A 115,343-nucleotide genomic window follows, 5' to 3' on the forward strand; every position below is an offset into this window, starting at 1 on the left:
TGGGTGCACAACCCGAAACCTTTATGGGTATGGCAGGGCTGGGCGATCTAGTACTAACCTGTACTGATAACCAATCACGTAACCGTCGTTTTGGATTGGCTTTAGGTTCAGGTAAAGACGTCGATACTGCACAAGAAGAGATCGGCCAAGTGGTCGAAGGGTATCGCAACACCAAAGAAGTTTGGTTACTATCAGAACGCATGGGCGTTGAGATGCCAATTGTTGAACAAATTTATCAAGTGTTGTATCAAGGGAAAGATGCCCACTTAGCTGCGCAAGATCTGCTTGCTCGAGACAAGAAGTCAGAGCGATAACATCGCTTATTAAGTCGTGGAATGAAATAGATAAAATGGATGGAAAAATGAAACACTGTGAACAGCAAAAGGTTTGGCAATGCATTGTGAAGGAAGCTCGACAGCAGTCAGAGCAAGAACCTATGCTTGCGAGTTTTTACCATGCCACCATTATCAACCACGAAAGCTTAGGCGCTGCATTAAGTTATATCCTAGCCAATAAGCTAAAGACGGCTTCAATGCCCGCAATGGCGGTGCGTGAGGTGGTTGAACAAGCATTCAAGCAAGATCAATCGATTATTGATGCGGCTGCTTGTGATATCTGTGCGACGGTAAATCGAGATCCTGCGGTCGAGATGTACTCGATGCCTCTGCTTTATCTGAAAGGCTACCACGCTTTGCAAGGTTACCGAGTGGCTAACTGGCTATGGAAGCAAGGGCGTATTGCACTTGCTACTTACCTACAGAACCAAATTTCGGTTGCTTGCCAAGTGGATATTCACCCAGCCGCTCGTATCGGTAAAGCGATCATGCTCGACCACGCCACCGGTATCGTGATTGGTGAAACAGCCGTAGTTGAAAATGATGTATCTATCCTTCAAGACGTGACTTTAGGTGGTACGGGTAAAGAAGGTGGCGATCGTCACCCTAAAATCCGAGAAGGTGTAATGATCGGTGCCGGCGCTAAAATACTTGGCAATATTGAAGTGGGTGAAGGCGCGAAAATTGGTTCTTGCTCAGTGGTTCTTCAAGCCGTTCCGCCTCATACGACTGTCGCTGGTGTTCCTGCAAAAATTGTTGGAAAGCCGAAAACTGATAAGCCATCTTTAGATATGGACCAAGGATTCAATGGTCGCTCTCAGAACTTCATCCATGGTGATGGGATTTAACCAGCAGTAGCGGAAAACGAGCATCAATGATGATTCGCATAAAACATAAACAACCTACAAGTAGATGAATAACAACTAAATGACGATAATGATGAAACAAATTCGAGCCATTAGTTCAACTCTCCTGATATCAGCGAGCCTCTGTGTTGCTCTTTTATCTACATCGTCATTTGCTGCATCTCAAGGTGAACTGAAAGGCGTATCAAGCGAAATCTCTCGTCAACAGAAAGCGCTCTCTTCCCAGCAAAAGAAACTCGATAGCCTACAGGCAAACCTCAAGAAGCAGGAGCTGTCCATCGCTTCACTTGAAAAAGCGATTCTAGACAGTAAAAAGCAGCTCAATACTGCTAATGCTAATATTGCTAATTTAGACACAAAGATTAAAGCGCTCACTGCACAGAAAAAAGTCCAGACAGACAAGTTAGAGCAGCTCATTCAGACTTACTACATGACGAGTCGAGCTAAGGCTTCTTCTCACATTCTCAACACCGGTGTAGAAGAAGATCGCATCAGTCATTATTACCAGCACCTTGCCAAAGCTCGCTCCGCAACCATTAAAACGATTGAACAGACGCAACTTGAATTAGAAGAAAGCCACAAACAGCGTCAACTCGAGCAAGAACAAATCGCAACATTGTTAAAACAGCAAACCACCAAGCGTGACAAGTTGTCTCAGACTCAAACACAACGTAAGAAAACCGTTGGCAGTATTAAGAAGAATATTTCTGGCGACAAAAATTACTTGGCTGAACTTCAGCGAAATGAAACTCGCCTGAAAGCTGAAATAGCAAAAGCAGAAAAAGCGGCTCGAGAACGACGTAATGCCGTCCCGATGGATGGCCTAGCAAAACGTAAAGGTAAGCTACCTTGGCCGATCAAAGATAAAGTTCTACATAACTACGGTTCACGTCAAACGGGGCAAATTAACTGGAAAGGCATGGTTATCAACGCCAAGTACGGTCAGCAGGTAAAATCGGTTTACTCTGGCACGGTGGTATTTGCAGAGTATCTGCGAGGTTATGGTTTAGTGGTTCTTCTCGATCATGGTAAAGGCGATATGACGCTTTATGGCTTTAACCAAGCACTTTTAAAGAAAGAAGGTGATAAGGTTAAAGCGGGTGAAGCCATCGCACTTGCTGGTGACACTGGCGGCCAAACGCGCCCTTCACTGTACTTTGAGATTCGCAGAAACAGCCAAGCCCAAAACCCGAAGAGTTGGTTAGTTCGATAAAGAGCAGATACGGGATGCGAGTATCTTTCTTCGAATCCCGTATACCGCTTACTCGTCTCTTTCTATTTAGAGTTCAACGCCCTTACACCATCTTCCAATAATGTCAGCTGCTCAAAACCTTGAGCTGTCGCAATCGGTTTAACCGTCGCGATCATCTGCAGCATTCCTTGATGAACCACTTGCTCGGTAATTTGAGCTTTTGGAGACATCGCAGATTGATACGCCAACCAACCTGATGCAATCAAGTGAAGAGACGTCACCATCGATTTCATTTCCGTATCCGTTGCTTTGAGCAGGTTCAACTCAACGAAGGCTCGCATGATATCGACAAGATTCGTTTGCAGCTTTTCTTGTACGGCCATGTAATCAAGGTGGAGTTTTTCATCACGTGACAATATTTCAGGCAGATTCGCATAGAAGAATCGGTACTTCCACATCAGTGTGAAGATAGAATCTAAGTAAGTCTTTAGTAACGTCAGGCTTTCTTGTTGGCCTTGAATCGGTGTGAACCTTTCAAGCAACTCTGTTGAATAGAGCGTAAAGATGTCACGTACAATTTCTTGTTTGTTACGGAAGTGGTAGTAGAGGTTACCAGGGCTAATCTCGATATGCTCAGCAATATGATTGGTCGTAATACTACGCTCGCCGTGCTCATTAAAAAGCTCTAGAGCAGCGTAAACAATCTTGTCACGTGTTTTCATTAGTTATTAGTATCCCTATCCGTTTAGTGGTTCAGTATATCGCCACTAAGCGGATAGATCGAGCTGATAACATCTGGTCGAATTAGCAAGCGCTAAAATTCACCTTCAATCCATAATACCTTTGATCAATCACTGCCAAAGAGGTCTCGCGTGTAAACCTTATCTGCAACGTCTGATATTTCATCGACCATTCTGTTGGATACAATCACATCCGATACGGCTTTAAATTCTTCCAGATCAGAATAAACCTTCGAGTTAAAGAAATGCTCTTCTTCCAACACAGGTTCGAACACAACCACTTCTATACCTTTAGCTTTCAAACGCTTCATGATGCCTTGAATCGACGACGCACGGAAGTTGTCCGAGCCGGCCTTCATGATCAAGCGATAGATACCTACAATTTTAGGCGAGCGCTTAATAATGGACTCCGCAATAAAATCTTTACGGGTGCGGTTAGCGTCAACAATAGCGCCCACAATGTTGTTTGGTACATCTTGATAGTTAGCTAATAACTGCTTGGTGTCTTTCGGTAAGCAGTAAGCACCGTAACCAAATGAAGGATTGTTGTAATGATTGCCAATTCGAGGGTCTAAACCCACACCTTCGATGATCTGACGAGAATCCAAGCCATGCGCTTCGGCGTAAGAGTCGAGCTCATTGAAATAAGAAACACGCATCGCCAAGTAGGTATTCGAGAAGAGCTTTACTGCTTCCGCTTCTGTGGAGTGAGTAAACAGTACGTCGATATTCTCTTTTTCTGCGCCTTCCACCAGAAGATTAGCAAATACTTTAGCGCGTTCCGAACACTCACCAACAATAATGCGTGATGGGTGTAGGTTGTCTTACAGGGCTTTGCCTTCACGTAAAAATTCTGGCGAGAACATAATGTTTTCACAGTTTAAATCTTGCTTAACACGCTCAGTATAACCAACAGGTACCGTTGATTTGATCACCATGACGGCATTCGGGTTAACCATCATTACGTCACGAATCACCGACTCTACAGAACTGGTATTAAAGTAGTTCGTTTTCGGGTCATAGTCGGTTGGCGTAGCGATAATAACGAAATCTGCATCTTGATACGCTTGCTTATCGGTTGTGGCTTGAAAACTCAAAGCACGATTAGCCAAAAACTCTTCAATCTCTACATCCATGATTGGCGATTGCTTGTTGTTCAACATCGATACCTTTTCTTCGACGATATCAACTGCAACAACATCATGATTCTGCGCCAACAACATCGCATTGGATAAACCTACATAACCGGTACCCGCAACTGCAATTTTCATGATAATACCTATAATTTCGAGTGCTTACTGCGCACTTACCTAAGACTAATCTGCTCATATCATACTCTGCTTAAGGAATTATTCCACTAGCCCGTCTTTGTCATTCCTTGCTATACTCGCGGTAGTTTTATATTCAAAAGAGTAGGAAAAATATGATTATCGTAACTGGTGGTGCTGGCATGATCGGCAGCAATATTGTGAAAGCACTCAATGACGCAGGCCACAACGATATTCTAGTTGTCGACAACCTCAAGAACGGTAAAAAGTTCAAGAACCTTGTAGACCTAGACATCACTGACTACATGGATCGCGACGACTTCCTAACTCAAGTTATGGCTGGCGATGATTTCGGCCCTATTGAAGCTATTTTCCATGAAGGTGCTTGTTCGGCAACGACCGAGTGGGATGGTAAATACATGATGCTCAACAACTATGAGTACTCAAAAGAGTTACTGCATTACTGTGTTGAGCGTGAAATCCCCTTCCTATATGCCTCTTCAGCTGCAACTTACGGTGAGACAGAGACTTTCATCGAAGAGAAAGAATATGAAGGCGCATTGAATGTCTACGGTTACTCTAAACAACAATTTGATAACTACGTTCGTCGCTTAACCGCGGATGCTGTAGCGCATAACGAGACGTTACCTCAAATTACAGGTTTCCGTTACTTCAATGTTTACGGTCCACGTGAAGATCACAAAGGCAGCATGGCCTCTGTTGCTTTCCACCTAAACAACCAAATGAACGCTGGTGAGAACCCTAAACTGTTCGCAGGTAGCGAAACATTCCAGCGTGATTTTGTGTATGTCGGTGATGTTGCAGCAGTAAACCTGTGGTTCTTAGAAAATGGTGTTTCTGGCATCTTTAACCTAGGCACCGGCAATGCTGAGTCTTTTGACGAAGTTGCCAAAGCGGTAATTAAGCACCACGGTAAAGGTGAAATCGAAACGATTCCTTTCCCTGAGCATTTGAAAGGCGCTTACCAAGAGTTTACTCAAGCTGACCTTACGAAGCTTCGAGCAACAGGCTGTGATGTGGTATTTAAAACCGTAGCGCAAGGCGTTGCAGAATATATGGATGTAATTAATAGGTAACAGGGCGTAGAACTAATAGATAGTTCGCCCTGAAGGTCTATGGGTAAGAAAAAATGATACGATAAGCTCATGGATATGGGCTTTATATTACCGAGTGATAACCAGCCAGCAGCGATTTAAAGTCAGATTCTTGCCAATGGATATGTCGCTTATCCAGCTCTTTCCTGAATGATCGGAGTAGCCTATCTAAATTTGATTCCTTCCAACTGTCGCCTAATTGCTTATAGCATTTGTCAAAATCGATGATCCAAGCATTGCCTTGGTCATCAAGCAAAATATTATGAATATTCAGGTCTGTGTGATTCACACCCACCCTATGCATCTTCTGAATTTCTTGGCCAATTTGATGATACTGCTCTTGAGCCAGCGCTCGATCTAAAAGCAAATCGACTAAATCTTTTGCATTGTGTATTTTATCAGTCAGTAAATCCGCTTGATAAGTTAAACCGTTCTTCTGGGCACGTGCCGCAATTGGCTTAGGTACGTTAACACCAGCAGAGCTTAACTCACTCAATAGTTGATATTCAGCATAACTGCGAGTATTTTCTAAGGTTGTAAACCAGTAACTGTCTTTAATTAGTTTTCCGAACAAGCCACCACGACGATAATGGCGAAATGCTGCCGGAATACCTTTTAAATCGACGAACCATGTTGTACCTCGCCCTTCTGCACTGCCGATAATTGCATTATTCTTTTGCCAATAAGTGATATCAAATAGCAATGACGGGGTAATATTAACTCGGGACTCATCGAACCAAATATGCACATCATTACTTTCAAAGTATTTCATAGTATACCTGACCTAGAAGAAAAGAATGTAACACCACGTGAACATGGCAAACATCAATGCGACCATAACAGCCGCCGAACCTATGTCTTTTGCTCTACCACTCAACTCATGTAATTCAATACCTATACGATCTACGACAGCCTCTATTGCAGAATTAATCAGCTCCACAATCAACACGAGAACCACGGTTCCGATCAGAGCAACTCGCTCTATCATTGAGACATCAAGGAACGTCACAAGCACTATAGCAATAACGAGTAAAGCTATCTCTTGTCGAATCGCAGCTTCATGTTTGAAGGCAGCTTTCAAGCCTTGTATGGAATAACCTGTCGCTTTAATGATACGTATCAATCCTGTGTTACCCGGTTTACCGTGGTTATTATGTGTCATATCTATGCCAGTCGTTAAGTGAGTTCTCAGCGTTAAGTTGCTATTTTACATCCATCCGATCTCTCTGCATCATTTCAGCATATTTTTTGAGTCTTTATTTTGTAACTCACCCACAATGCATTATATTTGAGGCCTATTTCAAGCATAGTGAAAAAAGAAACCATGAAGAAAGCTATTTACCCCGGTACTTTTGATCCTGTGACTAATGGTCATATCGATATCATAGAGCGTGCTTCTCAATTGTTTGATCATGTAGTAATAGGCGTAGCAGCTAGTCCTAGCAAGAACACACTATTTAGCTTGGATGAACGTGTCTCACTTCTTAAAGAAGTCTGCCAACCCTACTCTAATGTATCCGTTGAGGGGTTTAGTGGGTTGCTGGTTGATTTTGCTCAGCAACAAAAGGCAAATGTACTCGTTCGCGGCCTTAGAACTACCATGGATTTTGAGTATGAGTTTGGGTTGACCACCATGTATCGCAGGTTAAAACCCGATTTGGAAAGTATCTTCTTAACACCAGCTGAAGAATATGCGTTCTTATCTTCAACTTTGGTTCGAGAGGTGGCTATTCATGGTGGTGATATAACCCAATTTGTACCTAAGGCCATCAATGCCAAAATCAATCAAAAACTAAGTAATAAATAGCGACCACGGTAAATGTAGACCTATTTATGAGTAGTGAAACGGTACTGACTCCGTTGTTGTTTACCTGATATAATCCACCTAACATTTTGCATCAAGGAAGTTTTATGATCACCGTAATTTGCGATGCTGGCATGGTTGGCGTTGAAAAACACTTAGCACATACAAGTATGTAGGCCTAAGACAACAGTTGGAATTCTCCAATTTTTCGCGATGACAACATTGGTTCGCTCAGTACTTTTTACTAAGATTAATATGAATCAACGCTGCTCAAACAAAGGTGAGGTATCTAAACCTCCTATTGTATTTAGCCTCTTTCAAAGCAGGGCAAATAATGCCAAACAGCTCAATTTTCTAAAATAAAGACCTTATGATTAGCAGAAACGATTATGACCCAAAAGCTTATGACCCTACTTTTCAGTGGGCTTTTTTGGCACCTAAATACTGGGGAACATGGTTTATTGTATTGTTGATGTTTCCTGTTTCATTGCTTCCTATTTCATTTCACCATGCATTGGCGAACTTTTTTGCAAGACGATTATCTAAGTCGCAAAAGGGGCCAGCACACAGAGCTCGAGTAAACTTTCATCTGGCTTTTCCAGAGAAAAGCTTTGCTGAGCGTGAGCAATTGGTTTATCAAACTCTCTATACTGCAGGTGTATTCATACTGAGATTCGGACTTTTAACTGTGCGATCGAAAGAATGGCTTCAAACTCAATGTCGCTTTGAAGGTGAAGAGCACCTAACTAAACATCTGGATAACGGTGACAATGTCATTTTGCTGGTGCCACATAGCTGGGCAATTGACATACCGGCAGTGTTTCTAGCGTCAAAAGGCTTGCCTGTCTCAGCCATGGCTAAAAGACAGAAGAATGAAGTCAGCGATTGGTTAATGCACAGACAGCGCGTGCAATATGGGGGGCGAGTTTACGAGCGTAGCGGAGGCATCAAACCATTCATAAAATCAATCAAAAGTGGTTATCTCGGATACTATTTGCCAGATCAAGATCATGGCCCTGAATTAAGTGAATTTGTAGATTTTTTTGCCACAAAAAAGGCAACTCTACCCGGAATAACCAAATTATCTAAGCTATCTAAAGCTAAGGTTATTCCTTTGTTTGCCTCAATCGATCAAAAAACAGGCCAATATGTTCTCGAACTGCAATCGGTACTAGAATGGCAAGATACCGAGAGCGAGGACGCAAGGCAAATGAACCGAGTTATTGAGACCTTCGTTAAATCAAAGCCAGAACAGTATATGTGGATTTTACGGTTATTTAATTCGCAACAAGATGGCCGCCGAGTTTATCGAGATGCTATCAAAAAATATGATAATGATTGGAAAGTATAACCAAGTGATTACTAAATTGGATAAAAAAACATTGATAGCTGCAGCAACAACCTCTTTGTGTATGGCTTTTTTCATAATTATGAACATTCAAGGCGAGTCTTACAGACTAGCACCGTTTGGCCTGCTAACTCTATCTTTAGCATTAATTCTATTGAATAGACTCAGTTTCAGCAGCCTAAAACCTTTCACATGGTTAGTAACCGGACTCTTCGTTTACTTTTTAGCTTATGTCATTTCGTTTATATATCACGATGAAACAGCAAGCATACTCGATATGCCGAGCCGAGCTGTATTTGCAGTATTGGTGTTGATGGCATTAATTAAATACCCACCCAATTTGCAAGCTGTCTTATGGGCTATTCCTATTGGGGGAATAGTAACTGGACTGGTAGCTCTGTACTTTCAGGTGGCTTTTGAGACTAGAGCATTCTATGGCCATGGTTTTATGGTCATCCAGTCATCAGGGATGGCTGCATGGGTTTCTTGCTTATCTTGCGTTGTGGCAGGCTTTGCTTTAGAGCAACTAAAGTATCAAGACTCTGTTCTCACCAGTTCAACCAAAACGCTAAAATATTTGTTAGCAGTAGCGTGCTTGGGTGGTGTTATGGCGCTAACAGCAAGCCTACTCTCTGGAGGCCGAGGAGCTTGGCTAGCGACCCCATTTATACTTTTAGGTATCGCATTTCTTTATCGCTCGATTTTTACCAAAAAAGTTACTTTAGGAGTGATTATTGCGTTCTCGATCATCGGTACTTTAGGTTACCCACAAATTCAACCTCGTATACAAACGATGGCGAAGGAGCTGCAACTCTACAATACAGGCCATATCGAAATCGATAACTCAAGTGGAGCGAGGCTAACACTTTGGCAAGGCGCTTACTTCTCTTTTTTAGAACACCCTATATTAGGGGTTGGTCGTTCGGGTCGCCAAGCTGACAAAGAAAGACAAGTAGAAGCTAAGCTGAGCAATCCAGCTATCTTGAGACATATTGGTGCTCATAACCAATACCTCGAAATGCTTCAGACAAAAGGACTAGTTGGCCTCACGGCTATCATATTCATGTTTTCGACTAGCAGTTGGTTTTTCATAACCAAATTGAGAGAAACTGTTTCAACTAAGAAGCCACAGGTTAAACTCGTCGCCATACTTGGCTTAGTGCATGTCGCTTCAGTAATGGGTTATTGCTTGACTCAAAATTATCTTAATCATCATTCCGGCATGCTACTGTATGTGGTTGGGTTAGTTATTATATCTTCACTATTCACCGTAATAAATAATGAAAACCGCATACAAGAGGTAGATTAAACTCATGAAAATACTCGTAATTGGGCCGTCATGGATTGGTGATATGGTAATGAGTCAATCCTTGTATATCACCCTAAAAAAACGTTTTCCTGAATGCGTCATTGATGTAATGGCTCCAAAATGGTGTATGCCTATCTTAGATAGAATGCCTGAAGTAAACTCAGCAATTGACATGCCGCTAGGACACGGACAATTTGAATTTTGGAAGCGACGTGCGCTGGGAAAACAGTTAAAAAATGCGGGCTATACGCATGCTTACGTTTTGCCTAAATCGGCGAAGTCTGCACTCATACCTTGGTTTGCTGCTATCCCTAATCGTATTGGGTGGAGAGGTGAGTTCCGCTACGGGTTACTCACTGATTTAAGATCGAACATGAAATCGTTCCAATATATGACAGAACGATATTACGCACTGGCTTACCCAAAAAAGGATATGACGGGTTCAGAGGTTTTTGGCGGAATAGAAAAATCACCTTACCCCAAATTACACATTGATAAACAAATACAGTTAGACACACTCAAAAAATATGACTTAGATACAAGTTCAAAAATAATCGGGCTGTGCCCAGGGGCTGCATTTGGCTCTGCAAAAAAGTGGCCAGAACATTATTATGCTCAAGTCGCCGAGAAAATGTGTAGAAAGGGTTATCAAGTTTGGATATTTGGTTCTCAAGGTGATCTTGATGCATGTCAAACCTTATATGATCTTGTTCCAAATGAGCTACATCCACAGTTGTCTATCTTGGCTGGTAAAACCTCTCTAATAGAAGCCGTCGATCTTCTTGCTGCATGTGAAAGTATAGTCGGCAATGACTCTGGTTTACTGCATGTCGCTTCGGCATTAGGCTGCCATGTTGTAGGAATATACGGCCCAACAACACCGAAATATGCACCACCGTTAACTGATAACAAAGATATTGTGTACACAGAGATTGAATGCTCACCTTGCGCAAAACGAGAGTGTCCATTAGGCCACAATAAATGTATGAATGAATTACACCCTGATAGAGTTCTAGCACGCCTTGAAACTTACCAGGCAAAGTTGAGAAATTAACCAGTGATCATCCGCTTTATATACACGGCCCTACTGACACTAGCTGCACCTTTTCTGCTTTACAGCCTGTATCGAAGTCACTCGAGCAAGCCAGCATACGGTAAGCGATGGGCGGAACATTTCGGTATCACACCGAAATTGACAACCAATCTTCGCCCTATCTGGATTCATGCTGTCTCTGTTGGCGAGAGTATTGCTGCAATACCACTTATCAAAGAATTAAAAAAAAGACACCCTAAGCAAACTATTCTGGTGACTACAACGACGAGCACTGGTGCTGAACAAATCGGAAAACTAGGTGATCTCGTTGAACATCGTTACATGCCGATCGATTTTGGCTTTGCTGTTAAGGGCTTTCTAAAAGCGGTGAGCCCAACACAAATGTTGATTATCGAAACCGAGCTTTGGCCGAATACACTTCATCAAGTATCTAAGTTTGGTGTGCCAATAACGGTCGTGAACGCAAGGCTATCTGAGAAATCTCGAAATAATTACTCAAAGTTTCAACCCGTCTTCAACATCATCGAACCTTGTCTGACCAACATACTTTGCCAAACTAAATCTGACGCTGCACGTTTCGAACGTTTAGGTGTAGATAAAAACAAGCTGGCTATTACTGGTTCAATTAAGTTTGATATACAGATATCAGATGAAGTCAGAGAAAAAGGCAAAACACTAAGGAAGGAACTCGGCGAAAGTCGCCCAGTTTGGATAGCTGCTAGCACTCATAAGGGTGAGGATGAGCAAGTGCTAAAGGCTCATGAAAAAGTTTTAGAATCACACCCTAACGCGTTACTCATTCTTGTCCCTCGTCACCCAGAGCGATTTGATAGCGTCTTTGAACTTAGTAACAATGCTAATTTTAACAGTGTAAGACGAACTTCTAACCAAACCATCACCGCAGAAACTCAAGTCTACCTTGGTGATACTATGGGTGAGATGCTAACACTGATGCGCGCAGCCGATGTGTGCTTTATGGGGGGAAGTTTACTAGGAGATAAAGTTGGAGGGCATAATGTATTGGAACCTATAGCACTTGAAGTCCCTGTCATTATAGGACCAAGCTACTTCAATTTTAAATCTATTGTCGATGAGTTAATTCAGGTTCAAGGGATTACAATCATTCGATATAAAGATGAGATAGCTAAATCAGTCAGTGACTACTTTAGAAAACATGAAGATATTCAAGAGTGCATTAACAACTCTCTATCCGTTGTTTCTCATAATATCGGAGCATTACAAAAAACCATTTCTATTTTGGACAATAAATAAATGAATTTATTCCTAGTCACATCACCTTTTCAATATATATGCGCACTTGAGGCGAAGGAGTATTTTCATTGTAAAAAAAATATTCTTCTTTTAGTCAACCAAGATACCGAAATTGGTAAACTACATCAAAGGCAATTATTTTCAGAAACAGATTGGACTCATGTTGTAGAAGTTAGCAGAAAGAACCGTAGCATCAATATCCCAAATGCGATAAAAAAAATAAAAAAAATAACCTATGGGGGGAGGGTTAATTACTTCTTTTACTCGGAATACACTAGCTGGAGAAAGAATCTAATTATAAAAAACCTAGAAATAGAAAAAGAAATATACTTTGACGATGGTACTCTTACATTAGCTGAATATCCTAAATACATTCAAAAAAAGTCCGCTTTTTACCGCCCTAGATTAATTCAAGATTTAGTCATAAGGTTAAATGGTTGTAAGCCAATTGGACACTTGCAACAATCAGAGAATCTTGAGCTATTTACAATATTTAGCTTTAATTTCCAAGGTCACACTGTTCATAAAAATACGCTTGGGAGATTGAAGTCTGAATATGGAAACCCTAGTCTTTTTAATCCAGATGCTCCAATTGGGTATATAGGACAAGGAGCTATAGGAGATAAGCATCAAAAGTCTGTCGCTGACTACATAGAAAGTCTAGATAGCCTTGCGATGTCTAGTAGCAGGAAAATAATATACTTCCCTCATAGAACAGAGCGAGATGAAGTAAGGAGAACTTTAGAAAACAAAGAATATATAATATATCACCAAAGTGAATATCCTCTGGAAATAGAATTAATCGACAAAAACATTGAACTATCAGGATTCGTAGGTACTTATTCAACAGTAATGTTTACTTGTAGACTACTTTATCCAGACATGCCTATTTATACGATATCCGATGACTACCCTGACAAAGTATTGCGAGAAGAATTAAAGAGGCAATTTAAATCTATTAATATAAAAAAAATAAATAACTTTAAAGACCTATAATTAGAATCAGAGCCTTTTATTGATAAAAAACTCTGCCAAATCAAAATCTAATTGCTGGTCGATATCGAATGAGTCTTTATTTTCCATAACATAAGCAAAAGATTCATTCGTATAACATATATCTCGACATTTAAGAAATTTACGAACATCAAATATATAAATCGCCCCATTAAATCGGTAAAATCCCTCCAAATCCTGAGAGCGTTTCAAGGCTTCAGGGCGAACAAACTCTCCCAACGAACCATCATCAGGTAAAGTGTTCGACCAAGTAGGTGGATGCTCGCATGGAGTAACAGAAACAACAGAAGAAGCTTGCTTTTTCACAAATAATTCCAAAGCTTGGTCAATATGTACCGCGGTACGTAACGGAGATGTTGGTTGAAGTAAAACTACGATATCAACATTATTCCCAAATTTTTCCAGTGTGTACGTCAAAACGTCAGCTGTAGAAGCGGTATCCGACGCCAAGTGACTTGGCCTCAATTCTGGCACATCTATTCCAAAGCTCTGTGCCACCTCTGCAATCTCTTGATCATCTGTACTAATAAATATTTGGTTTATATATTTGCTATCTTTGGCTGCTTCAATTGACCATCCTATTAATGGTTTTCCCGCTAAAGGAAGTATATTTTTTCTTGGCAGCCTCTTACTACCGCCGCGAGCAGGGATAAATGCCAATATTTTTTTAGTGTTAATCATCAAAACATCTCTAGGTTATGAATATCGGCTTGTGCACGATTAAAATCATCCATACGACCAATATCCAGCCAGTATTCATGAATTGGAAACATTAAAATATTGTCACGTAGATTCATATGCTCTTCGAGCAATGTTGGCATATCAATTCGATAGTTTTCAGGTACAGAAGCGATCACTTCAGGTGACACTACATAAATACCAGCATTCACAAAAAAACGTTGAATTGGCTTTTCAACCATACTGGTGATTTTATTGCCTTCACCATTGATTACCCCATAAGGAATCTGATAATCATACTCACGAACACACATTGTCGCGTCAGCTTGGTTCTCAGTGTGAAATTCTAATAATCGTTGAAAATCCACTTTCGTCAAGACATCACCATTCATCATAATCAACGGAAGGTCTTTAGGAAGACTATCTGGTAACAAACCAAGTGCACCGCCTGTACCTAGAGGAGATTCCTCATGCACATAAGTAATATTAATCCCTAACTCTGAGCCATCACCAAAATGTTGTTGGATTAGCTCTGGCATGTAGTGAGTCGAAATGTAGAAGTTAACAAAACCTGCCTTGATAAAACTGCGGATCACGGTTTCCAAAATTGGCTTATTGCCAATATGCAGCATAGGTTTTGGACACACATCAGTAAGCGGTTTAAGTCGCGTACCAAACCCACCAGCCATAATAAACACTGGGTTCTGATGTTTAGGCTGGTGAAGTGCACCATGAAGAGTTTCAAGACCAACAACTTTATCACTTGCATCGAGTAACGGAACCGACAATATTCCGCGATTGTCCATTAGACCAATCAACTCTTCTCGAGAAGAGCCTTCTAGTGCTGTCGTTGGATTAGTGTTCATCACCTTTGATACGGATTCAGTCAACGGCAAGTTATTTAGTAAACCACGTCGAATATCGCCGTCTGTCACAACACCAAGTAACGCTTGTTCTTGATCAACAACCAACACCACTCTTAACGCTTCATTATTAATGATTTCTAACGCGTCTCGAATTGTGCTATCAGGTTTTATTAGCACATTATTCCAACAATGACTCATGGCACACCTAATTTTAATTTCTTGAATGCTTGGTAGCTTACAGTAAGCTAATATGGCTCGATTATACATCTAAAAGGATAACATATGCTTTGCGCTGGTAGGGGTTTCGTTAAAATAGCACCCGCTCCAACAATTGAGAGCGCACCTAAAGTGATACCTTGTATCACAGTCGCATTCGCTCCTATATAACAACCATACTGGGTTTCTACTTGACCACACAAAGTCGCTTTCGGAGCAAGATGGTTGTAGGTGCCAATCTGGCAGTCGTGCTCTACAAGTACACTCGTATTGATAATGCTATGTTGCCCTATGGACGCACCTGTTTGTATAACAGCTCCTTCCATAATTTGAACACCATTTTCTATAGTTGCATATTCAGAGACAAATGCAGTTTCAGCAATGACATTTTCAAATCGATAGCCTAATCCAATGAAGTAACTCGCTATCTTTTCCCGCAAGTTAGATTTAGGCATCGCACCAATACCCAACACCAGTCTAACGTCATTGGGAGAAAACTGTTCTACGTCACTATCTTTTAGAAACTGCTTAATCCCCGAGAAAATCCGACGCTGGGAGACATCATCAGGGCAAATCACCGCGACTATCTCACGCCCTTGGCGAAGCAATATGTCTGCAAGCACGCTCGCATGACCTCCCCCTCCGATTAGCACAATAGGCAACATAGAAGCAGCATTATTCAAAGATCAGCTCTCCAGCTTGATAAGCTTTAGAAGAAGAGCGTTCAAGCATATCCCAATAGCGATAAGGTGACATGCCATGACCCGGTCTCTTAATGGTGATATTTTCTGACGAAAACGCCTCACCTTCGGTAATATCACACGCAGCAACCAGACTTTTCCTTGCGACCGCTTTATTTTTCACTTCTGATACCGTCGGTGTTTTTACGCTACTCCCTAATGCCAACTCGACCTGTCGAATTGCGCTGACCATGGCCGTTAAGTCTTGAGGTTCAAGAGAAGCTTTGTGATCCGGTCCTTCCATGTTGTTATCTAGCGTAAAGTGCTTTTCAATCAACACCGCACCGCGAGCAACAGCTGCAATAGGAATCGTAATACCTTGACTGTGGTCTGAATAACCTGCAGGCAGGTCAAACGCACGACCTAAAGTGTTCATTGCTTTAAGGTTAATCTCTTCCATTGGTGCTGGGTATTCAGTCGTGCAGTGCAAGATTGTGACCTTACTCTTAAGCGCTTGTTGACCTTTATCAGAGGCATAAGCTTCCTGGAAGGCCTGCACAGAAGGTATGGCGTTGTCATCAGCAGTGTAACCAAATGCAATCACACCTAGCGCGATTTCAATTTCCGATAGTGTCGCCATACCAGTGGAGACAATCAAATCACACCCAGTTCGAGCATGTTCTAGTACGAGAGGGGCATTAGTAAGTTCACCAGAAGGCAACTTCAAGCGAGTTAACCCTAGATCGTTTACTAAAAAATCTAGGCTTTCTGAATCAAAAGCGGTTGATAAAAACTCAATACCGAGTTGCTCACAATGCTTAACCAATTGATGGTGAGCATCATAAGAGAGCTCTAAGCGACTAAGCATAGCTAATTGCGACTCTTGTTTCTGCATGTTGGCAACCTGATATTCCGCCTGTTTCGCGTCTTCAGTTACAAGGTTTTTTGCCTTAAACGTCTGAAACTTTACAATATCAGCACCCGCTTGATAGGCTGCATCAACAAGCTCAAATGCCAGTTTTTCATCACCATTATGGTTTACGCCTGCTTCGGCAATAATCAGAGTCATACCGCTCTCTCTTTCGTTATTTGTTACTAAAAGCTAAATGTATAGCTCTCAGTTCGGTAAATCGTGGAAGGTTTTGCATGGATTGAAATCCAGAGTTTTGATCATCTCGATCACTTTTTCACTGGTGTTTCCTTGTCCGTACGGATTCTCTATCTCTTCCGCAGTATCCTTATACTCACGTTCATTCGCAGATCTGATAGCTCGCTCAATATCAGCTCTGTTCGACTCACAATGCAGCACGCTTTTTGCTGCCAAGCGACCTTTCTGGCGAGATCCAATATTAACAGTGGGGACATCAAATGCCGGTACTTCAATAATACCGCTAGAAGAGTTGCCAATCACAGCCGCTGCATATTTAACTGCACTGAGGTAACGCACTTGCCCAAGCGAAGGAATTGCTAATACGCGATCAGGTTGGCTCGCGGCGTAAGCTTCTAGCATTGGGATAATGCGGCGACCACCATCATCAGCATTTGGGTAAGTGAGGATAACTTGATGCTCTGGGAAACAGTTTAAAGCATCCAATAAAGCTTGGAATGCCTCTTCAGGTGCTTCATTGCCGAGTGTCACCGGATGATAAGTCACCAAGAAAAACGGTTTAGTCAAAGAAAAGTTGAGAGATTCCCCCAACTCGCCCAATGACATGAAGTCAGCACGTTTAAGGTGGTCAAGGCCTATTGCACCGACATTTCTTACTCGCTCAGGTGCCTCACCCAATTGAATCACGCGCTGACGATATTCGTCTGTCGACGTACCATGCAGGTAGCTCAGTTTGGTAATTGCATGACGAATCGCATCATCGTATGCGCCTTCTGTAATTTCACCACCATGCAAGTGAACAATAGGAATACGCAAAATCATCGCCGTTTGAGCAGCGGCTAATGCCTCAAAGCGATCGCCAAGTATAACCAATACATCAGGCTGTAGACGTGCTAAAGAGTCCGAAAATCCAAGGACACCAAGGCCCATACTTTTAGCTGTACCTACGGCAGAATCAGACGAAAGCAGGATTTCAATTTTTTCATCAATCTTAAATCCATCTTTTTCTATCTGCTGATAGGTCTCCCCAAACTCCGGCGAAAGGTGCATCCCCGAAACGAGAAGCTGCAGTGTTAAATCGGGATCACTTTGAATATCTTTCAAAAGCCAAAAGAGCAGACCATACTCTGCTCTTGTTCCAGTAAAAACCGCTACTTTCTGAATCTTGTTTTCCATTAAGCGCCTTTAGACAGTTGAATGGGTGTGCTCGGAATGTTGATCAAATGCGCTTCAATAAACTCAGACTGCGTCAAGTCACCACGCAATGCGTTCTCGAACATAGGAAGACGATGCATCAACTGCCAAATAGGACGCGTCATGACACCCGCAGAATTGGTTTCTTCCAAAATTTTTGCTCGTGATGCTGTGTCTGGGCAAATAATCGCATTCAGCCAATAATTCGACGTCGCGTATTCTGGTTCTGTCACGAATGTAAATTCTGAACCGGCGAAAAAATGTTGGTATTGTTCAGCCAATTGGCGCTTCTGAACTAGGTATGATTCGAGCACTTCCATTTGTGCACAACCCAATGCGGCATTCAAATTCGGCATTCGATAATTGAAGCCAGGCTCATCGTGATAAAACTCAAAAGGGTGCGGGACCTTAGCTGTCGTGGTCACGTGCTTAGTACGAGCACCCTGCTCTTGAGTTTTACACAGAACCATACCACCGCCACCGGTTGTAATAACCTTGTTGCCATTAAAGCTGATCGCAGCATAATCACCGAATGTACCTGTATGTTGGCCTTTATAGAAAGAGCCCAAACTTTCTGCTGCATCTTCCACTATGACCAGTTGCCACTTTAAACATACGGCGACTAACTCATCGAGTTCGACAGGGTGGCCGAAAGTATGCATCGGAACCACAGCGCGGATGCGTTGTCTTGTTTGTCTATGGATACAACCTTTTTCAGTCAACTCAGCGTGTTGTGTTAGATAGTAGTCAACCGCTTTAGGGCACAAGCCTAAGCTTACCGGAGATATATCAACAAAAATTGGCTCTGCACCCATGTGATACAGGGCATTGCAAGTCGCAACGAAGGTCAAAGCTTGTGTAACAACCAAGTCACCGCGTTGTACGCCCGCCATATAGAGTGCTGCATGTAGAGCTGCGGTGCCATTGACAGCAGCTACCGCCTTAGCACTTCCGGTGTAAGCTTCAATCTTCGATTCAAACTGATCCACAAATTTACCAACACTTGAGACAAACGTACTCTCAATGGTTTCTGTGACGTAAGCTTTCTCGTTGCCATTGAATGTTGGCGCATGCAAAGGAACAAACTCATTGGTTTGGTAAGTATCACGAACAAATTCAACTAATGATGCAGGTTTCATGTTCTCTCCTACATTTTACTGTCTAGATATTTGCCTGTTTCTTTGTGTCCAAAGTCAGGAATCATAGTAAAGAATAGCTCGACGATTTGCTCTTTGCTCCACTCTCGATCTGATTTCATTTGACCAATTGTACTTTCAAATAAATTCAGTAACTCTTGCTGATACAAAGGGTCGTTTTTAATAATGCCTAGGTTTGCAAAACGCTCCATATCGAGTGTTTCTTTATCGGTAAAAAACTCTTCAAAGTCTTTCTCACCAGTAGTGTCACTAGACGTAAACAAACAAGGCCACTTGCCTTGTGATGGAAGTGTTTTCGCCAACTCACGGGCTTCATCTTCGCTTTCACAAAGATGAGGTTCGTAACCGCGTTGCTCAAGGTACTTCACAGCAATATCTGCAAATGAGATTAAGTGAAGCGCTTCACTAAGTTTAGGGAAGAAGATGTCTCTGTTTTCACCAAAAATGCACGACATTAAGCATAACTCACCAGACTCTTGAGGCGTGACGAAGTAGCGTTTAATGTCATTTGGCGCCACGATAGGTTGGTTTTTCAATAGGCGTTGGTTAAAGCCGTGTAATAGAGAACCATCAGAGAATGCCACGTTAGCAAAACGTGCTGTCGAGATAGCCATCTCTTCACTTTTACGCATCAGGAACATTTCCATAATACGCTTTGATGCTCCCATCATGTTGACAGGGTTTGCTGCTTTATCTGTCGATACACAGAAGTACTTTTTCACCCCTGAATCGATAGATTGTTGAATGGTTTTATCAGTATTAAACACATTCACATCGATCATTCGCATTAGAGTGTAAGGGTCTTTTTCACTACGGACATGCTTAAGTGCCGATAAGTTCAATACGTAATCGTATTGGCCATCTGCCTTAATGAACGCATCATACTCAATCGAACCGATATCAAGAGCAAAAGTTTGAAAGTCACCATCGATGTAACCAAAAGAGCTACGAATATCTCGAACCACCTCCACCATGTTATTTTCACTGACATCAACAACATGCAATTTATTAGGGTTGCGTTTAAAGATCTCTTTAGTAACCGCTTGGCCAATGGAGCCTGCGCCACCAAGTACAAGGAAGCGGGATTCAGAAACAATACGAGATAGCTCAGCTTCATGCTGACCGATGTCTTGAGTAAACAAAGCATCGGTACGACCGATGAGGGGTAAAATAGAATTCATTGGATGAGTTTCTCTGTTTTCTTTATTTTTGAAATTCAAATGAGGTGGACTTTTGCTATCCACTGTCTGTCAAGCACTTTAGCTCTTGGTGAAACAATCGAGACTAGACGCCTTTCCTAATTCTAGTAAACGCAAGTAACACCATACTGCAAGAAAAAAGTATCGTGTTAATTCTCAGTTCTAGTCGCAAACTATCTGAGGCGGAGGCAGTGCAGAATCTAGTACAGATCATTATAACGAAACCACATTGTTTGTCCTATGTGTTTGTATATCTGAGAGCAAAACCTACTTTTAACACAATAAAAGACTGGGTCATGTTGCTATTGAATTTTACATTTTTACTATAACTCTGCATAATTCATACTTCCTCGCTAACTGAAAACTAATACATGACTTTGTTTCGCCAACCACCTAATTCGCTCTGTATTTTAAGACTTTCCGCTATCGGTGATGTTTGCAATACGGTCGCTGCCGTCAAGGCAATTCAAAGACAATGGCCATCGACTGAAATCGTCTGGGTAACAGGTCATCTAGAGAGCAAGTTAATCTCCGAGCTAGAAGGCATAAAAGTTGTTACGTTTGATAAGAGTGGAGGCTGGAAAGCGTATATAAACCTTTGGAAAGCTCTCAGGAATTATCACTTCGACGCCTTACTGCATATGCAATATGCTTTGCGCGCTAGTTTAGCAACCTTAGGCATCAAATCCCGTTATAAACTTGGGTTTGATAGCAGTAGGAGCCAAGACTTTCAAACCTTGTTTACTAACATCAAAGTGCCATCACCAAATACTATGCACGTGCTCGATGGCTTACTAGCCTTTGGCAAAACTTTAGGTATAACGAACATGCAACCGGTATGGGGCCTTCACTACTCCTCAACAGACCTAGAGTGGGCATCAAAGCACATTTCTAATGAAAAGCCGAATTTGGTCGTAGTACCTGCTGCTAGCAAGTCATATAAAAACTGGAATGCCAGTGGCTATCAAGATGTAATTAATCACGCTTTAGGTCATGGTTGGAACGTTCTTCTCGCAGGCAGTCCCGCTAAAGTAGAACTTGAACTAGCACAAGAGGTGCAAGGTGGTCTAAACGAGAGTGTTACTGACCTTGTTGGAAAAAGCTCATTAAAAGAGATGCTTGCTCTCATTGATAAGGCTGATTTAATCATCGCTCCTGACACAGGTCCTACTCACATGGCAAATACAATGGCAACGCCGGTTATCGGTTTGTATGCTCATCACAACCCCAATCGAACCGGGCCATTCCGTTACCTAGACTATGTAGTTTCAGCCTATGAGGAAGCCATTTTAGAGGAGACAGGCAAAGATTTGACCCAATTAAGCTGGCGAGCACGTGCAAAAGATAAAAATGCGATGAATAGAATCTCTTCTGATTCGGTCATTAAAATGTTTGATAAAGTCACCCAAGAATTAAACCTATTGCGATAAGATTAGCTCAGGAACTCAAATGGCAAGTAAACCAACAATTGCGGTAGCTCTTATCGTAAAAAATGAAGCACAACACCTAAAAGCATGCCTAGATACAGTCAGTGATTGGGTTGACGAAATAGTGATTCTAGACTCAGGGAGCACCGACGGTACTGAGCAAATAGCTAGGAGTTTTACGGACAAGTTTTTTGTTAATTTTGATTGGCCTGGATTTGGGATGCAAAGGCAACTTGCACAACAGCATGTCGAATCGGATTACGTCCTTTGGCTTGATGCAGATGAGCGAGTTACCCCTGAACTAAAACTGAGTATTTTAGAGGCGGTCAATTCTGACAATTCAAACACTGTATATGGATTGACTCGATTAAGCTGGGTTTTTGGTCGATACATACGCCATTGTGGTTGGTATCCAGATAAAGTTTTGCGCTTATATCGCACCCGTTTAACAGGCTATAATGACGCTCTAGTACACGAAAAGGTTTACGTTACAAAAGATGTGCAAGTGAAGATATTACAAGGAGACCTTGTGCATTATACCTATAATGATATGAATCATTACCTTTTAAAATCAGCTGGCTATGCGAAAGCTTGGGCAGATCAACGAGAAAAACAAGGTAAGACAGCAAGTTTAACTCAAGGTCTCTTTCACTCTGTTGGATGTTTTATAAAGATGTATTTCCTTAGAGCTGGCTTTTTAGATGGTAAGCAAGGCTTACTCATTTCTTTATTATCGGCACATTCCACCTTTGTAAAATATGCCGATTTATGGGAGAGAACCCATACACGATCTCAGTCTGATCAAGATAAAATCTAGTTACATTCCTTTAACTGAGGACTTTAGATTGCTTATCCATGGCTCTATTGTTTCAAGCACGTATGAAATATCTATGCGAGTCAAATCATCTTGTTCACCTCTACTGCTTGCATTTTGAGGACAAAAGGCGATATGCGTGTCAACTGAGTTTAATGGACGCCAACGTAAAGGTGTTGCTGACCTTTTACTCGGAAAGAACCCAATTGTAGGTACGTCAAGAGCAGCAGCAATGTGTAATGGGCCTGTTGACCCTGCAGTAAATAAATCAGCACATGCTAGCGAGCGAGAAAAGTCTACCAAACCGTCATTTTTGTCATAAACACGAGCTTCAACGTCTATTTTAGCTAACAAATTTTTCAGTTCTTGTGCCTTACCTTCTTCTCCAGGGCCAGCTGTAAGTACTATTTCGAACTTTGCCGCCAAGCCAGCAATAAGATCCCTGTATTGGTTAAGTGATAAATTGTTAGCTGATCCACCTGTTCCAGCATGTACAAACAACCATGACCTATTTTTATCAAGCTCTAGTATTTCAGCAAGCTTGTTCTTTTGAGTAATTAGTTCACTCTCAGAAAAAGTTAAATACGGGGTACTAGGTTCTACGATCGGTTTATTAATATCATCTAGAAAAGAACGAACTAAGTCTAAGTTGTACTCATATTCTGATTTTAATGATTTAGAACGACGCTGAACAATTCGTTTGTTGTATAGGATTTGGGTAAACTTGGTTGCAGGTGCCAAACGATAAGGTATTTTAGCTTTCCACACTAACTTGGCGTTATATGCTGTTGAAAAGAAGTTAATTGAAACATCAAACTTTTCAGTCTTTATTTTTTCTAACAGTTTTTTTTGTTCTTCTTTACTCGAGTTCTCTGTTGGATCGAGCAATACTGAGTCTATCCATGGGCAAAGTTCCGCAAGCGCGACAGTATATTTAGGAACCAATGCAGTAATATGAGTATTAGGTAAGGACACCTTTAACATTGCAAAGCTTGGCCATGCGAGCATGAAATCACCAATTTTGTCATTACGTACTACAAGAATTTTTTGCATAATTACGCCCTTTACTAAAACTAATTGAAACCAAATCTCTTTTTAAGCAAAGCAACTCTGCGCTGAGTTTGCCTTTGAGTGATGGCAGGTGATATGTGGTAGAGGAGTTTAAGAAAGTCATTAGTAAAACCAAAACCGTCAATCATCACAACCTGCTCTCTTCCTTGGTAATAGGCAATAACTAAATTACCTGATACAAGATCTATGACAGATATTTTTTTTGATATAAGCTTTCGGCAGAATTCATCGACTAGTAACTCAAGCTTAGGATGAGTTCGATCTTTCGCTAAGTTCTTAGCTATCTTTCCATCTTCGCCTTTTATTAATGGACACACCAAGCCACAGCCTAAGTTAGTGTCCACCCATTCTATAGGTAAAGCAAAGGGTAAATCTGAAATATCCATTCTTTTCTTTAGTGATTGCATATAAGAGAACTCACGTTCACTTTCGTTTCTTGACCGTTTAGTTTGGTATCGAATTTTTATGCACAAACTTGGGTTTTCTGGATGAACATAAACCACGCGTTCAGAACCTCGTGCAATTTCTAGAGCATCAGATAATTTTAATTCCGCAATATTCATAACAAAAATCTTAACTTAAAAATAGACTTATCAAGAGTAAACCTTTCTTAAACGTTCAAAACTCTTATTAAAGAAATTGACTACAAGTAGACTGTTTTCCTTGATATTTATCTTACTATTTACAATATTTGAAGCCAATTCTGAAAAGTTTTGATAACTTTCAACTTGTACACCAATAGTTTCAGTAAGCTCTCTATAATTTCGTGATTTATCTCGCACATGCACTATACCCCGCTCCATTCTTATATACTCCTTTATTGTTGTCATACTACCTCTGTCTTGCAATATTATATGGTTGCAAGACATAACTAGGGCGTTGTACGTAACACCATTCGTTACTGTTGGGAAACTAATATCAATATTTTTCCTTTTGAAAAATCTTAAGTAGGCACAGTAAACATCCAGAAGAATTCTATATTTCCGCCTTTTATTGTAAGTAAATATCATGTACTTGTAATCTAGCAAAGCACCTTTTTTATCAAGATCATTTAAAATACTAATAGTTTCAGAAAGTGTAAACACCCCACGTTTAGCTCCTATTAATATTTTTTCCTCGGGATTTATCGCCTGTGATTTTAATTTATACAACTCTTGAAATTTTTCTAATTCTTTAGTCGGCATAACAGAGAATGCATCTCGCGCATCCGTAATGTTAAAATCACTCCTTTCTAAAACATATTGTAAATCTTGATTAAATGCTTTTTCTGCTGCTATGAAATTTCTTATTTTTTTCAAGACTGTTATACAATCATCAGACATATAATTACGAGGCGTTACTTTCAAAAAACCATTTTTACTCTTAGTTTTAACCCAACGAGTTAATTCATCTTCGGTTAAATGTACGTATATTTTTTCGATAGAAGTCTCATTGAAAGAACAAATATCATTGAATAAAAAACTATTATTTTTATTCAATGATATGAATGTAATGCTTTTAGCCGAGGATATCTCTTCTAGAGAGAATTCTTTATAATATTTGCTTTCAATGATTGAATTTTTTATAACATTATTGTCCAATGTCAAAAAATATAAATTCTTTTTATGAATGGCACACTTATTAATCAACATGTCTATATACAAATTTACAAAGATATGACTGCTGTATCCAACAATCAAATGTTTTTCTTGTAGCATAAAGTGAACCCTCTATTTTTATTTCTCGCTTAATCACTTAACAACTAAGCTTCTCAAATACATATCTAAAAGAACTTTATATCCAATAATATTAGAGTCCGTATTTTCTTTTCCACTTAGTTCATTCTGGGCTCCATCTCGCCAAGGGTACACTAGAGTGGGGTCATCATTAAAAAACACACCATTTGGAGTAATAGTTCGAGATTGATTGTAACCAAATTCATTTATATCTAAGCTGTTCAGCATATTATTACCAGCCAAAGACACATACTCTCTACCGGACAAGCTGTAATGGTATAGTGTTGGAAACACATCTTTGTGCGAACCTACTCTTTGGGGATCGTAGTTATATTCAACTTGGTCTAAAATTTTCGGTGGGACATACATATAAAAGGGAACGCCTTCCGATACAGCAATTTCATCCTTCCGTGTTGTCGCAATCGAACGAGCGCGGTGATCACCAGTTGCTGCTATCAAAGTTTTTTGGCCTAATGAAGAGTGCTTAATACTGCTAATAAATCGACCTAGCGAATCGTTAGCATATTGGTAAGTCTTCAACATGGCGTCAGCATCTTTTGCTAAAGGCCCCATAAGCTCATCTAACCTATCGCTAACCGTTATTGAGCTAGCCTTGTAGCCAGAAGGCGCTTTATACGGAGGGTGATTTGTCACAGTTAAGATATACAGCATGGTTGGCTGAGTGGCATTCTTTAGCAACTCTTCTGCATATTGAAAAGTATACTCATCAGGAACTCCCCATGTTGATGCTTGACTAGCAGCATCTGGAATGGCCTTTTTGATATCATTTTCATCTAGCACCTTATCGAACCCCTGCACCGGAAGGTAATTCGACAGGTTTCGCCACATCCCATTTCCCCCAGTCAAAAAAATCACTTCATAGCCAGCTTCTTTATATGGCAAAACGACAGAGCTTTCTAAAGCCACTTTTTGATAATTGTTATGAGCAATTGTTGGGATCGGGCTATAAAACAACATCATCATGATGCTTTCAAGTGTGCCACTACCACCAGATACAAACCTTTCAAATACAAAATCATTTTCAAAATGAGGACGAAGCGCTCCTAGCATATCGTTTCTGCCTTGGTCATCTTCTAACAGAACATTGGTGCCCATACTTTCCATCAATGCCATTACAACATGTGGTTGGTTTTTCTCTAAATAGTGATTGATAGGCAGCGGGTAATGTGGTGTTGTTTGGCCAAGCACTTGTAGCATCTGTTGTTCTAGCTCGCTCTTATCAACAGGCTCAATTTTTGATTGGCCCTTGTAATCTGATCGAGCCCAATCAATAGCCATAAATGCATTGGGCGTCACAATATTAAGGGCTTTATATTGGGAAACATTTGCATGGTACCGTTTGAGAGGTAATGAGCCAATCGAACCTCTAGCTGCCACAAAGTAGACAGCAACAACCGAGATAACAACTACTGTCGTTTGCCAGACTTTAGGTTTTCTTGAAGAAGAACCACTAATTAGCTTATGGTCAAGCTTTCTATGAACCCACATAAAAAAACAAGCAATTGCTATAGAGCCTAAGAAAGACCAGACAATAGGATAACTCCTCCAAGCATCTCCCAAAATAGCTGACGTATCATCATCGAAAATCCCGAATGCAAAAAGGTCTATGTAATTTCCGTACGTCACATAATAGTAGTAATTGCCGATCGAGAATGCGGTTATTAAAAAGAAAATAACTAATGAGTAATATGGTGCCCACTTTCTCCAAACACCAAAAACGTTTTGAAATTGCGCGGTAATCAAACCAGTTAAAAAGATGGGAGCAAAACCTATTGCTGTCACTTTTAAATCATATCTTGCTCCAACAAAGAACGCTTGGAAAATATCGTCACTGTGTTGCTTGAGCAATACATCATCTGCAATCAAGTGTAAAAACATGCCACGTGAAATAGAAAGCAAGCATGTTGCCATCACAACTAGTGAGGCAATTAGTTTAAGAAGGTGATAATAGTTTGTCTGGCGATTTATCATAGCAAATATGTCTGAAGCGGTTAAATACTGCAAAAGTATATCATTGAGCCGCTTTTGTGCACAGCAATCAAGATTTTTATTCAGTTTTGTTTACTTTTGGCACTCTTCGCAATAAAACGTATTGCGCTGTCCGATTTTTAGCTCTTGAATCAGAGCTTCACAATTAGGGCACTTTTCATCAGCTTTACCATAAACCTGAAGTTCTTGGGCAAAATACCCCGGTTTGCCATCTGCTTGTGCGAAATCTTTTAGTGTTGTACCGCCTTGCTTGATGGCGGTGGCAAGCACTTGTTTGATCTCTTGGGTTAACAAGGCCCACTCTTGTTTTGTCACTTTGCTTGCAGGGCGCAAAGGGCTAATACGTGAAGCAAATAGCGCTTCATTGGCATAGATATTACCCACACCAACCACCACTTTGTTGTCCATGATGAACTGCTTGACGGCTACTTTACGCTTTTCTGCTTTCTCAGCAATGTAGTCAGCGTTGAAGTCATCGGTTAGTGGTTCAGGGCCAGAACCGAGTAACACAGGGTGTGTTTCGTCGGGAGCAGACCACAGCCAAGCGCCAAAACGACGTGGATCGTTGTAGCGTAGTACTTTTCCATTGGTGAGCTTAAGATCCACGTGATCGTGCTTGGCTGCTGGAAAGTCAGCGTCTAATACGCGTAGTGAGCCAGACATACCAAGGTGAACAATGGCAGTGCCAGTATCCGTCTCAATCAATAGGTACTTTGCGCGACGCGAGATAGAGCGAATCACCTGCCCTTCTAATGCTTTTAACTCTTGTGGGATATCCCAACGCAGCTTAGGCGTGCGAAAGGTAAGGGTTTTAATGGTCTCGCCAACTAAATGAGGCGAGATCCCCATGCGGCTTACTTCGACTTCGGGTAATTCAGGCATAATCTAGTCGTCCGATTTAGGTGGTTTGTCTGATATAGATAGCTTGTCTGATTTAAATGAAGGTTTCGAGCTAAAACTTGGAAACAGGTAGCTCTCTTCAATAGACATCGCCAACCACTGATCATTCCAGTTTTTTAACAACCAGAACTCAGGCAATTGATAATAGGTAATACGCTGGGGCTCTTCTTGGTCTTGATACCATACTTCGATGGTGTGCGGTGTCTTTAACCGAGGCGTAAGGTCTGTGTAGGTCTGTGAGTCGACTTCCGTGCCCACAAGCTCTTTCCAACGTTGTGACAGCTCTTGTGCATTGGTGGCTTGAGGGAAGTCAGTATCTTCGAACTGGTAAACCCATTGATTATCTTGTTGAATGACAGACCACTTAGCAAAGTGTAACGCTTGAAGCTTTGCTGTTGGGTTCAGGAGATAAGGATAAGGGCTATCAACCTGCGGTTCAGGCTCGATAAGGTACGCTTTGATCAATGTTGGAAGGTTTAACACGCCAATAAAAGCGATCACACTGAACATGAGTATGTTGTTCCACCGGCGTCCACGATATCTCATCTGATTCTGCTCATCTAACCTATTGAACATTCAGTATATCGTGAAAGTGGCAATACTTTCTATGTTGTACAGATTTCTATCTATCAGAGGCTATATCAAGCAAGAATAATTGAGTTCCTCAAATTGTAGATATAAAAAAACCCAGCGATTAAACTGGGTTTTTCAATTCTTTCTTCTACTGAAGAAGAGCAAAAAAAGCATCAATTACTTGATTTTAGCTTCTTTGTACATAACGTGTTGGCGAACTACTGGATCAAACTTTTTGATCTCAAATTTGCCTGGCATGTTACGCTTGTTCTTATCAGTTGTGTAGAAGTGACCAGTACCTGCAGAAGATACTAGACGAATTTTCTCACGAATGCCTTTAGCCATTGCTTAATTCCTCTTAAACGTTTTCGCCACGTGCACGGATATCAACAAGAACAGCATCGATGCCTTTCTTATCAATGATACGCATGCCTTTAGCAGTTAGACGTAGTTTAACAAAACGTTTTTCGCTCTCTACCCAGAAACGATGAGTTTGTAGGTTCGGCAGAAAACGGCGCTTAGTAGCATTGCGTGCGTGTGAACGGTTGTTACCCGTTACTGGACGCTTACCAGTTACTTGGCATACTCGGGACATGAATGTCTTCTCCAATCGTTTCAGCTCGATATCAACCTTGGTGGCCGAACCTCTCTATCAATTAAAATAGAAGGTAAAAACCGTTATGGAAAATCCATACAAGGCTATCAAAGGTCGCGCATTATACTAACTTGACACGCATTGCTCAAGACCCGAACAGATCCTTTTTACGGATTTCGTGATCTTTTTTTGTGCAGCGCAGCTTGCTTGAGTAATCAGAGCTGATTTTAGGTCTAAAAATGTGGCCGGAATAATAGCAGATTTAACGCAACTAACAACCTAAAATGTGATTCAAATCCATCCACGCTCTGCAAAAGAGACAACTTCACCATCTCCAACGACAAAATGGTCGAGAACTCGGATGTCCACCAGCGCTAATGCGTCGGTTAATCGGCGTGTAATCCGCCTATCCGCTTGGCTGGGCTCAGCAACACCTGAAGGATGGTTATGAGCTAAGATTAATGCCGCCGCATTATGATGAAGTGCCCGTTTAACCACTTCCCGCGGGTAAACCGATGCGGCATCGATGGTTCCTTCAAACATCACCTCGTCCTTTATTACCCTATTTTGGTTATCGAGGAACAATATATAGAAGGCTTCTCGCTGGCGATCACGCAACATGCTCGAAAGATAAAGCTTAGTATGGCTAGGGCTCGTAAGCGCATCTCCACGAGATAACGTCTCTGCTAGATAGCGCTGTGTCATCTCTAACACAGCCTGTAATTGAACATACTTGGCCTGCCCCATCCCTTTATGGGCACAAAATTCTTCCTGCGTTGCTGAAAAAAGATGACGGAGCGAGCCAAAGTCTTTGATCAACTTGTCAGCGAGTTCCAAGACGTTCATTCCTTGTGTCCCTGTTCGCAGGAATATCGCGAGCAGTTCAGCATCACTCAAAGAATCAGGCCCTCTATTTAACAACTTTTCTCTCGGCATCGATTCGGCAGGTATTTTATCTATTGGCATATAAAGACAATCATTGGTCATGAACACAACCCATCACCTTAATGAGATCGTAATCAGAGATCCTTCGATAGAGATCAAAGGAAACGAGACACTAACAAAATCGTGTAATTGATAAGTTTGATAACACCAACTTGATGAGCGTCAACTCTGTTCGAGTTCTGCTTCTAGGCACTTATCCTTTGTTCTGATATCGTAAGTCGCAGAGAAATTAAGGAACAGAATCATGCAAACATTGGTTAATCAACTGGATAACGCTGACCTACAAGGCCTGGCTGGGAAAAAAATCCTACTTGGCATTAGTGGTGGTATCGCTGCGTATAAATGTGCCGAACTGACTCGACGCTTAATTGAACGTGGAGCACAAGTACAAGTCGTGATGACGAATGCAGCCAAGGAGTTCATTACTCCTCTCACCATGCAAGCCGTCTCTGGAAGGCCAGTGTCTGATAGTTTGCTTGATCCTGCTGCTGAGGCTTCCATGGGGCACATTGAGCTCGCAAAATGGGCTGATTTGGTATTACTAGCGCCAGCAACCGCTGATCTGATTGCTCGCATGACAGCTGGCATGGGTAACGACCTACTGACCACTTTGGTTCTAGCAACCGATGCGCCAGTTGCGGTATCTCCGGCAATGAACCAACAGATGTACAGCCACCCTGCCACTCAAGAGAACATCGCAACACTAAAACGTCGTGGTTGTGAGATTTGGGGACCGGCGGCTGGCGAACAAGCGTGTGGTGATGTGGGAATGGGTCGCATGCTAGAGCCTATGCAGCTCGTGCACCGCTGTGAAGACTTCTTCCAACCTAAACCTCTTGCTGGTCGCTCTGTGTTAATCACGGCGGGTCCAACTCGTGAAGCCATTGACCCTGTGCGTTACATTACCAACCACAGCTCGGGCAAGATGGGCTATGCTCTGGCTGAAGCGGCAGCGAAACAAGGCGCAACAGTAACTCTAGTCAGCGGCCCTGTATCACTCGCGACACCAAATAAGGTTAATCGTATCGATGTCGACAGCGCTCAACAGATGTTTGATGCGGTTGCAGCAAACGCTTCTCAACATGATATTTTCATCAGCTGCGCCGCGGTTGCCGATTATCGCCCTGAGACCATCGCAGACCAAAAGCTTAAAAAGGTCGACGGTAAAGACGACATGACCATTCAAATGGTTAAAAACCCAGATATTGTCGCTTCTGTCGCTTCAATGACCGAAGGTCGCCCATTTACTGTCGGCTTCGCAGCAGAAACTCAAGATGTTGAGAAGTACGCACGCGGTAAACTGGAAAGAAAGAACCTCGATATGATCTGCGCCAACGACGTCTCAGTTGAAGGCCAAGGCTTCAATAGCAGTAGCAATGAGCTGCACCTTTATTGGAAAGGCGGCGATAAATCTCTACCACTGGAGAGCAAAGACACACTTGGTTTCCAGATCCTCGATCAGATCCAACAGCTTATTAATGTATAAACGCACAAATTTGCTCTGATAATCTGCTGACACCTCTCGATTCTGTTGACCTAGGGCTTACAAAACTAGGAAACAGAATTGAATGGTGTTTATAATCCTTCTTCACTCAATCCTCATCTTTAGGAAAGGAAGTAAATAGATGGCTGGTGCTCGAAAATCAAACCGTCGTGAAGAAATCCTACAAGCTCTCGCACAAATGTTGGAATCGACCGAAGGTGCTTCTCGTATCACAACGGTAAAGTTAGCCAAGCAAGTGGGTGTTTCTGAGGCTGCGTTATACCGCCACTTCCCAAGCAAAGCTCGCATGTTTGAAGGCCTAATCGAGTTCATTGAAGAAGCGTTGATGTCTCGAATCAACCGCATTCTGGATGAAGAGAAAGACACGCTAGAGCGCATACGCCTAGTGCTACAACTTATCTTAGTTTTCTCAGAACGTAACCCAGGCCTGACTCGAATTTTATCTGGTCATGCTCTAATGTTTGAAAATGAACGCCTGCGTGATCGCATCAACCAACTTTTCGAACGCATTGAGACGCAACTTCGCCAGATCCTGCGTGAAAGAAAGCTTCGTGAAGGGAAATCATTCCCGGTTGATGAGAAAATCTTAGCCGCTCAGCTGCTAGGTCAAGTTGAAGGCAGCTTGAATCGATTTGTTCGCTCAGACTTCAAATATCAACCGACAGAAAACTTCGATGCTTATTGGGCACTGCTAAGCGCTCAGATTAAGTAGCAATCAAATTAAGTGGCAATCAAATCTTAAGTGATGGTTATGACGACGAAAACTTCTTCAGCAAACGGCACAGCACAACACGTGATTACTAAGCCGCCTTTTACTCTAGCTCTACTTCACCCTAAATATTGGGGTGTATGGTTTGGTTTTGGGTTATTGGCGCTTATTGTTAACGTTCTCCCTTATCGCCTCTTACTGCTGTTAGGCCGATCGTTAGGCTCTTTGGGTGCTCGCTATGGTAAAAAGCGCGTCGCGGTAGCAACACGTAACTTGGAGCTCGCCTTCCCAGACAAGCCAGCAGATGAAGTCGCGGCAATGGTCAGTGAGAACTTTAAGAACACAGGTATGGCACTCATCGAAACCGGCATTACCTGGTTTTGGCCTACGTGGCGCTTCAAGCGCATCCTAGTAGATAAAGACACCCAAACACTGCGTACGCACAAAGCTAACGGTAAAGGTGTTCTTCTATGCTGTGTGCATGCCTTAAACCTAGAGATCACTGCGCGAGCAATGGCTGTTCTCGGTATTTCAGGTTTAGGTGTTTATCGCCCGCACAACAATCCGGCTTATGAATTCATTCAATACCGTGGTCGTACTCAGAACGGCAACCGCCTGATTCACCGTAAAGACGTGAAGCGTATGATTCGAATCCTGCGTCAGGGTGAGATCCTTTTCTACCTACCGGATCATGATTACGGTCGTAACAAATCTGTGTTTGTGCCTTTCTTCGCAGTAGAAGATGCGTGTACCACAACAGGCACCAGTATTCTGGCTTACACCAGCCGATGTGCACTTGTTCCGGGGTCTGGTTTTAGAAATGCCAACGGCAAATATGAAATCATGGCTGATGAGTCAATCGAAGAAAACTACCCGCAGAAAGATGAGAAAGCGGCTGCCGCCTACATGAACCGCTACCTTGAGAAGATTATCTTAAGAGCACCAGAACAGTGGATGTGGCTGCACAAGCGCTTTAAGACTATGGAAGACCCAGAAGCTGAACGCGGCATTCGTTACAAATAGAGCACCTATCTTCAGATAAGAAAGCAGCTCACCTCAATAGAAAAGTAAAAGGCCCGAAAGATATTTATCTCTCGGGCCTTTCTCGTTTTGAAATTCTAAACCTAGGGATCTAAACCATCAGGTTCAAAACTTCAGGCATTAGATACCATATTGAGCGCGGTACGCTTTTACTGACTCTAGATGCGCTGCGTCGGTGCCTTTCTCTTCAAGGAAAGTCACCAAGTCAGTCAGGCTAACGATTGAGATAATCGCACAACCGAAGTCACGCTCAACTTCTTGAATCGCAGACAGTTCGCCTTTGCCCTTCTCTTGACGGTCGATAGCAACAAGCACGCCCGCTAAATCAGCGCCATTTGCTTGGATGATTTCCATCGACTCACGAATCGCAGTACCTGCAGTGATCACGTCGTCCACTAACATGATGCGACCTTCAAGCGCGCTACCGACAAGGTTGCCACCTTCACCGTGGTTTTTCGCTTCTTTACGGTTAAAACAGTAAGGCGTATCTACATCGTGGTGATCTGCCAGTGCAACCGCTGTCGTCGTTGCAATTGGGATACCCTTGTATGCAGGACCAAATAGTACATCAAACTCAATGCCAGAATCAGCCAATGCTGCTGCGTAGAAGCGACCTAAACGCGCTAGGTCACGACCTGTATTAAACAATCCAGCATTGAAGAAGTAAGGGCTCTTACGGCCAGACTTTAAAGTAAACTCACCAAACTTAAGTACTTCTTTCTCTAGTGCAAATTCAATAAATTCACGTTGATATGCTTTCATGCTCATCCTCTAAATTAATTTACTTTCCAGTTCCTAACTTCCAATCGCTCAGGAAGCTAACAATGATGTATTTTCTAAATAGATAGCTCTACAACAAGGCAGCAAGGTTTTTCAGCCCTATGAGCATAGGGGACCTATGTGATTAGGGTGAAAAATTGCAGCTAACGCTGGTGTAGAGTTATATATGACGAAAATAAAAAAATAGCCCCTTAAAAAAGGAGCTATCTAAAAACTATTCTGCTAACGCCGACTTCTGCGCTTCAACAATATCAGCAATGCCCTTATTCGCCAGGGCTAAAAGCTGCATCAGCTCTTCGTGGCTGAACGGTTCGCCTTCTGCGGTACCTTGAATCTCAATCATCTTACCGTCTTCCGTCATTACAACGTTCATGTCGGTATCGGCTGCTGAGTCTTCAACGTACTCAAGGTCACACAGTGCTTGTGCACCAACGATGCCCACTGAAACTGCCGCTACGTGGCCTTTCATTGGGTTCTTTTTCAGTTTGCCGCTTGCTAGTAGGCTGTTGATAGCATCAGCCATTGCAACGCTTGCACCTGAGATAGAAGCAGTACGAGTACCGCCGTCTGCTTGGATAACATCACAATCGACAGTGATCATAATTTCACCCATTACTTTCAGGTCAACAACAGCACGTAGGCTACGAGCGATCAGACGTTGGATTTCCATCGTACGACCACCTTGCTTGCCGCTCGCCGCTTCACGACGGTTACGAGTGTGCGTTGCACGTGGCAGCATGCCGTATTCAGCCGTTACCCAACCCTTTCCTTGGCCTTTTAACCAACGCGGTACGTTTTCTTCTACCGTCGCATTACATAGAACTTTAGTGTTGCCGAACTCAACTAATACAGAACCTTCAGCATAAGCTGTGTAGTTACGAGTAATTTTAATTGGACGAATTTGATCTACAGCGCGGTCATTTGGACGCATTGGTATCTACCTTATTAACAGTCTGAAGTGATTTACTATCGAAAGAGTGCATCACCTAAGAAAGGGGTGAGACAGTTTTGATTGGGGCAAGATTATATAGCAGTTTATCGTGCAAATCTATTTACCGTTCAAAGCTATTTATCACGAAAGGCTATTTACAGTGAAAAGCGACAGGCTTCGAGAGCACACCATATCGTGATACTATGCGTGCGCGTTATTTTCAGAATGATAAAAGACAGGAAAATTCGATGATTTATAGTATGACCGCGTACGCACGCAAAGAAGTAAAAGGCGATTGGGGCAGCGCAGTATGGGAAATCCGTAGTGTAAACCAACGCTACCTAGAAACTTACTTCCGTATGCCTGAACAGTTCCGTGGTTTAGAGCCAATCTTGCGTGAGCGTTTCCGTAAGCGTCTTGCACGCGGTAAGGTTGAATGTAACCTACGCTTTGAAGCAAACCCTGCTGCAAAGGGCGAACTAAGCATTAACGAAGGTTTGGCTCAGCAAGTAATCAATGCTGCGAACCAAGTAATGACGATGACAGGTGAAGACAGCCGTTTGAACCCATTCCAAGTCATGAATTGGCCTGGTGTGATGGAAACGCCAGAGCAAGACATGGATGCCATCAACAAAGACCTACTTGAAGCATTCAACGATGCTATCGCAGAGTTCATTGATGCTCGTGCTCGTGAAGGTGAGAACATGAAGGCGCTAATCGTACAGCGCTTAGATGCAATCACTGAAGAAGTAGTGAAAGTTCGTGCACGCATGCCTGAGATCCTAGAGTGGCAACGTGAGCGTCTTCTTACCAAATTTGAAGATGCGAAAATCGAACTGGAAGGTTCTCGTGTTGAGCAAGAGCTTATCCTACTTGCGCAGAAGTCAGACGTAGCAGAAGAGCTAGACCGTCTAGATTCTCACGTGAAAGAAGCAAATGCAGTACTGAAGAAAGGTGGCGCTTGTGGCCGTAAGCTAGACTTCATGATGCAAGAGTTCAACCGTGAGTCAAACACGCTAGCGTCTAAGTCTATCAGCACAGACATCACAGCATCAGGCGTAGAGCTTAAGGTTCTTATCGAACAGATGCGTGAGCAGATCCAAAACATTGAATAACAGTCTGTAAGCTGTACACGATAAAGAATAATCAGCTTAATCAGTGTTGATTAGATCAAAATGAGCTCCTAATTTTAGGGGCTTTTTTTTATGGATACAGTAATAGTAATCAGGATGAGCAAGTGACTGGTTGTTACGTAGAAGGTTGAGTTAGAGCAAAGAACAGATACAACGATAGTTAGAACGAGATAACGGACGTAAAACAGGATTTTTGAATACTTAGAGAGGGTGTTGCTAATGGAGAAGAGTGTTGCGGTAAAACTGAGGGGGGAAACAAATTTGAGAGAGAAAGTGACGCAAGTTGCTGTTGCAACCTGCGCCGACTTAAAATCTTATAGAGCTACAACGTTTGCAGCTTGAAGACCTTTTTGGCCTTGCTCTACTTCGAAAGACACTTGTTGGCCTTCTTTAAGAGTCTTGAAACCTTCAGAAGCGATTGCACGGAAGTGTACGAATACGTCAGCGCCGCCGTTGTCTTGAGTTAGGAAACCGAAACCTTTCTCTTCGTTAAACCATTTTACTACGCCGTTTGTTTTGTTAGACATGATGTGTCCCTTATATAAAAATAAAAAATTAATCGCCAAAAGTGCGATGCGCTGAAAGCTTGAATTATTTAATGTATCTATGAAGCCAAGGGAAACACTGAGAATAACAATGAAGCAATACTAAGGGTTTTACTTTACAACTGATGTTTCATTTAATAACTCTGAAAACAGAGCGAGGCCATTCTTGGTGATCTGGGTCGGGTTGTAAAGCTTTATTTGAAAATAATTGATGTTTTTTTGTTCGGTTGGCTTGAATTCAAGCCCAGCTTGGTCACCGGGCTTGATTTGTAAGACTTTGATCTCAAAAAATTTACTCGTCCGGCTGCTTAGTTCTGAGATCGACATATGGCCAGTAATGGTGACCGACTCGAATCAACAGAGTTGCTGCTGCTAAGATAAATGCCGCTAAAGATAACCAAACGATCAATACCGCATCGAGTTCTTTCATGCCCAAAGTGATGTAACGAGCAATCGCCATCATCGCGATATAGATTGGGTATCGCACTGGGATCTTACCGTTCATCACAAACTGCTGAACCATCGCCAACACTTCTAAATAGATAAACATCAGCAGAATGTCGGTCAATTGCACTCGGCGTTCAGCGAAGACATGCATGAACTCTTCGACCATCGCAAACAAGGTCGCGAGCGTGATCGCCACCAGCAATACCGCTTCCATAATGTGGAATACTTTTAAAAACGGCTTACTAAAAGATTTAGGTAAGTGAGAAGGCATAGTCACTCTTCAAAAAATAATTAATCCAGTCTCTACAATAGCATGCATCAATATAAGTCGCGTACTGTCAAAGCACCGACTTTAGGCTAACGCCATCAACTCATCGGTAACCAACATTAAGAAGCAACGGTAAAAAGCAACAAATACAAAAATGGCCCCGCATTCACTGCAGAGCCATCTGTTTGTCTTTTACTTAGCGACTTCTTAGTGACTAATTAGCCTTAAAGCAGAATCAGGTAAGTTAAGAACACCACACACAGTCCGTAGATAAGCGGGTGTACTTCTTTGCGCTTACCTGCGACAACCATTGTGAATGCGTAGCTGATGAAGCCCATCGCCATACCGTTCGCTGGAGAGAAGCTTAGCACTGTGAACATGATGGTAAAGAAGGCTGCAATGCGTGACTCTTTCTTTTCCCAGTTGATCTGACCAAGACGACCTACCATGTAGATGCCGACTACTACCATCGCCGGTGCAACCATTGCAGCCGAGAAGATAGAGAAGATTGGGTATAGGAATAGCGAGATTAGGAACAGACCAGCCACCATGACTGCTGCCAAACCCGTTTTTGCACCTTGAGAAGAAGCGATGCCAGACTCAGAGAAAGCAGTGATCGATGTGGTACCAAGAATTGAACCAATCACAGTACCGCCCGCATCTGCTACTAGAGCCGATTTCGCGTTTGGCACCTTGCCGTCTTTATCGATGATACCCGCATCACGGCCAACGCCGACAATGGTGCTCAAGCCATCAAAGAAATCGACAATCAAGAAGATAAGTACGATGAACAGTAAGTCGAACATTTTCTCTGGCGTGAAAGCAGAGAAATCGAAGATAGCGCCGAAGCTGCCAGCCATGCTTGGTGGCATAGCAATGAACTGCTCTGGGATTGGTGCGTTTGAAGTGCCCATGAAGACGTCAGCAAGAATCGTCAACACGATAGCAGAAACGAATGAGATGAACGTTGCTAGCTTGATGTCACGAACCATACAACCCAATGCGATGAAGATGCTCACATAAGCGATGATCACTTTTGGATCAGAAATGTCGCCTAAGCCTACCAATACGAATGGGTTAGAAACGATGATGCCCGCATTCTTAAGACCTAAGAAAGCAATGAACAGTCCGAGAGACACGGTAATCGCCAACTTCAAATCTTCAGGAATCGATTCAATCATCGATTTACGAATATTGGTCAATGAGAACGCAAGGTACAAAATACCAGATAGGAAGATACCGAACAGCGCTTCATTCCAAAGCACGGCAACAGATCCACTTAACAGCAGACCTTTGAAAAAGCCGTTCATACTCATGCCCGGCGCTAGCATTACAGGGTAGTTGCCCCAAATGCCCATAATTAGGGTTGCGATTGCCGCAGACAGAGCCGTTGCAGTAAACACGGCACCTTTGTCCATGCCTGGAATATCACCCAAAATTGCTGGGTTAACCGCCAGAATGTAACTCATCGCCAAGAAAGTAATGAAACCCGCATACAGCTCAGTGCCAATCGTGGTTTTTCTTTCAGTGATTTTAAACATCGAATCAAGCGAGCCAGAGGTGTTCTGGGCTTTCAGGGTGGAATCGGTACTCACAACAAAACCTTTGCAATAAATTAAGAATTTGGTGATTCAAATGCTGTGAGAATAGAGAGGTCTCTACACTAAAAACTGTAGTCACCAAGGTAGGCTCGGTAGTAGAAACATCTAGTCTAGTAGGGTCTGTTGGCCCTTCGAGATGATTTTTGCAGCGAGTTGTTGGGGATTTCTACAAGGCAGAGACTTTGAAGTGTAGCTAGCCTACATAAGAAGTCGATAACGCAGTAGAAATCACCAACAAACGCTGCCCGAAGGGTTCGGCTAAAATCGTTTTATGCTTTGTTAAGGAGTCTTTACTTAGAATACTAGGCTACAAACTCCTTGCCGCGCCTAAAACGATTTTTTCTCGAACAAAACTCCATCGCGAAAGGTCAACAGACCCTAGATATATACAGCATTTAATCGTTTGCGCGGATTGTAAGGATTGAGATTAAAACTTCAACAAATTTTGTCCAGATCACATAAAAAAGTACCGATGACGAGTCATTACATTTATACAAAGATCTTTGAGAAGATCATTTGCTGATAAATAACGATCAAGCCAGTTGTTCTCAATCATCTAAATATGCTACTCTTCGCCTCCATTTTTCTGACCTAATTTTCACCAGTTGCTTCTATTAGTTTTACTCGTTATCTCTTTATAGACGTAACCAACGGCACAATTAGTAGATGCGCCATCGGAACAAAAATTAGAGTCAGTGCTATCTTTTAAAGTGTAGGTTTATTGCCTTCACTCAATCCAACCAACAGTGGAAATATACAGATGGGCAAAGGTACTCTTTACATCGTATCTGCACCTAGTGGCGCAGGTAAGTCGAGCTTGATCTCAGCAATGCTAGAAACCAATCCAACCTACGCAATGAAGGTATCTGTTTCACACACCACTCGCGGTATGCGCCCTGGTGAAGAAAATGGTGTTCACTACCACTTCGTAGAGAAGCATCATTTTGAAGACCTTATTACTAAAGGTGAATTCCTAGAGTACGCTGAAGTGTTCGGCAACTACTACGGTACTTCACGCGTTTGGATTGAAGAAAACCTAAACCGCGGTATCGATGTATTCCTAGATATCGACTGGCAAGGTGCTCGTCAGATCCGTGAACAAATGCCTCAAGCGAAGAGTGTATTCATTCTTCCACCATCAAATGGTGAGCTAGAGCGTCGTTTGAATGTTCGCGGTCAAGACAGCGACGAAGTTATTGCGAAACGCATGAGCGAAGCAAAATCAGAGATTTCTCACTATGCAGAATATGATTATGTGATCGTGAATGACGACTTTGATGCAGCCCTAATGGACTTCAGAGCTATCATTCGTGCGGAACGCTTAAAAGAAGATAAGCAAGCAGCGAAATACAGCGGCATGCTTACTGCTTTATTAGCGGAATAATCTAGATCCCCTAGATTTTCTATTGAGATAAGTATACGGTGATCTAGAAAGTATCTAGTTAAACTTGTATACTTTCTCGTCATCAAAAATTTATTAGTTAATTACTATTTGGAGTCCTCATGGCACGCGTAACTGTTCAAGACGCTGTTGAAAAAGTTGGCAACCGTTTCGACCTAGTTCTTATTGCGGCTCGCCGCGCACGTCAAATGCAAACTGGCGGTAAAGATTCACTAGTGCCTGAAGAAAACGATAAGCCAACGGTTATCGCTCTTCGCGAAATCGAAGAAGGTCTTATCACTAAAGACGTACTAGATGCTCGTGAACGTCAAGAGCAACAAGAGCAAGAAGCGGCTGAACTTGCAGCAGTAAGCAGCATCGCTCACACTCGTTAAGAACGTCATTCGAACTAATTAACCTTCCGGGCCTTTAATTTGTATCTATTCGATAGCCTCAAAGACGTTGCCCAAGAATACCTAACAGAGCCTCAAATTGAGGCTCTGCGTCAATCTTATGTGGTAGCGAGAGACGCCCATGAAGGGCAAACCCGCTCAAGCGGTGAACCATACATTATCCACCCTGTAGCTGTTTCAAGAATCCTGGCAGAAATGCGTCTGGATATCGAAACCCTGCAAGCTGCTCTGCTTCATGATGTCATCGAAGACTGTGATGTCACTAAAGAAGATCTAGAGGAAAAATTTGGCAATACCGTTGCTGAATTGGTTGATGGTGTATCTAAGCTGGATAAGCTTAAATTTCGTGATCGCAAAGAAGCGCAAGCAGAGAACTTCCGCAAGATGGTTCTCGCCATGGTGCAAGACATCCGCGTTATCTTGATCAAATTAGCTGACCGTACTCACAACATGCGCACGCTTGGGGCACTTCGTCCTGACAAAAAGCGTCGTATTGCTCGTGAAACCCTAGAGATTTATTCTCCACTAGCTCACCGTCTTGGTATTCATAACATCAAGACCGAACTAGAAGAGCTAGGCTTTGAAGCCCTCTATCCTAACCGTTATCGCGTACTTAAAAACGTAGTGAAAGCTGCGCGTGGTAACCGTAAGGAAATGATCCAACGTATCCATAGCGAAATTGAAGGCCGCCTTGAAGAGGTCGGTTTGCCTGCTCGCGTACTTGGTCGTGAAAAAAACCTGTTCTCCATCTACAACAAGATGAAAACTAAAGAGCAGCGCTTCCACACCATTATGGACATCTACGCTTTCCGCGTCGTGGTTGATACCCCAGATACTTGTTATCGCGTACTTGGTCAGGCTCACAGCCTGTACAAGCCTCGCCCTGGCCGCATGAAAGATTACATTGCGGTACCAAAAGCCAACGGCTACCAATCTCTGCACACGTCAATGATCGGCCCTCACGGGGTGCCAGTTGAGGTTCAGATCCGTACTGAAGATATGGATCAAATGGCAGACAAAGGTGTCGCAGCGCACTGGTCTTACAAAGGCAACGGCTCACGCAGCAGTAATGGCACAACCGCACAGGTTAAAGCACAACGTTGGATGCAGAGCTTACTTGAGCTGCAACAAAGCGCGGGTAACTCATTCGAATTCATTGAAAACGTTAAGTCTGATCTGTTCCCAGATGAGATCTTCGTGTTCACGCCGAAGGGTCGCATTGTCGAGCTTCCGGCAGGCGCAACAGCGGTCGATTTTGCTTACGCGGTGCATACCGATGTCGGCAACATGTGTGTAGGTGCTCGTGTAGACATGAACCCTTACCCACTCAGCAAATCGCTGAAGAACGGTCAAACTATTGAGATCATCAGTGCTCCGGGCGCACGTCCGAATGCAGCATGGCTCAACTACGTGGTGACATCACGTGCACGTACTAAGATCCGTCAGGTTCTGAAAACCATGCGTCGTGAAGAGTCGATCACGCTAGGCCGTCGTTTACTGAATCATGCACTTGGCGAACACTCTATTGCCGATATCGGCCAAGAGAATCTAGAACATGTATTGTCTGACTTACGCCTAGAAAGCGTTGAAGACTTGCTGGCGTCGATTGGTCTTGGTGAGCTGATGAGTATCGTAATTGCTCGTCGTCTGCTTGGTGATGCTGACGAACTGACTGAAGTAGAAAACAACAGCGACACACCGAGGAAGAAACTTCCAATCCGTGGTGCTGAAGGTCTGCTACTGACGTTCGCTAACTGTTGTCACCCGATTCCAGATGATCACATCATTGCCCATGTATCTCCAGGTCGTGGCCTTGTGGTTCACCGCGAAACGTGTCCAAACGTTCGTGGTTACCAGAAAGAACCAGACAAATACATGGCGGTTGAATGGTCTGACGATTACGACCAAGAGTTCACTGCTGAACTTCAGGTTGATCTGCAGAACCACCAAGGTGCACTGGCTGAGTTAACTAACGTTATCTCAAAAACAGGCTCTAACATTCACGGTATTTCAACCGAAGAACGTGATGGACGCCTGTACACAGTGACTATCTTGCTGACCACCAAAGATCGTGTTCACCTTGCAAGTATTATGAAAAAGCTACGTGTGATGCCACACGCGCTGAAAGTAAGACGTCGTAAGAACTGATCAAAGTAAAGATGAGGGATTCGAGATGGCGAGATGCGAAGAGCAAAAGACTTCGTGACTCACCATCTTGGCTCCACATCTTTTTTAATCTTTTCGTATCTCGTTTACTCGTACCCCGTATCTGCTCTTCATTCCTTCGTGTCTCGTTTACCCGCATCCCGCATCTGCTCTTATCCCTTCGCATCTCGTTTACCCGCATCCCGCATCTGCTCCTAATCTGCTCTTTCGCTTTATCCTGTACAAAAATCCAGTAAAATGCTTGAATAGATTATCTCTCTTATGTTTATGAGCCTTGTTATGTCACAGCTTTTATCTGCTATCCCTCTCAACTCTTTATCTGGAGTCGGCGCAAAAGTCGCAGAGAAACTGGAGAAGGTTGGGCTTAACAACGTACAAGATTTACTGTTTCACCTGCCTTTGCGCTACGAAGATCGAACGCGTATCTATCCCATCGTAAAACTGCATGCTGGTTTATGGGCAGCAGTGCAAGGCAAGGTAATGCACGTCGATACCATTTTCGGTAAACGTAAGATGCTCGCAGTAAAGATCAGTGATGGTAATGGCACTATTACACTGCGTTTTTTCAACTTCACTGCAGGCATGAAGAATAACTTTGCCGAAGGCAAACAAGTGCATGCTTATGGTGAGATCAAGCGCGGTAATATGGGGCTTGAGATCGTCCACCCTGACTACAAATTCTTTGCGCCGAGGCAACAGCCAGACGTTGAAGCCAATCTGACTCCGGTGTACCCAACCACCGAAGGGCTAAGACAAGTCACGCTGCGTAATCTTACCGATCAAGCCTTAGAGCTAATCGACAAGGCCGCAGTTAACGAGCTTCTCCCATCAGGTTTATACGACCACCAAATTACCCTCGCACAAGCACTGCATACCATTCACAGGCCGCCCCCGGGCATTGACCTAGAGCTGTTTGATGAAGGCAAGCACCCTGCGCAACTGCGCCTAATTATGGAAGAGTTACTGGCTCAAAACCTGTCTATGTTGTCTGTTCGTAGCAAAGGGCAGCAAGACAAGGCAATGCCTTTTCCTCCAGTAAACACCCTTAAAGATAAGCTACTGGCTCAGCTGCCGTTTTCACCAACCAATGCCCAAGCACGAGTGACCAAAGAGATCGAAGCTGACTTGGAAAAGCCGCATCCTATGATGCGTTTAGTGCAAGGTGATGTGGGCTCTGGTAAAACCTTAGTCGCTGCACTGGCGGCGGTTCGCGCATTGGAACACGGTCAACAAGTAGCACTTATGGCACCCACTGAACTACTCGCAGAACAACACGCGATTAACTTTGCCAACTGGTTTGAGGCAATGGGTATTCAAGTTGGATGGCTAGCAGGTAAGCTCAAAGGCAAAGCTCGTGAAACTGAACTAACACGTATTGCCAGTGGCGAAGCGCAAATGGTGGTCGGTACTCATGCCCTGTTCCAAGAGCATGTCGAGTTCAAAAACCTTGGTTTAGTGATCATTGATGAGCAACACCGATTTGGTGTCCACCAGCGATTAGAGCTACGTGAGAAAGGCGCAAAGCAAGGCTACTACCCACATCAGTTGGTCATGACCGCTACCCCAATCCCACGAACGTTAGCAATGACGGCCTATGCCGACCTCGAAACTTCGATTATTGATGAACTGCCACCGGGACGAACCCCAATTCAAACCGTGGCAATTCCTGATACCAAGCGCGATGACATTGTTGAACGTGTGAAAAATGCGTGTCTCAATGAAGGCAAACAAGCCTACTGGGTATGTACGCTGATTGATGAATCGGAAGTACTGGAAGCTCAAGCTGCAGCTGATACAGCAGAAGAGCTACAACGCAAACTGCCTGACGTAAAAATTGGTTTAGTCCATGGCCGTATGAAACCCGCCGAGAAACAAGCGGTGATGCGAGAGTTCAAAGAGAACAAGCTGCATCTATTGGTTGCGACAACCGTGATTGAAGTGGGCGTGGATGTTCCGAATTCGAGCTTAATGATCATCGAGAACCCAGAACGTCTTGGCCTAGCGCAACTGCACCAACTGCGTGGCCGTGTCGGCCGAGGTTCGGTCGCAAGTCATTGTGTATTGTTGTATCACTCTCCGCTGTCTAAAACCGCTCAGAAACGCCTAGGTGTGCTACGTGAAAGTAACGATGGCTTTGTGATTGCACAGCGCGACTTAGAAATCCGTGGCCCCGGTGAATTGCTCGGTACCAAACAAACTGGCTTGGCTGATTTCAAGATCGCCGATCTAATTCGTGACCAACGTTTGATACCTGAAGTGCAGCGTATTGCGCGTCATATTCACGATAGCTACCCAGACAATGCTAAGGCGATCATCAACCGTTGGTTGGGTGAACGCGATGTTTACTCTAAGGCGTAGTTAACACTAAGGCATAGTTAACACTGAGACCGTATTCAAACGTAAAAAAGGCTTCCTCAAGGAAGCCTTTTTAGTGTGCGTTACTTTCATCAAGCAAGAGCGAGAAGTCCATGGTTAGCAATTCGTCATCCTCGGAGAGGGAAGAATGACCGAGTCGGGGATCTCTTAACCGTTCCCCGAACCGAACTTATCGTCATCAAACGGACCGATGATAACTAGGGCTTAACCGGGAAACTGATCTGCGCTTTTAAGCCACCTTCACTGCGGTTATTGACCACAACAGCACCTAGATGCTGGCTAACGATACGTTTCACAATTGCTAAGCCCAAGCCCGTTCCTTCGCTACCACGAGCCGTGTCACCACGCGTGAAAGGTTCAAACAGCTTTCCGATCTGGTCTTGTGGAATACCCGGCCCGTTATCTTCTACCGTCACCCAAGCAAGCTTGTTATCCGCCGTCATACCAGTTGATACCTTGACCCAACCATTACCGTAACGCAGCGCATTCACCACCAAGTTGCTCACAGCACGCTTCATCGCGATCGGATTACCTAGCGCTGGCTTCATCGATTCTGGAATATCGGTTTCAATCTGAACCTCGTAGCCACCCTCAGAGCTCGATACCTCACGAGCAATATCATCGACAAACACCGCTTGGAATGAATCTCGGTCGACAGGCTTTAGGTAATCCATGAACTGGCTGATGATTTCATTACACTCTTCGGTATCACTGATAATCCCCTCAGCTAAGTAGGCATCCTCTGGTGACATCATCTCAGTCGCTAAGCGAATACGCGTTAACGGAGTACGTAAATCATGGCTGATACCCGCCATCAACAAGGCGCGGTCTTCTTCTAGCTCTTGGATGCCTTTCGACATCTGGTTAAAGGCTCGAGTTACCGAGCGAATCTCTTGTGCACCTTGAACTGGCAATGGCGGTGGAATATCACCTCGCCCGACACCTTGCGCCGCTTTCTCTAGCGCTATCAACGGACGGTTTTGCAATCGGATAAACAGCCAACCACCTGCGACAATCAACAGCGCCATGATCAGACTGTTACGAAACAGTGGTGCAAAATCCTCTTCTTGCAGCTCTGATAACGGAATACGAATTAAAGAGTTGGGTAACTGCGCAATGTCCATCCAAAGCACATAGCTCTCTTTACCCAAGATCAGCCGCACTTCAGTTTCAGAACCCAGCTCCTTGGTCATCTCCTCACTCATCAGGTCGATTGCGACCGCATGGTAATACTCACCCGCCGCTTCGCTGTCCTTGGCGTGAACGGTTACCCCGAGCTGTTCAAGCACACGCTGACGCAATGGCGCATCGATCTCGATATCACTGCCTTGGTCCAATACCAGGTTTAGCTCGTGAGCCAAAATCTTATTAAACTGCTGCAAACTTGGCATCAACGCATAGTTAAACACCGCGTAATAAGAAAAAATTTGGCTAGCGACCAATAGCGTTAAGAAAAGCACTATCGACTGAGTAAAGGAGCTACGTATACGCATGGGGCACCCGAGATGTAGAAAGATAAAGAAAGTGTTATATGACTATAACTCTAAACCATTGTGCTGAATAGAAAACGGGCCATCGCATATTAATGAGATGACCCGTAAGATTCACAGAATCGATAAAGCTACTGTAGAGCTTATTAAGCTGAATTACACAGCTTTGCCATCTGGAACGAATACATAACCCAAGCCCCACACCGTTTGGATGTAGCGAGGTTTGCTTGGATCTTCTTCAACTAGACGACGCAGACGTGAAATCTGAACATCGATAGAACGTTCCATTGCTGAATACTCACGGCCACGAGCCATGTTCATCAGCTTATCGCGAGACATTGGCTCACGAGCATTCGTTACCAAGGACTTAAGAACCGCAAATTCACCCGAAGTAAGCGGCATTGGCTCTTCACCGCGGAACATTTCGCGAGTACCTAAGTTCAAGCGGAACTCACCAAACTCAACCACAGACTCTTCTGTGCTTGGTGCACCCGGTGCTTCAATGACTTGGCGACGCAGTACAGCTTTAATACGAGCAAGCAGTTCACGTGGATTAAATGGTTTTGGCAGGTAATCATCAGCACCCACTTCCAAGCCCACAATGCGATCCACTTCATCACCCTTTGCAGTAAGCATCAGGATTGGTAGCGAGTTGTTTGCGTTTCGTAGACGACGACAGATCGATAGACCATCTTCGCCCGGCAACATTAAATCCAATACCATCAAGTGAAAATTTTCACGGGTTAACAGGCGGTCCATCTGCTCACTGTTTGCCACGCTACGCACTTGAAAGCCCTGCTCTGACAGATAGCGCTCTAACAGTGCACGTAAACGAGCATCGTCATCGACCACTAAAATTTTGTAGTTTTCTTGCATGTAATGGTTCCACCTATTAAAGCTTAAACCTAAGGTTAAGCATTCTTGGTAAATTGTATATTGGTATAAGACATTAAAAATGTAACATTATTGGAGAAAAAGTCGCCTAAATAATTGTTAACGTATGTTGCCTTTCTATATATTCTATCTTAGATCATCATTTCATTAAGTCAGATTTATGAAAACCAAACTTATTACTCGAGAAGGTTATAACAAGCTCAAAGCAGAACATGACCACTTATGGCACGAGAAACGCCCTGAAATTACTAAGATAGTCACTTGGGCGGCAAGCCTTGGAGATCGCTCAGAAAACGCAGATTACACCTTCAATAAGCGTCTACTTCGTCAGATCGATCGCCGAGTGCGTTTTTTAAGAAAGTTCCTACCTGATGTCACGATCGTTGATTACTCGCCACAACAAGAAGGTAAGGTATTTTTCGGTGCTTGGGTCGAAATTGAGAATGATGATGGGGAAATTAAGAAGTTTCGAATTGTCGGCCCAGAAGAGATCTACGGCGATGCTAAAGGCTATATCTCTATCGACTCACCAATGGCTAGAGCTCTGCTCAAGAAAGAAGTAGATGACGAGTTTACGGTAAAAACACCGGAAGGCGACAAAGAGTGGTTCATTAACTCGATTCGCTACGCAGACAACGAATAACCAAACTTAATAAACACTTAGCGATAAACTGAGTGTTCAGCAAACCCAAACTCCAGATAAAAGAAAACCCCGCAAGGCTTTCGCCTAGCGGGGTTAAGTCTCTATCGCAGCAATCCGGCTACTGTTTATCTCTTCGAGATAAGGTGCTCCCTGCATCTGTCCTTGATAGTGGCTAAATCCTTTAACCAATTTCCTTTTTGTTCATCGCCATCCTAGCGGTGTCCATTCTAGCCTGTCATCCTGACTGGCGAATCTCATCCAGAGATTATTACTTCCTTGCTGACCACTCATCCTAAGTAATCAAATCTTCATCCTGAAGATACCTAGTCCATTAGGCTTTTTCCTGTTCCTGCCAACTCCCTGTCGACAAGTTAAATATTACGGTATTTGAGCGAGTTTCCTAGATAGTCCCAAAAAACATTTCGAGTGAGAAATACGCCCACAAACACACAATCAAATAAAATCAGCAACTTAGTGTAACATCAAGACGATTTCATCGGTCTAAAGCGACTTAGTCTCACATCACTTGTAAGAGATCTCGCACAAAGCGGGTATCAGAAACGGAAATTCGACTTCTGACAGGATAATTACACAGCCAAAGCTAGAAAAAGCGTACGCTCACCCCCATGTATTTGTCATGATATTAAATAAGAGATTCATCGGATGAGCCAAGCTATCTGTCGACTGATCGCTGAAGAACTGAATGTCCGTTCTGAGCAAGTCACTGCCGCAGTAAACCTAATTGACGACGGTAACACCGTTCCCTTTATTGCCCGCTACCGTAAAGAAGTTACGGGTGGCTTAGACGATACCCAACTACGTAACCTTGATAGCCGCCTTTCATACCTTCGCGAGCTAGACGATCGTCGCCAAACAATTCTTAAGTCGATTCAAGACCAAGGAAAACTCACGCCAGAACTCGAGCGTGATATCACTCAAGCAGACAGCAAGACTCGCCTAGAAGATTTATACCTGCCATACAAACCAAAGCGCCGTACTAAAGGCCAGATCGCGATTGAAGCGGGCTTAGAACCACTTGCCGACACACTGTGGAATGAACCACAGCACGATCCAGAAACGGAAGCGGCGAACTTCATCAGCAACGATAAAGGCATTGCCGATACCAAAGCTGCTCTCGATGGTGCTCGTGCGATCATCATGGAACGCATTGCGGAAGACGCAAACCTACTAGAAAAGATTCGCCAACACCTAACACGCAACTCAGAGCTAGTCGCTCGTGTAGTGACAGGTAAAGAGCAAGAAGGCGAGAAGTTCAAAGACTACTTCGAGCACAACGAAACACTCAGCAAAGTACCGTCTCACCGTGCACTTGCCATGTTACGTGGCCGCAATGAAGGCTTCCTAACACTGGCAATGAACGCAGACCCAGAGCAAGAAGAAGGTGTACGTGGTTCTTACTGCGAAAACATCATCTCTGATCACTACGGTATTACCTTAAGCAGCGCACCTGCGGATGCATGGCGTAAGCAAGTGATTAGCTGGGCATGGCGCATCAAGGTTTCTATGCACATGGAAACAGAATTGATGGGTGCGATGAAAGAGCGTGCTGAGATCGAAGCGATTGAAGTATTCGCAACCAACCTAAAAGACCTACTCATGGCAGCGCCAGCTGGCCCTCGAGCAACCTTAGGCTTGGACCCGGGTTTACGTACCGGTTCGAAAATCGCGGTGGTAGATTCAACCGGTAAAGTTCTGGCGACAGAAACCATTTACCCTCACCCGCCTCAAAAACAATACGACAAATCTGCGCACGTTGTTGAGCAAATGGTTCGTAAATACAATGTTGATTTAATTGCGATTGGTAACGGTACGGCTTCACGCGAAACCGACAGCTTTGTTGCTGATGTAATTAAGCGTGGCAACCTAACAGCACAAAAAATCATTGTCAGCGAAGCCGGCGCATCGGTTTACTCTGCTTCTGAGCTAGCGGCAAAAGAATTCCCGAACATGGATGTATCGATTCGTGGTGCGGTATCTATTGCGCGTCGTCTGCAAGATCCACTGGCAGAGCTGGTGAAGATTGACCCTAAATCGATCGGTGTGGGCCAATACCAACATGATGTTAGCCAAACTATGCTCGCTAAGCGCCTAGATGCGATTGTCGAAGACTGTGTAAACGCGGTTGGTGTTGATGTGAATACCGCTTCTGCTGCGCTTCTAACTCGTGTTGCTGGTCTTTCTAACACCATCGCTCAGAACATCGTAGATTACCGCGATGAAAATGGTCGCTTTGAAGCGCGTACTACGCTGAAGAAAGTGGCTCGTTTAGGGCCAAAGGCCTTTGAACAGTGTGCTGGCTTCCTACGTATTATGGATGGTAAGAATCCACTAGACGCATCTTCGGTTCACCCAGAAGCTTACCCATTGGTGAAAGCCATCGCCGAGAAAAACCACAAAGACATCAAATCTCTGGTCGGCAATACAGATTTCTTACGAGGTTTACATGCGATTGATTACACCAACGAAAGCTTTGGTGTACCCACAGTAACCGACATTATTAAAGAGCTGGATAAACCGGGTCGAGATCCTCGTCCTGAGTTCAAGACTGCAACCTTCGCCGATGGCGTAAACAGTGTTTCAGATCTAGAACCGGGCATGATTTTAGAAGGTGTGGTATCGAACGTGGCTAACTTTGGTGCCTTCGTTGATATTGGTGTTCACCAAGATGGCTTAGTGCATATTTCAGCGCTCACCGATCGCTTTGTCTCTGACCCACGTGAAGTGGTTAAAGCGGGCGACATCGTGAAAGTGAAGGTGATGGAAGTGGATGTTCAGCGTAAACGTATTGCACTGAGCATGCGTATGAAGGACGAGCCTGGACAAGACAACCGTGCTCAACGTTCAAGTGCACCTCGTACACAAAACCGCTCGAATCAAAACTCGCAAGGTGGCCAACGCCGTCGTGAAGAGCCGCAACAAAACGCTGCAATGGGTGGAGCATTCGCTGCCGCTTTTGCTAAAGCGAAAAAGTAATCCATTAGCTCATCTAAAAAGCTGATGTGCTTAAAACAGAAAACCTGCATCCCTTAGGGTATGCAGGTTTTTTTATTATGTGTTCAAAAAAGACATCGATGCTTGGTTGACTCGTAAACTTTTGATTTATAAGACCACCAGCATCTCTGATGGAGCATGAGGCGCAACAGCATGACCATAATGATACTTTATGACCTTACGTCGTTTCTCCATCTGTCCTTCCTGAATCGCCGCATCTAAAACATGCTTTGGCAGGCGGAAACGCATGGTATAACCTTTGCCTTGATCAGCACTGTATGTTTTCAGTGCCAATAAGCTGAACAGCCGATCAAAAGGGTCTTGTGGCTCTTCTTGGCTAACCGAATTGGCCTCTGACTCGTTCTCCATTTCATAACCTGGATGGTCTGAAGGATCCCAAGCCGACTGCTGCCTTCGTTTATCGTCTGATTTTACCTTACGCTCTGCATTGGTTCTCGCCAATGCTACTGCGGGAGCAACAGGCTCTCGGACTCTATTATCACGCGCAACTTGCTCTGTTTGCACATTAACGGACGGGGCGATTAGTGGCACACTCACTGCAGTTGCAGGTGACACAATCATCGCGAACTCTCCTCAAGAATCGCCCATCACTATTGCCATAGCACTGTTATACCGAGAACGCACAACAGGCATAGCCCAACTTACCGCAATCAGCTCTGGAGAGAGTTAGGTCTGAGTATCATGCAACACGTTGGTGTTATACCAATCGTAGTAAATAACTGATCATCCTAGCTTGTTAAAATGCTCGATAACGGCGTTAGATTTTTTGATTGTAGAATAACTACTTATCGAAACTACTTGTCAAAAAAAAGCTGCCTTGTTCTCAAGCCTTTTACCTACGCTATTTTTGAACACTTACTTACTGTGATTGGTATTAGCTTATATATCGACCAAGCCGGATATATATTTAGCAATTATTTTTGTGCGAAGCTGACAAGCTCACTGCAAAAGGCATCCGCTTCGGTCATAAACGGTGCATGCGAAGACTGGGTAAATATGTATTGCTCGGTATGAGGCAAGGCTGTGCCTAAGTCTTTCGCAACCTTGATTGGCACCAATCCATCTAATCGACCATACAAGCGTAGCATTGGTACTGAAATCTCAGGCAGTTGTTCACGCAGATCGACATCCGACAGCATCTTTAATCCTGCCAATAATGAGTCAGGGTTCGGCAACGGGCGAGACAGCACCGCTTGCTTGAGTTGTTTTACATCTTGCCTTGCTGAAGGGCTGCCCATGGCTTGCAATGCCATAAAGCGTTCGATGGTGGTTTGGAAATCTTCAACCAGTTGCTCGGTGAATGCGCTTAATACGTTGGGCTGAATGCCTCGCCATAACACGGGCTCTTTTGCAGCGGCGAATTTGGGAGAACTGGCGACAGTCACCAGCTTGCTCACGTAATCTGAGTGATGGAGAGCCATGTGCGTTGCGACCAAGCCTCCAAGTGACCAACCCACCCAAATCGCTTGCTTTGGTGCTTCGGCCAAAAGCTGCTGAGCAATCTCTTCAAGATCTTGAGCGTGGCAGTGCGCGCTGTGTCCATACCCTGGTAAATCGACAACATGCACTCGAAAATCAGCTTGTAATGCATTAACGGTTTGTTGCCATACCGCACCGTTCATTCCCCAGCCGTGAACCAGTACTAAATCAGGCCCTTGCCCAGAAACATGCCAATATAACGCGTCACTCATTCTCAATATTCCCTACTTTTTCCATCAGCGATAATCCGCGCTTTTCAGTATGGTGAGCAAAAGGAACACCATAACCCAAAAGCATCACGAGCTATGTTATCCGATTGGCTACAAAAACACACACCACGTCTGGTCACACCTCAATGCCATCTGTGCAAGCTAGATAAGTCGCACAGTGATGCTCACCCTCGATGGTGTGATTCTTGTCTTAATCTCTTTGAGTCAGTTCCTCGCTGCCAACGATGTGGTTTAAAAACACTGCTCACAGTAGAGCAGTGCGGACAGTGCTTATCTCAACCTCCACCTTGGCATCGTCTCTATTGCGTTGGGGACTACACCTTTCCGACAGCAGGTTATATTCAGCAAATGAAGTACGCTGATAAGTTTTGGTTTGCACGTGATCTATCTAAGCTATTGGCATCACGTATCGAACATCCTGCTCCGCTGATTACCAGCGTACCGCTGCATTGGCGCCGATACACTCATCGCGGCTTTAATCAAAGTCAGCTGCTAGCAAATTACACGGCTCAAGAGCTTGGCGTTAAAAGTGATGTGCTCTTTCGTCGAATTCGCTCAACGGCTTCCCAGCAGGGGCTGACTAAATCCGCACGATTACACAATCTAAAGAGCGCTTTTGCGCTGCGAAAACAAGACGTTCAAGGAACTATCCCCTCTCACGTCGCGATAATTGATGATGTTGTAACCACCGGCAGTACTGTGTATCAATTATGCCAATTACTACTTGAAGTGGACGTTAAAAGGATTGATATTTACTGCATCTGCCGCACTCCTGAGCCCTCTGGATAAAAGCTGTGAATCACTACTTGTACAGCAATCCAACAAAAAAGGGCTGAATTACAAATCTGACAGGAGTAGAATGGCGCTAATAACCTACAAATCTACTCAGGTATTCGTCGTGTCAAATATTACTATTACAGAAACAGCTCAAACTCACTTTGCCAATCTGCTGTCACAGCAGCCTGAAGGTACAAACATTCGTGTGTTCGTGGTAAACCCAGGCACACAAAACGCTGAGTGTGGTGTTTCTTACTGCCCAACAGATGCTATCGAAGCGTCTGACACTAAGCTTTCTTTCGACGCTTTCTCTGCATACGTAGATGAGCTAAGCCTACCGTTCCTAGATGAAGCTGAAATTGACTTCGTTACTGACAAAATGGGCTCTCAGCTAACGCTTAAAGCACCAAACGCTAAGATGCGTAAAGTATCAGATGACGCAACTCTGATAGAGCGTGTTGAGTATGCAATCCAAACACAAGTGAACCCACAGCTTGCTGGCCACGGCGGTCACGTTAGCTTGGTAGAAATCACTGAAGACGGCGCAGCTATTGTAGCATTCGGTGGTGGTTGTAACGGTTGTTCTATGGTTGACGTAACGCTTAAAGAAGGCATCGAGAAAGAACTTCTTCAACAATTCGAAGGTGAATTGACGGCCGTTCGTGATGCAACTGAACACGATCGCGGTGAGCACTCTTACTACTAATCATTTTACGACTAAGCATTCATGCAGTCTTAGCCGGTAGAAAGTTAAAGATTCAATCGAAAGGTTGATGCGCAAGCATCAACCTTTTTTTGTGTTTAAAACAGCAGAGCGCTTTCGAACCGTCTATTTCTCATTCAATGCTCATAATGACGGGCGGGTTACCATTTGGAGTAAGGTATTCAAGTGATCGCAATCGGTTCCTGATCCAATAATTCCAGGATATGAAAACTCGGATCTAGGAACTCAACTCTATTTCCCCTATATTAGAATGACTTTATAAGAAAGAATTCCAATGAGCTAAGGAGCGAGCGCAATGACAAAAAGGACCAAGCCAGAAATTTTGGCTCAACAAACTGTCGCTCAATCAAAACTATTCTCTATCGAGTCTCTCGATTTACGCTTTTCAAACGGTGTAGAGCGTACCTACGAACGCATGAAGCCCAGCGGCCGCAACGCAGTAATGATGGTTCCGATTACTGAACAAGGCGATATTCTGTTAGTGCGTGAATACGCAGCAGGCACAGAGCGCTATGAACTCGGCTTCCCAAAAGGGCTAATTGATCCAGGCGAGCAGCCCAATCAAGCCGCCGTTCGTGAACTAAAAGAAGAGATTGGCTTTGGTGCCAACAAGCTTACTCCGCTGAAGGAAGTGATCCTTGCACCCTCTTACTTCTCTAGCAAAATGACGCTGTTTATTGCAGAAGACCTCTACCCAGAAAAGCTAGAAGGTGATGAGCCAGAGCCTCTCGATATTGTGCGCTGGCCACTTGCTCAAGCCGAAGAACTGTTAACACATCTCGATTTCTGTGAGGCTCGGAGTAATACAGCCCTGCTTTTAAGCCTTCGTGTATTAAACAATAACTAGAACATTCAGGCTCGCTCTAAGAGTAAGAGAACATTTATGCCAATAACAAAAGATTTGTCTCACCTCCTACCCTCTGTCATTGAGATTGCTCGCTCTGCTGGTCAACTCATCTTAGAGATCTACGAGAAAAAGGATTACGAAGAGTTCATTAAGAGTGATGACACTCCAGTAACCAGTGCCGATCTTGCAGCACATAAGCTGATATTAAAAAAACTCAGTGAATTGACGCCTGATATTCCCGTATTATCCGAAGAAGACGCCGACATCAGCCTAGAGCAACGCTCTCAATGGGATCGCTACTGGTTAGTTGACCCACTGGACGGCACCCAGGAGTTCATCGCACGAAGTGGTGATTTCGCGACAATTATCGCCCTAATCGAGCATAACAAGCCAGTGATGGGCGTGGTATACGCACCCGTTTCAGGTGTGAGCTATTACGCTTACAGTGGCAAAGGCGCTTGGAAGATCCCAGACCTTAATGACAGCGTGAAAATCAAAACGCATCGTCACGAGCTGCCAAACCAGTCAATCGCCATGGCGATCAGCCGTCGCCAGGACATCAATCGCATCACTAGCCGTATGAGCTCAGCATGGAATTATGATTTGGTTCCTCTAGGCTCAGCAGCGCTTAAGGCCTGTTTAGTCGCAGAAGGCGCTGTGGATTGTTATCTGCGCCTTGGACCAACCGGAGAGTGGGATACCGCCGCAACGCAGTGCATTGTTGAAGAAGCTGGCGGACGTATCTTAAGTACTCAACTAGAACCGCTTTCGTACAATGAAAGAGAAACGCTAGAAAACCCGAACTTCATTGTACTCGGTGATGCAGATTTACCGTGGGTAGAAATTTTGCAAGGCAAAGACTAGGCGAGTTTGCTCCCTTTAACTGTCAGATATCCTCTAGATTCTCAGAACAAACAAAACGGGCACCTCAGTGAGGTGCCCGTTTTTTATATCTCGTAATTTAGTGACCCTTAGCCGTTTAGCTAAAAACGACCTTGATAAGTAAACTGGTACTTACCTTGGCTATCAGGATTACCCAACCATTTAAGCTGATTTTGCATCGTTGGCGGGAATTCAACACCCGGTTTAAACCACGCTGCAGATGTGTAGCGCTGGTTAGATGTTAGACTCGCTGAGAACTCACTGTCTACTTGAGTGCTCTTCTGAACGCCTTTGGCTGCAATTGTACTGTCTTCACAGGTTATGTCCGCAATCACAGGACCAAGGTCTAATGAACCAACAGGTGAATCGACTGCAGCACCAGACCAAGCCACAGTACCTTCACCAGACTGACACCAAGGTTGAGCATGAACCGCATGCTTGATCGTCAGCTCAACCTTTCCACCAATTGAAACCGGGACTGGAATGGCTGGAGCATATTTCATCACGTTAGCAGCGGGCATTGATGCGACTAAGTTTTCCGCATACGCACCACTCATGCTGTACCCAACACGCCCTTTTCCTGACAAGTTCATGTCGCTATTACGACCAAAACGAACCGCTAATTCAGCTTTGGCTTGGAAGAGTTTAGAGAACTGAAAGTCCCACTGTACTGAACCGTAATTAACACGCTGCCAGGCGATATTATTGGCGCTGCCCTGCCAAACCGTTCCTTCAACACCTTCAATATTCAAGCCACGCACAGCCGGTGCATGTTTGAGTACAAAAGAGGCCGGTAGATGCAGCAACAGACTAACCGAGAAAAAGACAATAAAGATGCCGCCAAAAAGTAAACCTAACTTCAAAGATAAACCGCGTTTCACATTAACCTCGTTTAAACTGTAGTCGGTTGACCTCAATAACCCCTGGGTTATCGGAGCGATCAATGTCCATAAACTCAACCTCCACACCCTGTTTTTCTTTCAGGTATGTTAGCCAGTCAACGAACTTATTAAAAGGCACAGGTTTTACCCACACTTGCAACATTTCGCCACGTGGTTGCACGCGTATTAGCTCGATATTAAAGCGACGCATAGAAGCTGGCACAGATTGGTTTAAAGGTTGGCTAGCAACAATCCCACCACTTCCTCGCAGCTCCACCACTTCGTTGGCTTTATTGGTTACCCAAGTCAGCAGTTGCTTCTCACTTTGAATACGGGTCTGCGCAAGTTCAGCTCGCTGACTGAGTGGCTGGATTAGCCCCCAATAAACGACACCGACCACCAATAAAATTGAGCAACCAATCACTAATCGTTGCTCTCTTTGACTTATTGAAGTCCACCACGCTTGGAGTGGCTCAATCATATTTCTCATCACTGATCTCCTTACGCAGTTTATTGACGGGGTTTAAGGGTAAAGCTACCAAATACGGTATCACCATTACGATTCAATGGCCCTTGCTCAACGGTAAACTTCTCTTCAAGTTTCACTCGCGCAGTCTCGAAATATTGGAAGTCAGTACTTTTCGCTTCCAATCTCACCTCTGAGCGGTTGCCGTCGTAGCGAATACTATTCACTTCGATGGCTTTCACTTGTCCTAAAGTTTCTGGCAGTAACGCTAGCCATCCAAGTAAGGAATCACCATCACCCGAGCCACCATACTTCTTAGCTTCGTCGTTCATCTGGCGCTTAAGGTAGCTGACCGTCGGAATACGTTGCTTGCCCGGAAGTACGCTTCTAAAAATACGTTCACTCTCCGTTCGGTACGCTTCGGCTTGTGCTTCGTACTGCTGAACCTTTAAGACTTGCTGAGTGACGATCACCGCCACCAGCAAACAAGCTGCGATCGCTACTTTTTGCCATACACGCCAGTACTTACTGAATGAAGATTTGGTTTTAAAGGTGCCAGTCAGTAAGTTTACGCCACTTGTAATGGCTTGTTGGCTCAGCAAAGACATCACCAATTCCGCAGGCTTTGCTTGCCAATTCACACCGCTTTGCTGTTGAACGTCATCGCTCGGCATCGCGGTGTAGCTGAAGATAGTCGTCGCTTGCTCTTCGTCATCAGCAACAACCCAATCACTTTGCAAAAACATCGGTAACCATGCTTCGCTGATCGATACCGCTTGATAGTGACCTTGGCGTTGAGAGTTACCTTGGCGTAACAGCCAATGTTGGTCTATCTGCAATGCACTAATGCCGTGCTCTTCCAAAGGCACAGCGAGTGTATCTGGCAAGACCTTGCGAAAGATAATATTGGCTTCACGAAACTTACCTAGCGCTTGTCTTAACCATTCATGCTCAACACCACATACCGTGGCATGAGTGGTATCTTTATCTAAAATGGTTAAGTGCAAGTCTTCGATATCTTGTGCCACTTCGTCTTCTAACAAAAATGGCAGCATAGAGTCGAACTGGCGAGCAGCACCTTTCGGGATCTCAACACGCTTAATTAAGCACTCATTTCCCGGCAATAAAGCAATACAACTGCGCTTTTCAGCGTAAGGTGTTAATTCACCAAGCTGTTCCCAGCTCGACAATTCACCACTTGCTATCACTTCTTGTTGGCTTGTCGACCAAACTAACCACTGCACAGGGCTTTGTGGTTCGCTACTCAGTCGAACGGTCAGAAACTCGCTCACTGATTCCTCCAAAACGACGGCGTACTACCGTCACTGTTTCTCGATTACTACTATAGAAAAGCGTCCGTATACGTACACGTGACTGCTCAACTAATACCTCTGCATCTAGCTCAAAATAGGCGCTATCTACAGTTAAATATGCTTTCGCTTTTTTGCTGACTTCGGCACTCACACCCACAATAGCAGGCTCAGCCATAAACGCATCCACCGTATCCCAACCATCGAATGGGCGTTTGTCTATCAGCTGTTTGGCATCCGATTCACTTAAGCCGGGGGCAAACATCGCTTCCAATAACGGCGCCTGCTTTTCCGTAAGAGTATTCACATTCAAACGGAAATCGTCGCTCGGCAGAGCACAAACAAAGGGGCGAACCTTATTCATCACCTCACCCGTGACTTGATAAACCGCGCGTAGCTCGGACTCATCGGCCATTAAGCCATTCGCTGCCAAATAAGATGGCTTCATCGCCTCATAAGTACTGTCTTCGACACCTGATGAAGAGGTGGTTCGGGTATCACTATCAACAAATTCCCAGCTTGAATGTGCGATAACCTCGGCCTGATAAGGCTCAATATCTTGGTTTTCCAACAAGGTTTGCCAAACCGTAATTAAATAAGGTGTTTGGTTACTTGAAGTCGTCGCCACACCAGCCAACGCATTGAGATTAAAACATGCCTGAGCATCAACAATACGGCCTTTAACTTGACCATAATCCAACGGGTATACCTGTTCTTCTAACGCCCATGGTTGACTCAAGTTGACGGTATCACTGTCTTTGTAGCTTTGCCTAATGCCGTCTTGCACCAGCGCTTCGACACCAATGCTGTACCAGTAAGCCTGTTGGTAATTCAGTTGATTGCCCACGCGCTTAAATTGAGTAAACAGGCGTTCCGACATACTGCCTGCGATGGTTGCCATTATCGCCAGTAGCATCAGGATAATGATCAGCGCAACACCTCGCTGCTTGCGCCCCATGGCAGACCTTGTCAGTGCAAACTTATTAGTTCGATGAGTCATTATTCCCCTCATTACTACTTGAAGAGTCACTGTTTGAAGAATCATCGGCCTGATCTAGCGTGCCACCAGGGGTGAGATAAATACGCTCTATCTCACCATAATCTTTCAAGGTTAGCTTTAACCTTACCGCTTTCGGTAGCGATTTGTCGGCTTGCCACTCTTTCCCCCAGCGGCTTCCGTCATAAAACTCGAATTCCAAGCTTTCAACATCATCAAGCAAAGGCGTAATCACACCCTCTTGGCCTGCAGGGGTATCGGGGTAGCGCCACCACACACGCTCAAGCGTTTCTTCTTTAATGCGGTAACCCACTTTGGTGACTTCTCCGCGAGGAAACTGCTGCTGTGGGTTATGCCAGCCAAGGCGAGTAAACATGATGCCAACGCTGTCGGAATCCAGTAAATACTCTTTAATTAAGAGCAGCTTAGATGATGCTTCTTCACCGTTGGTACGAAATTGTCGTACCGCCATCTGGCGAAAATCATTATCTAAAATGACTAAGCTACGTTGCAGTTGATTTAAACGAGCACTGCGCTCGATTGAAAGCTCGTTGCTGCGCTGAACCTGATTGACTACCTGATAAGCCGCCATGCTTAACGTGGCAAAGATAGCGATCGAGACCAAAACCTCAATTAAGGTAAAGCCTCTCCCGTTCGAAGATAGACCTTGTGTACGAGACACACGCTTATTGGCGGACATGCTCTTACTTAGCGACTTGCTCTTAGCTAACGCCACGCTTTTACTTGACCACATAGCTGCGCACCGTGACCACTGGAGAAGCTTGTTTACTGGTTGCCACACTCACATCAAACGCCTTTAATAAATCATCGCTAGTATCGATTGGCGTGACCTTCCAAAACCACTCTCTCTCGGCCAACTCTTGTGTGCCCTGCGCTTTTTTTAGCTTCTCAGGATGCAACATCACCAAAGCCATTTGATTATCAACGACCATAGCCGCGAAGGTTTTTTCTTCTAGATAACTGAGGGTATTGATGTGCTGAGTGACAGCACGAATCACACTGATCGCCGCAGTCGCAAAGATAGCGAGTGCAACCAATACCTCAAGCAGCGTCATTCCTCGAGAACCAAGGGTCATACCACGAGAACGATAAGGAGAACGGTTATTCCTCTTCATCTTCTTCTCCCGGTTCTAGCAGTCGAATCACACCATTGTCCAATACTCGAATACGCCAACCATCTTGTATGGTGTCTCCGGTATTTGGATAAAACGACAATACAAATGGCGTCATTTCAGCACTCGACAAGATGTAGATCTGTGGTGGTTTCGGCTTCTTTTCCTCTTCAAGATCAGCAAACATATCTTCATCAAACAAGCTTCCTGGATTGAACAACCGATCATCGTCTTCCCATGCGCCACCACCTAAGGTCAGTGACAATGCGAGTTCTTCCGGTAGTTCAGTTAAAGAGGGGATTTTTTCAAAATCGACTTCTTGCCAGCCTTCAGACTTAAGCGCCATCAGTACATAGGTCGATTTCTTTTCATCAACTCGAACGCCAAAATCTAAGCCGCTCAAAATAGCCTCTTCATTGAGTAATTGAACTCGCTGATAAAAGCTTTGAGCGTATTTTTTAGCAACATCTTTGCTATTGGTAGGAATGGTCGCGATCACCGCAACCGCCGTTACTGACAGTAGTACCAACACCAAGAGAATCTCAATCAAGGTGAAACCTGGCTGTGTTTGCTTAGTTTTCACCTTTAGACTCCATCTGTTTACGTCCTACCATCAATAACGTATCAAGCATCAATAACGAATCAAACAATAAGCTGAAGCTTATTGGAAATCCTGCATGTTCCAGTTGCCGATATCCGCCGCAATACCTTCACCACCTTCTTGGCCATCAGCACCAAGAGTGAAAATATCAATAGTGCCGTTATCACCAGGGCTTAGGTATTGGTACTCGTTACCCCATGGGTCGTTTGGCAGACGCTTGATGTAGCCACCGTCGCGGTAGTTACGAGGCTCTGGGCTGCTTGGCTTAGAAACCAATGCATCAAGACCTTGATCCGTTGTTGGGTAAACGCTGTTATCCAGTTTGTACATATCTAGCGCGTTCTCTAACGCCACGATATCAGTGATGGCTTTTTGTTGGTCTGCCTTCTCTTTATTACCCAATAGGTTAGGTACAACAAAGCTCGCCAATACGCCAAGGATAACCACAACAACCATCACCTCGAGTAGAGTAAAGCCTGATTGTTTCTTCATTTTATTTTTCATTATTTTCTCCAAATTACAGACAGCGAGTTGAAGGTAATAATGTCCTTCTTCTCGTTAATCCAAAAACTAACGTCTTATAAGCGGTAGGTTAGCCGCTCATCAAATTATTCATTTCAAGCATCGGCATCAGAGTCGCCATCACAATGAACAGTACTAAGCCTGCCATCAAAGCGATAAGTGCTGGCGTAAAGATACCTAATGCGATATTCACGGTAGATTCAAAGCTTTGGTCTTGGTTGTCCGCCGCTCTTGTCAGCATCTGTTCCAACTGACCACTCTGCTCACCACTGGCGATCATATGCAGCATCATTGGAGGGAAGAGTTTGGTTTGATCGAGCGCTTTACGCAGGCTTGCCCCTTCTCTAACACTGTCTGACGCCTGCAGTACTTGTTGCTTCACATGGTGATTCGACATTACATCAACCGCAACCTTCATCCCCTCAAGGATAGGAATCGCACTCGAGGTACAGATAGAGAGTGTTCGTGCAAAACGAGAGGTATTAATTCCTTTCGCGATCTTGCCGATCAGTGGAATGCTTAATAGCTTGCGATCCCAACTCATGCGAACACCCGGCTTTTTCAGAGCGGTCTTAATCAACACAATCACACCGATGATCAACAACAGTAATTGGATGCCCCAATTCTGGATAAATTCACTCGATGCCAATAAAAATTGTGTCGATTGAGGAAGTTCTTGGCCCATTTGGATAATCGGTTCAACGATCTTAGGTACCACGGTTGCCAGCAGGAACGAAACAATCGTCACCGCAAACACCACCAGCACCACAGGGTAGATCATCGCTTGCAGCAACTTAGAGCGCATCTTCTGACGGTTTTCTGCGTAATCAGCCAGTCGCTCCAATACCGCATCTAAGTGACCCGATTTCTCACCAGCCGCGACCATGGCTCTAAACAGTTCATCAAAGATATGTGGGTAATCAGCCAAGCTATCGGCTAGCGAATAACCTTCCGTTACCTTCGAACGAACCGCCAGTAACATGGTTCGAATACGTGGCTTTTCAGATTGCTCCGCCACGGCTTTCAAGCACTCTTCTAGCGGCATGCCTGATTGCACCAAGGTGGAAATTTGGCGAGTAATCAAAGCAAGGTCTGGCGTGCTGATACCACGCTTAAAGCTGGTCGAAGGCTGTGCACCTTTCGTCGTTTTAGCTTTAGCTTCGGTCATCTCAACCGGCATCAAGCCTTGTTCTTTGATTCTTTGGCGAGCCTGACGAGCGTTATCCGCTTCAATCGAGCCTTTTTTACTTTTGCCTTTGGCATCCAGTGCTTTGTATTCAAATGCCGCCATACTAGACTTCCTTGGTCACTCGCATCACTTCTTCTAGGGAAGTTACCCCTTTCAGAACTTTGCTCAAGCCATCATCTCGAATACTTGGTGTTGTGCCACGAATTGCTTTTTCAATCGCCTGTTCACCTGCTTCGCTATGAATCAGCTCTTGGACTGAATCATCAATCATCAACAGTTCATGAATACCGGTACGGCCTCGATAACCTTTATGGCCGCACGCTTCACAACCTTTCGCATGGTAAAGCGTCAGGCTCTCTTTCTTCTTCAATCCAAACAGTTTTTTCTGTTCTTTGTCGGCTTCATAAGGCTCTTTGCAGTCGTTACACAAAGTACGAACCAAACGCTGAGCCAAAACACCCAGCAGCGAAGAAGAGATTAAGAAAGGTTCAATGCCCATATCACGTAGACGCGTGATCGCACCAATTGCTGTATTGGTGTGAAGGGTCGACATAACTAAGTGACCCGTCAAAGAGGCTTGAACAGCGATCTCAGCGGTCTCTAAGTCACGTATCTCACCAATCATAACCACATCGGGATCTTGACGAAGAATGGCACGTAAACCGCGCGCAAAGGTCATATCAACCTTAGGGTTCACTTGTGTTTGGCCAATACCATCAATATCAAATTCGATTGGGTCTTCAACGGTAAGGATATTTCGCTCATTGCTGTTGAGCTCTTGCAGGCCAGCATACAGGGTTGTTGATTTACCCGAACCCGTAGGGCCGGTCACCAAGATAATGCCATGTGGGCGCTGAATCAGCTTACGGAAGTTTTCATGGTTTTCTGCTGTCATACCTAAACTGTGCAAGTCTAGACGAGTGGCGTTTTTGTCCAACAGACGCATTACCACACGCTCACCGTGTGATGAAGGCATGGTTGATACACGAACGTCGACCGCTCGACCACCAATACGCAGAGAAATACGACCGTCTTGTGGCACGCGTTTTTCTGCAATATCCAACTTCGCCATAACCTTTACACGTGACACGAGCAGCGGCGCCAGTTTACGGCTTGGCGCTAGAACATCACGCAGCACACCATCAACTCGGAAACGGATACAAAGTGACTTTTCAAAGGTTTCGATATGAATATCCGAAGCACCTTCTTTGATCGCCTCACCCAGCATCGCATTGATTAACTTGATGATTGGTGCATCATCCTCTGATTCAAGTAAGTCTTCGTCTTGAGGCAGTTCTTCCGCTAGTGAGAAGAAGTCATCACTATCAGCACCAATGTCTTCCATGAGCTGACGAGCTTCTGACGAGTCACGCTGATAAGCATCGGTCAGTTTTTTATCAAACTCATCGAGAGTAATCGCTTGTGGCGTGAAACCATTTTTCACAACACGACTCACTTCAATGATCGCCGCCGATTTCAGTGGCTCAACATAATAAAGTATCGGTGCGCGCTCTGGATGTTGATACTCCAACACCATCTTATAGCGATTCGCAAAGCTAAACGGCAAGCGCTGATAAGTACGTGCCGCCCCTACCAATTCAGCCATTATTCTGTTTCCATCTGATCAATGAAGGCTTGAAGTTCAGCCGGGTAATTCATGCTTTCGCCAAATTTAGGCAGTACTGGAATATTATCGTCATCCATCAGCTTCAGGCCCTGCTCTGACTTATACAACTGCTCAGCACGAATAAAGTTGTATTTACGCTGAGTAATACCATCGGCCGTCATACCATCACGAATAATGGTCGGCTTGATGAATACCATTAGGTTCTTTTTCTCAACCTGAGTACTGGTTGATTTGAACAGGTGTCCTAGAACAGGGATATCGCCCAAGAACGGCACCTTAGATTCACTTTCCAGCGCTCGCTCGTCAATCAAGCCACCCAGCACCAGCATTTGACCGTCTTGAACAATCACTGACGTATTTAGCTGACGCTTAGCAAAACGAACATCTACTGCCCCGTTTGCGCCTAATACGTTCGATACTTCTTGTTCTATTTGCAGCTGAACTGAGTCACCTTCATTGATTTGTGGCACGACTTTTAGCTTGATACCCACTTCTTTACGTTCAACCGTTTGGAATGGGTTATCGTTACTTGAGCCTGCGGTCGAGCCAGTTAAAACAGGCACCTCTTCGCCCACAATGAACGACGCTTCGCCGTTATCCATCACGGTGATACTTGGAGAAGATAGGATATTTGAATTTGAATCGGTCGCTACTGCACTGATCAAGGCAGTCCAGTCACCCATCACTACGCTCATTGCCGCGCCATTAACGCCAGAAAGAGCAGAAGCTAACGTTGAGTAGTCACCGGATTCTGTGGTCGTTTCATTACGCAAAAAGGCGCCATTATCATCATAGACTGCGGTGGTCGTTTCAGTGTCTTTCGCTTCTTCTAAACCAACCATTACGCCACCGATTGACGCACCTGTGTTGCCATACTGAATCACAGCACCAGTATCAAGGTTACCCCATTGCACACCAAGGTTAATGCCATCACCCTCTGCCATCTCGACAATTAGGGCTTCAATCAATACTTGAGCACGACGAATATCCAACTGTGCGATCACATCTTGAAGCGCATTCATGATGTCCGGTTGTGCGGTAATCACCAACGAGTTGGTATCACTGTGAGCGGAGATCATCACTTGGTTACGTTGCGATGAGCTGCCTTTGGTTGAAGATTGCTTTTCTGATTGCAGGTTGTCCGACACGCCTTTCAGCACATCGACTAAATCTTCTGCTTTGGCGTATTTAAGGTAAATTACTTGGTTGTTGCCCTTGGTTGCCATTTCCACATCAAGCTGTTCAATCAACCTTCTTAAACGGCTACGTACCTTAGGGTCACCTGAGATAAGGATCGCATTGGTACGTTCATCGGCAACTAATTTAGGCTGTAGGAAGGCTGGTGTGTTTTGGGCATCTGTGGTTTTGCTTAGTGCATCAACGATACGTACCATTTCTGCCGCAGAAGCATTCTTTAGCTCAACGACTTCAATCTCTTTATCACCCGCTTGGTCAACACGCTTGATGATTTCAGCTAAACGGTTTACTACCGCCGCTCGGCCTGTAATAAGGATGATGTTGGCTGGGTCGTAGTGCACAACGTTACCCGCGCCTGCATTGTCGTTTAGTTGACGAAGCAGAGGAGAAAGTTCACGAACCGAGACATTACGAACCGTCACAACACGTGTCACCACATTGTCGCCTTTGATCGTATCACTGTCTCCAACGACTGGAATTGCCGATGTTTTCGAATCTTTGGCCTTGATGATCTTAAGAACACCTGAGTCCATTTCGACAACCGCGTAGCCATACACTTCCAATACGTTTAGGAAGAAGCTGTAATATTGCTCTTCATTGAGTACGTCGTAGCTGCGTACATCGATTTTTCCGCGCACCGAAGGGTCAACGATGATCGTCTTCTCTAGGTTACGACCAACAATATTAATAAACTCTTGAATATCAGTGCCTTTAAAGCTGGCACTAAAATCACTCGCGATGGCTGCGGGTGTGCAGATTAAGCTTCCTGCCAATAACCATGCACTTTTCTTAAACCAATGCTTCACGTACTTCTCCTACACTTTCGTCCTTCGTTAGACGCAAAGTTTTAAAATTCAATAAACACTTCATGTTGTTGACCATCTCTCTCGACGACGAGGTTTAGCTCTGTTAGTTCTGAGATGGAACGGAATATGTTGCCCATAGCAGCAGGGTCTGTCAGGTCTTGTCCATTTAACTGAGTGGCAATATCTCCGTTTTGGAGCCCAACAGAGTTAAAAAGTTCTGAATCTTTGCCAGGGCTCACACGATAACCGATCACTTTATCGTCACGCTTCACCTGAGACAGTCGTACATATTGGAAGATTTGTTGCGGATCTTTCATTATCTTCGCTTTAATTTCATCAAGCTTCTCTTCTGCTGAAGCCGGATTATTACCACGAACCGAAGAAGAGCTACGAGGTGGCGCAGGCGCTGATACAGCCAAACGCTTGTACTCAATACCTTCAAGCATCAAGGTTTCGTCTCGTCCTGAGTTATCAATGATAACGCGGTCGATTAATACCGCTTTTAACTTGGCTCGAGTGCCTTCAATCTCTTCATTAATTCCGTAGGTCGCTTGCGTGCCGCGATTGGCGATCACCGCTAAGCTCAGTTTTGGATTCGAGCTCGCGACTGCACCCACTAAAACGAGGTTTAATCGCGTCTTAGGCGCATCTTGGATAACTTGCTGTTCAACCACAGCGGGCGTGCTTGGGTTGTAAGCACCAAACATGTTGCTCTGCTGCAAAGAAGAGATATCAAGGGTCGATTGAGGTGCTGAAGACGATGAAGCCGTTGCTGTCCAAGGCGCGATAGTTTGCTCAGCAGGTTCGATAAACCATGCAAGCTGCCCTAAGATCCATGCGGAAGCTGCAATCAATACACAACAGGTCGCTAAGCTTAGTTTCTGCTGAAGTACAAATCCATTCTCTAATAAGCGGCTCAACATAGGAGAATTCCCTACGCGATTTTTGAGCTCTAAAAAGTTCACTTTCCTAGTCCCTTTTCATGACGACAAACGCTGCAAATCATTAAACTTTCAGCTTTTTTATTCATTCGTTCGATACCAAGCTTATTTAAGCAATAAGATCCTGAACTATATCATAGCAAATCGATAAATCGGCATAACATGGCTATTTTGTATTATGACTTGAAAAAAATGCCAACCGCCTCCACTTTAAGCTTCTACTTAATGTGATAAGCATCATCAAAAACATGTTGCGCACTGTTCGTTACAGTTAAACCGCATTCATTTCTCACTTAATAAGGCACAGCCCTATATGAAAACTGCTAATGAAGCTGTCAGACTCGATAAATGGTTGTGGGCAGCTCGTTTTTACAAAACCCGGTCTATTGCTCGCAACATGGTCGATGGTGGCAAAGTCCACTATAATGGTCAGCGCAGCAAGCCAAGTAAAATTGTCGAACTTGGGGCTGTGATTACACTGCGCCAAGGTAATGAAGAAAAGACGGTAACGATCGAGAAAATCTCAGCCCATCGTGGTGGAGCCCCGATCGCTCAAACCCTCTATGAAGAAACCACCGAAAGCTTGGCAAAAAGAGAAGAGTTTGCACAACAGCGCAAGCTAAATGCTCATAGCCCAGCACCAGAACGTCGCCCAGATAAAAAGCAACGTCGTGACATCATCAAGTTCAAGACTCAATAAGCTAGAAGGAATAGCCAAATGGCAGACCCAATGTCTACAAGTAATGTTTTAAATCGCTACCTATTTGAAGACCTATCAGTACGTGGTGAATTGGTACAGATGGACGAAGCGTACCAACAGATTATTTCTAGCAAGGAATACCCAGCTCCAGTACAAAAGCTGTTGGGTGAGCTACTGGTTTCAACGACGCTACTAACGGCGACCCTAAAGTTTGAAGGTTCTATCACGATGCAGCTGCAAGGTGACGGCCCAGTATCTCTAGCAGTTATCAATGGCGATCACGATCAGAAGATCCGTGGTGTTGCTCGCTTTGAAGGCGAGATTGCTGATGATGCAGGCCTACACGACCTAATGGGTAAAGGCCACCTAGTGATCACCATCGATCCTAAGAAAGGTGAACGTTACCAAGGTATCGTTGGTCTGGAAGGCAAAACGCTTGCTGACGTTCTTGAAGGTTACTTTGCTAACTCAGAACAGCTTAAGACTCGTCTATGGCTGCGCACTGGCGAACATGAAGGCAAAGCTCACGCTGCAGGTATGCTTTTACAAGTTATGCCTGACGGCACAGGTACGCCAGATGATTTCGAGCATCTAGAGCAACTAACCGACACCGTTAAAAACGAAGAGTTGTTCTCTTTAGAAGCTAACGAACTGCTTTACCGTCTATACAACCAAGAGAAGGTTCAGGTATTTACACCTCAACCGGTTGAGTTCTTCTGTGGCTGTTCACGTGATCGAAGCGCTGCGGCTATCATTACTGTTGCTCAAGAAGAGATTTACGACATTCTAAGCACGGAAGGTAGTGTGGGACTACACTGCGATTACTGTGGCACAAACTACTCGTTCGACAAAAATGATGTAGATGCTCTTTACGCAGAAGCGGCAGATAAAGGCAGCAATACGGTTCATTAATTTACGGCGTACCAAAAACACGTAATTTACCCCAAAAAGGTCAGCACTCAGCTGGCCTTTTTTGTGATCAAAATAGCGCAAACTCCGTAACATCTCGTAATAAAATCACCGCTTAATTTTAATCAATTAATAATGTTCTCGCCCCTAGCGCAAAGGTTTGCGTACAGGATAGACTAGTTGGGCCAATATGTGACGAGGCGCTTAAAACCCCAAGGTTAATATGGATATTTTTTGAGCTGTATCCCTGTTTCCCCCGAGCCTCGTTGCTAGCATGGTGAGCAGATAACAATAAAAAATTATTACAAAATCCCTACAAAATATCCTACAAGGAGCACCTATGACCGTTATGGAACATACTAAGGCTGCACAAATTGATCTAACTAAGCACGGACTGACTGGCGTTACCGAAGTTCTTCGTAATCCTAGCTACGAGCAGTTATTCGTTGAAGAAACACTGCCGGGTCTAGAAGGCTACGAAAAAGGCGTAGTAACGGAACTAGGCTCCGTTGCGGTTGATACTGGTATCTTTACTGGCCGCTCACCAAAAGATAAGTACATTGTTAAAGATGACACAACACGCGATACCATGTGGTGGTCAGATCAAGGCAAAAATGACAACAAACCGATTACCACTGAAGTATGGGACGAGCTGAAAGAGCTTGTAACAACTCAGCTATCTGGCAAGCGTCTGTTTGTCATCGACGGTTATTGTGGTGCTAACCCAGATACGCGTTTAAGTGTGCGTATTATCACTGAAGTAGCGTGGCAAGCGCACTTCGTTAAGAACATGTTCATTCGTCCAACCGACGAAGAACTAGCAACGTTCGAACCTGATTTCGTGGTAATGAACGGTGCTAAAACAACCAACCCTAACTGGGAGAAACAAAGTCTAAACTCTGAGAACTTTGTCGCTTTCAACCTGACTGAACGTGTTCAGATCATTGGCGGTACCTGGTACGGCGGTGAGATGAAAAAAGGTATGTTCGCAATGATGAACTACCTGCTTCCTCTGCAAGGCATTGCTTCAATGCACTGTAGTGCAAACGTCGGCGAGAAAGGCGATGTAGCCATCTTCTTCGGTCTATCTGGTACAGGTAAAACTACGCTTTCAACCGATCCTAAGCGTGAGCTAATCGGTGATGATGAGCACGGTTGGGATGACGATGGTATCTTCAACTTCGAAGGTGGTTGTTACGCGAAGACGATTCGTCTATCTAAAGAAGCAGAACCTGAAATCTACAATGCAATCCGTCGTGATGCACTACTAGAAAACGTAACAGTTCGTGGTGATGGTTCTATCGATTTTGATGACGGTTCAAAAACTGAGAACACTCGTGTTTCTTACCCGATTCACCACATCGATAACATCGTTAAACCAGTATCAAAAGCCGGTCACGCTCAAAAGGTTATCTTCCTGACTGCTGATGCATTCGGTGTACTGCCACCCGTTTCTAAACTGACTCCAGAGCAAACGAAGTACCACTTCCTATCTGGCTTCACTGCAAAACTAGCGGGCACTGAGCGTGGTATTACTGAGCCAACGCCAACGTTCTCTGCTGCATTTGGTGCGGCATTCTTAACTCTCCACCCAACTCAGTACGCTGAAGTGCTTGTGAAGCGTATGGAAGCAGCTGGCGCTGAAGCTTACCTAGTGAACACAGGTTGGAACGGTACTGGTAAACGTATCTCTATCCAAGATACGCGAGGCATCATCGACGCTATCCTAGATGGCTCAATCGACAACGCTGAAACTAAGGTTATCCCTATGTTTAACCTAGAAGTGCCACTAGCGCTGCACGATGTTGACCCAGCGATCCTTGACCCACGCGATACGTACACTGACCCTCTACAATGGGAAAGCAAAGCGAAAGATCTAGCCGAGCGCTTCATCAACAACTTTGATAAGTACACAGACAACGCTGAAGGTAAGTCACTGGTTGCAGCTGGTCCTCAACTGGACTAATCCAACCATCTGCTCGGGCTTAGCCAAAAGCGAACGCCCAATTTAAAATGATATTTTTGTAGCAAGCCCCTCTTTTGAGGGGCTTTTTTGTTGATGCTTGACCCTTTTTGTTCCACTCTGTTTTAAGACTATTGAAATTTAAGGCTTTCAGGGAATGAAAAAGGTATTCATGGTGTTCGGCATTGTGTTGGCTATCGCCGTTGCAACTATCGCAGCGCTGCTATTAAGCCTGCAGACCCAATACCGTGCGGATGTTGCCAACTTTTTTATCAAACATACGATTGAACAACCTGTATTCATTGAAGATGTTGAGTATCAGGCGCCTTATCACATCACCTTAATGGGCATTACCCAAAGCCAACCAGAAAAGCAAACACCTCTGTATATCGACAAGATCGATCTTTGGTTCAGCCCCAGCTCGATGACAGAGGCCAAACTGGTCTTTGAATCTGTTTTGATCAGCGGCCTACAATTAGAGGCAGACGATCTAAAAACACTGACTTCTTTATTTACCCAACCAAACATCAAGCTCCACCAGCTGGCCATCAACAATCTCGACTTTTCGACGCCAGAGTTTAATGCGCGAGGCATCGACCTGCAGATCTCCGCCCCAAAATGGAACAACGACAACTCACTTCTCCCTTATGGAAAAACCCAACTCTCTGCCTCACAACTGTATTGGCAAGGTGAAGCATTCGATAATCTGTTGATTGACCTAGACTTAAAACCTAGCGATAGCACGCTTTATGGTGCTTCATTTGACTGGCGTGGCGCCAAGATTTCCGGTCAAGCAGAGCAGTATCAACAAGATTGGTCGTTGGTGAACGTGACCGTCGATGGATTACGACTCAATCAGAAGCAGACCCAAAACCTACTAAGCAAAGAATGGGATGTGGCAGGTATTCAGATCAATCACATCAATAGCTTAGATATTCTACGCAGCGACGTAGAGTGGCAAGATGGGCACCTCGCTGCCTTTGATGCCTCACTAGAAAATATCCAACTGCCTTTTGAAATCTGGAAACAACAGAAAGCCATTTTTTCTCTGCAAGCTGAAGGAGTGACCATTGATGATGACATGTTCATCGAGCCAAGCCTCAAGCTCAACCTAGAAACAAACCAGATTCTGATTGAAGATTTCTATACTCAATTCCTGCAAGGCACTGTTCAGCTCAATGGCGAAGTCACCCCTAGCAGCATTGAATTAGCGCAACTCGACCTACAAGGCATCAAGTGGATTACCGAAAACCAAGATAGCCCTCTAGTCGCAGCTCGACTAATACCTTGGCTTACACAACTCCAGAACGTCGAGATTAACCGACTTAATATAGAACGCAGCCAACTTATCCAACTAGCACAAACGCCTTACTGGCAGGTCTCTGGATTACATGTCGAGGGGCATCAAGTTCAACTGCTGCAAGATAGAAAACTGGGCTTGTGGCAAGGGAAGCTGATGGCGAGCGCCAATGATGCCAGCTACCAAAATATTCTCAGCGCACAGCCTGTGGTTGAGATGAATAGCGAACAAGGAAAATGGACGCTGACTCGTCTGTTTGCACCACTCAGGAATGGCTACATTGAAGCCAATGCAACGCTCGATTTTAACCAAATCAGCAAGCCATGGAGCTTAGATATTTCTGCCGATGGGTTACCCATTGCGCCTATGCTGCAGCGACTTGAATTACCACTCGATGCAACCGGCTATGGCGAGTTTGAACTTCAAGCCGCAGGTTTATATGGCGACTCACTGATGCTCGGTTACTCAACCACAGGGCAACTCACTGGCAGCGTTCGCCAGGGTGTGATGACCTTTAATGACAAGCTTTCTGAAACATCGACTGATAACGTGTTTGAAATTCCAGAGCTTAATGCGCATTTTGACCGTGGGCGCTTCACTCTCGAACCGATGCATATTATTGGTGCATCATCAGCAGAGCAAGGCGAACAAAGGGTTCAAACGCTCAATGGCGAGGCTTCTGGAGAACTCGACTTGCTTAAAGCTGAGCAACACACCCTCTCGATTACCCTATCGGACCCATGCCATCAAATCTCAGGAAAGCTCACCCAAGCTGAGTATTCGGAGATTAACGACTGCCAACAAAAAAACGCCACTCCTCAGGAGTAGCGCCTTGTATCTTTAATCTGTATCTGTTAGCCAGTGTCAGCTATACGTTTACGTTGGAGTCTGTTGATAATCGCTTTTTGTAGTCAGGGATCAGCATATAGGTTCCCGTAAACTCTACCGCTTCCACATCGCCGCTATGAATGGTCACGTGAATGATGATACGTGCCTTTCTTCCTGACGCAAGGCGGTCCAAGTCACCACTGATCCCATCCAATGAAGTAGAGGCAACAGGGTTTTGCTCAACCGGGTGACGATAACGAATATTACTGTCTGCCAGCACGATATCACCGGTCAGCCCGCGTTCTTTCATCAATAACCAAGTCATCCCCCAACCAGTTAAGGTCGCTAAGGTAAAGGCAGAGCCTGCAAACATGGTATTATGCGGGTTCAAGTTGGGATTCAGCTGAGCACTACACTCAAATTGGTAACCCGTGTATTGGTTGATCTTGATGCCCATCTTGTCACTGATCGGGATCTGATGTTCCCAGCGCTGCTGAAGCTCATTACACCACTCAGGCTTACGCAGAACGTCTGCCATTGGGTCAAGATGCTTAACCATCTGTTGGTGACGCACAGGGCCACGTTGATCGTTAATCTCACCGCGACGTTCAAATTCATTCTTCTCATAGAATGAGATCGCATCTTCACGTGCATTACACACCAAGCGCTTAGCACCTTCTTGGCGAGCCAATGACTCAAGTGCGACTAGAATCAACGAACCCATGCCTTTACTTTGGCGAGATTTCTTCACCGCCATGTAGCGGATCTGACCTTCCAGATCTGGGGTGATATACAGACGACCAATCGCCATCGGGCGACCACGACCATCAACAATCATGCGATGGTGACTCATTGGGTCATATTCATCGCGCTCAGAACCTACCGGCATTCGCCAAGGTTCACGGAGCATCTGCCAACGAAAATGGTAATACTTGTTTAGCTGATTTTCGGTGGTTGGTGTTATGAGTTTAAACATGCTTATTCCTTTAAGCCTAAACCTGCAGCCAGAATGTCACTGGGCCATCATTAACCAAAGACACTTTCATGTCGGCTGCGAATCGGCCACGTTCCGTTGGTAACACTGATTCACACTGGTCAGAGAAATAGTTATAAAGACGCTCAGCATCTTCTGGGTGAGCACCACGAGAGAACCCTGCTCGAGTCCCTTTCTTGGTATCGGCCGGCAGAGTGAATTGAGACACCACTAATACCTTACCTTCTACTTGCTTCACGTTGAGGTTCATTTTATCGTCTTCGTCTCCAAAGACACGATAAGTGGTCACTCGTTCCATCAAACGTTTGGCTTTGGCTTCGTCGTCACCTTTTTCTACGCCTAACAAAACTAATAAGCCTTGTTCAATCTCACCAACTACTTCGCCATCAACACGGACGGCAGCTTCACTTACTCTCTGGATCAGTGCTATCACTGTTGTTTCCTTGCTCTGTGATTTTGTCGTTATCCGAAGAGTGTACCATTTCTTTCGAGTCACTCCACTGTTCCTGCTCACCCAATGCAGCGGTCACCTCAGCACCCACCAGCACAATCAACCAGCACAAATAAACCCAGACAAAAAGAATTGGTATTGCCGCCAATGCGCCATAAATCAACTGGTAAGAAGGGAATTGAGTAATGTAGGCCGCGAAGCCTTTCTTACTGAGTTCGAACAACAGAGCCGCCACTAGAGAACCTGCAGCCGCATGAGAAAAGTGTATCTTTTTGTTGGGAACCAACAGGTACAGACCGAAAAACGCAAAGAAAGAGAGAATCAAAGGCAGTTTGCGAATTACGGTATTAAAGGCGCCAGATACGACTTCATTTTGTAGCAGACTGAGCGATGTCACATACGAAGTGGCAGCAATACTCGCACCAACCAAGATCGGCCCAAGTGTTAGCACCATCCAGTACATTGAGAACGACAATACCGCACGTCGCTTCTCATTAACACGCCAGATGTAGTTTAGGTTCTTATCGATATTCGAGATCAACATCAGTGCCGCAATGAACAAGAACACACTACCGACCGCCGTCATCTTACCCGTGTTGGCAACAAACTCGAGCAAGGCACCGTGCACCGCATCTCCTGACGCTGGAACAAAGTTGATAATAACGAAGTTTTGAATCACGATACCAACATCAGCAAAGATGGAAAATGATGACAAGATAGAGAGCAGAACCGTCAACATCGGTACGATCGAGAGCAAAGTAATGTACGCCAAGTAGCCCGCATTCACGTTGACTCTATCGTGCGTCATTCGCGCCAAAAGATAGCGAGAAAACTGAATACTGAGTGTGGCGACCTTTTTTATCTTCAACTTGTAACTCCCTTGTAACTCGTTCATAGTCCTAATTAATATTCCGTTACTTAACTATAGGAAACTAGGATGCCTTATTTAATAGTTATAGTCCTCTCTATTTTTACTCTTACTGGATGCCAATCAGCTTATTACTCCGCCATGGAGCAAGTGGGTTACCACAAGCGTGACATTATGGTCGATAGAGTGGAAGACGCTAAAGAGTCGCAGCAGGATGCTCAGGAAGAGTTTACCAGCGCACTTGAAGCCTTGAGTAGCCTGACTAATTTCAGTGGCGGCGACCTTGAAGACATGTACAACCAAATCAATGATAAATACCAAGACAGCGAGAAAGCCGCGCAAAATGTCAGTGACCGCATTGCTGCGATTGAAGATGTGTCGGATGCGCTGTTTGAAGAGTGGCAGAGTGAGTTAGATCTCTACACCAGTGATTCACTGCGCCGCTCGAGCGAGCAAAAACTTCGTGAAACTAAATTGTCTTACCAAACGATGCTGTCAGCAATGAAGCGCGCCGAGAAGAAAATGGACCCAGTGCTCAATACCCTTCGCGACAACACGCTTTACTTGAAGCACAACCTCAATGCGAGCGCTGTCGGCTCGCTGCAAGGTGAGTTTATGAGCTTAGAAAAAGACATCGCCTATGCAATAGAGCAGATGAATGCGGCAATAGCAGAGTCGGATAAATTCCTAGCTCAACTCAATCAGAAGTAGTGCCATTAGAAGCGAATTAAGATAAACCCGTATGAACCCAATCATTGTTACTGGCGGCCCAGGGGCTGGTAAAACCACACTAATTAATGCCTTGGGTGACATGGGTTACCCGATATTCGCTGAGTCCTCTCGCCAGTTAATCGAACAGCAGAGTCAACTTGAGAACGGTATCTTACCTTGGTTAGACCTTCCAGGCTTTGCTCGCCTATGTTTAACCGTCATGAGCGAACACAAAGACCAAGCCAGTCAGCATCCTGTTGCCTTTCTCGATCGCGCCATTCCAGATATCTGTGGCTACTTGGCTCAGGCGAAACTAGAGATAAACACAACCTACCGAGAAGCGAGCCAAGGTTATCACCCCCAAGTGTTGTTCTGTCGCCCTGAGGCTTCAATTTATGTCCAAGATGATGTGAGACCTTATCCGTTTGAGGAAGCGCTAGAGATTCACCACGCTTTAGAAAGAGTCTACCAAGAACTTGGCTATGAGGTGGTTGAAGTGCCGTTTATGCCAGTCGAAGAACGGCTTCAATTCGTTGAGCGTTACTTAGGTATCAAAAGCTAGATCCCCAACTCGGTCGTTCCTCCCTCTTGAGGATGACGAAATCTCGTTTAACCGTATCTAAACAAACTAAAAAACAAAAGCCCCGAGCAGCTAGGCTACTCGGGGCTTTCTTATCTACTTAGCTAGAAGCTAGTCAGCTGGCAATTAAGCCTTAGCTGGACGTGCTGCACGCTTACGTTCGTTTTCAGTAAGAAGCTTCTTACGGATACGAATGCTTACTGGCGTTACTTCTACTAGTTCGTCTTCGTCGATGAACTCAAGAGCTTGCTCTAGAGTGTGACGGATAGGTGGCGAAAGAACCTGTGCTTCATCAGTACCAGATGCACGAACGTTCGTTAGCTGCTTACCTTTCAGACAGTTTACTGTTAGGTCGTTTGAACGGTTGTGAATACCGATGATTTGACCTTCGTATACTTCATCCGCGTGCTCAGCAAATAGACGACCACGTTCTTGTAGGTTGAATAGTGCGTAAGTCAGAGCTTTACCAGTTGCGTTCGAGATTAGAACACCGTTGTTACGTTGACCGATTACGCCGCCTTTGTGAGGACCGTAGTGATCAAATGAGTGGTAAAGAAGACCAGAACCAGACGTTAGAGTTAGGAACTCAGTTTGGAAACCGATAAGACCACGAGAAGGCATCATGAAGTCCATGCGAACACGGCCTTTGCCATCTGGAGACATATCAGTTAGCTCACCTTTACGTAGACCGATGTTTTCCATGATGCCACCTTGGTGCTCTTCAAGCACGTCGATAGTCACAGTTTCAAACGGTTCAGTTAGGTTGCCATCTTCGTCTTTCTTGATGATAACTTCTGGACGAGATACAGCTAGCTCGAAACCTTCACGACGCATGTTTTCGATCAGGATAGATAGGTGAAGTTCACCACGACCTGAAACACGGAAACGATCTGGGTTATCAGTTTCTTCAACACGTAGTGCAACGTTGTGTACTAGTTCTTTCTCTAGACGCTCAAGGATGTTACGTGAAGTAACGAACTTACCTTCTTTACCCGCGAACGGAGAAGTGTTTACTTGGAACGTCATTGTTACTGTTGGTTCATCAACAGAAAGCGGAGTCATTGCTTCAACATTGTTTACGTCACAGATAGTGTCTGAAATTTTCAGCTCACCAAGACCAGTGATTGCAATGATGTCGCCAGCGTTAGCTTGCTCAACTTCGTGACGGTCAAGACCTAGGTAACCAAGAACTGTACCTACTTTACCGTTACGTTTTTTGCCTTCTGCATTGACGATAGTTACTTGTTGGTTTGGTTTAACAGAACCACGAGTAACACGAGCAACACCGATAACACCTACGTAAGAGCTGTAATCAAGTTGCGAAATTTGCATTTGTAGTGGACCGTCAAGGTCAACTGCAGGCGCGTCTACTGTATCAACAACAGCTTGGAACAATGGTTCCATGTTCTCGCCAGTTTCGCCTTCAGTCATTGTTGCCCAGCCGTTTAGAGCTGAAGCGTAAACAACTGTGAAGTCTAGTTGCTCATCAGTAGCACCTAGGTTGTCGAAAAGGTCGAATACTTGATCCATAACCCAATCAGGACGAGCGCCTGGGCGGTCAATCTTGTTGATTACAACGATTGGCTTAAGACCGTGTGCGAATGCTTTTTGCGTTACGAAACGAGTTTGAGGCATTGGGCCATCAACTGCGTCAACGATAAGCAGAACAGAGTCAACCATAGACATGATACGCTCAACTTCACCACCGAAGTCCGCGTGTCCCGGAGTATCTACGATGTTGATGCGGTAATCATTCCAGTTGATTGCTGTGTTCTTAGCAAGAATGGTAATGCCACGCTCTTTTTCGATGTCATTCGAATCCATGACACGCTCTTCAGCTTCACCACGAGACTCAAGAGTGCCTGACTGTTGTAGCAGTTTATCAACCAAAGTCGTTTTACCGTGGTCAACGTGCGCGATGATCGCGATATTTCTTAACTTATCAATCTGTGGAGTAGACATGGATTCTCGATTCACTCATAAAAGTAGCCGTCACTTATCTCAAAAGTTTGGATAATAACCGCTAGCTTGATTTAAAAAACGGTCAATAATATACCAGATTCTAGACAAAAACCCAGAAATATGTGATCTGAACCGGGGCTTTTTTCTTTATTAGCGATTCATATCCGCTTAACTTTGATTCAGTACAGTGTTGAGCAGCCAAATTCGTAGGACTCTAAAAAAGTATCACCTACGAGTGGCGAGCCAAATCTCCCGCAAAATAACAAAAGTGGATTGACAACTTAGGCAATTCATTGCTGAATGGTGCTCGCTTATGTCTCATATTGGTGCACAGACAAACAGTTGCACCAATAAAGTGCAACTAGAGATCATTTTGGTGCAAAAACCAGATTAAGAAAAATCGCAAAACAAGTAAATCATTGAAATTAATGGAATAATTTTTTTGGCACGTTTTTGGCAGTAGATAAATCAGCATCGATTAATGCACTTATAGACATTAATCAATGCTAGTTTCAACCGAATCGAGCTAATACCGAATTAATAACACTGGAGGTTATCCAAGATGTCAGTAGAAAATGTACTATCCCTGATCCAAGAGAACGAAGTTAAATTTATCGACTTACGTTTTACTGATACAAAAGGTAAAGAGCAGCATATCTCTATTCCTTCTCACCAAGTTGATGCAGACTTCTTCGAAGAAGGCAAAATGTTTGACGGCTCTTCAGTAGCTGGTTGGAAAGGCATTAACGAATCTGACATGGTAATGATGCCAGACGCAGCATCTGCTGTACTGGACCCATTCACAGAAGACGCAACACTAAACATCCGTTGTGACATCCTTGAGCCTGCAACAATGCAAGGCTACGACCGTGACCCACGCTCTATCGCTAAACGTTCTGAAGAGTACCTACGTTCTACAGGTATCGCAGACACAGTTCTAGTTGGTCCAGAGCCAGAATTCTTCCTATTTGACGACGTTAAGTTCTCAAACGACATGTCTGGTTCTTTCTTCAAGATCGATGACGTAGAAGCAGCTTGGAACACAGGTTCTGACTTCGAAGGCGGTAACAAAGGTCACCGTCCTGGCGTTAAAGGCGGTTACTTCCCAGTAGCTCCAGTAGATTCATCTCAAGACATCCGTTCAGCAATGTGTCTAGTAATGGAAGAGATGGGCCTAGTTGTTGAAGCTCACCACCATGAAGTAGCAACTGCGGGTCAAAACGAAATCGCTACTCGCTTCAACACGCTAACAGCGAAAGCTGATGAAACTCAAATCTACAAGTACGTTGTACACAACGTTGCTCACGCATTTGGTAAAACAGCGACATTCATGCCTAAGCCACTAGTTGGTGACAACGGTTCTGGTATGCACGTTCACCAATCTCTAGCAAAAGACGGCGTTAACCTGTTTGCTGGTGATAAGTACGGCGGCCTATCTGAAATGGCTCTTTACTACATCGGTGGTGTAATCAAGCACGCTCGTGCAATCAACGCGTTTGCTAACCCATCAACTAACTCGTACAAGCGTCTTGTACCTGGTTTCGAAGCACCTGTAATGCTTGCTTACTCAGCACGTAACCGTTCTGCTTCTATCCGTATCCCAGTAGTACCAAGCCCTAAAGCACGTCGTATCGAGCTACGTTTTGGTGACCCAGCAGCTAACCCATACCTATGCTACTCAGCAATGCTTATGGCTGGCCTTGACGGCATCAAGAACAAGATTCACCCAGGCGAAGCTATGGATAAAGATCTATACGACCTTCCTGCAGAAGAAGCAGCTGAAATCCCAACAGTTGCAGAATCTCTACAAGAAGCTCTAGCAGCGCTTAGCGAAGACCGTGAGTTCCTAACAGCTGGCGGCGTATTCTCTGACGATTTCATCGATTCTTACATCACTCTGAAATCTGACGACGTACAACGCGTGAACATGGCTACACACCCACTTGAGTTTGAACTGTACTACTCAGTTTAATCTCCTGTAGAGATAAGCCATTTCTTACTGCAACCTTGTAAGAATCGCTGACTAAATATTAGGCTCGCCTCGCAGGCGGGCCTTTTTTATATTCTCCCTCCCCCCGCTTCCTCGTACCATACCTTAGACAAAAGCCCTCAGAGGCTGTCGCGCTAAATACAATAAAACCAACGCCAAACGTGAAATCACCTAGCGGTGAAAAGAGGCTAAAGATATGAAAAACATACTGTTCCTAATCGGGTTAACAGTCGCGCTCTCGTGCTCTGCTCAAACGGTGTATACCTGGATAGATGAAGATGGCGTGCTCCACTTTAGTGATAACCCTAGCGCTCAAGATGCCGAGGCTCTTCGCCTGCCAGATGTGCAAGCTTCAGCACCCGCCCCTAAATTTGAGGCCTCAACTCCGGTTGACGCTGCTGCTTCCTCTACAACTAAAACGGCAACGCCAGCCAAAACTCAGGCAGAAACCGAAACCACAAAGCGCGAGGTTCCTACTCAATTAGCCCTCACCATGTTGACTCCAGTTCATGATCAAACCATTCGTAGTAATCGCGGCTTAATCCCGATTCAGATAGAACTCAACCGAAAGCTTGGTATAGGTGAGCAATTACAATTGATGCTTGATGGCCGTCGATATGGCGCCCCACAGACCCAGCCTATTTGGGAATTAAAAGGTATCGATCGAGGTACTCACACCATTGCAATTCAAGCACATAGAAGCGGCAAGCTTATTGCATCTACTAGTCCAGTCACCGTGTATTTACATCGAGCGACGCTCAAGTAGGCCAATGTGTTAAAAGAGGCCAAATAACCTCTACTTTTCACCTAATCGAAGCAGCTTTCAGCGACTCTAATGAATTATCTTTAGCTTCTGGTTGATATGCGCCATACTTGAACTTAGCCACGCACCAATTTGGTGCAGTGAGAAAAACACCAGTTCAAGGACGAAATAGTGAATCGATCAGCCAAAAGCGACAGCATAGATACACATCATCTTTCCAGCGCCATTCTCGACAATATGGTGACTTCGACATTGATGCTCGATGAGCAATTGTATGTCCGATACGCCAATCCGGCCGCTGAGCAGCTCTTTTCACAGAGCGCACGACGCATCGTTGATCATCCACTGAGCCAACTTATCCAACACGCTTCACTTGATTTGGCACTGTTGACACAACCGCTACAAAGTGGCCAGAGCATTACCGACAGTGACGTTACCTTCGTTGTTGATAACCGCCCACTGATGCTTGAAGTCACGGTTAGCCCAATATCTTGGCAGCGAGAGACGCTGTTATTGGTTGAGATGCGCAAGATAGACCAGCAAAGACGCCTTAGCCAAGAGCTCAACCAACATGCACAACAACAAGCGGCTAAGTTGCTGGTACGCGGGTTAGCACATGAGATCAAAAATCCACTCGGTGGCTTAAGAGGTGCGGCGCAGTTACTTGGGAAAATGCTTCCTGATCAGTCTCTTAATGAATATACGCAGATCATTATTGAGCAAGCCGACCGCTTAAGAGCATTAGTCGACCGTCTGCTTGGCCCACAGAAGCCGGGGACTAAATCAGAAGAGAACCTTCACCAGATACTTGAGAAAGTCAGGCAGCTCGTAGAGCTCGAATCGGGTTCAACGCTCGCCATCGAAAGGGATTACGACCCGAGCCTACCGGACATCTTGATGGATTCGGCACAGGTTGAACAAGCGATGCTCAATATCGTGAGCAATGCAGCGCAGATTCTAAAGACTCAAGATTCTGGCAAAATCACCATTCGCACCAGAACGGTGCATCAAGCAAATATTCACGGGCAGCGACACAAACTCGCAGCTCGTATTGAGATCAGCGATAACGGTCCGGGCATCCCCGATGATTTAAAAGACACGCTGTTTTACCCAATGGTCAGCGGACGAGAAGGTGGAACAGGGCTGGGGCTATCGATTTCTCAAAACCTGATCGATCAACACAATGGGAAAATTGATGTTGAAAGCTGGCCGGGTAACACCACATTCACGATTTACCTACCCATTTAGGTCAACAGAACCTCGCGATTCGACAGCGAGACGAAAGGCTTAACTCGGTAACACAAAAATTAAAGACATCATAAAAACAACAATGATTATCACAATAGATTTGGCTGCAAAGGAATTGAATTATGAGTAAGGGATACGTTTGGGTCGTCGATGACGACAGTTCTATACGCTGGGTCGTAGAGAAAACACTGTCATCTGCGGATATAAAGTGTGAAACATTTGCTGATGCTGAGAGCGTATTGCTTGCTCTTGAGCGCGAGACACCAGACGTTTTGGTGTCCGACATTCGCATGCCTGGCATTGACGGGATTGAGCTGTTACACCAAGTTCACCAGCGCTCTCCCGACCTGCCAGTGATCATTATGACCGCGCACTCAGACCTCGATGCAGCGGTGAACGCTTATCAAAAAGGGGCTTTTGAGTATCTGCCTAAGCCGTTTGATATTGATGAGACACTGACTCTAGTAGAGCGAGCCATCGCACATAGCCAAGAGCAAAAACGAGAACAAGCCAGCGAAGTAGCCGAAGACACCAACGCGCCAGAAATCATCGGTGAAGCACCGGCAATGCAGGAGGTTTTCCGAGCGATTGGCCGTTTGTCTCGCTCATCCATATCCGTGCTGATCAATGGTGAATCGGGTACCGGTAAAGAATTGGTCGCTCACGCTCTGCATCGTCACAGCCCAAGAGCTAAGAAGCCCTTCATTGCCTTGAACATGGCAGCAATCCCCAAAGATCTGATCGAGTCTGAACTGTTTGGCCACGAAAAAGGTGCCTTTACCGGTGCTAACAGCGTTCGCCAAGGACGCTTTGAACAAGCCAACGGCGGCACCCTATTTCTGGATGAGATCGGTGACATGCCACTCGATATCCAAACTCGCTTGTTGCGTGTACTTTCTGATGGTCAGTTCTATCGTGTCGGCGGTCACTCTGCAGTTAAGGTAGACGTTCGTATCGTTGCCGCAACCCACCAAGATCTTGAGCGCTTAGTGCATGAAGGCGACTTCCGTGAAGACCTTTTCCACCGACTCAACGTTATCCGAATCCATATCCCGGCACTTCGCGAACGTAAACAAGACATTGAAAAGCTGACTCATCACTTCCTAGCATCCGCCGCCGAAGAGCTCGGTGTTGAAGTGAAGACACTGCATCCTGAGACCATTTTGAAGCTCAACCAGCTCAATTGGCCTGGTAACGTACGTCAGCTTGAGAATATTTGTCGTTGGTTAACGGTGATGGCTAGCGGCAGCGAGATACTGCCTTCCGATCTACCACCGGAATTGTTGGAAGAAAAAGTGGTGACGACCTCAGGGACAGGAGACAACTGGCAACAACTGCTGGCTAATTGGGCGAAATGTGCGCTTGATTCAGGAGAAAAAGAGCTGCTCACTTACGCTCTACCAGAGTTTGAACGTATACTGCTCGAGGCTGCACTCCACCACACTAATGGTCATAAACAGGATGCAGCTAAGGTTTTGGGATGGGGAAGAAACACCCTAACTCGTAAACTCAAAGAACTGTACTAGACCTTATATGATTCTCGATGCAGCTACTTTTTAACCAAAAAAGTGTCGCTTGGTTTGAATAGTGTCGGTACAATTACAGTACACTATTCACCAAAGTTGTAGCTAAAGATGTCTTTGAAAACACAAATTACTTTGAGAACCGCAGTGGTTCTGCCATTCGTGATGATTTTTCTGTTCACTATGGGTGTAATGGTTTTCACTCAAAAGCTAAGCTACAAAGAGATGGTGAGTGATGTTAGTGCACGCCAGCTGACATCACTGACTGACAATGTTCATCAAAGCCTGTCTAATTTTTTAGAAAAGCCATTTCACGCCAACCTCTCGCTCAGCCATAACATCGGCTACCACCATCTTTATCAAGCAGGCAATCTTAGTAAGGTCCAAGACTATATTTTTTATACGTTTTCAGACCATTACACTGCTGTACCTCAACTCGATGCGATCGGCTTTGGTTCTGAAGATGGTAACTACGTCGGTTTCCGCAAAGAAGCCAACAAAGGCTACACCTTGATGGTGCAAGACGAACGCACCAATGATCAGCTGGTCATTTACCGTGGCAGCAAAATTAGTGAAGACATTCGATCGGTGATTTCAGGTTACGATCCTAGAATCCGTCCTTGGTACACACCCATTGCGACACAGAAAAAACCGTTATGGTCACCAATTTATGCCAATGCTGACGAACGTCAAGAAATCACCTTATCTGCTCTAGCGCCTATCTATGATGATAATGAATTCAAAGCCGTCGTAGTCAGCGACATCAAAATCAATACCTTCAATGCGTTTCTCAGAAAGCTCAAAGATAGAACGGATGCCTCTGTTTACATCATCGATAAGCAGCAACGCTTGGTCGCGCACTCGGGCGGAGGTAGCGTGGTCTCTTGGGGAACAGGGAAAACCAATAAGGGCCAACGCTTACTGGCATCAGAGAGTGCTAACCCGGTAATACGTGAAAGTGCGAGCTACGTAGACCAATTTCACCTAATCGATAATTTGGGCGTGCAGCGCTTTAGCTTTCGCCTAGACAACGAACGATACTTCAACCAGATCACCCCTTATGAAGATGAGCACGGCATCACTTGGTTTATTGGTATGTCGATCCCTGAAAGCAACCTACTCGGTGAACTACCTGAAAACCAAAGAAACAGTTGGTTGCTCGGGCTAGCGCTGAGTTGCATTGGTGTCATTGCTGGGTTAATTGCCTTTAATCGCGTAACCCAACCCATCACCTCAACAGCGGATGCGGCAAAGCGTCTTGCTAAAGGCGATTGGGACACAAGTATGCCAAAGACAGGGCATATCTATGAAACCAGCATGTTGGTGGAGTCATTCAATGAAATGGCCAACAACTTAAAGGCTTCCTTTCAAGCATTACAGTCTCAGCTTACCTATGACTCATTAACCAAACTATACAGCCGCGAAGGCTTTATCGACGCTGCCAAGAAAAACCCAGCAAACGAAAAAGGCACACTTTATTTAGTGGGTATTGATCGCTTCCGAGACATCAATGACAGCCTTGGTCATTACAATGGTGACCAATTGCTTATCATTGCGGCCGCTCGTTTAAGAGGCACATTGCCATCCGAGTACCTATTAGCTCGCACTGGCGGTGATGAATTCGCCATTTACGCCCCGAACGTCATCCAAAGCGAGGAAGCTCAACTACTGACGAATCGCCTGCTTCAAACCTTTGCTTCCCCATTTTCAATGGAATCAGAAAGTGTCGTTATTAAGGTATCGATGGGCGTCGTCGGTGTATCTAACGTCCACGACATTGCGCTATTGCTGCGTAGTAGTAGCATTGCTTTGAGCAACGCAAAACAAGACAAAGCTAGTGTCAGCATTTACAGCCCTGAGATGGGTAAAGCATCAAGACATCGCACTAAGATGCTGGCGCGGATGAACCGAGCGATTGAACTTCAACAGTTCGAACCGTTTTATCAACCTATTATTGATCTGGAATCTGGCTCGACCATTGGGGCTGAAGCTCTAGCACGCTGGATAGCCGATGAAGGCGTAATTTCACCACTTGAATTCATTCCTCTCGCTGAAGAGAGCGGGCTGATTTACGATATCGGCAAGCAAATTCTACATAAGTCGTGTCGAGATACTGCCATCGCGATTGAGTCAGGAAAATGGAGCAAGGACTTCTCTATTCACGTCAACCTGTCGGTCGATCAACTGAGTGAAAGTGGCTTTGTTGAACAAGTAAAAGGCACGCTACGTGACACCAAGCTACCAGCAAGCAACCTAACACTTGAGATCACTGAGTCACGCATCGTCGACAATGACCCAGCCATCATCGATAACATGCTGACGCTAAAAGCATTAGGCATCTCGATTGCAATTGATGACTTTGGTACCGGCTATTCGTCACTGGCTTATTTACACAAACTGCCATTTGATTGCCTGAAGATCGATCGCAGCTTCGTCAGCAAGCTCGAAAAAGAGAACCTAGACAGCTCGATCGTCGCGGCCATCGTTAACATCACCAAAGGTTTCAAAGTGAGCTTAGTGGCAGAAGGCGTTGAAACACAGCAACAGGCAGAACTCCTCAAGCAACTAAAATGCCCACTGGCTCAAGGGTTCTTATACAGTCGTCCAGTTCCGTTTGATCAGTGGCCAACCGACCTGACTAACACCAAACAAAGCACCAAAAAGGGTGTCACCTAGTCAGGTAGAAAGTCTTCCGTTAGCAAGACACAGATACAAAAATGCCAGCATAATGCTGGCATTTTTTATGTTTCTATTCTCAATCGAGCGATTAAATCACACGAGAGAACTGCTGTTGACGAGCCTTAGCACGTAGGTATTTATCGAAACACATACAGATGTTACGAATCAGCAAACGGCCACGCAAAGTCACGCGGATTTCTTTGTCATCCACTTCAACCAACTCATCATTGATGAAGGTTTGCAGTAGCCCTAAGTCTTCTTTGAAGTAACCATTAAAGTCTACAGAAAACTCAGACTCGATCATGGTTTTATCAAGCTTAAAGTTACAGATAAGCTGTTTAATGACCTCACGACGCACTAGGTCATCACTGTCTAGAGCAACACCTTTCCAAAGTGCATGACGCAGGTCATTCACCTGAGCGTAGTACTTCTTCAGCTCTTTCTGATTTTGTGCGTAAGCATCACCAACCATAGAAATCGCAGAAACACCGAAACCAATTAAGTCAGCTTCACCTTGGGTGGTGTAGCCTTGGAAGTTACGATGCAGAATACCTTCACGCTGTGCTACGGCTAGCTCATCTTCAGGTAGTGCGAAGTGATCCATACCAATGAACTGGTAACCCGCTCCCGTTAGCGTCTCGATGGTATCTTGCAAGATAGCCATTTTCTCTTTCGCTTCAGGTAGATCTTCGTCTTTAATCTTACGCTGCGCCGCAAACAGCTGAGGCATGTGTGCGTAGTTAAATACCGATAAACGGCCCGGCTTCATTTCTAACACTTGCTTCAATGTTTCAGCGAACAAAGCTTGAGTCTGCTTTGGTAGGCCGTAGATCAAATCAAGGTTGGTTGAACGGAAGCCTAGCTCTTTCGCACGTTTAACCATCGCAATGATGAACTCTTCATCTTGCTCACGGTTAACCAGTTTCTGCACTTCTTTATTGAAGTCTTGCACACCAATGCTCAGGCGGTTGAAGCCTTCGTTACGCAGGTGGTCAAGTACGTCTAGCTCAATCTCACGCGGGTCAACTTCAATACTGATTTCAGCGTCAGCAGTGAAATTAAATTCCTCACGCAGAATCATCATCAAGCGAGTAATTTGTGTTTTGGTCAAGAACGTTGGCGTACCACCACCGAAGTGCAATTGCGTCACTTCACGGCCATTCAACAAAGAGGCGCGCTGGCGGATTTCATGTTCAATCACATCTAAGTACTCATCCGCTTTATGCGAGTGACGAGTAATGACTTTATTACAACCACAGTAGTAACAAAGCTTATGACAGAACGGGATATGCACGTAAAGAGAGAGTGGACGCTCAGGGTACTGAGTACACGCCATGTCGTAATCAGCGACGGTAAACGCTTCATGAAACTCCAACGCTGTTGGATATGAAGTGTAACGAGGTCCCGAATAGTTGTACTTGTTTAAGATCTCTTGATCCCAAACGATTTGCTGATTCGTTGTTACTGGCTTGCTCGACATAGCGGTATTTCCAATTTAGATCCGCGAGAACCTAAGGTCTCTCAAATCATTTTACATACATTAAAATATAGACGGGTTATTTTGCCACACGACCAGTAAGGTCGTTCCAAGACAAAATCAATTTTTCAGACAAAAACTCAGAACTGCTAGCTTGATCACTAACAAAGCGTCGGGATTAACGAGACGCAAAAGGTAAGAAGGCTCATTTAACATTGTCTATTAAAAGATAAGGCGACTTAAAAACAAGATGCATTTAAGATGAAAAGTCTTAAATGCATAGGTATTAAAAGCAGCGCGTCTAAAAACGGAATGTTAAACAAGCCTCTATTTTAAATAGTCTTAGCGACTAGATCATCTGAATGTTGATTTGGTTGTTGAGAGGTTTAACCTTCTCTTGCAACCTTTTCAGATCTTCAATGACCGCATCATTCAAGCGAGTCTCTGCCTTATGGCGCGTGAGATTCTGCTGCATGCGCTCTTTCTTCGTCAGTTCCTGTCTTGCCTCTCCGCGAGCCATATCTTTTACGATATGGTACAGCTCAGAAAGAGCAGGATACTCAGAATCAAAATCGACACGCTCATCACCCTGAACATTATCCATAATGATACACACTCGGATACTGATCTCAGGTAAGTCACATTGCCCTTGAATGCCCGCTAAGCACAAAGTATTTACGTTTTCGTAAATCGTCGCGTTGCGTTTTTCAATGGCTAGTGCTTGATGCTGCTTTTGCAACTCCGTCTGCTTCTTCACTTGAAGTAGAAGGTAACCTGCGTAAGAGCCCAAGCCGAGAATGATAATTCCACCAGCAATTGCTAATAAGGTTACGTTCACTGGCTATTAACCTTTAAAGCTGTCTAAATCGAAATCTTCGAATTGAGATAGCAAGTCTTCGTCAGAGCTCGCTTTCTTCTTAGAGGCAACCGGTGCTTCTTCGAAGATCTCTTCTTCATCGTCTTCTGGCTCTAGTAGACCTAAGCGGCCCATTAGGTGTTCGATACGATCAAGTTTCTCATCAACAAACTTCTGTAGACCAGCACCTAGGTTTTCACCATTTTCGATACGATCTAGGAGTGTGTTCAGTTGAGCGTCATTCTCAAGCATCTCTAACTCTTGTTCGTTAGATAGCTTGCGCTCTTGTTTAGTCGGCTTCTTCGCTGGTTCAACGATCAGCGGAATTTTTTTCTTGCTGCCTAAACGTGGATCACGAGCTTGTGCAGCTTTACGCTGTTTTGCTTCGCTACCATCTGAGTGACGGCTGCCAGACTTAAGGCCTTTACGCTTTTTAACACGCTTACGTTCACGACCTTCAACATCAGATTCACTACGGTTACGAGTAACCATAGGCTCCGGAGCGCCAAGTGCTCCCGGCTTTCTTGATTTCTTACTACGACCCATTACTGCACTTTCCTCAGTAAAATTACATCATTTCCAAAAAATTCTAGTTCGAGCTTATCCCGCTCTGCCAAAAACTGGAATGTTTGACGACTAAAGAAGACGACATGTGTCGGGTCATTCTTGTAGTGCCAACCAGCAAACGCGTCTACGTCTATTACTAGTTTAGTCATAAGACCAATCCAGCCCTTGGGTTTAACTAAATTCAACCATTGCTGCCACACTTTGTCTGGGTGATAAAGATGCTCTATCACCTCCGTGGCAGTCATAAAGTCATACGTTTTTTCCAACACAGAGGGTTCTGGGTGGTAATAGATATCGTACAACTCCATGGTGTGTCCGGCTTCTTCTAACATAATAGATAGCGTAGGGCCTGGGCCACAACCAAAATCCAACCCGTGTGAGTTAGATGAAATTTTGTCTGTTAGTGGATCCGCGATGCGAGATAAAAAGCGGCGATAGCCTGCATCACTAGGATCGTTCTCATGGAGATCATAGTGTGCTTTTTCTTCTTTTGCTTCTAACCTTTGTTCAGGTTTAACAAATACCAGTTCACATTGCTGACACTGCAGATAGGCTCTGCGTTTGTCTTCAAAATAGTGATTCACGCCTTGGTGATGGCATAAGGGACAAGTATACATAGCACATCCTTAAACAGGGATGCGAAACATACCAGAAACTGAGTTTATAGTGGAGAGGTATTGGGTGTTTTTTCATCAAATCAATAAAAAAAGCGATAGGAAAACCTATCGCTCTCTAAATCTGCCTATATCGGCCAAAATTTGCATACTCAACTTGGTACACAAATCTCCATTTGTTATTGGTGCTTTCCATGCCAAATTTGTTTGTTGTTCATCGTCCTGATGAGTTTTGGCTATCCTTTTCTAACACCTTGTTGCTGGGCTGTCCTAGCCTGATCCATTTCTGTCTATACCGTTAGACTAGATGATCATCCATATCTAAGTCAGCTCCTAGCTGATGGCGGTTACTTTACCGTGTTACAAAAAGACTACAAGAGTGCGACTTCACACTTTTGTACACAAATCGATCACACATTGATAAATCAGACATAAACACAAAACGCATTAATAAAACCAATACAAAAGAAAACGCCCCGACCATTACTGATCGGGGCGTCTCTTCAATCTCGCTCGAACGTACATTCCTTTACTCTGGCTAAGAGCAAGAAACCGACAAATTAGTGTAAACCACCAACGTACTTCGATAAGGTATCAATATCAGCGTCTGTTAACTTTTTAGCTACATCACGCATCATCGCATTCATGTCGTTATTACGGTCACCATCGCGGAATTTTTCAAGTTGAGCCTTGATGTAATCTGCGTGCTGACCTGAAATCTTAGGGAAACCAGAAAGTTCGGTACCATTACCACGAGGGCCATGACAAGCAATACACGCCGTTACGCCGCGTTCTGCGTTACCCGCTGTGTAAAGAACCTTACCTTCATCTACTACATTTTCAGGAGTAGAGTTACTAGAGATAGGTAGAGAGGCGTAGTATGCCGCTAGGTCAGCCATATCTTCTTCAGATAAAGGCATCGCCATTGCACCCATTACAGGTTCGTAACGACCTTGCTTACCACCACTTGTCATACCTAGCTTAAGCTCTTTTAACTGCTTCTCTAGATACTTCTCATGTTGACCGGCCAGCTTAGGGTACTGAGTGATCAGACTGTTGCCGTCAGCACCGTGGCAGGCAACACATGTTTGTGATTTGGCTTTACCAGCTTCAATACTACCTTGAGCCCATACTGAGCAGCTGGCTAAAAGACTCAAAATTAGCGCTAATTTCTTCATGACATTCCATTATAATTATCAAGCTTCCAGTACCACTCTATGTTGCCACTCATGGTACAATAGGCGACCTTATGCCGAGCACGGTTATTTTACACAAATTCACAAAAAAGTAATCAATCGACTACACAAAGTCGAGATGGAGTTAACAGTGAGCGTAAAAATTCATTATCAAAACACGCATTTCATTACCAGTGCACCTGATATTCGTCATTTACCAGAAGACGAAGGGATCGAAATTGCGTTTGCAGGACGCTCCAATGCTGGTAAATCTAGCGCGCTAAATCGCGTTACAAACCAAAAAAGCTTGGCGAAAACCAGTAAAACACCCGGTCGAACTCAGCTAATCAACCTATTTAAGGTAACGGACGGTTGTCATATCGTCGATTTACCTGGATATGGCTTTGCTCAAGTACCACTTGAGATGAAGAAAAAATGGCAGAAGTCGCTAGGTGAATACCTACAACGACGTGAAAGCCTGAAAGGTTTAGTGGTATTGATGGATATCCGTCACCCAATGAAAGACCTTGACCAACAAATGATCTACTGGGCTATCGATAGCCGCATCCCAGTACAGGTTTTGTTAACAAAAGCAGACAAACTGAAAAGTGGTGCGCGTAAAGCTCAGCTACTAAAAATCCGTAACGATGCGAAATCTTTCGGTGGTGATGTTGCGGTTGATGTCTTCTCTTCAATGAAGGGCATCGGCGTTGACCAACTGCGTGCCAAGATGGATGAGTGGTTTGCGCCTGCGCTTGCTGATCAAATCATTGATGAGTTAGCAGACGAAGAGCACAACGACTCAGAGTAGTTCCTCTACTTATCGCTATAGGTTAGAGCACTTACAACACGTGATTTAGCCTTATCAATGCCCCTCCTTATATAGGTGGGGTATTTTTTTTGCCCAAAAATGAGTGAGTTAAGCATAAGTTTTTAGTGTTAAAAATCGGATTTAGCCACTAAAACCAATAGAAGTGAACCATACTAAAAGACACATCTAAATAATCAGAACAATGAGAAAGGAATACTCATGTGGAAAACACCATTGGCCATCATTGCACTTATGTTGGTCTCACTGACAGGGTTTGCCTCTGAAGCAGCACAAGAACAAGCCCCACTGATCAATGTCGATATGACCTTAGACCTAGATGGCATGGAAAAGTACGCCCAAGATGCGAGTGAGTCTCTTGAGGTGATATCGCAATCTTTGCAGGCGATAGTCAACAACCCCAACCTAAGCGACGACCAACAACAAGCCCTCAATCAAACCGTTGAAAGCATCAATAAGCTTGCGAGCTCCACCAAGACATCCCTCAATCAACTGCCACAGGCCATAGACCAATCTCGACTCGCCTTTAAACAAACCAGCCAAGTGCTGTTGGATGACATTCAGACCAAGATCATCATTGCGCTGGCGGCCGTTATCGCCGTCATTATTATCGCTTTGACCGCTATCTATCTGCTTATCCTGAAACCAATGCAGCAAACCTTGGTAAAAGCGACCAACAATATCTCTTCGATGGCGCAATCCATCCAGATCACCGCCGAAGCTCTGAAATATAGCACCGAGAAACAACAGAAAATCATGGATTACATTGAGCATTCACCGACTCAATACACTGATAAATAAGGCGTGAGCCATCAATCCTTTATCGATAACTTGTAAAATAAAAGTTATTTCAAGTGATAAAACAATCGACTTAGAGACGGATTTAAATTACCAAAATCTGATCGAATTCCAGATCTAAGGCAAATCAGGGGTTTATCACTGTGCTTGAGAAAGTGTAATAAAAGGCACTAAAAATGAGAGGTTTTACGGGGTAATTGCAGGGTGGAAATATTTTTCTTTCGCACAAGAAAAAACGCCCCAGTCAAATACTGACTGGGGCGGCTGAATCAGCCTAATCCAATAACGTGAAACAAAAGGTCTGAAAGATAGAACATCTTACCTCTGTACCCTACGAGATTTAATGTACAACAATTGCTCAGAAATGAAAACAACTTTTGTAGTTTTTTTTCATGAATGTTTTATTAAAACACCTAAATTCTTGTTACGACTTAACTTTATTTGAGACAAAAAAAAGCCAGTGTTTGTGCACTGGCTCATACTAATTTGCTTATTAAGGTCAAAAACTGATTAGTGGGCTTGATCCCAGTTGTCACCGTGGCCAGCTTCCGCGACAAGCGGCACTTCTAGCTCTGCAGCGGATTCCATCAATTCTTGTACTTTACTTTCAATTTCGGCTAAAGATGACTCTTCCACTTCAAACACCAATTCATCGTGTACCTGCATAAGCAGTTTCACACGACCATCGCCTTCCGCTTGAATCCACTCATCCACCAACAACATCGCTTTCTTAATGATGTCAGCCGCTGTGCCTTGCATTGGCGCGTTGATCGCCGCGCGTTCAGCAGCCTTACGACGCATGCCATTACGAGATTGAATCTCAGGAAGGTGCAGTCGACGACCGTAAATGGTTTCAACGAAGCCTTGCTCTGAAGCAGCACTGCGCGTGTCTTCCATATACTGCATTACGCCAGGGTAACGCTCGAAGTAAGTATCCATGTAGTGCTGTGCTTCGCCACGAGGAATACCTAGCTGCTTAGCCAAACCAAAGGCACTCATACCGTAGATAAGACCGAAGTTAACGGCCTTAGCACGACGACGTTGTTCCGTCGTTACATCCTCAATATTAACGCCGATGATCTCAGCCGCAGTTGCTGCGTGGATATCTTTACCTTGTTGGAATGCTTCCAGAAGCGCTTTGTCACCCGATAAGTGCGCCATGATACGCAATTCAATTTGAGAGTAATCGACCGCTAGAATCTTCCAACCATGCTGTGCAACGAATGCTTGGCGGATACGACGACCTTCATCATTACGAATTGGGATGTTCTGTAGGTTTGGATCAGTAGAAGACAAACGACCCGTCGCCGTTACCGCTTGGTGGTAAGACGTATGAACACGACCAGTTTCAGCGTTGATCATCTTCGGCAGCTTATCGGTGTAAGTTGATTTCAGCTTCGCAAGACCACGATACTCAATGATCAGCTTAGGTAGCGGGTAATCCAGCGCAAGTTCTTGCAGCACTTCTTCATTGGTTGAAGGTGCGCCTGATGGCGTTTTCTTGATAACAGGCAAGCCCATTTTTTCAAAAAGGATCGCTTGCAGCTGTTTTGGTGAGTTCATGTTGAACTCTTGCTCTGCAATCTCGTAAGCTTTCTGCTCTAGCTCATCAAGACGAACCGCAATCTCTTGCGATTGAGCGCCTAGCAACATGTCGTCGATGAATACACCTGTGCGTTCAATACGAGACATCACTGGAATCAGTGGTACTTCGATCTCTTCATAAATCGCTTTTAGCTTTTCGTCTTGCTCGATGTTTTCCATTAAACGGTTATGAAGACGTAGCGTGACGTCCGCATCTTCTGCAGCGTATGGAGACGCCTCACCCAGCTCAATCTGGTTGAAAGTAAGCTGCTTCTTACCTTTACCTGCGATTTGCTCAAATGAGATGCAGCTGTGCTGTAAGAATCGTAGCGCTAAGCTGTCCATGTCATGTTTACCGCCAACGCTATTAAAAACGTAAGACGCTAGCATGGTGTCATGCTTGATGCCTTTCATCTCGATACCGTAGCGCGCTAAAACACTCATATCGTACTTGAGGTTTTGACCCACTTTAGCCTGTGCATCATCTTCAAGAATCGGTTTCAGCTGTTCTAGTACCCAATCACGATCCAGTTGCTGTGGTGCGTCTAGGTAGTCATGAGCGACAGGCACGTAAGCGGCTACGCCTTCCTCGGTTGCGAATGATAGACCCACAAGGTTAGCGACCATGTAATCTAGGCTGTCAGTCTCGGTATCAAAGGCAAACACGTCTGCGGCTTTGAGTTTCTCTAACCAAGCATTGAATGACGCTTCATCTAAAATCGTTTCGTAGTTGCTGCGATCAATCGTCACGGCAGACGTATTCATTTCTACGGTAGAAGTGGTTGATGCCGTGCTGCTGCGCACTGCACCCGACTTCTCATCCGCCTCAACCACACCGCTGCCGCCTTCAAGTAGCTCGTTCAACCAAGATTTGAAGACCAGTTGACCGTATAGCTTAATCAGCTCATCCGTATTTGGTTGTGCTTTTACAAGCGACTCAGGTGTCTCTTCTAACTCGACGTCCAGTTTGATCGTTGCAAGCTCGTAAGACATCTCAGCGTTGTCTTTATTATCAATCAGCTTCTTAGCCATGGTTTTTGAACCACGGAAGCCAAGAGCGGCAATATCATCCAGGTTTTGATACAGCTTTTCGATGCTACCAATGCCTTGTAGTAGAGCAGTTGCTGTTTTGTCACCAACACCTGGAACGCCAGGAATGTTATCCACTTTATCGCCCATCAGTGCAAGGTAGTCGATAATCAGCTCAGGTGGGATGCCAAACTTCTCTATCACGCCTTCGCGATCCATAACCACGTTGGTCATGGTGTTGATCAAAGTAACGTTGTCATCAACCAGCTGCGCCATATCTTTATCGCCAGTACTGATCAAAACCGGCATGCCCGCTTTAGATGCTTGAGAAGCTAGCGTACCAATCACATCATCCGCTTCAACGCCTGGGATCGAGATAAGTGGTAGACCCATTGCGCGAATCACATTGTGCAAAGGTTCGATCTGACAACGTAGATCATCCGGCATAGGTGGACGATTAGCCTTGTACTCTGGGTACATGTCATCACGGAACGTCTTTCCTTTTGCATCAAAAATAACCGCAATACGATCAGAAGCAAATTGACGCATCATGCTGCGCAGCATGTTAACTACACCGTAAACCGCGTTAGTCGGGATATCACCATTGCTCATGGTGCCAGGGTAAGCATGAAACGCGCGATATAGGTAAGAAGAGCCATCGATCAGAATCAATGGATTATCAGGAATACGAGCCATAATGTTTGTGTATCCAGTAAGTACAGAAATTATCTGTTAAGAATGCCACGTCTGTTGGTTGGATTCCACGTTGTCGATCTGTATCCGTTCACTCGGTTGTGTTCGTTATAATCGATTTGTTGTTATTTTTTGTTCTTAGACGCAAGCGTTCTGTGGATAACTCTGTTTATATTATTTATCCACCCTGTTGAGAACTACGGTAAACAACTCAAAAAACACCAATAAACAACTGAAAATAAAGAATAATTTTACAGATCGAACAGATGATCAACGATCTTTTCTCGATCTTGCGTTGTGGAAAAGAATGCTGATGGCGTTTTATTCATAAAAATACGTGCCACTAAATATGCATCTTGTTGAAATGGTAGGTATAAAAAAAGCGACACCCGAAGATGTCGCCTAGCAAAAACCGGTAAAGCCATTCAAATTGAATACCACAGCTTTACCTAAAAGCTATAAATTACACTGGAAGCAATGTGAGCAATGTCGTGTCAAAAAGAACTTAGTACAAGTTCGCGAGAATTCTGTTGGGTAACCAAGTAGATACTTGAGTACTTAACATCCTTGTGAACATTTCCTTATTCCCTAAGACGAAGTTAATAATAATGATTCTCATTTAATAGTCAACACTTAAATGATAATAAATCTCATTTGATTTATAAACCGTTAACAGCAGTGCTTAAATTTGCTTCAAAAAATGGATTCTATGGTCATTAATGTCTTCTTTTTCTTCAAATCTTTCGATTAGGTAACCGTTTCTCAATAACAGGCGCAACATTGCAGGGAACTGGTTACGAGACTTAACCTTTAACTGTCTGTAGCCCTGCTCTTTCACCCACTGTTCCTGAACGTCTAATTGCGCCTGTGCAACGCCTTTGTTCCTCGCGAGCGGTGACACGCCACCAAACCAGCTGTAAAAAGTATCTTGATCCAATTCATAGCCGATCTTAAAGCCAAGCAACACGCCAGCTTCTTCAGCCACTAAGATAAGGCTCTTTTTCCCTGCCAGCCGCTCTGACAGAGAAGCGACACTCTCTTTTTTAGCGAACTCAGAGATCTGCTCGACCACAGACACCACTTCTTCTAAAGAACCTTCACGTACGACAACTGACATCTTATTCATCCTTATAAACGAAAGGGCTGGCACAATGGCCAACCCTTTACTGATCACTTAAGTGAGATCTACACGGTTACTTTTCTTTTAAATGCTCAGCAGCTTGTGCGTTATCTTCAGCAAGCCACTCTGCGACATCTTTAGCGAAGTAAGTAAGAATGCCATCAGCGCCAGCACGCTTAAAGCACAACAGTGATTCCATGACGGTTTCGCGCTCTTTCAGCCAGCCGTTTTGAATCGCCGCTTTGTGCATCGCGTATTCACCAGATACTTGGTAAGCAAACGTAGGCGCTTGCAGTTCGTGCTTAACACGACGAACAATATCAAGGTAAGGCATGCCTGGTTTCACCATCACCATGTCCGCACCTTCATTAAGATCCATCGCGACTTCATGAATCGCTTCATCGCTGTTGGCTGGATCCATCTGGTAGTTCTTCTTGTTACCACCTTTCAGGTTCGAAGCACTGCCAACTGCATCACGGAATGGGCCGTAGTAGCACGATGCATATTTTGCAGAGTACGCCATAATCTGAGTATGAATATGGCCCGCTTCTTCTAACGCTTCACGGATCTTACCAATGCGACCATCCATCATATCCGATGGGGCAACTACGTCAGCACCCGCTTCAGCGTGTGATAATGCTTGCTTGATCAAGACTTCAGTCGTCTCGTCATTCATCACGTAACCATCTTCATCGATGATGCCGTCTTGGCCGTGAGTGGTGAACGGGTCTAGTGCTACGTCAGTAATAACGCCAATGTTTGGCACATGCTCTTTTAGTAAACGTACAGCGCGCTGCACCAAACCTTCTGAGTTATGAGCTTCAGCTGCGCATAAACTTTTAGCATCTTGGTTCACGACTGGAAATAGAGCAATCGCAGGAACACCCAGCTTTGACAGGTAATCTGCTTCCTCAAGCATGTAGTCGATCGACAAGCGTTCAACACCTGGCATTGACTCGACAGGCTCGCGGCGGTCTTTACCCATCAGGATAAACATTGGGTAGATTAGATCATCCACAGACAATTGATTTTCTGCCATTAGGCGACGGCTAAAGTCGTGCTTACGCATACGGCGCATACGGCGACCTGGGAATTGACCTTGAATTGAAACAGACACTAGATTCTCCTTGCCTAGTCTAAGCACCGAAATACTTAGATATGAAAAGTGCTAAATACAGGCAAAAGCATATCACTGATGGCTCAGGACGCTAGCAGTAAAATATGAAACCCACTCAAAAATAGGGATAAATGGCAAAAAATGACCTTCTCCTCACACTGCCGTATACTCATGACAACTCAGTAAAGACCGCTTTCAGGACAAAACAATGATCGACACCCATGCTCATATTTACGCTAGCGAATTCGATGAAGACCGCGAACAAGTTGTGCAGCGCGCACTGGCTCAAGGGATTGATACCATTCTATTGCCGAACATCGATTTAGAATCTATCGAACCAATGTTAGCAACGGAAGCGCAGTTTCCTGATGTGTGCCGTTCAATGATGGGCTTACACCCTTGTTATGTGGATGCGAATATCGAGCAAACCCTCAAAACCATTCGAGCTTGGTTTGATAAGCATGACTTTATCGCCGTGGGTGAGATTGGTATCGACTTGTACTGGGATAAAACCTTCAAGGCTGAACAAGAGATGGCGTTTGTGACTCAACTGCAGTGGGCAAAAGAGCTTGATCTACCTGTGGTGATCCACACTCGTGATTCCATTGAAGAGACACTTGCCCTACTTCGTAAAGAACAAGATGGCAGCTTACGCGGGGTATTCCACTGCTTTGGTAGCAGCTTAGAGGAAGCTCAAGCGATCAACGAGCTAGGCTTTCATTTAGGTTTAGGCGGCGTTTCGACCTTTAAGAACTCTGGGATGGACAAGGTGATCCCACATCTCGATATGGATTACGTCATTCTAGAGACAGATTGCCCATACTTGGCACCAACACCGAATCGCGGTAAACGCAATGAACCAGCCTACACAGAATTAGTAGCAAAACGCATCGCCGAATTACGCGGAATTACCCTTGAAGAAGTCGAAAACATAACCACCAAAAATGCTAAGGCATTGTTTAATTTATGACAAATCTATTAATAAGTAATTATTACGGATTTTTCCTGAATTTATTTGAGAAAGCTAAGTGACATGTATAGTATCAACCACCTGCATATGGAGGTAGTTGATTATGTGTGACCATTCACAACACTTACAACGTCAACATCGAACCCTATGGCATAAAATTTTGGGCATCAAAGAGCTCTATATATGTCAGAACTGTGGCTATCAGTTAAAAATTCGATAAACAGACATAATAAAAAAGCGGCCCTAGGCCGCTTTTTTATTATGTGATTTTTACTGAAGCATTCCGAATCAAGATTCAGCTTCTTCCTCTTCATCCGCATCTGGCTTACGCGTATAAAAGCGTGCGAAAAACAGACCAATCTCAAACAGAATACACATTGGAATCGCCAACAGTGTTTGCGAGATCATATCTGGTGGTGTCAGCATCATACCGATGATGAAAGCACCCACCACAATGTAAGGACGCTTTTCAGACAGAGATTGAGGCGTTGTTGCCCCCGTCCAACACAACAAGATAATCGCAACAGGCACTTCAAAGGCAATACCAAAAGCAAAGAACAGCGCGAGTACAAAATCAAGATAGCTTGAGATGTCGGTTGCGAACTCTACTCCCCCTAATGATATGGCCGTAAAAAAGCCAAATACCAACGGGAATACAATAAAGTAAGCGAACGCCACACCACAGTAAAACAGCAATGAACTTGAAGCCAATAGCGGCATGATCAAGCGTTTTTCATGCTTGTATAAACCCGGAGCAACAAAAGCCCACACCTGATACAAAATAAACGGAACCGCGAGGAATATAGACGCGATCAAGGTTAATTTCAGCGGTGTGAAAAATGGCGATGCAACATCGGTTGCGATCATCGTCGCCCCTTCCGGTAGACGATCTACCAAAGGTGCTGATACGAATTCATAAATATCATTAGCAAAATAAATTAGCCCGACAAATATCACTAGCACCGCGACAATCGCACGTAGTAGGCGATTACGTAGTTCTAGAAGGTGGCTAATTAAAGGCTGTGTCTGCTCAGTCGAAGACATGTCAAACCTCTTAAACAGGAAGATCGAAAAGGAGCCGCGCGTGTATCTATCCAGTTGAATTGGTATCCACTTGAATAGTTATTTACTTGAATAGATATCTATTTAAACATCTAGCGAATCAAGTATCCGGCGACTCCTCCTTGCGAGACTATTCGGCTTTCTTATCTGACGGTGCTGAAGCTTCGCTGTTGACCTGAATGGTTTCAGATTCCACAGTTTCCATGACACTAGGTTTAGTCTCACTTGGCTTATCAGACTCAGGCTTAGCATACGGACGTTGAACCTCAGCAGCGGCCTGCTTGAGTTCATCGACTGACGCTTTAAGGTCTGGAGATAAATCTTCCATACCCATTTTTTCCGCCTTGCGTAGGTTTTCTTGCAGCTCTTGCACCTTAAGCTCATGAGAAAGTTCATCTTTCACACTGTTTGCCATGCTTTTCGCTTGTCCAACAAACTTGGAAATACTGCGAATCGCCACGGGCAAACGCTCAGGCCCTAAAACCACTAACCCAACGACAGATATTAATACCAGTTCCCAAAAACCGATATCAAACACGATTTACGCCTGCTCTTTGTCTTTCTTTGTTTCAGCAGTTGTTTCAGCGTGAGCTTCTGTCTTCTGCTGTTCAATATTCTTTGGTTCGAAGTCTGCATCTTTCTTATCTGCAGGCTTGTCTTCATCGCTCATCGCTTTTTTGAAGCCTTTAACCGCTGAACCTAAGTCACCACCCATACCGCGCAGTTTCTTTGTTCCGAATAGCAAAATTACAATTACAGCAATGATTAGAAGTTGCCAAATACTGATACCACCCATTGTCATTGTCCTCGGGTCTGTCTACACATAAAAATATTAAGAGAGTCTACTGTCTAACGACGGTAAGCTCGCCAACTAAGCAACCAAAATGTGACACCTGCGATGCCACAGCCCATAGATAGCTGCTCATAAGGGCTTGAAACTAATATTGCGGAGCATACGACTAAAGTGGCTCCAACGCCAAACAAAAACTTTCCAGTTGCTTGCTGACGCTTACTATCTCGGTAACCTTGATAAAGCTGATCCATTCTGTGGTTCATCGCTTTACCTTGGCGCAAGCTGTCATAAAGTAGCTCTGGCAGCTCTGGCAGTTTTTCTGCCCAGAATGGCGCACGCTCTTTTACTGCGTTGATCACAGCTTGCGGCCCCACCTGATTCATCATCCAGGTTTCAAGGAAAGGCTTCGCCGTTGCCCACAAATCAAGTTGCGGATACAGCTGACGGCCTAGGCCTTCGACATACAACAAGGTCTTTTGCAGAAGCACCAACTGAGGTTGAACCTCCATGTTGAAACGTCTTGCTGTATTAAATAAGTTTAGCAACACATGGCCAAATGAGATCTCGCCAAGTGGTTTTGCAAAGATTGGCTCACACACCATACGGATCGCGAACTCAAAATCATTGACGTTAGTGTCGTGTGGCACCCATCCCGAATCAACGTGTAGCTCAGCAACTTTACGGTAATCTCGATTGAAGAAAGCCAACAAGTTCTCTGCTAAATAGCGCTTATCTTCGCTATTGAGCGTACCAACAATGCCACAATCCAAACCAATCCACTGAGGGTTATCTGGATTCTCTGGGTTAACAAATACGTTGCCCGGGTGCATGTCTGCATGGAAAAAGCTATCTCGGAATACTTGGGTGAAGAATACCGTCACACCGCGTTCCGCGAGCAATTTCATGTTGGTGCCGTTGGCTTCTAGCGTCTCAATATCGGAGACTTGAATACCATAGATTCGCTCTGACACCATCAGGGTTTCGCTGCTTAGATCAGGGATAACCTCTGGAACATACAGCTCTTCACTGCCTTCAAAATTACGTCGCAGTTGAATGGCATTGGCCGCCTCACGGCGCAGGTCGAGTTCATCAAGTAACGTTTTCTCGTACTCGTGAACCACTTCAACCGGTTTCAAACGACGTGCTTCAGGAAGCGACTTAGCGACTATACGCGCCATTCGGTGCATCAGTTTTAGATCTGCGTCAATCACCGGGCGAATATCAGGTCGAATGACCTTCAGAACAATCTCGCGACCGCTCTCTTTAAGCTTTGCGGTATGCACCTGAGCAATAGAAGCAGAAGCCAGTGGCTCGATATCAAAGTCGGTAAACCAGTTGTCTAAACTGCCACCCAACGCCTTTTCCATATCTTGCTTCGCCAATTGACCATCAAACGGCGCAACTTGGTCTTGCAACAACGCCAACTGATCGGCGATATGAGGAGGGAACAGATCACGACGTGTCGACATCATCTGTCCAAACTTGATCCACACTGGACCAAGTTCTTGCAGCGCAAGGCGCAAGCGATGACCCAACTCTTTATCTTGATGCTTGTTCTTGAGCCAAAACAGTGACTTTCGCGCCAACAAAGGGGCTTTAGTCAGTTGGTGTTCCGGCATCAACTCATCAAGGCCGTATTCCAACTGTACCTTGATAATATGATAAAGACGTTTCAGTTCTGCAGGGGTCATGCTTTCTCCAACAGAGCGTTCAACTTAGCTTCAAGACGAGCAGCAGAGCTTTTTACGTCATCAACTTGGTCGCAAAAATGCGCGACTTCTAACGGTGCAGGTGCGATCTTCCACTCTTCAGTCAGAACTTGAGCAACATGATTTTGATGCTTAGTTGCCTGTTTTGCTACAAAGCCACCGACGTTTTTAACGCCTTGCACCAAGGTATGCGCAACCACATCACCCGTTACGCGCGATAACCACTCTTCCAAATCAGGCTTGCAGTCTGTCATCAGTTGAGCGAATTTCTGAGCCAGTTGAATATCACCTTCTAAGATCAGCTTATCTTGCTTGATCAGCTTGGTGATGTTCGATTGCTCACGCAGTTCAGGTAACACCGATAGGTTCAAAGATAGGTAGCAGTCAGGCTGCCCTTCATATTCTGACAACACATCAATCTGTTGGCTGAAAACGAAAGTGAGTGTTTTATTCAACTCTTTCAAATTGACTTGAATGATCTGCCCCTTTAAACGAGACAAACGACGAACCAGTGCTGGATCATCGTTCACGAAAGTATTTAAAGAGGTTTCAATAACCGCGGTTACCAATGGATCAAATGGCATGACTGTCCTTACCTTTGAAAACGGATAAGCCTTAACCTATCCGTTCTATCTTTATTCTTATTGTTTAGCACGCTCAGCGAGCCTGCTACCAAGCTCGACTAGAACTTGTAACCGCGGTGCAGCGCAACAATGCCGCCCGTTAGGTTGAAGTATTTTGTATTTTCAAAGCCCGCTTCTTGCATCATGCCTTCCAAAGTCTCTTGATTTGGGTGCATACGAATAGATTCTGCAAGGTAACGGTAGCTGTCTGCATCGTTAGCAATCAACTCACCCATTTTTGGCAACAGGTGGAAAGAGTATGCGTCGTAAACCTTTGATAGTGGCTCAAGCACTGGCTTAGAAAACTCAAGAACCAACAGACGGCCACCCGGCTTAAGTACGCGGTACATAGAACGCAGCGCTTGGTCTTTATCGGTTACGTTACGCAGACAGAAGCTGATCGTAATGCAATCGAAGTAGTTATCTGGGAATGGCAACTCTTCAGCGTTCGCTTGTACGTAGTGTACGTTGCCAACAATGCCGCTATCACGCAGCTTATCACGGCCAACATTCAGCATTGAGTTGTTGATATCAGCAAGAACCACGTGGCCTTTTTCACCAACGATACGCGAGAATTTCGCAGTAAGGTCGCCAGTACCACCACCAAGATCTAGGATACGCTGACCAGGGCGAACGCCACTGCAATCAATCGTGAATCGCTTCCACAAGCGGTGAACACCACCCGACATTAAGTCATTCATGATGTCGTATTTAGCGGCTACAGAGTGAAATACCTCTGCTACTTTCGCGACTTTTTCGTCTTTCGCGACTGTTTCGAAACCAAAGTGTGTGGTTTCTGACTCTACTGCTGAATTTGTCTGCACGCTTGTGTCCATAATGCTGTTATCTACCATGGTAAGTTCTCATCGACAGCACGCTCCGTGTTTAGAGGCGCTGCGGCCGATTAGTTTACTTTATCCTCAGCGGGTTGTCTTTCTACTAAGGAGGCATTTTCTGAAAAAGCCTCATTTTGCGCCATTTCGGCCAAACCAATCGAGATCGGTTTCTTCACTTCAACACCCAATTGCTTGAAGCTTTCGGCCTGACGAATCACGTTGCCTCGCCCTGTGACTAGCTTATTCATCGCCCCTTGATAACTTTGGTTTGCTCTATCAAGTGAGCTGCCAAGGCCTTCCATATCATCAACAAACAGGCGCAGCTTGTCGTAAAGCTTGCTCGCACGTTCTGCGATAACCTGTGCGTTCTGGTTCTGTCTGTCGTTACGCCACAGGTTATCAATTGTACGCAGTGCCACCAGCAAAGTGGTTGGGCTGACCAAGATGATGTTTTGCTCCATCGCATCTTTCACCAAGCTAGGATCCGCCTGAATCGCCACTTGGAATGCTGGTTCAACCGGGATAAACATCAACACGTAATCCAGACTCTGTATGCCTTTGAGCTGATGATAATCTTTCTGGCTCAAGCCTTTGATGTGCGCTCGCAGTGACACCAAGTGATCGCGCAATGCAGCATCGCGTTGCTGATCGGTTTCGGCATTGAAATAGCGTTCAAATGCCACCAGCGCCATTTTTGAATCGACCACCACTTGCTTGTCTTGTGGCAGATGCACAATCACATCCGGTTGATAACGCTTGCCCGCATCGTTTTGCAGGTTCACTTGCGTTTGGTATTCGTGGCCTTCGCGCAGTCCTGATTCAGCAAGCACGCGAGCCAGCACCACCTCGCCCCAGTTACCTTGTTGTTTGTTGTCACCCTTTAGCGCTTGAGTCAGGTTCACCGCTTCACGCGTCATACTCTCATTAAGACGCTGCAGGTTTTTAAGCTCATGCACCAAAGTATGACGCTCTTTGGCTTCTTGGCTGAAGCTGTCGTTCACTTGTTTCTTAAAGCCTTCCAACTGCTCTCTTAGTGGAGACAACAAACCTTCTAGGCTCTGCTTATTCTGCTGATCGACCTTGGCGGTTTTGGTTTCAAACAGTTGGTTCGCTAACAATTCAAACTGCTGCTTAAGTCGTGATTCAGCTTGCTCTAGCAACTGCAGCTTTTCGCTATTGGCGAGGTTTTCTTGGTCATGCCTTGCTTCTTGCTCGCGCAGCTCGGCTTCTAATTCAGACTTATGATCTTTAAGCACATTGATCTCATCAGCGTACTGCTGGCGCTCTTGCTTTACCGCCTCAAAGTAGCGCAGTTTTTCCATTGCAGCCATCACCTTACCGTGCGCCTGCTTGAGCTCGAATGCCGCTTTGTCTCGGTCATCATCTAACTCATCGAGCTCTTGTTGCGCCTCTGCGAGTGATGCTTTGAGCTGAGCTTGCTGAGATTCATGCAACAAACGATCGGACTCTAGCTGCTGCTCGAGCAATCGCTGCTGAAAAGAGAGCTTCTGTTTAATCCACCAACCCACGACACCGCCGCTGACGAGCGCGCCAGAAATTGCAGCAATAAGCGTTGCCTGATGTTCGATAATCCATTGCATGATAATGATTTAGCCTAATTTGAAATAACTCATTAAATGGTATTTTGATACTGGATAAATGTCCAGTTTGCCGTATTAAAATTCGACAGATAGACTAGGCGCTCCGTATTCTGTCCCATCAAATTAGAATGAGTTGCCATGAACGAACGTCGTGCCTTGGGCTTTGGCCTTTCCGCAGTACTGCTGTGGTCAACGGTCGCTACTGCTTTTAAGCTGACCCTTGCTGAGTTTTCACCGATTCAAATGCTGACCATTGCCAGTATTGTGTCGTCGATTGCGCTGATCGCAGTCTGCGCCTTTCAAGGTAAGCTCTCTCAGCTGAGTACAACGTTCCTTTCAAACCCTTGGTATTACCTGCTGCTCGGCTTGGTTAACCCATTGGCTTATTACCTGATTCTATTCAAAGCCTACGACCTGCTGCCCGCTTCTCAAGCTCAAGCCATCAACTACAGCTGGGCTATCACGCTAACCTTAATGGCGGCGGTTTTTCTGGGGCAAAAGATTCGTAAGCAAGATTGGATTGCGTGTACCTTCAGCTATGCGGGTGTGGTAGTTATTGCCACCAAAGGCGATGTGTTAGGCATGCAGTTCGATAGCCCACTCGGTGTGGCACTGGCGCTGCTTTCTACTCTGCTTTGGGCAGGATATTGGATTCTCAACACCAAAAACAAGGCTGACCCAGTGGTTGGCGTACTGCTTGGTTTCTTAGTGGCATTACCTTTCGCGATCGGTTTAACCCTTTTTGAAGGCGAGAGCTTTAGGCAAATCACAGCGAAAGGTTGGATGGCCGTAACTTATGTTGGCCTGTTCGAGATGGGCATTACCTTTGTCTTGTGGCTCTCGGCATTAAAACTGACCAACAACACGGCACGTATCAGCAACCTAATTTTTGCCTCGCCGTTTATCTCGTTGATGCTACTTTCCACTATTATCGGCGAAGAGATTCACCCAGCGACCCTGTTTGGCTTGGTACTGATCATTGCCGGCCTTGTTATCCAGCAGATCAAATGGGGAAAGAAGAAAAACAACCTCAGCCCTGAAAGTTAATGCCCAGAAAGATTAGGATTATCGCACTACGCGACTTCCCGAATTATCAACGATAACAAGCTTTGAATACAAAAATGGCGAGTCCTATGACTCGCCATTTTTATTTTAATTATTAAGCATCTACCTCTAGAGTCATGTTAGTTCCCTAATATTTCACTGAAGTCATTTTCAGCGAATAACCCCAACACCTCCGATATTCAAAAACACCACATCAAAAAGTTCGATATAGATTGCTATAAGTTTTACTAATAAGACTATTACGCATCCAACTAGGTAATACGACACCGTCATGATTATATGTTATGAAAATGTTACCTAAGGAAATGACGTGTCCCTATTACAAGAACTAGAAGAGTGGCTACCAGAAATGGTAGAAATTAGACGAAATATTCATCAACACCCAGAACTGGGTTTTGAAGAGCACAACACACAAAGTATGGTAATCGCCAAGCTCAAGGAATATGGCGTTGAACAAATAGACTCTCGCTTTGGAGGAACAGGCGTTGTTGCGGTTATCCAAGGGGAACTCGGTGACGGAAAAACTTTAGGTTTAAGAGCCGATCTGGACGCATTGCCGATCCACGAAGAAAACAACTTTTCTCACCGTTCTTGTCAGGCCGGAAAAATGCACGCATGTGGGCATGATGGACATACCACAATGCTGCTATATGCAGCAAAATACCTCGCAAAAAACCGTCAATTTAATGGTAAAGCCGTACTCATTTTTCAACCCGCTGAAGAAGGCGTTGGTGGCGCGCAAAAAATGCTTCAGGATGGCTTACTTGAGTGCTATCCATTAGATGCATGTTACGCACTTCATAACATGCCAGGAATACCAGAAGGGCATTTCGCATTCAAAGAAGGACCGATCATGGCAAGTTCCGATCGTCTCTTTATTCAGATTAATGGCAAAAGTGGGCATGCGGGCCTACCACAAAACACTCAAGATCCTTTATTAGTTGCGACCCATATCTATCAAGGTATACAAGGCTTAGTTAGTCGAACTTATAGCCCGTTTGAACCGCTTGTCGTTTCAGTCACACAGTTACATTGCGGTGAGACAACTAACGCTATCGCTGATACCGCTCAAATGAGTGGCACCTTCAGAACTCTCTCCCAAAATGTGCGAGACCGCTTGGTCTCTCAACTTGATACTTTGGTTTCTCACACTGCCATGGCTTTCGACATGACCGCACAATTCTCCCTAGGTCCAATATCTCACCCACCCACCGTCAACAGCTTCCCCGAAGTCGAGACAGCAGTGAAAGCCGCCTCTTCAGTCGTTGGTAATGATCAGGTTAACGCAACATGTGAGGCTTTATTAGCCAGCGAAGACTTTTCTTTTTTTCTAGACCAAGTACCGGGATGTTATGGGTTCATCGGCAACGGATTAACCATCAATGGAGAAACGATAGGCTTGCACCACAAGAACTACGATTTCAATGATCGAGTGTTACCGACCGGAGCCGCATACTTCATCTCTCTACTTCAACAAAACTAGCTCATAAAAATTAGCACAGGGGTCACGGTGACCCTCAATAATCACAGGAGTGTGAAATGTCAGGTTTACTAGATCAAAAACAACTCCCTCAGAAAGTCAGCATAATTGATCGTATTGAGAAGTTTGGTGACCGAATACCCCATCCATTCTATATGTTTATTACCTTATGCTTAGCGGTCATATTCTTGTCTTGGATAGTGTCGACTTTTGGTGGGAATATAGCGCACCCTTTGAGCGGAGATGAAATCAAAGTAAAGAACCTGCTCAGTGGCGAAGGGTTTGTGTACATTCTAAATTCAGCTGTATCAAATTTTATCGCGTTTAAACCTCTTGGTTTGGTACTTTGCATGATGCTCGCGGTAGGGCTTGTTCAAGAAGTAGGATTAGCAGACTCAGCAATTAAACAATCGCTTTTAAACGCACCCAAAAATTTCGTAACTGCCTCTATATTTCTAACCGGGATCATCGGTAACTTAGCATCTGATGCGGCGTTTATCTTAGTGCCTCCTTTAGCTGGCATCATTTTCTCTGCGACCAATCGAAACCCTGTCGTAGGAATTGCTGCTGGCTTTGTTGCTGTGGCCGCAGGCTTTACTGCCAACGTATTTATCGCAGGAACGGATGTTTTACTCTCCGGTATTTCAACAGAAGCTGCCCGCATTGTTGAACCTGTAGAAGTTAGCCCCGCGGCTAACTGGTACTTCATGCTTCTTTCGGTACCTCTCTTGGTCATACTTGGAACACTTATAACAGACAAATACATAGAACCGCGATTTGATAAGCAAACAAAACGCTCTGCCGAAGAGTCTCCACTGAGCACTGAAAACCCTGAGAAATATAGTGTCACCGACATTCAAAAACGAGCTTTAAAATGGTCTGGGTACGCATCAATTGTTTTTATCCTAGGAATGGTGGCGCTACTACTTCCAAGTGATTCGCCATTGAAAAACGCCGATGGCGGCTTAGTTCCATCTCCCTTCCTTACTGGCATAATCCCAATAATTATGGCGTTTTTCATTATGAATGCCGTGGTTTACGGTGTAAAAGCCGGAGAGATAAAGAAAGCGAGTGATGTGCCCGATCTGATGGCGAAGTCATTGCATGGTATTGGGGGTTACATCGTCTTAGTTTTTGTTATTGCCCAATTTATTGCTTGGTTTAATTGGTCTAACTTGGCTATATTTTTCGCTGTGAATGGCGCTGAAATGCTCGCTCAGGTTGAAGTGCCAAAGCTATTAATGTTAGCCATGTTTATGATACTTGCAGGGTTCATGAACCTGATTGTTTTCAGTGGTTCGGCTCAATGGGCAATCATGGCCCCAGTCTTTATTCCACTATTCATGCTACTGGATATATCACCTGAATATACTCAGATGGCTTACCGAATCGCAGACTCAACAACCAATATTATATCTCCAACAAACCCTTACGTGCCGATGGTATTAGCGTTGATAGCCAAATATAACCCCAACGTAAAATTCGGTACATTTCTAGCTATGATGGTCCCATATGCATTCTTTCTATTTACAATCTGGGGAGCTGTATTCTTGACCTACACTATGCTAGGTCTACCTGTTGGACCTATGTAGACCGCGTAAACTACAGTTTGAGACTGACTTGCTTTCTGAGCATTAGATTAAACTCATCGATGATCTGTCGGTGAGTTTCTTTTCTTGTAATTAGCCCAATTGAACGATATTGAATTGGTTTTACTATTGGGATAAATCTCAAGTTCTCATGAGCATGTAATGAAGCGATGGTTGAGGATAAAATAGCAGAACCTAAACCGCTATCGATCATACCAAGCAATGTTGAAGTGTGTGACGCACTAATTTCAGGATCATAGGTAAGACCTGCTCGCATAAATGCCTGGTCAGCAAGTGTTCTTAAACTATTTCCTGGACTGATACCAATAGAAGCATACTGATGAGCCTGCTTCCAGTTAACCTCACTCTCTGCACTCAAGTGATGAGCCTTATTACAGGTAAAGCATAAGTGATCACGAAACAGCAGTTCAAAATTTAGTTCCGAGTTATTAGGGGGAGTACCAATACCTATATCCGCACGTCCTTCTAGAACTGAATTATGGATATCATTAACTCGCTCCTCAATTAACCGAAACGAAAAAGATGGGTGCGTTCTTTTCAGCTCACTGATGGTTTTCGGAACCAATGAAGAACACATTGAATACAAAGACGAGATAACCAGCGTTCGATGGTAGCCTTGCTGACGAGCTTTATTTTCCAACTCCCACTTATCCAAACGGTTAACAATGAACAAAGCTTCTTGATAGAACGTACGACCAGTTTCAGTTAGCAGTATTTTTCGGCCTCTTTTCTCAATAAGTTCTGAGGCAGTTTGTACCGCAAGTTTTTGCATCATTTGGCTCAATGCAGATTGCGTAATGTGTATTTGTTCAGCCGCGGCTGTAAAACTTTTAGTTTCAGCAAGAGTAATAAACGCTTTAAGTTGTCGATAACTCACATCCATAAGACTGACACCACCTTAAGTATTTTCTTTGCACAAAGTTATCGATTACGAAACATCAATAAGAAGACTCACAATATAAGATTCACACAAAGCGATAGAGTCAGTTCAGCGTCATGGGTTGCTACAATGTGTGTGGCTTCTCATTAAAAATCATATCAAGCAGAAAGTTTTACAACCGTTCTGTGCCCTTCCAATTTAGAGTGCGAAGTGACTAAGGAGTTGGACTTTACTGATGCTTATGGTTGTTCAGTGTTCCATGAGATGTGAGGTGCGTTAACAGTTTAGCGTTAGATAGGAAATTATTGCGGGTTTAGATTTGAAAGTTAAATTAACCGTGAAGCATATATGTTATCCAAACTAGGCTCTAACAACTCAGAGCCCAATAAAGACGATTACAAATTGAGTTTTGGTTTGAAAGTTGAAATTTAGCCACCAAAGAAACTAAATGTAAGAATGCAAAATAGCTACTCTCGAGGGATAATTAGTGGCTGTCACTATTAAGAGACAAACCTGTTGTCTGTCACTCTTAAACCCACTGGCCTGCTGCAAAGCCAGAGCTCCAGCACCATTGGAAGTTATATCCTCCTAACCAACCTGTTACGTCCATTACTTCACCGATGAAGTAGAGGCCAGAAACCGTCTTACATTCCATGGTTTTTGAAGATAGGTGATTGGTGTCCACACCGCCTAGAGTCACTTCCGCTGTTCGGTAACCTTCCGTGCCGTTTGGTGCAATTTTCCAGTTCTCTAGATGCTCTACAATGTCATTCAGCTGCTTTTCGTTGAACTGCTTAAGCGGCTTGTCTTCCAGCTCTTTACGATCAATCAACACTTCCACAAAACGCTTTGGTAATGCTTTCGCTAAGGTGTTTTTCAGGCTCTGATTTGGGTGCTTCTCGCGAGAGTTAGCCAGCAACTCAGCCACATCCACTTCTGGTACTAGATTAATCGAAACCGATTGACCCGCTTTCCAGAAAGAAGAAATTTGCAGTACTGAAGGACCCGATAGGCCGCGGTGAGTAAACAGCAACGCTTCTTTGAATAAGGTGCCGTCTTGCGCGGTGATCTCGGCAGGAATCGCGATTCCTGAAAGCTCAGCGAAATCTTCTTTATCTTCTTTATGCAGAGTAAATGGTACTAAGCCTGCGGTAGTTGGCATCACAGACAAACCAAATTGCTCGGCAATCTTGTAGCCAAATGGCGTTGCGCCCAGCTTAGGCATCGACAAACCACCTGTCGCCACAACCAGTGAGTCACACTCAACTTCGTCGGTATTGAGGTGCATCTTGAAGCCAGCGTCTGTTTTTTCGATGGAGTGAACATCACAACGGTAGCGTTGTTCGACTTTCGCCTGCTTACACTCGTCAAGCAGCATGCTCACGATATCTTTTGCTGTGTGGTCATTCACACAGAACAACTGGCCGTGATCACGCTCTTCGAACTCAATACCGTACTTGCTCACCATCGAGATAAAATCCCAGTTGGTGTATTGAGATAAAGCTGACTTCACGAAGTGAGGGTTGTTACACAGGAAGTTGTTGGCTGAAACATCATAGTTAGTGAAGTTACAACGACCGCCACCTGAGATTAAAATTTTTCTGCCTGGTTTCTTTGCATGATCAACCACCAGCACTCGTCGGCCACGTTTACCCGCTTCCGCAGCACACATTAAGCCTGCGGCGCCCGCACCAATTACGATTACATCAAATTTTTCACTCATGTGGTTCTGCTTTTCTTCACTTTTGCAGCCCGAGTACACCCTGTTCTCGAAATGCCATCAATAAAAAAGGATGTGCATAAACAGCACATCCTTACTAATTGCTCGCTATTTTAGCGGCAATTTTAAACTTTGCAATTGATGTTCAATTGTACAATTAGCAGACAGCAGCAAAACCACTACTTAACTTAGCGAACCAACAACCGAAGCTTCACACCAGAACCTAAGCTCTACTTCACACGTACTAAAAACTTAGACGATAAAAGAAGACAGCAACGTTACACCCAGCAGAGCGGAAGAAAGTATAAACAACTGTCTTACGCGATCACACTTCGACATAAACACTTCGTCGTGATGATGGTGATACTCTTTGCTTTTGATGTAACTAAACAAGCGAACCTGTTTGGTCATATTGCCATGAGTTGTGAAGAATCCACCTCCGTCTACTTGTTGATAAAGTAGAGGATGTGCTTCTCGCATTATATAAATGAGTGTTCTTAGCGCAGTAAAATATCGCGCCCAGTTCACGCAAGTCACAACCATTAGTGCAAATAGAATAGTGTCGCCGCTGATCATCCTTTCCTCCCTACATCTTCATAAGAAAACTCAAAAGAAAAAGATAATCAGTGTCTTTCCCGTACTGCCTAAACGGCAGGAGCTTCCATAATTGAAGATGAACCATCTTTTGCCAATTGCGCTAGGTCTTTATCAATAAAGAACAGTGCTTTACCGTCTTCACCAACAAGCTCTAGCTTATCCAATACACCTTTAAACAACTTCTCTTCTTCGTGTTGCTCTGCAACGTACCATTGCAGGAAGTTAAAGGTTGAGTAATCTTGTGTGCTGAAAGCAACGTGAGCCAGTTTGTTGATCTTTTGAGTAATCATTTGCTCATGTTCATAAGTTTCACGGAACACAGCACCAAGGCTATCAAATTCATGTTTTGGCGCTTCAATCGCACCTAGAATTGGCATAGCACCTGTTTCACTTACGTAAGTGAAAAGACGCTGCATATGTTCCATTTCTTCTACTGCATGAACACGCAGAAACTCTGCTGCACCTTCAAATCCTTTGTCTTCACACCAAGCACTCATTTGTAAGTATAGATTGGATGAGAAAAATTCTAGGTTAATTTGATCATTCAGTTGCTCAACCATAGTTTTTGACAGCATTTAAGACTCCTAATTACATCCTCAATTTTCTCTACTATATCACTATTTAATGAATATCTCGCAGG

106 protein-coding genes and 1 pseudogene (1 of these 107 only partly in view) are annotated in these 115,343 nt (G+C 44.5%); 43 read left to right on the forward strand and 64 right to left on the reverse strand.

Annotation, left to right across the window (positions count from 1 at the left end):
- From gpsA to AB4486_RS19610, 3 genes are all read left to right on the forward strand, one after another.
- Positions 1 to 314: the 3' end of an NAD(P)H-dependent glycerol-3-phosphate dehydrogenase gene (gene gpsA, locus AB4486_RS19600; protein WP_372110044.1), read on the forward strand. Its footprint begins 751 nt before the window's first position; only the last 314 of its 1,065 coding nucleotides appear in the window; its start codon lies off the left edge, out of view; it ends in the stop codon at positions 312 to 314.
- A gap of 47 nt (positions 315 to 361) precedes the next feature.
- The gene (gene cysE, locus AB4486_RS19605) at positions 362 to 1,183 is read left to right on the forward strand and encodes a serine O-acetyltransferase (protein ID WP_009847961.1); all 822 of its coding nucleotides are present in this window, start codon (positions 362 to 364) and stop codon (positions 1,181 to 1,183) included.
- 79 nt (positions 1,184 to 1,262) lie between these two features.
- Positions 1,263 to 2,414: a murein hydrolase activator EnvC gene (locus AB4486_RS19610; protein ID WP_372118309.1), complete on the forward strand. Its 1,152-nt coding sequence runs from the start codon at positions 1,263 to 1,265 to the stop codon at positions 2,412 to 2,414.
- Positions 2,415 to 2,476: 62 nt separating this feature from the next.
- Here AB4486_RS19610 and AB4486_RS19615 read toward each other — a convergent pair whose 3' ends face one another.
- Positions 2,477 to 3,115: a TetR/AcrR family transcriptional regulator gene (locus tag AB4486_RS19615; RefSeq protein ID WP_017063104.1), complete on the reverse strand. Its 639-nt coding sequence runs from the start codon at positions 3,113 to 3,115 to the stop codon at positions 2,477 to 2,479.
- 125 nt (positions 3,116 to 3,240) lie between these two features.
- Positions 3,241 to 4,404 (reverse strand): annotated as a pseudogene (locus AB4486_RS19620) (nucleotide sugar dehydrogenase).
- A 152-nt stretch (positions 4,405 to 4,556) separates the two neighbouring features.
- Here AB4486_RS19620 and rfaD point away from each other — a divergent pair.
- A complete protein-coding gene (rfaD, locus tag AB4486_RS19625) occupies positions 4,557 to 5,498 on the forward strand; it encodes an ADP-glyceromanno-heptose 6-epimerase (protein ID WP_372118312.1) in 942 nt (313 codons plus the stop codon).
- Positions 5,499 to 5,580: 82 nt separating this feature from the next.
- Here rfaD and AB4486_RS19630 read toward each other — a convergent pair whose 3' ends face one another.
- Positions 5,581 to 6,288 (reverse strand): 3-deoxy-D-manno-octulosonic acid kinase, encoded by a 708-nt coding sequence (locus AB4486_RS19630; protein ID WP_017066285.1) that lies wholly within the window; start codon positions 6,286 to 6,288, stop codon positions 5,581 to 5,583.
- 12 nt (positions 6,289 to 6,300) lie between these two features.
- The gene (locus AB4486_RS19635; protein WP_017066286.1) at positions 6,301 to 6,678 is read right to left on the reverse strand and encodes a diacylglycerol kinase; all 378 of its coding nucleotides are present in this window, start codon (positions 6,676 to 6,678) and stop codon (positions 6,301 to 6,303) included.
- Between the two features lie 162 nt (positions 6,679 to 6,840).
- On the opposite strand from AB4486_RS19635, the gene coaD reads away from it, so the two are divergent.
- From coaD to AB4486_RS19665, 6 genes are all read left to right on the forward strand, one after another.
- The gene (gene coaD, locus AB4486_RS19640) at positions 6,841 to 7,323 is read left to right on the forward strand and encodes a pantetheine-phosphate adenylyltransferase (RefSeq protein ID WP_017066287.1); all 483 of its coding nucleotides are present in this window, start codon (positions 6,841 to 6,843) and stop codon (positions 7,321 to 7,323) included.
- 367 nt (positions 7,324 to 7,690) lie between these two features.
- Positions 7,691 to 8,671, forward strand: a complete 981-nt coding sequence (gene lpxM, locus AB4486_RS19645; protein WP_017066288.1) for a lauroyl-Kdo(2)-lipid IV(A) myristoyltransferase — start codon at positions 7,691 to 7,693, stop codon at positions 8,669 to 8,671.
- Positions 8,613 to 9,977 carry an O-antigen ligase family protein gene (locus AB4486_RS19650; RefSeq protein WP_102428036.1) on the forward strand — a complete coding sequence of 455 codons (1,365 nt, stop codon included), beginning with the start codon at positions 8,613 to 8,615 and terminating at the stop codon, positions 9,975 to 9,977. Before lpxM ends, AB4486_RS19650 begins: the two co-directional genes overlap by 59 nt.
- A gap of 4 nt (positions 9,978 to 9,981) precedes the next feature.
- On the forward strand, positions 9,982 to 11,031 hold the full coding sequence (waaF, locus tag AB4486_RS19655; RefSeq protein ID WP_017066290.1) for a lipopolysaccharide heptosyltransferase II: 1,050 nt from the start codon (positions 9,982 to 9,984) through the stop codon (positions 11,029 to 11,031).
- Between the two features lie 3 nt (positions 11,032 to 11,034).
- Positions 11,035 to 12,303: a lipid IV(A) 3-deoxy-D-manno-octulosonic acid transferase gene (gene waaA, locus AB4486_RS19660; RefSeq protein WP_017066291.1), complete on the forward strand. Its 1,269-nt coding sequence runs from the start codon at positions 11,035 to 11,037 to the stop codon at positions 12,301 to 12,303.
- A complete protein-coding gene (locus AB4486_RS19665) occupies positions 12,304 to 13,299 on the forward strand; it encodes a glycosyltransferase 52 family protein (RefSeq protein WP_372118316.1) in 996 nt (331 codons plus the stop codon). It begins immediately after the preceding gene.
- Between the two features lie 6 nt (positions 13,300 to 13,305).
- Here the strand turns inward: AB4486_RS19665 and AB4486_RS19670 are convergent, their stop codons facing one another.
- From AB4486_RS19670 to AB4486_RS19700, 7 genes are read right to left on the reverse strand one after another with little or no spacing between them, the layout of a single operon-like run.
- Positions 13,306 to 13,998, reverse strand: a complete 693-nt coding sequence (locus tag AB4486_RS19670; protein WP_017066293.1) for a cytidylyltransferase domain-containing protein — start codon at positions 13,996 to 13,998, stop codon at positions 13,306 to 13,308.
- On the reverse strand, positions 13,998 to 15,059 hold the full coding sequence (locus tag AB4486_RS19675) for a nucleotidyltransferase family protein (RefSeq protein WP_017066294.1): 1,062 nt from the start codon (positions 15,057 to 15,059) through the stop codon (positions 13,998 to 14,000). Before AB4486_RS19675 ends, AB4486_RS19670 begins: the two co-directional genes overlap by 1 nt.
- Positions 15,060 to 15,106: 47 nt before the next feature.
- Positions 15,107 to 15,760 carry an acetyltransferase gene (locus AB4486_RS19680; protein ID WP_017066295.1) on the reverse strand — a complete coding sequence of 218 codons (654 nt, stop codon included), beginning with the start codon at positions 15,758 to 15,760 and terminating at the stop codon, positions 15,107 to 15,109.
- Entirely contained in the window at positions 15,753 to 16,826 is a 1,074-nt protein-coding gene (neuB, locus tag AB4486_RS19685) for an N-acetylneuraminate synthase (RefSeq protein WP_372118319.1), read from the reverse strand. The genes AB4486_RS19680 and neuB overlap by 8 nt, the downstream gene beginning before the upstream one ends.
- A gap of 48 nt (positions 16,827 to 16,874) precedes the next feature.
- Positions 16,875 to 18,041, reverse strand: coding sequence for a UDP-N-acetylglucosamine 2-epimerase (neuC, locus tag AB4486_RS19690; RefSeq protein ID WP_069597296.1), 1,167 nt, complete (start codon positions 18,039 to 18,041; stop codon positions 16,875 to 16,877).
- Positions 18,041 to 19,198 (reverse strand): LegC family aminotransferase, encoded by a 1,158-nt coding sequence (locus AB4486_RS19695; protein ID WP_372118322.1) that lies wholly within the window; start codon positions 19,196 to 19,198, stop codon positions 18,041 to 18,043. Before AB4486_RS19695 ends, neuC begins: the two co-directional genes overlap by 1 nt.
- 8 nt (positions 19,199 to 19,206) lie before the next feature.
- Positions 19,207 to 20,397: a UDP-N-acetylglucosamine 4,6-dehydratase gene (locus tag AB4486_RS19700; protein ID WP_372118325.1), complete on the reverse strand. Its 1,191-nt coding sequence runs from the start codon at positions 20,395 to 20,397 to the stop codon at positions 19,207 to 19,209.
- A 389-nt stretch (positions 20,398 to 20,786) separates the two neighbouring features.
- Here AB4486_RS19700 and AB4486_RS19705 point away from each other — a divergent pair, with 389 nt between their 5' ends.
- The gene (locus AB4486_RS19705) at positions 20,787 to 21,845 is read left to right on the forward strand and encodes a glycosyltransferase family 9 protein (RefSeq protein ID WP_017066300.1); all 1,059 of its coding nucleotides are present in this window, start codon (positions 20,787 to 20,789) and stop codon (positions 21,843 to 21,845) included.
- Positions 21,846 to 21,864: 19 nt separating this feature from the next.
- The gene (locus AB4486_RS19710; RefSeq protein WP_017066301.1) at positions 21,865 to 22,659 is read left to right on the forward strand and encodes a glycosyltransferase family 2 protein; all 795 of its coding nucleotides are present in this window, start codon (positions 21,865 to 21,867) and stop codon (positions 22,657 to 22,659) included.
- Here the strand turns inward: AB4486_RS19710 and AB4486_RS19715 are convergent, their stop codons facing one another.
- The 9 genes from AB4486_RS19715 to radC form a co-directional block, all read right to left on the reverse strand.
- Positions 22,660 to 23,709: a glycosyltransferase family 9 protein gene (locus AB4486_RS19715; protein WP_017066302.1), complete on the reverse strand. Its 1,050-nt coding sequence runs from the start codon at positions 23,707 to 23,709 to the stop codon at positions 22,660 to 22,662.
- 20 nt (positions 23,710 to 23,729) lie between these two features.
- Positions 23,730 to 24,290: a YrbL family protein gene (locus AB4486_RS19720; RefSeq protein WP_017066303.1), complete on the reverse strand. Its 561-nt coding sequence runs from the start codon at positions 24,288 to 24,290 to the stop codon at positions 23,730 to 23,732.
- 30 nt (positions 24,291 to 24,320) lie between these two features.
- Positions 24,321 to 25,424: a hypothetical protein gene (locus AB4486_RS19725; protein ID WP_102463690.1), complete on the reverse strand. Its 1,104-nt coding sequence runs from the start codon at positions 25,422 to 25,424 to the stop codon at positions 24,321 to 24,323.
- Positions 25,425 to 25,457: 33 nt separating this feature from the next.
- Positions 25,458 to 27,434, reverse strand: a complete 1,977-nt coding sequence (locus tag AB4486_RS19730; protein WP_372118394.1) for an LTA synthase family protein — start codon at positions 27,432 to 27,434, stop codon at positions 25,458 to 25,460.
- 90 nt (positions 27,435 to 27,524) lie between these two features.
- Positions 27,525 to 28,334 carry a bifunctional DNA-formamidopyrimidine glycosylase/DNA-(apurinic or apyrimidinic site) lyase gene (mutM, locus tag AB4486_RS19735; RefSeq protein WP_372118328.1) on the reverse strand — a complete coding sequence of 270 codons (810 nt, stop codon included), beginning with the start codon at positions 28,332 to 28,334 and terminating at the stop codon, positions 27,525 to 27,527.
- 3 nt (positions 28,335 to 28,337) lie between these two features.
- On the reverse strand, positions 28,338 to 28,898 hold the full coding sequence (locus AB4486_RS19740; protein ID WP_372118331.1) for a hypothetical protein: 561 nt from the start codon (positions 28,896 to 28,898) through the stop codon (positions 28,338 to 28,340).
- A 204-nt stretch (positions 28,899 to 29,102) separates the two neighbouring features.
- Positions 29,103 to 29,270 (reverse strand): 50S ribosomal protein L33, encoded by a 168-nt coding sequence (gene rpmG / locus AB4486_RS19745; RefSeq protein WP_002535344.1) that lies wholly within the window; start codon positions 29,268 to 29,270, stop codon positions 29,103 to 29,105.
- Positions 29,271 to 29,283: 13 nt separating this feature from the next.
- Positions 29,284 to 29,520 carry a 50S ribosomal protein L28 gene (rpmB, locus tag AB4486_RS19750; RefSeq protein ID WP_004728407.1) on the reverse strand — a complete coding sequence of 79 codons (237 nt, stop codon included), beginning with the start codon at positions 29,518 to 29,520 and terminating at the stop codon, positions 29,284 to 29,286.
- Positions 29,521 to 29,811: 291 nt separating this feature from the next.
- On the reverse strand, positions 29,812 to 30,486 hold the full coding sequence (gene radC, locus AB4486_RS19755; protein WP_017071069.1) for a DNA repair protein RadC: 675 nt from the start codon (positions 30,484 to 30,486) through the stop codon (positions 29,812 to 29,814).
- Positions 30,487 to 30,709: 223 nt separating this feature from the next.
- Here radC and coaBC point away from each other — a divergent pair, with 223 nt between their 5' ends.
- The 3 genes from coaBC (at position 30,710) to lpxL (ending at position 33,701) form a co-directional block, all read left to right on the forward strand.
- Positions 30,710 to 31,951, forward strand: coding sequence for a bifunctional phosphopantothenoylcysteine decarboxylase/phosphopantothenate--cysteine ligase CoaBC (coaBC, locus tag AB4486_RS19760; protein ID WP_136979983.1), 1,242 nt, complete (start codon positions 30,710 to 30,712; stop codon positions 31,949 to 31,951).
- A gap of 139 nt (positions 31,952 to 32,090) precedes the next feature.
- Positions 32,091 to 32,681 (forward strand): nucleoid occlusion factor SlmA, encoded by a 591-nt coding sequence (slmA, locus tag AB4486_RS19765; protein WP_017063086.1) that lies wholly within the window; start codon positions 32,091 to 32,093, stop codon positions 32,679 to 32,681.
- A 39-nt stretch (positions 32,682 to 32,720) separates the two neighbouring features.
- Complete coding sequence (gene lpxL / locus AB4486_RS19770) at positions 32,721 to 33,701, forward strand: LpxL/LpxP family Kdo(2)-lipid IV(A) lauroyl/palmitoleoyl acyltransferase (protein ID WP_102332608.1); 981 nt, start codon at positions 32,721 to 32,723, stop codon at positions 33,699 to 33,701.
- Between the two features lie 138 nt (positions 33,702 to 33,839).
- On the opposite strand, the gene pyrE is transcribed toward lpxL, so the two are convergent.
- Entirely contained in the window at positions 33,840 to 34,481 is a 642-nt protein-coding gene (gene pyrE, locus AB4486_RS19775; protein ID WP_017059267.1) for an orotate phosphoribosyltransferase, read from the reverse strand.
- A gap of 232 nt (positions 34,482 to 34,713) precedes the next feature.
- Positions 34,714 to 35,430, reverse strand: a complete 717-nt coding sequence (rph, locus tag AB4486_RS19780) for a ribonuclease PH (RefSeq protein ID WP_019826449.1) — start codon at positions 35,428 to 35,430, stop codon at positions 34,714 to 34,716.
- Between the two features lie 248 nt (positions 35,431 to 35,678).
- On the opposite strand from rph, the gene AB4486_RS19785 reads away from it, so the two are divergent.
- Positions 35,679 to 36,545 carry a YicC/YloC family endoribonuclease gene (locus AB4486_RS19785; RefSeq protein ID WP_017059268.1) on the forward strand — a complete coding sequence of 289 codons (867 nt, stop codon included), beginning with the start codon at positions 35,679 to 35,681 and terminating at the stop codon, positions 36,543 to 36,545.
- A 332-nt stretch (positions 36,546 to 36,877) separates the two neighbouring features.
- Here the strand turns inward: AB4486_RS19785 and AB4486_RS19790 are convergent, their stop codons facing one another.
- From AB4486_RS19790 to AB4486_RS19800, 3 genes are all read right to left on the reverse strand, one after another.
- Positions 36,878 to 37,090 (reverse strand): cold-shock protein, encoded by a 213-nt coding sequence (locus AB4486_RS19790; RefSeq protein ID WP_004735656.1) that lies wholly within the window; start codon positions 37,088 to 37,090, stop codon positions 36,878 to 36,880.
- 310 nt (positions 37,091 to 37,400) lie between these two features.
- Positions 37,401 to 37,826 (reverse strand): phosphate-starvation-inducible protein PsiE, encoded by a 426-nt coding sequence (locus tag AB4486_RS19795; RefSeq protein ID WP_017062464.1) that lies wholly within the window; start codon positions 37,824 to 37,826, stop codon positions 37,401 to 37,403.
- A gap of 221 nt (positions 37,827 to 38,047) precedes the next feature.
- Positions 38,048 to 39,418, reverse strand: coding sequence for an NCS2 family permease (locus AB4486_RS19800; RefSeq protein WP_017062465.1), 1,371 nt, complete (start codon positions 39,416 to 39,418; stop codon positions 38,048 to 38,050).
- Positions 39,419 to 40,184: 766 nt separating this feature from the next.
- Here AB4486_RS19800 and gmk point away from each other — a divergent pair.
- From gmk to recG, 4 genes are all read left to right on the forward strand, one after another.
- On the forward strand, positions 40,185 to 40,808 hold the full coding sequence (gene gmk, locus AB4486_RS19805) for a guanylate kinase (RefSeq protein WP_017062466.1): 624 nt from the start codon (positions 40,185 to 40,187) through the stop codon (positions 40,806 to 40,808).
- Between the two features lie 119 nt (positions 40,809 to 40,927).
- Positions 40,928 to 41,200 (forward strand): DNA-directed RNA polymerase subunit omega, encoded by a 273-nt coding sequence (gene rpoZ / locus AB4486_RS19810; protein WP_009848003.1) that lies wholly within the window; start codon positions 40,928 to 40,930, stop codon positions 41,198 to 41,200.
- Positions 41,201 to 41,239: 39 nt separating this feature from the next.
- On the forward strand, positions 41,240 to 43,366 hold the full coding sequence (gene spoT, locus AB4486_RS19815; protein WP_048612458.1) for a bifunctional GTP diphosphokinase/guanosine-3',5'-bis pyrophosphate 3'-pyrophosphohydrolase: 2,127 nt from the start codon (positions 41,240 to 41,242) through the stop codon (positions 43,364 to 43,366).
- A gap of 297 nt (positions 43,367 to 43,663) precedes the next feature.
- Positions 43,664 to 45,742: an ATP-dependent DNA helicase RecG gene (gene recG, locus AB4486_RS19820; RefSeq protein WP_017066313.1), complete on the forward strand. Its 2,079-nt coding sequence runs from the start codon at positions 43,664 to 43,666 to the stop codon at positions 45,740 to 45,742.
- 215 nt (positions 45,743 to 45,957) lie between these two features.
- Here recG and envZ read toward each other — a convergent pair whose 3' ends face one another.
- Both envZ and ompR read right to left on the reverse strand, forming a co-directional pair.
- Positions 45,958 to 47,253 carry a two-component system sensor histidine kinase EnvZ gene (envZ, locus tag AB4486_RS19825; RefSeq protein WP_372118336.1) on the reverse strand — a complete coding sequence of 432 codons (1,296 nt, stop codon included), beginning with the start codon at positions 47,251 to 47,253 and terminating at the stop codon, positions 45,958 to 45,960.
- 153 nt (positions 47,254 to 47,406) lie between these two features.
- Complete coding sequence (gene ompR / locus AB4486_RS19830; RefSeq protein WP_008218409.1) at positions 47,407 to 48,126, reverse strand: two-component system response regulator OmpR; 720 nt, start codon at positions 48,124 to 48,126, stop codon at positions 47,407 to 47,409.
- 178 nt (positions 48,127 to 48,304) lie between these two features.
- On the opposite strand from ompR, the gene greB reads away from it, so the two are divergent.
- Complete coding sequence (greB, locus tag AB4486_RS19835; RefSeq protein ID WP_017062470.1) at positions 48,305 to 48,787, forward strand: transcription elongation factor GreB; 483 nt, start codon at positions 48,305 to 48,307, stop codon at positions 48,785 to 48,787.
- 663 nt (positions 48,788 to 49,450) lie between these two features.
- Positions 49,451 to 51,781 carry a Tex family protein gene (locus AB4486_RS19840; RefSeq protein WP_372118338.1) on the forward strand — a complete coding sequence of 777 codons (2,331 nt, stop codon included), beginning with the start codon at positions 49,451 to 49,453 and terminating at the stop codon, positions 51,779 to 51,781.
- Positions 51,782 to 51,907: 126 nt separating this feature from the next.
- Here the strand turns inward: AB4486_RS19840 and AB4486_RS19845 are convergent, their stop codons facing one another.
- Positions 51,908 to 52,381, reverse strand: coding sequence for a hypothetical protein (locus AB4486_RS19845; RefSeq protein ID WP_017063078.1), 474 nt, complete (start codon positions 52,379 to 52,381; stop codon positions 51,908 to 51,910).
- 353 nt (positions 52,382 to 52,734) lie between these two features.
- The gene (gene bioH / locus AB4486_RS19850; RefSeq protein ID WP_017063077.1) at positions 52,735 to 53,511 is read right to left on the reverse strand and encodes a pimeloyl-ACP methyl ester esterase BioH; all 777 of its coding nucleotides are present in this window, start codon (positions 53,509 to 53,511) and stop codon (positions 52,735 to 52,737) included.
- Between the two features lie 93 nt (positions 53,512 to 53,604).
- On the opposite strand from bioH, the gene AB4486_RS19855 reads away from it, so the two are divergent.
- The 4 genes from AB4486_RS19855 to cysQ all read left to right on the forward strand — a co-directional run bounded on the left by AB4486_RS19855 (position 53,605) and on the right by cysQ (position 56,741).
- Complete coding sequence (locus AB4486_RS19855) at positions 53,605 to 54,318, forward strand: ComF family protein (protein WP_372118341.1); 714 nt, start codon at positions 53,605 to 53,607, stop codon at positions 54,316 to 54,318.
- Between the two features lie 109 nt (positions 54,319 to 54,427).
- Entirely contained in the window at positions 54,428 to 55,012 is a 585-nt protein-coding gene (nfuA, locus tag AB4486_RS19860) for a Fe-S biogenesis protein NfuA (protein WP_372118397.1), read from the forward strand.
- A gap of 313 nt (positions 55,013 to 55,325) precedes the next feature.
- Positions 55,326 to 55,877: an ADP compounds hydrolase NudE gene (gene nudE / locus AB4486_RS19865; RefSeq protein WP_372118344.1), complete on the forward strand. Its 552-nt coding sequence runs from the start codon at positions 55,326 to 55,328 to the stop codon at positions 55,875 to 55,877.
- A gap of 36 nt (positions 55,878 to 55,913) precedes the next feature.
- Complete coding sequence (cysQ, locus tag AB4486_RS19870) at positions 55,914 to 56,741, forward strand: 3'(2'),5'-bisphosphate nucleotidase CysQ (protein WP_017062477.1); 828 nt, start codon at positions 55,914 to 55,916, stop codon at positions 56,739 to 56,741.
- A 119-nt stretch (positions 56,742 to 56,860) separates the two neighbouring features.
- Here cysQ and AB4486_RS19875 read toward each other — a convergent pair whose 3' ends face one another.
- The 12 genes from AB4486_RS19875 to gspC all read right to left on the reverse strand — a co-directional run bounded on the left by AB4486_RS19875 (position 56,861) and on the right by gspC (position 68,411).
- On the reverse strand, positions 56,861 to 57,640 hold the full coding sequence (locus AB4486_RS19875) for a type II secretion system protein N (protein ID WP_017070118.1): 780 nt from the start codon (positions 57,638 to 57,640) through the stop codon (positions 56,861 to 56,863).
- Between the two features lies 1 nt (position 57,641).
- Positions 57,642 to 58,130: a type II secretion system protein M gene (locus tag AB4486_RS19880; RefSeq protein ID WP_136977377.1), complete on the reverse strand. Its 489-nt coding sequence runs from the start codon at positions 58,128 to 58,130 to the stop codon at positions 57,642 to 57,644.
- Between the two features lie 20 nt (positions 58,131 to 58,150).
- The gene (gspL, locus tag AB4486_RS19885) at positions 58,151 to 59,398 is read right to left on the reverse strand and encodes a type II secretion system protein GspL (RefSeq protein WP_372118348.1); all 1,248 of its coding nucleotides are present in this window, start codon (positions 59,396 to 59,398) and stop codon (positions 58,151 to 58,153) included.
- Positions 59,367 to 60,416: a type II secretion system minor pseudopilin GspK gene (gene gspK, locus AB4486_RS19890; RefSeq protein ID WP_372118351.1), complete on the reverse strand. Its 1,050-nt coding sequence runs from the start codon at positions 60,414 to 60,416 to the stop codon at positions 59,367 to 59,369. The genes gspL and gspK overlap by 32 nt, the downstream gene beginning before the upstream one ends.
- Positions 60,400 to 61,167 carry a type II secretion system minor pseudopilin GspJ gene (gspJ, locus tag AB4486_RS19895; RefSeq protein ID WP_372118354.1) on the reverse strand — a complete coding sequence of 256 codons (768 nt, stop codon included), beginning with the start codon at positions 61,165 to 61,167 and terminating at the stop codon, positions 60,400 to 60,402. The genes gspK and gspJ overlap by 17 nt, the downstream gene beginning before the upstream one ends.
- On the reverse strand, positions 61,154 to 61,549 hold the full coding sequence (gene gspI, locus AB4486_RS19900; RefSeq protein ID WP_048612449.1) for a type II secretion system minor pseudopilin GspI: 396 nt from the start codon (positions 61,547 to 61,549) through the stop codon (positions 61,154 to 61,156). Before gspI ends, gspJ begins: the two co-directional genes overlap by 14 nt.
- Positions 61,536 to 62,129: a type II secretion system minor pseudopilin GspH gene (gspH, locus tag AB4486_RS19905; protein ID WP_017062484.1), complete on the reverse strand. Its 594-nt coding sequence runs from the start codon at positions 62,127 to 62,129 to the stop codon at positions 61,536 to 61,538. Before gspH ends, gspI begins: the two co-directional genes overlap by 14 nt.
- Positions 62,130 to 62,207: 78 nt before the next feature.
- Positions 62,208 to 62,651 (reverse strand): type II secretion system major pseudopilin GspG, encoded by a 444-nt coding sequence (gene gspG, locus AB4486_RS19910; RefSeq protein ID WP_004741459.1) that lies wholly within the window; start codon positions 62,649 to 62,651, stop codon positions 62,208 to 62,210.
- An 88-nt stretch (positions 62,652 to 62,739) separates the two neighbouring features.
- Positions 62,740 to 63,960, reverse strand: a complete 1,221-nt coding sequence (gene gspF / locus AB4486_RS19915; RefSeq protein ID WP_017070113.1) for a type II secretion system inner membrane protein GspF — start codon at positions 63,958 to 63,960, stop codon at positions 62,740 to 62,742.
- A gap of 1 nt (position 63,961) precedes the next feature.
- Positions 63,962 to 65,464 (reverse strand): type II secretion system ATPase GspE, encoded by a 1,503-nt coding sequence (gspE, locus tag AB4486_RS19920; RefSeq protein ID WP_372105870.1) that lies wholly within the window; start codon positions 65,462 to 65,464, stop codon positions 63,962 to 63,964.
- A complete protein-coding gene (gspD, locus tag AB4486_RS19925; protein WP_372118359.1) occupies positions 65,464 to 67,488 on the reverse strand; it encodes a type II secretion system secretin GspD in 2,025 nt (674 codons plus the stop codon). Before gspD ends, gspE begins: the two co-directional genes overlap by 1 nt.
- Positions 67,489 to 67,529: 41 nt before the next feature.
- Positions 67,530 to 68,411, reverse strand: a complete 882-nt coding sequence (gspC, locus tag AB4486_RS19930; RefSeq protein WP_017062489.1) for a type II secretion system protein GspC — start codon at positions 68,409 to 68,411, stop codon at positions 67,530 to 67,532.
- Positions 68,412 to 68,742: 331 nt separating this feature from the next.
- On the opposite strand from gspC, the gene hslR reads away from it, so the two are divergent.
- The 4 genes from hslR (at position 68,743) to AB4486_RS19950 (ending at position 74,129) form a co-directional block, all read left to right on the forward strand.
- A complete protein-coding gene (gene hslR / locus AB4486_RS19935; RefSeq protein WP_017062490.1) occupies positions 68,743 to 69,129 on the forward strand; it encodes a ribosome-associated heat shock protein Hsp15 in 387 nt (128 codons plus the stop codon).
- Positions 69,130 to 69,147: 18 nt separating this feature from the next.
- Positions 69,148 to 70,041 carry an Hsp33 family molecular chaperone HslO gene (gene hslO, locus AB4486_RS19940; protein ID WP_372118361.1) on the forward strand — a complete coding sequence of 298 codons (894 nt, stop codon included), beginning with the start codon at positions 69,148 to 69,150 and terminating at the stop codon, positions 70,039 to 70,041.
- A 337-nt stretch (positions 70,042 to 70,378) separates the two neighbouring features.
- On the forward strand, positions 70,379 to 72,004 hold the full coding sequence (gene pckA / locus AB4486_RS19945) for a phosphoenolpyruvate carboxykinase (ATP) (RefSeq protein WP_372118364.1): 1,626 nt from the start codon (positions 70,379 to 70,381) through the stop codon (positions 72,002 to 72,004).
- A 154-nt stretch (positions 72,005 to 72,158) separates the two neighbouring features.
- Entirely contained in the window at positions 72,159 to 74,129 is a 1,971-nt protein-coding gene (locus AB4486_RS19950) for an AsmA family protein (protein WP_372118367.1), read from the forward strand.
- A gap of 40 nt (positions 74,130 to 74,169) precedes the next feature.
- Here the strand turns inward: AB4486_RS19950 and AB4486_RS19955 are convergent, their stop codons facing one another.
- From AB4486_RS19955 to AB4486_RS19965, 3 genes are read right to left on the reverse strand one after another with little or no spacing between them, the layout of a single operon-like run.
- Complete coding sequence (locus tag AB4486_RS19955) at positions 74,170 to 75,105, reverse strand: bifunctional GNAT family N-acetyltransferase/hotdog fold thioesterase (protein WP_017065806.1); 936 nt, start codon at positions 75,103 to 75,105, stop codon at positions 74,170 to 74,172.
- A gap of 16 nt (positions 75,106 to 75,121) precedes the next feature.
- A complete protein-coding gene (gene dtd, locus AB4486_RS19960; RefSeq protein ID WP_004735590.1) occupies positions 75,122 to 75,556 on the reverse strand; it encodes a D-aminoacyl-tRNA deacylase in 435 nt (144 codons plus the stop codon).
- Complete coding sequence (locus AB4486_RS19965) at positions 75,528 to 76,469, reverse strand: virulence factor BrkB family protein (protein WP_229648024.1); 942 nt, start codon at positions 76,467 to 76,469, stop codon at positions 75,528 to 75,530. Before AB4486_RS19965 ends, dtd begins: the two co-directional genes overlap by 29 nt.
- 42 nt (positions 76,470 to 76,511) lie before the next feature.
- Here AB4486_RS19965 and AB4486_RS19970 point away from each other — a divergent pair, with 42 nt between their 5' ends.
- Positions 76,512 to 77,153 (forward strand): DUF2959 domain-containing protein, encoded by a 642-nt coding sequence (locus AB4486_RS19970; protein WP_029235101.1) that lies wholly within the window; start codon positions 76,512 to 76,514, stop codon positions 77,151 to 77,153.
- 31 nt (positions 77,154 to 77,184) lie between these two features.
- Positions 77,185 to 77,715, forward strand: a complete 531-nt coding sequence (locus AB4486_RS19975) for an AAA family ATPase (RefSeq protein WP_065585028.1) — start codon at positions 77,185 to 77,187, stop codon at positions 77,713 to 77,715.
- A gap of 144 nt (positions 77,716 to 77,859) precedes the next feature.
- Here AB4486_RS19975 and typA read toward each other — a convergent pair whose 3' ends face one another.
- Positions 77,860 to 79,695 (reverse strand): translational GTPase TypA, encoded by a 1,836-nt coding sequence (gene typA, locus AB4486_RS19980; RefSeq protein ID WP_017059220.1) that lies wholly within the window; start codon positions 79,693 to 79,695, stop codon positions 77,860 to 77,862.
- A gap of 562 nt (positions 79,696 to 80,257) precedes the next feature.
- On the opposite strand from typA, the gene glnA reads away from it, so the two are divergent.
- The 5 genes from glnA (at position 80,258) to AB4486_RS20005 (ending at position 87,895) form a co-directional block, all read left to right on the forward strand.
- The gene (gene glnA / locus AB4486_RS19985; RefSeq protein WP_017059221.1) at positions 80,258 to 81,667 is read left to right on the forward strand and encodes a glutamate--ammonia ligase; all 1,410 of its coding nucleotides are present in this window, start codon (positions 80,258 to 80,260) and stop codon (positions 81,665 to 81,667) included.
- A 214-nt stretch (positions 81,668 to 81,881) separates the two neighbouring features.
- Complete coding sequence (locus AB4486_RS19990) at positions 81,882 to 82,451, forward strand: DUF4124 domain-containing protein (protein WP_017059222.1); 570 nt, start codon at positions 81,882 to 81,884, stop codon at positions 82,449 to 82,451.
- Positions 82,452 to 82,619: 168 nt separating this feature from the next.
- Positions 82,620 to 83,696: a nitrogen regulation protein NR(II) gene (glnL, locus tag AB4486_RS19995; protein ID WP_019826501.1), complete on the forward strand. Its 1,077-nt coding sequence runs from the start codon at positions 82,620 to 82,622 to the stop codon at positions 83,694 to 83,696.
- A gap of 122 nt (positions 83,697 to 83,818) precedes the next feature.
- Positions 83,819 to 85,222 carry a nitrogen regulation protein NR(I) gene (gene glnG / locus AB4486_RS20000; protein ID WP_017059224.1) on the forward strand — a complete coding sequence of 468 codons (1,404 nt, stop codon included), beginning with the start codon at positions 83,819 to 83,821 and terminating at the stop codon, positions 85,220 to 85,222.
- A gap of 108 nt (positions 85,223 to 85,330) precedes the next feature.
- Complete coding sequence (locus AB4486_RS20005) at positions 85,331 to 87,895, forward strand: EAL domain-containing protein (protein WP_372118370.1); 2,565 nt, start codon at positions 85,331 to 85,333, stop codon at positions 87,893 to 87,895.
- 91 nt (positions 87,896 to 87,986) lie between these two features.
- Here the strand turns inward: AB4486_RS20005 and hemN are convergent, their stop codons facing one another.
- From hemN to AB4486_RS20030, 5 genes are all read right to left on the reverse strand, one after another.
- Entirely contained in the window at positions 87,987 to 89,378 is a 1,392-nt protein-coding gene (gene hemN, locus AB4486_RS20010; RefSeq protein WP_372118373.1) for an oxygen-independent coproporphyrinogen III oxidase, read from the reverse strand.
- A gap of 346 nt (positions 89,379 to 89,724) precedes the next feature.
- Complete coding sequence (locus AB4486_RS20015; protein WP_017060164.1) at positions 89,725 to 90,213, reverse strand: DUF2489 domain-containing protein; 489 nt, start codon at positions 90,211 to 90,213, stop codon at positions 89,725 to 89,727.
- A 6-nt stretch (positions 90,214 to 90,219) separates the two neighbouring features.
- Complete coding sequence (gene yihI, locus AB4486_RS20020) at positions 90,220 to 90,777, reverse strand: Der GTPase-activating protein YihI (RefSeq protein ID WP_017060163.1); 558 nt, start codon at positions 90,775 to 90,777, stop codon at positions 90,220 to 90,222.
- Positions 90,777 to 91,415 (reverse strand): class I SAM-dependent methyltransferase, encoded by a 639-nt coding sequence (locus tag AB4486_RS20025; protein WP_010433503.1) that lies wholly within the window; start codon positions 91,413 to 91,415, stop codon positions 90,777 to 90,779. Before AB4486_RS20025 ends, yihI begins: the two co-directional genes overlap by 1 nt.
- A gap of 557 nt (positions 91,416 to 91,972) precedes the next feature.
- On the reverse strand, positions 91,973 to 92,590 hold the full coding sequence (locus tag AB4486_RS20030; protein ID WP_012602993.1) for a cytochrome c: 618 nt from the start codon (positions 92,588 to 92,590) through the stop codon (positions 91,973 to 91,975).
- A 148-nt stretch (positions 92,591 to 92,738) separates the two neighbouring features.
- Between AB4486_RS20030 and yihA the strand changes: the two genes are divergently transcribed.
- Positions 92,739 to 93,398 (forward strand): ribosome biogenesis GTP-binding protein YihA/YsxC, encoded by a 660-nt coding sequence (yihA, locus tag AB4486_RS20035; protein ID WP_017060162.1) that lies wholly within the window; start codon positions 92,739 to 92,741, stop codon positions 93,396 to 93,398.
- Between the two features lie 219 nt (positions 93,399 to 93,617).
- Positions 93,618 to 94,217: a GTP-binding protein gene (locus tag AB4486_RS20040; RefSeq protein WP_372118376.1), complete on the forward strand. Its 600-nt coding sequence runs from the start codon at positions 93,618 to 93,620 to the stop codon at positions 94,215 to 94,217.
- Between the two features lie 507 nt (positions 94,218 to 94,724).
- Here AB4486_RS20040 and polA read toward each other — a convergent pair.
- The 3 genes from polA to hemB all read right to left on the reverse strand — a co-directional run bounded on the left by polA (position 94,725) and on the right by hemB (position 99,757).
- Complete coding sequence (gene polA / locus AB4486_RS20045) at positions 94,725 to 97,523, reverse strand: DNA polymerase I (protein WP_372118379.1); 2,799 nt, start codon at positions 97,521 to 97,523, stop codon at positions 94,725 to 94,727.
- A 679-nt stretch (positions 97,524 to 98,202) separates the two neighbouring features.
- Positions 98,203 to 98,637, reverse strand: coding sequence for a GNAT family N-acetyltransferase (locus AB4486_RS20050; RefSeq protein WP_372118381.1), 435 nt, complete (start codon positions 98,635 to 98,637; stop codon positions 98,203 to 98,205).
- Positions 98,638 to 98,713: 76 nt separating this feature from the next.
- Complete coding sequence (gene hemB, locus AB4486_RS20055; RefSeq protein WP_017060158.1) at positions 98,714 to 99,757, reverse strand: porphobilinogen synthase; 1,044 nt, start codon at positions 99,755 to 99,757, stop codon at positions 98,714 to 98,716.
- A gap of 208 nt (positions 99,758 to 99,965) precedes the next feature.
- On the opposite strand from hemB, the gene AB4486_RS20060 reads away from it, so the two are divergent.
- A complete protein-coding gene (locus tag AB4486_RS20060) occupies positions 99,966 to 100,727 on the forward strand; it encodes a TatD family hydrolase (RefSeq protein WP_017063053.1) in 762 nt (253 codons plus the stop codon).
- Positions 100,728 to 101,015: 288 nt separating this feature from the next.
- On the opposite strand, the gene tatC is transcribed toward AB4486_RS20060, so the two are convergent.
- The 7 genes from tatC to rmuC all read right to left on the reverse strand — a co-directional run bounded on the left by tatC (position 101,016) and on the right by rmuC (position 107,351).
- A complete protein-coding gene (gene tatC, locus AB4486_RS20065) occupies positions 101,016 to 101,771 on the reverse strand; it encodes a twin-arginine translocase subunit TatC (protein WP_017060156.1) in 756 nt (251 codons plus the stop codon).
- 148 nt (positions 101,772 to 101,919) lie between these two features.
- Positions 101,920 to 102,327 (reverse strand): Sec-independent protein translocase protein TatB, encoded by a 408-nt coding sequence (gene tatB, locus AB4486_RS20070; RefSeq protein WP_017060155.1) that lies wholly within the window; start codon positions 102,325 to 102,327, stop codon positions 101,920 to 101,922.
- A 3-nt stretch (positions 102,328 to 102,330) separates the two neighbouring features.
- Complete coding sequence (tatA, locus tag AB4486_RS20075) at positions 102,331 to 102,585, reverse strand: Sec-independent protein translocase subunit TatA (protein ID WP_017060154.1); 255 nt, start codon at positions 102,583 to 102,585, stop codon at positions 102,331 to 102,333.
- Positions 102,586 to 102,638: 53 nt separating this feature from the next.
- Complete coding sequence (gene ubiB, locus AB4486_RS20080; RefSeq protein ID WP_017065813.1) at positions 102,639 to 104,273, reverse strand: ubiquinone biosynthesis regulatory protein kinase UbiB; 1,635 nt, start codon at positions 104,271 to 104,273, stop codon at positions 102,639 to 102,641.
- Positions 104,270 to 104,875 carry an SCP2 domain-containing protein gene (locus tag AB4486_RS20085; RefSeq protein WP_017063051.1) on the reverse strand — a complete coding sequence of 202 codons (606 nt, stop codon included), beginning with the start codon at positions 104,873 to 104,875 and terminating at the stop codon, positions 104,270 to 104,272. The genes ubiB and AB4486_RS20085 overlap by 4 nt, the downstream gene beginning before the upstream one ends.
- Positions 104,876 to 104,973: 98 nt before the next feature.
- A complete protein-coding gene (gene ubiE / locus AB4486_RS20090) occupies positions 104,974 to 105,753 on the reverse strand; it encodes a bifunctional demethylmenaquinone methyltransferase/2-methoxy-6-polyprenyl-1,4-benzoquinol methylase UbiE (protein WP_026012235.1) in 780 nt (259 codons plus the stop codon).
- A 65-nt stretch (positions 105,754 to 105,818) separates the two neighbouring features.
- Positions 105,819 to 107,351, reverse strand: coding sequence for a DNA recombination protein RmuC (gene rmuC / locus AB4486_RS20095; RefSeq protein ID WP_017063049.1), 1,533 nt, complete (start codon positions 107,349 to 107,351; stop codon positions 105,819 to 105,821).
- Positions 107,352 to 107,489: 138 nt separating this feature from the next.
- Here rmuC and AB4486_RS20100 point away from each other — a divergent pair, with 138 nt between their 5' ends.
- From AB4486_RS20100 to AB4486_RS20110, 3 genes are all read left to right on the forward strand, one after another.
- Positions 107,490 to 108,398, forward strand: a complete 909-nt coding sequence (locus tag AB4486_RS20100) for a DMT family transporter (RefSeq protein ID WP_372058876.1) — start codon at positions 107,490 to 107,492, stop codon at positions 108,396 to 108,398.
- Between the two features lie 328 nt (positions 108,399 to 108,726).
- Positions 108,727 to 109,899: an amidohydrolase gene (locus AB4486_RS20105; protein ID WP_017079350.1), complete on the forward strand. Its 1,173-nt coding sequence runs from the start codon at positions 108,727 to 108,729 to the stop codon at positions 109,897 to 109,899.
- Positions 109,900 to 109,955: 56 nt separating this feature from the next.
- Positions 109,956 to 111,488, forward strand: a complete 1,533-nt coding sequence (locus tag AB4486_RS20110) for an AbgT family transporter (RefSeq protein ID WP_102332585.1) — start codon at positions 109,956 to 109,958, stop codon at positions 111,486 to 111,488.
- 10 nt (positions 111,489 to 111,498) lie between these two features.
- Here AB4486_RS20110 and AB4486_RS20115 read toward each other — a convergent pair whose 3' ends face one another.
- The 4 genes from AB4486_RS20115 to ftnA form a co-directional block, all read right to left on the reverse strand.
- Complete coding sequence (locus AB4486_RS20115; protein ID WP_017079352.1) at positions 111,499 to 112,389, reverse strand: LysR family transcriptional regulator; 891 nt, start codon at positions 112,387 to 112,389, stop codon at positions 111,499 to 111,501.
- Positions 112,390 to 112,915: 526 nt separating this feature from the next.
- Positions 112,916 to 114,109 (reverse strand): NAD(P)/FAD-dependent oxidoreductase, encoded by a 1,194-nt coding sequence (locus AB4486_RS20120; protein WP_372118384.1) that lies wholly within the window; start codon positions 114,107 to 114,109, stop codon positions 112,916 to 112,918.
- A gap of 249 nt (positions 114,110 to 114,358) precedes the next feature.
- Entirely contained in the window at positions 114,359 to 114,682 is a 324-nt protein-coding gene (uspB, locus tag AB4486_RS20125) for a universal stress protein UspB (RefSeq protein ID WP_004735557.1), read from the reverse strand.
- 68 nt (positions 114,683 to 114,750) lie between these two features.
- Positions 114,751 to 115,278 carry a non-heme ferritin gene (ftnA, locus tag AB4486_RS20130; protein ID WP_004735556.1) on the reverse strand — a complete coding sequence of 176 codons (528 nt, stop codon included), beginning with the start codon at positions 115,276 to 115,278 and terminating at the stop codon, positions 114,751 to 114,753.
- Between the last annotated feature and the right edge of the window lie 65 nt (positions 115,279 to 115,343).

Origin of the sequence: Vibrio sp. 10N.222.55.C6 (assembly GCF_041473395.1) — a bacterium.
GTDB classification, from domain to species: Bacteria; Pseudomonadota; Gammaproteobacteria; order Enterobacterales; family Vibrionaceae; genus Vibrio; species Vibrio crassostreae_C.

What these genes read in the sequence shown, in the direction of transcription:
- cysE (WP_009847961.1), top strand. Translation starts at nt 362, where the DNA reads ATGAAACACTGTGAACAGCAAAAGGTTTGGCAATGCATTGTGAAGGAA.
- AB4486_RS19610 (WP_372118309.1), top strand. Translation starts at nt 1,263, where the DNA reads ATGACGATAATGATGAAACAAATTCGAGCCATTAGTTCAACTCTCCTG.
- AB4486_RS19615 (WP_017063104.1), bottom strand. Translation starts at nt 3,115, where the DNA reads ATGAAAACACGTGACAAGATTGTTTACGCTGCTCTAGAGCTTTTTAAT.
- rfaD (WP_372118312.1), top strand. Translation starts at nt 4,557, where the DNA reads ATGATTATCGTAACTGGTGGTGCTGGCATGATCGGCAGCAATATTGTG.
- AB4486_RS19630 (WP_017066285.1), bottom strand. Translation starts at nt 6,288, where the DNA reads ATGAAATACTTTGAAAGTAATGATGTGCATATTTGGTTCGATGAGTCC.
- AB4486_RS19635 (WP_017066286.1), bottom strand. Translation starts at nt 6,678, where the DNA reads ATGACACATAATAACCACGGTAAACCGGGTAACACAGGATTGATACGT.
- coaD (WP_017066287.1), top strand. Translation starts at nt 6,841, where the DNA reads ATGAAGAAAGCTATTTACCCCGGTACTTTTGATCCTGTGACTAATGGT.
- lpxM (WP_017066288.1), top strand. Translation starts at nt 7,691, where the DNA reads ATGATTAGCAGAAACGATTATGACCCAAAAGCTTATGACCCTACTTTT.
- AB4486_RS19650 (WP_102428036.1), top strand. Translation starts at nt 8,613, where the DNA reads ATGGCCGCCGAGTTTATCGAGATGCTATCAAAAAATATGATAATGATT.
- waaF (WP_017066290.1), top strand. Translation starts at nt 9,982, where the DNA reads ATGAAAATACTCGTAATTGGGCCGTCATGGATTGGTGATATGGTAATG.
- AB4486_RS19665 (WP_372118316.1), top strand. Translation starts at nt 12,304, where the DNA reads ATGAATTTATTCCTAGTCACATCACCTTTTCAATATATATGCGCACTT.
- AB4486_RS19670 (WP_017066293.1), bottom strand. Translation starts at nt 13,998, where the DNA reads ATGATTAACACTAAAAAAATATTGGCATTTATCCCTGCTCGCGGCGGT.
- AB4486_RS19675 (WP_017066294.1), bottom strand. Translation starts at nt 15,059, where the DNA reads ATGAGTCATTGTTGGAATAATGTGCTAATAAAACCTGATAGCACAATT.
- neuB (WP_372118319.1), bottom strand. Translation starts at nt 16,826, where the DNA reads ATGACTCTGATTATTGCCGAAGCAGGCGTAAACCATAATGGTGATGAA.
- neuC (WP_069597296.1), bottom strand. Translation starts at nt 18,041, where the DNA reads ATGGAAAACAAGATTCAGAAAGTAGCGGTTTTTACTGGAACAAGAGCA.
- AB4486_RS19695 (WP_372118322.1), bottom strand. Translation starts at nt 19,198, where the DNA reads ATGAAACCTGCATCATTAGTTGAATTTGTTCGTGATACTTACCAAACC.
- AB4486_RS19700 (WP_372118325.1), bottom strand. Translation starts at nt 20,397, where the DNA reads ATGAATTCTATTTTACCCCTCATCGGTCGTACCGATGCTTTGTTTACT.
- AB4486_RS19705 (WP_017066300.1), top strand. Translation starts at nt 20,787, where the DNA reads ATGACTTTGTTTCGCCAACCACCTAATTCGCTCTGTATTTTAAGACTT.
- AB4486_RS19710 (WP_017066301.1), top strand. Translation starts at nt 21,865, where the DNA reads ATGGCAAGTAAACCAACAATTGCGGTAGCTCTTATCGTAAAAAATGAA.
- AB4486_RS19715 (WP_017066302.1), bottom strand. Translation starts at nt 23,709, where the DNA reads ATGCAAAAAATTCTTGTAGTACGTAATGACAAAATTGGTGATTTCATG.
- AB4486_RS19720 (WP_017066303.1), bottom strand. Translation starts at nt 24,290, where the DNA reads ATGAATATTGCGGAATTAAAATTATCTGATGCTCTAGAAATTGCACGA.
- AB4486_RS19725 (WP_102463690.1), bottom strand. Translation starts at nt 25,424, where the DNA reads ATGCTACAAGAAAAACATTTGATTGTTGGATACAGCAGTCATATCTTT.
- AB4486_RS19730 (WP_372118394.1), bottom strand. Translation starts at nt 27,434, where the DNA reads ATGATAAATCGCCAGACAAACTATTATCACCTTCTTAAACTAATTGCC.
- mutM (WP_372118328.1), bottom strand. Translation starts at nt 28,334, where the DNA reads ATGCCTGAATTACCCGAAGTCGAAGTAAGCCGCATGGGGATCTCGCCT.
- AB4486_RS19740 (WP_372118331.1), bottom strand. Translation starts at nt 28,898, where the DNA reads ATGAGATATCGTGGACGCCGGTGGAACAACATACTCATGTTCAGTGTG.
- rpmG (WP_002535344.1), bottom strand. Translation starts at nt 29,270, where the DNA reads ATGGCTAAAGGCATTCGTGAGAAAATTCGTCTAGTATCTTCTGCAGGT.
- rpmB (WP_004728407.1), bottom strand. Translation starts at nt 29,520, where the DNA reads ATGTCCCGAGTATGCCAAGTAACTGGTAAGCGTCCAGTAACGGGTAAC.
- radC (WP_017071069.1), bottom strand. Translation starts at nt 30,486, where the DNA reads ATGCCAATAGATAAAATACCTGCCGAATCGATGCCGAGAGAAAAGTTG.
- coaBC (WP_136979983.1), top strand. Translation starts at nt 30,710, where the DNA reads ATGCAAACATTGGTTAATCAACTGGATAACGCTGACCTACAAGGCCTG.
- slmA (WP_017063086.1), top strand. Translation starts at nt 32,091, where the DNA reads ATGGCTGGTGCTCGAAAATCAAACCGTCGTGAAGAAATCCTACAAGCT.
- lpxL (WP_102332608.1), top strand. Translation starts at nt 32,721, where the DNA reads ATGACGACGAAAACTTCTTCAGCAAACGGCACAGCACAACACGTGATT.
- pyrE (WP_017059267.1), bottom strand. Translation starts at nt 34,481, where the DNA reads ATGAAAGCATATCAACGTGAATTTATTGAATTTGCACTAGAGAAAGAA.
- rph (WP_019826449.1), bottom strand. Translation starts at nt 35,430, where the DNA reads ATGCGTCCAAATGACCGCGCTGTAGATCAAATTCGTCCAATTAAAATT.
- AB4486_RS19785 (WP_017059268.1), top strand. Translation starts at nt 35,679, where the DNA reads ATGATTTATAGTATGACCGCGTACGCACGCAAAGAAGTAAAAGGCGAT.
- AB4486_RS19790 (WP_004735656.1), bottom strand. Translation starts at nt 37,090, where the DNA reads ATGTCTAACAAAACAAACGGCGTAGTAAAATGGTTTAACGAAGAGAAA.
- AB4486_RS19795 (WP_017062464.1), bottom strand. Translation starts at nt 37,826, where the DNA reads ATGCCTTCTCACTTACCTAAATCTTTTAGTAAGCCGTTTTTAAAAGTA.
- gmk (WP_017062466.1), top strand. Translation starts at nt 40,185, where the DNA reads ATGGGCAAAGGTACTCTTTACATCGTATCTGCACCTAGTGGCGCAGGT.
- rpoZ (WP_009848003.1), top strand. Translation starts at nt 40,928, where the DNA reads ATGGCACGCGTAACTGTTCAAGACGCTGTTGAAAAAGTTGGCAACCGT.
- recG (WP_017066313.1), top strand. Translation starts at nt 43,664, where the DNA reads ATGTCACAGCTTTTATCTGCTATCCCTCTCAACTCTTTATCTGGAGTC.
- envZ (WP_372118336.1), bottom strand. Translation starts at nt 47,253, where the DNA reads ATGCGTATACGTAGCTCCTTTACTCAGTCGATAGTGCTTTTCTTAACG.
- ompR (WP_008218409.1), bottom strand. Translation starts at nt 48,126, where the DNA reads ATGCAAGAAAACTACAAAATTTTAGTGGTCGATGACGATGCTCGTTTA.
- greB (WP_017062470.1), top strand. Translation starts at nt 48,305, where the DNA reads ATGAAAACCAAACTTATTACTCGAGAAGGTTATAACAAGCTCAAAGCA.
- AB4486_RS19840 (WP_372118338.1), top strand. Translation starts at nt 49,451, where the DNA reads ATGAGCCAAGCTATCTGTCGACTGATCGCTGAAGAACTGAATGTCCGT.
- AB4486_RS19845 (WP_017063078.1), bottom strand. Translation starts at nt 52,381, where the DNA reads ATGATTGTGTCACCTGCAACTGCAGTGAGTGTGCCACTAATCGCCCCG.
- bioH (WP_017063077.1), bottom strand. Translation starts at nt 53,511, where the DNA reads ATGAGTGACGCGTTATATTGGCATGTTTCTGGGCAAGGGCCTGATTTA.
- AB4486_RS19855 (WP_372118341.1), top strand. Translation starts at nt 53,605, where the DNA reads ATGTTATCCGATTGGCTACAAAAACACACACCACGTCTGGTCACACCT.
- nudE (WP_372118344.1), top strand. Translation starts at nt 55,326, where the DNA reads ATGACAAAAAGGACCAAGCCAGAAATTTTGGCTCAACAAACTGTCGCT.
- cysQ (WP_017062477.1), top strand. Translation starts at nt 55,914, where the DNA reads ATGCCAATAACAAAAGATTTGTCTCACCTCCTACCCTCTGTCATTGAG.
- AB4486_RS19880 (WP_136977377.1), bottom strand. Translation starts at nt 58,130, where the DNA reads ATGAGAAATATGATTGAGCCACTCCAAGCGTGGTGGACTTCAATAAGT.
- gspK (WP_372118351.1), bottom strand. Translation starts at nt 60,416, where the DNA reads ATGACTCATCGAACTAATAAGTTTGCACTGACAAGGTCTGCCATGGGG.
- gspJ (WP_372118354.1), bottom strand. Translation starts at nt 61,167, where the DNA reads ATGTGGTCAAGTAAAAGCGTGGCGTTAGCTAAGAGCAAGTCGCTAAGT.
- gspI (WP_048612449.1), bottom strand. Translation starts at nt 61,549, where the DNA reads ATGAAGAGGAATAACCGTTCTCCTTATCGTTCTCGTGGTATGACCCTT.
- gspG (WP_004741459.1), bottom strand. Translation starts at nt 62,651, where the DNA reads ATGAAAAATAAAATGAAGAAACAATCAGGCTTTACTCTACTCGAGGTG.
- gspF (WP_017070113.1), bottom strand. Translation starts at nt 63,960, where the DNA reads ATGGCGGCATTTGAATACAAAGCACTGGATGCCAAAGGCAAAAGTAAA.
- gspE (WP_372105870.1), bottom strand. Translation starts at nt 65,464, where the DNA reads ATGGCTGAATTGGTAGGGGCGGCACGTACTTATCAGCGCTTGCCGTTT.
- gspC (WP_017062489.1), bottom strand. Translation starts at nt 68,411, where the DNA reads ATGTTGAGCCGCTTATTAGAGAATGGATTTGTACTTCAGCAGAAACTA.
- hslR (WP_017062490.1), top strand. Translation starts at nt 68,743, where the DNA reads ATGAAAACTGCTAATGAAGCTGTCAGACTCGATAAATGGTTGTGGGCA.
- hslO (WP_372118361.1), top strand. Translation starts at nt 69,148, where the DNA reads ATGGCAGACCCAATGTCTACAAGTAATGTTTTAAATCGCTACCTATTT.
- pckA (WP_372118364.1), top strand. Translation starts at nt 70,379, where the DNA reads ATGACCGTTATGGAACATACTAAGGCTGCACAAATTGATCTAACTAAG.
- AB4486_RS19950 (WP_372118367.1), top strand. Translation starts at nt 72,159, where the DNA reads ATGAAAAAGGTATTCATGGTGTTCGGCATTGTGTTGGCTATCGCCGTT.
- AB4486_RS19955 (WP_017065806.1), bottom strand. Translation starts at nt 75,105, where the DNA reads ATGTTTAAACTCATAACACCAACCACCGAAAATCAGCTAAACAAGTAT.
- AB4486_RS19965 (WP_229648024.1), bottom strand. Translation starts at nt 76,469, where the DNA reads ATGAACGAGTTACAAGGGAGTTACAAGTTGAAGATAAAAAAGGTCGCC.
- AB4486_RS19970 (WP_029235101.1), top strand. Translation starts at nt 76,512, where the DNA reads ATGCCTTATTTAATAGTTATAGTCCTCTCTATTTTTACTCTTACTGGA.
- AB4486_RS19975 (WP_065585028.1), top strand. Translation starts at nt 77,185, where the DNA reads ATGAACCCAATCATTGTTACTGGCGGCCCAGGGGCTGGTAAAACCACA.
- typA (WP_017059220.1), bottom strand. Translation starts at nt 79,695, where the DNA reads ATGTCTACTCCACAGATTGATAAGTTAAGAAATATCGCGATCATCGCG.
- glnA (WP_017059221.1), top strand. Translation starts at nt 80,258, where the DNA reads ATGTCAGTAGAAAATGTACTATCCCTGATCCAAGAGAACGAAGTTAAA.
- AB4486_RS19990 (WP_017059222.1), top strand. Translation starts at nt 81,882, where the DNA reads ATGAAAAACATACTGTTCCTAATCGGGTTAACAGTCGCGCTCTCGTGC.
- glnG (WP_017059224.1), top strand. Translation starts at nt 83,819, where the DNA reads ATGAGTAAGGGATACGTTTGGGTCGTCGATGACGACAGTTCTATACGC.
- AB4486_RS20005 (WP_372118370.1), top strand. Translation starts at nt 85,331, where the DNA reads ATGTCTTTGAAAACACAAATTACTTTGAGAACCGCAGTGGTTCTGCCA.
- hemN (WP_372118373.1), bottom strand. Translation starts at nt 89,378, where the DNA reads ATGTCGAGCAAGCCAGTAACAACGAATCAGCAAATCGTTTGGGATCAA.
- yihI (WP_017060163.1), bottom strand. Translation starts at nt 90,777, where the DNA reads ATGGGTCGTAGTAAGAAATCAAGAAAGCCGGGAGCACTTGGCGCTCCG.
- AB4486_RS20025 (WP_010433503.1), bottom strand. Translation starts at nt 91,415, where the DNA reads ATGTATACTTGTCCCTTATGCCATCACCAAGGCGTGAATCACTATTTT.
- AB4486_RS20030 (WP_012602993.1), bottom strand. Translation starts at nt 92,590, where the DNA reads ATGAAGAAATTAGCGCTAATTTTGAGTCTTTTAGCCAGCTGCTCAGTA.
- AB4486_RS20040 (WP_372118376.1), top strand. Translation starts at nt 93,618, where the DNA reads ATGTGGAAAACACCATTGGCCATCATTGCACTTATGTTGGTCTCACTG.
- polA (WP_372118379.1), bottom strand. Translation starts at nt 97,523, where the DNA reads ATGGCTCGTATTCCTGATAATCCATTGATTCTGATCGATGGCTCTTCT.
- AB4486_RS20050 (WP_372118381.1), bottom strand. Translation starts at nt 98,637, where the DNA reads ATGTCAGTTGTCGTACGTGAAGGTTCTTTAGAAGAAGTGGTGTCTGTG.
- AB4486_RS20060 (WP_017063053.1), top strand. Translation starts at nt 99,966, where the DNA reads ATGATCGACACCCATGCTCATATTTACGCTAGCGAATTCGATGAAGAC.
- tatC (WP_017060156.1), bottom strand. Translation starts at nt 101,771, where the DNA reads ATGTCTTCGACTGAGCAGACACAGCCTTTAATTAGCCACCTTCTAGAA.
- tatA (WP_017060154.1), bottom strand. Translation starts at nt 102,585, where the DNA reads ATGGGTGGTATCAGTATTTGGCAACTTCTAATCATTGCTGTAATTGTA.
- ubiB (WP_017065813.1), bottom strand. Translation starts at nt 104,273, where the DNA reads ATGACCCCTGCAGAACTGAAACGTCTTTATCATATTATCAAGGTACAG.
- AB4486_RS20085 (WP_017063051.1), bottom strand. Translation starts at nt 104,875, where the DNA reads ATGCCATTTGATCCATTGGTAACCGCGGTTATTGAAACCTCTTTAAAT.
- rmuC (WP_017063049.1), bottom strand. Translation starts at nt 107,351, where the DNA reads ATGCAATGGATTATCGAACATCAGGCAACGCTTATTGCTGCAATTTCT.
- AB4486_RS20100 (WP_372058876.1), top strand. Translation starts at nt 107,490, where the DNA reads ATGAACGAACGTCGTGCCTTGGGCTTTGGCCTTTCCGCAGTACTGCTG.
- AB4486_RS20110 (WP_102332585.1), top strand. Translation starts at nt 109,956, where the DNA reads ATGTCAGGTTTACTAGATCAAAAACAACTCCCTCAGAAAGTCAGCATA.
- AB4486_RS20115 (WP_017079352.1), bottom strand. Translation starts at nt 112,389, where the DNA reads ATGGATGTGAGTTATCGACAACTTAAAGCGTTTATTACTCTTGCTGAA.
- AB4486_RS20120 (WP_372118384.1), bottom strand. Translation starts at nt 114,109, where the DNA reads ATGAGTGAAAAATTTGATGTAATCGTAATTGGTGCGGGCGCCGCAGGC.
- uspB (WP_004735557.1), bottom strand. Translation starts at nt 114,682, where the DNA reads ATGATCAGCGGCGACACTATTCTATTTGCACTAATGGTTGTGACTTGC.
- ftnA (WP_004735556.1), bottom strand. Translation starts at nt 115,278, where the DNA reads ATGCTGTCAAAAACTATGGTTGAGCAACTGAATGATCAAATTAACCTA.